103 protein-coding genes and 1 pseudogene (2 of these 104 cut by a window edge) are annotated in these 115343 nt (G+C 42.2%); 77 read left to right on the forward strand and 27 right to left on the reverse strand.

Annotated elements, in window-relative coordinates:
- From acnD to PTT44_RS02390, 7 genes are all read left to right on the forward strand, one after another.
- Positions 1 to 1453 carry the 3' portion of a Fe/S-dependent 2-methylisocitrate dehydratase AcnD gene (gene acnD / locus PTT44_RS02360; RefSeq protein WP_168158255.1) on the forward strand. The gene continues 1154 nt to the left of window position 1, outside the view, so 1453 of the gene's 2607 nt are visible here — the last part of the coding sequence; its start codon lies beyond the left edge, outside the window; its stop codon occupies positions 1451 to 1453.
- A 76-nt stretch (positions 1454 to 1529) separates the two neighbouring features.
- Positions 1530 to 2015: a hypothetical protein gene (locus PTT44_RS02365; protein ID WP_004983087.1), complete on the forward strand. Its 486-nt coding sequence runs from the start codon at positions 1530 to 1532 to the stop codon at positions 2013 to 2015.
- Positions 2016 to 2256: 241 nt separating this feature from the next.
- Positions 2257 to 3303: a restriction endonuclease gene (locus PTT44_RS02370; RefSeq protein WP_168158254.1), complete on the forward strand. Its 1047-nt coding sequence runs from the start codon at positions 2257 to 2259 to the stop codon at positions 3301 to 3303.
- A 177-nt stretch (positions 3304 to 3480) separates the two neighbouring features.
- Complete coding sequence (locus PTT44_RS02375; RefSeq protein ID WP_168158253.1) at positions 3481 to 3636, forward strand: zinc ribbon-containing protein; 156 nt, start codon at positions 3481 to 3483, stop codon at positions 3634 to 3636.
- 340 nt (positions 3637 to 3976) lie between these two features.
- The gene (locus PTT44_RS02380) at positions 3977 to 4120 is read left to right on the forward strand and encodes a zinc ribbon-containing protein (RefSeq protein ID WP_004695201.1); all 144 of its coding nucleotides are present in this window, start codon (positions 3977 to 3979) and stop codon (positions 4118 to 4120) included.
- Between the two features lie 119 nt (positions 4121 to 4239).
- The gene (locus PTT44_RS02385; RefSeq protein ID WP_168158252.1) at positions 4240 to 4815 is read left to right on the forward strand and encodes a DUF4126 domain-containing protein; all 576 of its coding nucleotides are present in this window, start codon (positions 4240 to 4242) and stop codon (positions 4813 to 4815) included.
- 230 nt (positions 4816 to 5045) lie between these two features.
- The gene (locus PTT44_RS02390; RefSeq protein ID WP_005400272.1) at positions 5046 to 5252 is read left to right on the forward strand and encodes a hypothetical protein; all 207 of its coding nucleotides are present in this window, start codon (positions 5046 to 5048) and stop codon (positions 5250 to 5252) included.
- Between the two features lie 81 nt (positions 5253 to 5333).
- Here PTT44_RS02390 and PTT44_RS02395 read toward each other — a convergent pair whose 3' ends face one another.
- A complete protein-coding gene (locus PTT44_RS02395) occupies positions 5334 to 5687 on the reverse strand; it encodes a hypothetical protein (RefSeq protein ID WP_168158251.1) in 354 nt (117 codons plus the stop codon).
- 214 nt (positions 5688 to 5901) lie between these two features.
- Here PTT44_RS02395 and PTT44_RS02400 point away from each other — a divergent pair, with 214 nt between their 5' ends.
- From PTT44_RS02400 to PTT44_RS02465, 14 genes are all read left to right on the forward strand, one after another.
- Positions 5902 to 6600 carry a hypothetical protein gene (locus PTT44_RS02400; protein WP_435781927.1) on the forward strand — a complete coding sequence of 233 codons (699 nt, stop codon included), beginning with the start codon at positions 5902 to 5904 and terminating at the stop codon, positions 6598 to 6600.
- A gap of 106 nt (positions 6601 to 6706) precedes the next feature.
- The gene (locus tag PTT44_RS02405; RefSeq protein ID WP_168158250.1) at positions 6707 to 6979 is read left to right on the forward strand and encodes a hypothetical protein; all 273 of its coding nucleotides are present in this window, start codon (positions 6707 to 6709) and stop codon (positions 6977 to 6979) included.
- Between the two features lie 589 nt (positions 6980 to 7568).
- Positions 7569 to 7964, forward strand: coding sequence for a VOC family protein (locus PTT44_RS02410; protein ID WP_168158249.1), 396 nt, complete (start codon positions 7569 to 7571; stop codon positions 7962 to 7964).
- Between the two features lie 637 nt (positions 7965 to 8601).
- Complete coding sequence (locus PTT44_RS02415; RefSeq protein WP_004983068.1) at positions 8602 to 9267, forward strand: RluA family pseudouridine synthase; 666 nt, start codon at positions 8602 to 8604, stop codon at positions 9265 to 9267.
- A gap of 277 nt (positions 9268 to 9544) precedes the next feature.
- Positions 9545 to 10501 (forward strand): DUF5660 family protein, encoded by a 957-nt coding sequence (locus tag PTT44_RS02420; protein ID WP_168158248.1) that lies wholly within the window; start codon positions 9545 to 9547, stop codon positions 10499 to 10501.
- 150 nt (positions 10502 to 10651) lie between these two features.
- Entirely contained in the window at positions 10652 to 11038 is a 387-nt protein-coding gene (locus tag PTT44_RS02425) for a ribonuclease E inhibitor RraB (protein ID WP_004695219.1), read from the forward strand.
- Positions 11039 to 11207: 169 nt separating this feature from the next.
- Entirely contained in the window at positions 11208 to 11654 is a 447-nt protein-coding gene (locus PTT44_RS02430) for an SRPBCC family protein (protein ID WP_168158247.1), read from the forward strand.
- 58 nt (positions 11655 to 11712) lie between these two features.
- Entirely contained in the window at positions 11713 to 12063 is a 351-nt protein-coding gene (locus PTT44_RS02435) for a DUF488 domain-containing protein (protein WP_168158246.1), read from the forward strand.
- A 180-nt stretch (positions 12064 to 12243) separates the two neighbouring features.
- On the forward strand, positions 12244 to 12582 hold the full coding sequence (locus PTT44_RS02440; protein ID WP_004695225.1) for a zinc ribbon domain-containing protein YjdM: 339 nt from the start codon (positions 12244 to 12246) through the stop codon (positions 12580 to 12582).
- A gap of 141 nt (positions 12583 to 12723) precedes the next feature.
- Positions 12724 to 13089, forward strand: a complete 366-nt coding sequence (locus PTT44_RS02445; RefSeq protein ID WP_168158245.1) for a 5-carboxymethyl-2-hydroxymuconate Delta-isomerase — start codon at positions 12724 to 12726, stop codon at positions 13087 to 13089.
- Positions 13090 to 13322: 233 nt separating this feature from the next.
- Positions 13323 to 13658, forward strand: a complete 336-nt coding sequence (locus tag PTT44_RS02450) for a YegP family protein (RefSeq protein ID WP_004695228.1) — start codon at positions 13323 to 13325, stop codon at positions 13656 to 13658.
- Between the two features lie 110 nt (positions 13659 to 13768).
- Positions 13769 to 14215, forward strand: coding sequence for a YybH family protein (locus tag PTT44_RS02455; RefSeq protein WP_168158244.1), 447 nt, complete (start codon positions 13769 to 13771; stop codon positions 14213 to 14215).
- A gap of 98 nt (positions 14216 to 14313) precedes the next feature.
- Entirely contained in the window at positions 14314 to 14718 is a 405-nt protein-coding gene (locus tag PTT44_RS02460) for an NUDIX hydrolase (protein ID WP_168158243.1), read from the forward strand.
- A 39-nt stretch (positions 14719 to 14757) separates the two neighbouring features.
- Complete coding sequence (locus PTT44_RS02465; RefSeq protein WP_168158242.1) at positions 14758 to 15813, forward strand: DUF1176 domain-containing protein; 1056 nt, start codon at positions 14758 to 14760, stop codon at positions 15811 to 15813.
- On the opposite strand, the gene PTT44_RS02470 is transcribed toward PTT44_RS02465, so the two are convergent.
- Both PTT44_RS02470 and PTT44_RS02475 read right to left on the reverse strand, forming a co-directional pair.
- Entirely contained in the window at positions 15810 to 16745 is a 936-nt protein-coding gene (locus tag PTT44_RS02470) for a tRNA dihydrouridine synthase (RefSeq protein WP_213063783.1), read from the reverse strand. The two genes, PTT44_RS02465 and PTT44_RS02470, sit on opposite strands and share 4 nt — an antisense overlap.
- Positions 16746 to 16808: 63 nt before the next feature.
- Positions 16809 to 18395 carry an ATP-binding cassette domain-containing protein gene (locus PTT44_RS02475; RefSeq protein ID WP_168158241.1) on the reverse strand — a complete coding sequence of 529 codons (1587 nt, stop codon included), beginning with the start codon at positions 18393 to 18395 and terminating at the stop codon, positions 16809 to 16811.
- A 378-nt stretch (positions 18396 to 18773) separates the two neighbouring features.
- On the opposite strand from PTT44_RS02475, the gene PTT44_RS02480 reads away from it, so the two are divergent.
- Positions 18774 to 19229, forward strand: coding sequence for a hypothetical protein (locus PTT44_RS02480; RefSeq protein WP_273795528.1), 456 nt, complete (start codon positions 18774 to 18776; stop codon positions 19227 to 19229).
- A 149-nt stretch (positions 19230 to 19378) separates the two neighbouring features.
- On the opposite strand, the gene PTT44_RS02485 is transcribed toward PTT44_RS02480, so the two are convergent.
- Positions 19379 to 20188, reverse strand: a complete 810-nt coding sequence (locus PTT44_RS02485) for a cytochrome C assembly family protein (RefSeq protein ID WP_010327405.1) — start codon at positions 20186 to 20188, stop codon at positions 19379 to 19381.
- A gap of 138 nt (positions 20189 to 20326) precedes the next feature.
- Here PTT44_RS02485 and ffh point away from each other — a divergent pair, with 138 nt between their 5' ends.
- On the forward strand, positions 20327 to 21733 hold the full coding sequence (gene ffh, locus PTT44_RS02490; RefSeq protein WP_010327404.1) for a signal recognition particle protein: 1407 nt from the start codon (positions 20327 to 20329) through the stop codon (positions 21731 to 21733).
- Positions 21734 to 21913: 180 nt separating this feature from the next.
- Positions 21914 to 22513, forward strand: a complete 600-nt coding sequence (locus tag PTT44_RS02495; protein WP_168158239.1) for an RBBP9/YdeN family alpha/beta hydrolase — start codon at positions 21914 to 21916, stop codon at positions 22511 to 22513.
- Here the strand turns inward: PTT44_RS02495 and PTT44_RS02500 are convergent.
- On the reverse strand, positions 22504 to 23235 hold the full coding sequence (locus PTT44_RS02500) for a type III pantothenate kinase (protein ID WP_168158238.1): 732 nt from the start codon (positions 23233 to 23235) through the stop codon (positions 22504 to 22506). The two genes, PTT44_RS02495 and PTT44_RS02500, sit on opposite strands and share 10 nt — an antisense overlap.
- Positions 23236 to 23251: 16 nt before the next feature.
- Positions 23252 to 24007: a biotin--[acetyl-CoA-carboxylase] ligase gene (locus tag PTT44_RS02505; protein WP_168158309.1), complete on the reverse strand. Its 756-nt coding sequence runs from the start codon at positions 24005 to 24007 to the stop codon at positions 23252 to 23254.
- 28 nt (positions 24008 to 24035) lie between these two features.
- Here PTT44_RS02505 and PTT44_RS02510 point away from each other — a divergent pair, with 28 nt between their 5' ends.
- The 5 genes from PTT44_RS02510 (at position 24036) to ligA (ending at position 32294) form a co-directional block, all read left to right on the forward strand.
- Entirely contained in the window at positions 24036 to 24839 is an 804-nt protein-coding gene (locus tag PTT44_RS02510) for a sulfite exporter TauE/SafE family protein (RefSeq protein ID WP_168158237.1), read from the forward strand.
- 159 nt (positions 24840 to 24998) lie between these two features.
- Positions 24999 to 25694, forward strand: a complete 696-nt coding sequence (locus PTT44_RS02515) for a GntR family transcriptional regulator (RefSeq protein WP_004983028.1) — start codon at positions 24999 to 25001, stop codon at positions 25692 to 25694.
- 10 nt (positions 25695 to 25704) lie between these two features.
- Entirely contained in the window at positions 25705 to 29157 is a 3453-nt protein-coding gene (smc, locus tag PTT44_RS02520; RefSeq protein WP_168158236.1) for a chromosome segregation protein SMC, read from the forward strand.
- A gap of 4 nt (positions 29158 to 29161) precedes the next feature.
- Positions 29162 to 30160 carry a cell division protein ZipA C-terminal FtsZ-binding domain-containing protein gene (locus PTT44_RS02525; RefSeq protein WP_168158235.1) on the forward strand — a complete coding sequence of 333 codons (999 nt, stop codon included), beginning with the start codon at positions 29162 to 29164 and terminating at the stop codon, positions 30158 to 30160.
- A gap of 94 nt (positions 30161 to 30254) precedes the next feature.
- On the forward strand, positions 30255 to 32294 hold the full coding sequence (ligA, locus tag PTT44_RS02530) for an NAD-dependent DNA ligase LigA (RefSeq protein WP_168158234.1): 2040 nt from the start codon (positions 30255 to 30257) through the stop codon (positions 32292 to 32294).
- 355 nt (positions 32295 to 32649) lie between these two features.
- Here ligA and PTT44_RS02535 read toward each other — a convergent pair whose 3' ends face one another.
- Positions 32650 to 33717: an SDR family oxidoreductase gene (locus PTT44_RS02535; RefSeq protein WP_273795529.1), complete on the reverse strand. Its 1068-nt coding sequence runs from the start codon at positions 33715 to 33717 to the stop codon at positions 32650 to 32652.
- A gap of 274 nt (positions 33718 to 33991) precedes the next feature.
- Here PTT44_RS02535 and PTT44_RS02540 point away from each other — a divergent pair, with 274 nt between their 5' ends.
- From PTT44_RS02540 to ftn, 5 genes are all read left to right on the forward strand, one after another.
- Positions 33992 to 36133 carry a TonB-dependent receptor gene (locus PTT44_RS02540; RefSeq protein ID WP_168158232.1) on the forward strand — a complete coding sequence of 714 codons (2142 nt, stop codon included), beginning with the start codon at positions 33992 to 33994 and terminating at the stop codon, positions 36131 to 36133.
- Between the two features lie 73 nt (positions 36134 to 36206).
- Positions 36207 to 36497: a hypothetical protein gene (locus tag PTT44_RS02545; protein ID WP_168158231.1), complete on the forward strand. Its 291-nt coding sequence runs from the start codon at positions 36207 to 36209 to the stop codon at positions 36495 to 36497.
- Positions 36463 to 36756 carry a hypothetical protein gene (locus tag PTT44_RS02550; RefSeq protein ID WP_168158230.1) on the forward strand — a complete coding sequence of 98 codons (294 nt, stop codon included), beginning with the start codon at positions 36463 to 36465 and terminating at the stop codon, positions 36754 to 36756. Before PTT44_RS02545 ends, PTT44_RS02550 begins: the two co-directional genes overlap by 35 nt.
- Before the next feature lie 3 nt (positions 36757 to 36759).
- Complete coding sequence (locus PTT44_RS02555; RefSeq protein WP_168158229.1) at positions 36760 to 38391, forward strand: PepSY-associated TM helix domain-containing protein; 1632 nt, start codon at positions 36760 to 36762, stop codon at positions 38389 to 38391.
- Positions 38392 to 38660: 269 nt separating this feature from the next.
- Positions 38661 to 39125, forward strand: a complete 465-nt coding sequence (gene ftn / locus PTT44_RS02560; RefSeq protein ID WP_004695301.1) for a heteropolymeric bacterioferritin subunit Ftn — start codon at positions 38661 to 38663, stop codon at positions 39123 to 39125.
- A gap of 101 nt (positions 39126 to 39226) precedes the next feature.
- Here the strand turns inward: ftn and PTT44_RS02565 are convergent, their stop codons facing one another.
- Positions 39227 to 39787: a peroxiredoxin gene (locus PTT44_RS02565; protein WP_435781928.1), complete on the reverse strand. Its 561-nt coding sequence runs from the start codon at positions 39785 to 39787 to the stop codon at positions 39227 to 39229.
- A gap of 163 nt (positions 39788 to 39950) precedes the next feature.
- Here PTT44_RS02565 and PTT44_RS02570 point away from each other — a divergent pair, with 163 nt between their 5' ends.
- From PTT44_RS02570 to bioD, 5 genes are all read left to right on the forward strand, one after another.
- A complete protein-coding gene (locus tag PTT44_RS02570; RefSeq protein WP_168158227.1) occupies positions 39951 to 40697 on the forward strand; it encodes a hydrolase in 747 nt (248 codons plus the stop codon).
- 105 nt (positions 40698 to 40802) lie between these two features.
- Positions 40803 to 42122, forward strand: coding sequence for an adenosylmethionine--8-amino-7-oxononanoate transaminase (gene bioA / locus PTT44_RS02575; RefSeq protein ID WP_168158226.1), 1320 nt, complete (start codon positions 40803 to 40805; stop codon positions 42120 to 42122).
- Positions 42119 to 43276, forward strand: a complete 1158-nt coding sequence (locus tag PTT44_RS02580; protein WP_168158225.1) for an 8-amino-7-oxononanoate synthase — start codon at positions 42119 to 42121, stop codon at positions 43274 to 43276. Before bioA ends, PTT44_RS02580 begins: the two co-directional genes overlap by 4 nt.
- Positions 43277 to 43283: 7 nt before the next feature.
- On the forward strand, positions 43284 to 44063 hold the full coding sequence (bioC, locus tag PTT44_RS02585) for a malonyl-ACP O-methyltransferase BioC (RefSeq protein ID WP_168158224.1): 780 nt from the start codon (positions 43284 to 43286) through the stop codon (positions 44061 to 44063).
- Positions 44060 to 44704 carry a dethiobiotin synthase gene (gene bioD, locus PTT44_RS02590; protein ID WP_168158223.1) on the forward strand — a complete coding sequence of 215 codons (645 nt, stop codon included), beginning with the start codon at positions 44060 to 44062 and terminating at the stop codon, positions 44702 to 44704. Before bioC ends, bioD begins: the two co-directional genes overlap by 4 nt.
- 64 nt (positions 44705 to 44768) lie before the next feature.
- Here the strand turns inward: bioD and PTT44_RS02595 are convergent, their stop codons facing one another.
- From PTT44_RS02595 to PTT44_RS02615, 5 genes are all read right to left on the reverse strand, one after another.
- A complete protein-coding gene (locus PTT44_RS02595) occupies positions 44769 to 45185 on the reverse strand; it encodes an ExbD/TolR family protein (RefSeq protein WP_004695313.1) in 417 nt (138 codons plus the stop codon).
- An 18-nt stretch (positions 45186 to 45203) separates the two neighbouring features.
- Positions 45204 to 45629, reverse strand: coding sequence for an ExbD/TolR family protein (locus PTT44_RS02600; RefSeq protein ID WP_078389253.1), 426 nt, complete (start codon positions 45627 to 45629; stop codon positions 45204 to 45206).
- 18 nt (positions 45630 to 45647) lie between these two features.
- Entirely contained in the window at positions 45648 to 46529 is an 882-nt protein-coding gene (locus tag PTT44_RS02605) for a MotA/TolQ/ExbB proton channel family protein (protein WP_168158222.1), read from the reverse strand.
- 34 nt (positions 46530 to 46563) lie between these two features.
- A complete protein-coding gene (locus PTT44_RS02610) occupies positions 46564 to 47262 on the reverse strand; it encodes an energy transducer TonB (RefSeq protein ID WP_168158221.1) in 699 nt (232 codons plus the stop codon).
- 141 nt (positions 47263 to 47403) lie between these two features.
- Positions 47404 to 50085: a TonB-dependent receptor gene (locus tag PTT44_RS02615; protein ID WP_168158220.1), complete on the reverse strand. Its 2682-nt coding sequence runs from the start codon at positions 50083 to 50085 to the stop codon at positions 47404 to 47406.
- Positions 50086 to 50845: 760 nt separating this feature from the next.
- On the opposite strand from PTT44_RS02615, the gene PTT44_RS02620 reads away from it, so the two are divergent.
- From PTT44_RS02620 to PTT44_RS02645, 6 genes are read left to right on the forward strand one after another with little or no spacing between them, the layout of a single operon-like run.
- On the forward strand, positions 50846 to 52630 hold the full coding sequence (locus PTT44_RS02620) for an ABC transporter substrate-binding protein (protein ID WP_168158219.1): 1785 nt from the start codon (positions 50846 to 50848) through the stop codon (positions 52628 to 52630).
- 17 nt (positions 52631 to 52647) lie between these two features.
- Positions 52648 to 54456 (forward strand): ABC transporter substrate-binding protein, encoded by a 1809-nt coding sequence (locus tag PTT44_RS02625; protein ID WP_168158218.1) that lies wholly within the window; start codon positions 52648 to 52650, stop codon positions 54454 to 54456.
- A gap of 24 nt (positions 54457 to 54480) precedes the next feature.
- Positions 54481 to 56496, forward strand: a complete 2016-nt coding sequence (locus PTT44_RS02630) for a M3 family metallopeptidase (protein ID WP_168158217.1) — start codon at positions 54481 to 54483, stop codon at positions 56494 to 56496.
- Positions 56497 to 56507: 11 nt separating this feature from the next.
- Complete coding sequence (locus tag PTT44_RS02635; protein WP_168158216.1) at positions 56508 to 57446, forward strand: ABC transporter permease; 939 nt, start codon at positions 56508 to 56510, stop codon at positions 57444 to 57446.
- Between the two features lie 7 nt (positions 57447 to 57453).
- Positions 57454 to 58599, forward strand: coding sequence for an ABC transporter permease (locus tag PTT44_RS02640; protein ID WP_168158215.1), 1146 nt, complete (start codon positions 57454 to 57456; stop codon positions 58597 to 58599).
- A 10-nt stretch (positions 58600 to 58609) separates the two neighbouring features.
- Entirely contained in the window at positions 58610 to 60340 is a 1731-nt protein-coding gene (locus tag PTT44_RS02645; protein WP_168158214.1) for an ABC transporter ATP-binding protein, read from the forward strand.
- A 165-nt stretch (positions 60341 to 60505) separates the two neighbouring features.
- Here PTT44_RS02645 and rluB read toward each other — a convergent pair whose 3' ends face one another.
- From rluB to PTT44_RS02680, 7 genes are all read right to left on the reverse strand, one after another.
- A complete protein-coding gene (gene rluB / locus PTT44_RS02650; RefSeq protein ID WP_010327371.1) occupies positions 60506 to 61612 on the reverse strand; it encodes a 23S rRNA pseudouridine(2605) synthase RluB in 1107 nt (368 codons plus the stop codon).
- A gap of 41 nt (positions 61613 to 61653) precedes the next feature.
- Positions 61654 to 62241, reverse strand: a complete 588-nt coding sequence (gene scpB / locus PTT44_RS02655; protein WP_010327370.1) for an SMC-Scp complex subunit ScpB — start codon at positions 62239 to 62241, stop codon at positions 61654 to 61656.
- Positions 62241 to 63035 carry a segregation and condensation protein A gene (locus PTT44_RS02660; RefSeq protein WP_216076692.1) on the reverse strand — a complete coding sequence of 265 codons (795 nt, stop codon included), beginning with the start codon at positions 63033 to 63035 and terminating at the stop codon, positions 62241 to 62243. The genes scpB and PTT44_RS02660 overlap by 1 nt, the downstream gene beginning before the upstream one ends.
- Before the next feature lie 507 nt (positions 63036 to 63542).
- Positions 63543 to 65948: a sulfatase-like hydrolase/transferase gene (locus PTT44_RS02665; protein ID WP_168158213.1), complete on the reverse strand. Its 2406-nt coding sequence runs from the start codon at positions 65946 to 65948 to the stop codon at positions 63543 to 63545.
- Between the two features lie 642 nt (positions 65949 to 66590).
- Positions 66591 to 66857 (reverse strand): hypothetical protein, encoded by a 267-nt coding sequence (locus tag PTT44_RS02670; RefSeq protein WP_005400318.1) that lies wholly within the window; start codon positions 66855 to 66857, stop codon positions 66591 to 66593.
- A 54-nt stretch (positions 66858 to 66911) separates the two neighbouring features.
- Complete coding sequence (locus PTT44_RS02675) at positions 66912 to 67529, reverse strand: L-threonylcarbamoyladenylate synthase (protein ID WP_168158212.1); 618 nt, start codon at positions 67527 to 67529, stop codon at positions 66912 to 66914.
- Between the two features lie 85 nt (positions 67530 to 67614).
- Entirely contained in the window at positions 67615 to 68277 is a 663-nt protein-coding gene (locus PTT44_RS02680; RefSeq protein ID WP_168158211.1) for an elongation factor P hydroxylase, read from the reverse strand.
- A 97-nt stretch (positions 68278 to 68374) separates the two neighbouring features.
- On the opposite strand from PTT44_RS02680, the gene PTT44_RS02685 reads away from it, so the two are divergent.
- The 6 genes from PTT44_RS02685 to lysM all read left to right on the forward strand — a co-directional run bounded on the left by PTT44_RS02685 (position 68375) and on the right by lysM (position 72128).
- Positions 68375 to 68932 carry a YceD family protein gene (locus tag PTT44_RS02685; protein ID WP_004982945.1) on the forward strand — a complete coding sequence of 186 codons (558 nt, stop codon included), beginning with the start codon at positions 68375 to 68377 and terminating at the stop codon, positions 68930 to 68932.
- A 76-nt stretch (positions 68933 to 69008) separates the two neighbouring features.
- Positions 69009 to 69191 carry a 50S ribosomal protein L32 gene (gene rpmF, locus PTT44_RS02690; RefSeq protein WP_004279227.1) on the forward strand — a complete coding sequence of 61 codons (183 nt, stop codon included), beginning with the start codon at positions 69009 to 69011 and terminating at the stop codon, positions 69189 to 69191.
- 176 nt (positions 69192 to 69367) lie between these two features.
- On the forward strand, positions 69368 to 70354 hold the full coding sequence (gene fabD / locus PTT44_RS02695) for an ACP S-malonyltransferase (RefSeq protein WP_062034056.1): 987 nt from the start codon (positions 69368 to 69370) through the stop codon (positions 70352 to 70354).
- Complete coding sequence (gene fabG, locus PTT44_RS02700; protein ID WP_004695350.1) at positions 70351 to 71085, forward strand: 3-oxoacyl-ACP reductase FabG; 735 nt, start codon at positions 70351 to 70353, stop codon at positions 71083 to 71085. The genes fabD and fabG overlap by 4 nt, the downstream gene beginning before the upstream one ends.
- An 86-nt stretch (positions 71086 to 71171) precedes the next feature.
- On the forward strand, positions 71172 to 71408 hold the full coding sequence (gene acpP, locus PTT44_RS02705) for an acyl carrier protein (RefSeq protein ID WP_004695351.1): 237 nt from the start codon (positions 71172 to 71174) through the stop codon (positions 71406 to 71408).
- A gap of 246 nt (positions 71409 to 71654) precedes the next feature.
- Entirely contained in the window at positions 71655 to 72128 is a 474-nt protein-coding gene (gene lysM, locus PTT44_RS02710) for a peptidoglycan-binding protein LysM (protein ID WP_004982938.1), read from the forward strand.
- Between the two features lie 68 nt (positions 72129 to 72196).
- On the opposite strand, the gene PTT44_RS02715 is transcribed toward lysM, so the two are convergent.
- The 3 genes from PTT44_RS02715 to atzF are packed head-to-tail and all read right to left on the reverse strand — an operon-like array spanning position 72197 to position 78357.
- Positions 72197 to 72901: a GntR family transcriptional regulator gene (locus PTT44_RS02715; protein WP_168158210.1), complete on the reverse strand. Its 705-nt coding sequence runs from the start codon at positions 72899 to 72901 to the stop codon at positions 72197 to 72199.
- Between the two features lie 3 nt (positions 72902 to 72904).
- The gene (gene uca / locus PTT44_RS02720; protein WP_168158209.1) at positions 72905 to 76507 is read right to left on the reverse strand and encodes an urea carboxylase; all 3603 of its coding nucleotides are present in this window, start codon (positions 76505 to 76507) and stop codon (positions 72905 to 72907) included.
- 20 nt (positions 76508 to 76527) lie between these two features.
- On the reverse strand, positions 76528 to 78357 hold the full coding sequence (atzF, locus tag PTT44_RS02725) for an allophanate hydrolase (protein ID WP_168158208.1): 1830 nt from the start codon (positions 78355 to 78357) through the stop codon (positions 76528 to 76530).
- A 1091-nt stretch (positions 78358 to 79448) separates the two neighbouring features.
- On the opposite strand from atzF, the gene PTT44_RS02730 reads away from it, so the two are divergent.
- From PTT44_RS02730 to PTT44_RS02765, 8 genes and pseudogenes are all read left to right on the forward strand, one after another.
- Positions 79449 to 82322 (forward strand): type VI secretion system Vgr family protein, encoded by a 2874-nt coding sequence (locus PTT44_RS02730; protein ID WP_168158207.1) that lies wholly within the window; start codon positions 79449 to 79451, stop codon positions 82320 to 82322.
- Positions 82322 to 83350 carry a hypothetical protein gene (locus PTT44_RS02735; protein ID WP_168158206.1) on the forward strand — a complete coding sequence of 343 codons (1029 nt, stop codon included), beginning with the start codon at positions 82322 to 82324 and terminating at the stop codon, positions 83348 to 83350. The genes PTT44_RS02730 and PTT44_RS02735 overlap by 1 nt, the downstream gene beginning before the upstream one ends.
- Positions 83307 to 84650 carry a type VI immunity family protein gene (locus PTT44_RS02740; protein ID WP_252726095.1) on the forward strand — a complete coding sequence of 448 codons (1344 nt, stop codon included), beginning with the start codon at positions 83307 to 83309 and terminating at the stop codon, positions 84648 to 84650. Before PTT44_RS02735 ends, PTT44_RS02740 begins: the two co-directional genes overlap by 44 nt.
- Before the next feature lie 249 nt (positions 84651 to 84899).
- The gene (locus PTT44_RS02745; protein ID WP_168158205.1) at positions 84900 to 86039 is read left to right on the forward strand and encodes a hypothetical protein; all 1140 of its coding nucleotides are present in this window, start codon (positions 84900 to 84902) and stop codon (positions 86037 to 86039) included.
- Between the two features lie 100 nt (positions 86040 to 86139).
- Positions 86140 to 86340 (forward strand): annotated as a pseudogene (locus PTT44_RS02750) (hypothetical protein); the annotation flags it as partial.
- Positions 86341 to 86381: 41 nt separating this feature from the next.
- A complete protein-coding gene (locus tag PTT44_RS02755) occupies positions 86382 to 87659 on the forward strand; it encodes a type VI immunity family protein (RefSeq protein WP_168158306.1) in 1278 nt (425 codons plus the stop codon).
- Positions 87660 to 87737: 78 nt separating this feature from the next.
- Complete coding sequence (locus tag PTT44_RS02760; RefSeq protein ID WP_168158204.1) at positions 87738 to 88805, forward strand: PoNe immunity protein domain-containing protein; 1068 nt, start codon at positions 87738 to 87740, stop codon at positions 88803 to 88805.
- 80 nt (positions 88806 to 88885) lie between these two features.
- Entirely contained in the window at positions 88886 to 89809 is a 924-nt protein-coding gene (locus PTT44_RS02765) for a PoNe immunity protein domain-containing protein (protein ID WP_168158203.1), read from the forward strand.
- Between the two features lie 75 nt (positions 89810 to 89884).
- Here the strand turns inward: PTT44_RS02765 and PTT44_RS02770 are convergent, their stop codons facing one another.
- The 3 genes from PTT44_RS02770 to PTT44_RS02780 form a co-directional block, all read right to left on the reverse strand.
- A complete protein-coding gene (locus tag PTT44_RS02770) occupies positions 89885 to 91168 on the reverse strand; it encodes a ribonucleotide-diphosphate reductase subunit beta (RefSeq protein ID WP_078426481.1) in 1284 nt (427 codons plus the stop codon).
- Positions 91169 to 91305: 137 nt separating this feature from the next.
- Positions 91306 to 91443, reverse strand: a complete 138-nt coding sequence (locus PTT44_RS02775) for a hypothetical protein (RefSeq protein WP_004695369.1) — start codon at positions 91441 to 91443, stop codon at positions 91306 to 91308.
- A gap of 124 nt (positions 91444 to 91567) precedes the next feature.
- Positions 91568 to 94399 carry a ribonucleoside-diphosphate reductase subunit alpha gene (locus PTT44_RS02780; protein ID WP_004695373.1) on the reverse strand — a complete coding sequence of 944 codons (2832 nt, stop codon included), beginning with the start codon at positions 94397 to 94399 and terminating at the stop codon, positions 91568 to 91570.
- A gap of 595 nt (positions 94400 to 94994) precedes the next feature.
- On the opposite strand from PTT44_RS02780, the gene bfmR reads away from it, so the two are divergent.
- Positions 94995 to 95711 (forward strand): response regulator transcription factor BfmR, encoded by a 717-nt coding sequence (bfmR, locus tag PTT44_RS02785; protein WP_004695375.1) that lies wholly within the window; start codon positions 94995 to 94997, stop codon positions 95709 to 95711.
- A 36-nt stretch (positions 95712 to 95747) separates the two neighbouring features.
- A complete protein-coding gene (gene bfmS / locus PTT44_RS02790) occupies positions 95748 to 97412 on the forward strand; it encodes a sensor histidine kinase BfmS (RefSeq protein WP_159128480.1) in 1665 nt (554 codons plus the stop codon).
- A 49-nt stretch (positions 97413 to 97461) separates the two neighbouring features.
- Here the strand turns inward: bfmS and PTT44_RS02795 are convergent, their stop codons facing one another.
- Positions 97462 to 97818 (reverse strand): hypothetical protein, encoded by a 357-nt coding sequence (locus PTT44_RS02795; RefSeq protein ID WP_004695379.1) that lies wholly within the window; start codon positions 97816 to 97818, stop codon positions 97462 to 97464.
- A gap of 490 nt (positions 97819 to 98308) precedes the next feature.
- Here PTT44_RS02795 and PTT44_RS02800 point away from each other — a divergent pair, with 490 nt between their 5' ends.
- From PTT44_RS02800 to PTT44_RS02875, 16 genes are all read left to right on the forward strand, one after another.
- Positions 98309 to 98857, forward strand: a complete 549-nt coding sequence (locus PTT44_RS02800; protein ID WP_004695380.1) for an NADH-quinone oxidoreductase subunit A — start codon at positions 98309 to 98311, stop codon at positions 98855 to 98857.
- Between the two features lie 6 nt (positions 98858 to 98863).
- Positions 98864 to 99541: a NuoB/complex I 20 kDa subunit family protein gene (locus PTT44_RS02805; protein ID WP_004695382.1), complete on the forward strand. Its 678-nt coding sequence runs from the start codon at positions 98864 to 98866 to the stop codon at positions 99539 to 99541.
- Positions 99542 to 99629: 88 nt separating this feature from the next.
- Positions 99630 to 101417, forward strand: a complete 1788-nt coding sequence (gene nuoC / locus PTT44_RS02810) for an NADH-quinone oxidoreductase subunit C/D (protein WP_010327357.1) — start codon at positions 99630 to 99632, stop codon at positions 101415 to 101417.
- 14 nt (positions 101418 to 101431) lie between these two features.
- On the forward strand, positions 101432 to 101941 hold the full coding sequence (nuoE, locus tag PTT44_RS02815; protein ID WP_004982912.1) for an NADH-quinone oxidoreductase subunit NuoE: 510 nt from the start codon (positions 101432 to 101434) through the stop codon (positions 101939 to 101941).
- On the forward strand, positions 101938 to 103269 hold the full coding sequence (nuoF, locus tag PTT44_RS02820) for an NADH-quinone oxidoreductase subunit NuoF (RefSeq protein ID WP_178928348.1): 1332 nt from the start codon (positions 101938 to 101940) through the stop codon (positions 103267 to 103269). Before nuoE ends, nuoF begins: the two co-directional genes overlap by 4 nt.
- An 11-nt stretch (positions 103270 to 103280) precedes the next feature.
- Positions 103281 to 105962 carry an NADH-quinone oxidoreductase subunit NuoG gene (gene nuoG / locus PTT44_RS02825; RefSeq protein WP_078426488.1) on the forward strand — a complete coding sequence of 894 codons (2682 nt, stop codon included), beginning with the start codon at positions 103281 to 103283 and terminating at the stop codon, positions 105960 to 105962.
- Between the two features lie 3 nt (positions 105963 to 105965).
- Positions 105966 to 106973, forward strand: a complete 1008-nt coding sequence (gene nuoH / locus PTT44_RS02830) for an NADH-quinone oxidoreductase subunit NuoH (RefSeq protein WP_004695391.1) — start codon at positions 105966 to 105968, stop codon at positions 106971 to 106973.
- Between the two features lie 16 nt (positions 106974 to 106989).
- Positions 106990 to 107532 (forward strand): NADH-quinone oxidoreductase subunit NuoI, encoded by a 543-nt coding sequence (gene nuoI / locus PTT44_RS02835; protein WP_004651038.1) that lies wholly within the window; start codon positions 106990 to 106992, stop codon positions 107530 to 107532.
- On the forward strand, positions 107532 to 108050 hold the full coding sequence (gene nuoJ / locus PTT44_RS02840; protein ID WP_171056751.1) for an NADH-quinone oxidoreductase subunit J: 519 nt from the start codon (positions 107532 to 107534) through the stop codon (positions 108048 to 108050). The genes nuoI and nuoJ overlap by 1 nt, the downstream gene beginning before the upstream one ends.
- Positions 108050 to 108358 carry an NADH-quinone oxidoreductase subunit NuoK gene (gene nuoK, locus PTT44_RS02845; RefSeq protein ID WP_004695395.1) on the forward strand — a complete coding sequence of 103 codons (309 nt, stop codon included), beginning with the start codon at positions 108050 to 108052 and terminating at the stop codon, positions 108356 to 108358. The genes nuoJ and nuoK overlap by 1 nt, the downstream gene beginning before the upstream one ends.
- Positions 108355 to 110244, forward strand: coding sequence for an NADH-quinone oxidoreductase subunit L (nuoL, locus tag PTT44_RS02850; protein ID WP_094148762.1), 1890 nt, complete (start codon positions 108355 to 108357; stop codon positions 110242 to 110244). Before nuoK ends, nuoL begins: the two co-directional genes overlap by 4 nt.
- 7 nt (positions 110245 to 110251) lie before the next feature.
- A complete protein-coding gene (nuoM, locus tag PTT44_RS02855; protein WP_171065421.1) occupies positions 110252 to 111859 on the forward strand; it encodes an NADH-quinone oxidoreductase subunit M in 1608 nt (535 codons plus the stop codon).
- Between the two features lie 3 nt (positions 111860 to 111862).
- Positions 111863 to 113359, forward strand: coding sequence for an NADH-quinone oxidoreductase subunit NuoN (nuoN, locus tag PTT44_RS02860; protein ID WP_273795530.1), 1497 nt, complete (start codon positions 111863 to 111865; stop codon positions 113357 to 113359).
- 122 nt (positions 113360 to 113481) lie between these two features.
- On the forward strand, positions 113482 to 114117 hold the full coding sequence (gene upp, locus PTT44_RS02865) for a uracil phosphoribosyltransferase (protein ID WP_058870138.1): 636 nt from the start codon (positions 113482 to 113484) through the stop codon (positions 114115 to 114117).
- A gap of 81 nt (positions 114118 to 114198) precedes the next feature.
- Positions 114199 to 114492, forward strand: a complete 294-nt coding sequence (locus tag PTT44_RS02870; RefSeq protein WP_005400349.1) for a cold shock domain-containing protein — start codon at positions 114199 to 114201, stop codon at positions 114490 to 114492.
- A 121-nt stretch (positions 114493 to 114613) separates the two neighbouring features.
- A protein-coding gene (locus tag PTT44_RS02875; protein WP_168158200.1) for a cold shock domain-containing protein crosses the window boundary here: on the forward strand, positions 114614 to 115343 show its 5' portion. The gene runs 2 nt beyond the window's last position; only the first 730 of its 732 coding nucleotides appear in the window; it begins with the start codon at positions 114614 to 114616; the stop codon is cut by the window's right edge — 1 of its three bases falls inside, at position 115343.

The following is a 115343-nucleotide window of genomic DNA, read 5'->3' on the forward strand; positions in this document are numbered from 1 at the left end:
GGTTGAGCATCGTACCGATGGTTTAATGCCAGATGGTGCAGTGATTATTGCTGCCATTACTTCATGTACCAATACATCAAACCCACGTAACACAGTTGCAGCAGGTTTATTGGCACGTAAAGCCAATGAATTGGGCTTAACACGTAAACCATGGGTGAAATCCTCTTTTGCACCGGGTTCTAAAGCTGCTGCTTTATATCTTGAAGAAGCAGGTGTATTGGACGATTTAGAAAAACTCGGTTTTGGTATCGTGGCGTATGCATGTACCACCTGTAATGGTATGTCTGGTGCTTTAGACCCTAAACTACAACAAGAAATTATTGACCGTGACTTGTATGCAACTGCAGTATTGTCAGGGAATCGTAACTTCGATGGTCGTATCCATCCATACGCAAAACAAGCATTCTTGGCATCTCCTCCGCTGGTTGTAGCCTATGCGATTGCAGGAACGATCCGCTTTGATATTGAAAAAGATGCATTAGGTAATGATAAAGACGGTAATCCAATTTACTTAAAAGACATTTGGCCGTCAGATGAAGAAATTGATGCGCTGGTCAAAGAAGCGGTGAAACCTGAACAGTTCCGTAAAGTCTACATTCCAATGTTTGATTTGGGTGTGGCGGAAAAATCGGAAAGCCCACTGTATGACTGGCGTCCACAAAGTACCTATATCCGTCGTCCACCGTATTGGGAAGGGGCTTTGGCTGCACCACGTACATTGGCAAATATGCGTCCGCTTGCCATCTTGCCTGACAACATCACTACCGATCATTTATCACCATCGAATGCCATTATGATGGATTCGGCAGCGGGTGAATATCTGCATAAAATGGGTGTGCCTGAGGAAGACTTTAACTCCTATGCAACGCACCGTGGTGACCACTTAACCGCACAGCGTGCAACGTTTGCGAACCCGAAATTGTTTAATGAAATGGTGGTTCGTGCGGACGGTACGATCAAGCAAGGTTCGAAAGCACGTGTTGAGCCTGAAGGTGAAGTAATGCGTATGTGGGAAGCGATTGAAACTTATATGAATCGTAAGCAACCTCTCATCATCATCGCAGGTAAAGACTATGGTCAGGGTTCTAGCCGTGACTGGGCTGCCAAAGGTGTTCGTCTTGCAGGTGTTGAAGCGATTGTAGCGGAAGGTTTCGAGCGTATTCACCGTACCAACTTGGTGGGTATGGGCGTGTTACCGCTTGAGTTTAAAGCAGGCACTGACCGTAAAACTTTAGGTTTAGATGGCACTGAACTTTATAGTGTGATTGGTAATATCGCGCCGCGTTCGACGTTAACTTTAGTCATTGAGCGTGCGACGGATGAAGGTAAGAGTGAAATTGTTGAAGTGCCTGTCACTTGTCGCCTAGATACTGAAGAAGAAGTGTCTGTATATGAAGCGGGTGGTGTATTGCAACGCTTTGCGCAGGATTTCTTGGAAGGGAATGTGGCTTGATGATTTAAGCTAAAAGTTATTGATATTGTTGTAAAAATACCCTACTTTTAAGTGGGGTTTTTTAATAGAGATACGAATGGAACAGCATACTATAATTTTGAACTGGGAAGGTCCTTTTACTCTGGAAGAGGTTCTAGAAAATAAGCAAAAATCTAATGGGTTATACATTATTACAGGGAAAGGTAAATACGAAAGAGATTTAGATATTCAGTATTGCGGAATAACAGAAGGTAGTTTTTATAATAGGTTGAAAAATCATCATAAAGCTTCTTTAGTGACTAGGGAGCAAGAAATTTGGTTAGCAAAAGCAGAATATCCAGCTGAAGCAACTAGGACGTTCTTAGAAAAGGCTGAATCTATAATTGTTTATTTCTGGCAGCCTAATCTGAATGATAGAAAAAAAGTCTATCCACCTACACCTATAACGCTAGTCAATAAGTGGTACAAAACAGACGGATCACCTCGATTACGTCAACATCCGATAATGAAGAATTTAGCTGATGTGCTATGTTGGGATGGCGAAATGTGGAGAACAGGTAATTTAAGCGTTTATGATAATTAAGAATGTGCCTTTTCTATAGCTGTGATGAATACAAACAAAATTATTGATGGTAATAATGAAACCACTAAGGTACCTGCACATTGTTGTTTAAATATCTAAGCAGATACTTCTAGGTATGATGTGGTGTGTATATTATAACTCTTTTTCCTTGATTTCTAGGAAGAGGATATTGGGTAAAATTAATTATATTGGTCTATTAATTTAGTAATGCTAATATTTTAAAGTTAAACTAGGTAAAAATGTGGATTGGAAAAAATTTCAAGGAATTACAGCACAATTATTTCGTCAGGTTGGTTGTTTAGCCGAGGAAGAAATCAGTATTAAAGGTGCCCGAGCAATTCATGCAGTTGATGTGTATGTGACATTTAAAAATTTTGGTTTCGAAGAAAAATGGATAATTGAATGCAAGAATTGGAAAACTAATATTCCTAAAGAAAAAGTATTGGCTCTAAGATCTATTGTGGAGGATATAGGTGCGCATAGAGGTTTTATAGTAAGTAATAAGGGTTTTCAGTCTGGGGCAGTAAGTTATAGTCAAAATACAAATATAGACTTGATAACATTTAATGATTTAAAAATGATAATAGCTTTGAATATTGTCCCGCTTAAAGAATTAAATATTAATAAGTGTGATAATTATAATCAAGTAAGAAGGATTAATATTTCAAATGAAATTATAAAAAAATTGAAAAATCCAAATAATGGGGATTATGCTGAAATTTATAGGGATTACTTGTTATCAAACATGTGTCAAAAAACTCAAAAAAGCGCCTGTATTGGACTTTCTAAAATTGATTCTACCGAGTCTGTTCTTATCTTAACTGAACGATTGACCAACTTTTGGGGAGTTGGTGCTATACAAAGTACGATAAAAGCACTCTCAAAACTTGTTGAAAGTGGAGGCATCCTTGGGCTAATTGCAACTCTATTTTGGGATTATAGGTTTTATTATGAAAAATTGAGTGCTGTTTCAGTTAGTTTGAAAATTCAGGGTAATATTAATGATTCCAAAGTGATTGATAAAATAATTGAAATGAAGTTGGAAGAAGGTTTGAATTTTCCTTTGAAGTTATCTTTGAAAATTGAAAATGATATAGATTTGTTATTAGGGATTAATAACTCTGATATAAAACATAGTTTGATAGTAGCGAATTTTTATAATCAATCACTTTGGGCTAATTGTATAGGGATTAAAGGTAGTATAGAGGAGTCGCTAGAGTATTTTGAAAGTAAGGTTCCAAATTTGCTAAATGTGATAAAAAAAGTGAATCTTTTGAACTTGCATTAATTCTGATTGATAAAAATATTTGTATATATTTTTTGATTTTTTGAGATTAGTTCTAAGTATTACTCTGTAATACTTAAAATATTTATTTGGATTTTTTAAAAAAATATCATATTTTTTTGAAATGAATTGTAGTAAAAATTATTTGAGCAATAAACTAGAGGGCTGTTTCTAAAACCTATGGAGAACAAAAATGTTACTGCTGGAGAAAAATCTGGAACTGGCTTCTATTTTTGTGTTCAATGCGGATACCGCACCTACTTAGAAATTGGTACAGATCATTTACCCCCGTGTACCAAATGCCAAGGCAATCAATTGAACAATAAGATTGCCTAAGCGGCACACTGCAAACAGTTATCCACTGTTTTGAATCAAGCCCTGTCATTAGATAGGGCTTTTTATTTGCTGGAAGAAAGGTTTTGGAAGCGGTTAGCACTGATACCATGACTCAAATGTATCTCAGCTTAAACGAATGCACTTATGATTCAACGCTCTAAAGACAACAATATAAGCTACTGACAGCACTTTCATGACTAAATTTTATTTAGCTTAGCTATTTTTGAAATACATCATTTCTAACATTTATGACGCCATCATTTGTCAAAATGATCAATAGACATCCATCATAAAATGCATATACTAATAAGACCATTTTCTAAACATATGGAGAACAAAAATGGTTACTGCTGGCGAAAAACCTGGAACAGGCTTCTATTTTTGTGTTCAATGCGGACACCGCGTCTACTTAGAAATTGGTACAGATCGTTTACCCCCGTGTACCAAATGCCAAGGCAATCAATTTAACAATAAGAATGCCTAAGCCAAAGATTTAACAGTTACCCACTGTTTTAAAGAAAAGCCCTATCACCCGATAGGGCTTTTTGCTAAGTTATAAAAAAGATAAAAAACATCCCAACTTAGGCCACACAGGAAAAGCACATGGAAACCATATTAGGACTTTGTATCGGTATTGGCTTAAGTGCTGCCTGTGGCTTTCGCGTCTTTGTCCCACTCTTGGTCATGAGCCTTGCATCTATTATGGGTTGGTTCGAACCCATGCAAGGTTTTGAATGGTTAAGCATGCCATCGGTATGTATCGCCTTAGCTATTGCAACTGTCTGTGAAATAGCAGCCTATTACATACCATGGGTCGACAACGCTTTAGACACCATTGCAACGCCAGTCGCGATGGTCGCAGGAACACTCACCACTATGGCAGTCAGCAGCGGGGAAATGTCGCAGTTTGCCAGTTGGGCCGCCGCAATCATTATCGGTGGGGGAACAGCAGGTGCTGTGCAAATGAGTACCGTTGCCGTTCGAGGAGTTTCAACTGCAACGACGGGCGGGGTTGCCAACCCACTGGTGTCTACAGTGGAGTGGATAGGTGCCGTTTTACTGTCCGTGCTGTCACTACTGGTTCCTGTCTTGGTGGTAATTGTGGGCATTATTTTGGCGATCTGGGCCGTACGTTGGTTTAAACGTAAAAAACAAGAAAGTATCAATACACCTTTATAGTTTCAGCAGTTTTCTTATGGCATTGTTGGGTCTCTAAATTTTAAAATAGAGTGGCTAATTTTTTGGTTAGTGGGCATCAATCCTTTTAACTTGATATGGCTTAGAGATCAGTTTCACTTTTAAAATAATGATTGATTTTCATACGCTATCCGTTTAATTTTATAAATACATACTTTTTGTATGGGTTTGTTTGTGGTTGAACTTTATAAAAATTATTCGGGGAACTGTAAATGATAAAATTTATTGTAAATGAACAGCCTAGTGAAAAAGGCATTCATCATATTCATAATGCATCCTTAGGCTGTACAGATTTACCCAGCTCGGAGGATCAAATTCTGATTGGTTATTTTGCCAATTACGAGCTGGCTTATAAACGGGCAAGAATGAACTGGCCCAGAGAAAAAGTCGAAGGCTGTGACAAGTGTTGTTTCAAATAGCCAAAAGCAAAAAAGCTCTGCAATTTATGCAGAGCTTTTCATTGTTGGATATGGAGGTTCTATTTTTTAAGCATTACAACATTAATGAATTTCAATTCGGGTCGTGACCTTAATTTTTCGACACTCTCGGTCAGCTTCGACTAAAGCGCGAATTTTAAAGTCAGAAAATCGCACTACTCGGTTTTGCATAGCAAACTGTTCAGGTGTTCTAATTTCCAAACACTGAAAAGGCCGCAGATTTTTTAGGATGTGCTTCTGCTTTTCCGTCATGTTCTGTGTCGATAAATATACATAGCCTTTGGTGGTTTTTAACACCACTTCATGTGGCTGTGCTTCGGTTGAGCTGGTGACTTTAACGATATGTGTTTTTAACACTTTGCATGCACTCAGGGAAAGCGCAAGGCACAGCATTAGCAGGGCAGTTTTAGTTTTCATGATGAAACGTATTTGAATGGTCTTCCGTCACTTTAGCCGAAAGCTTTCAACGGCAGCAATCAAAATATGACACTGACACAGTCATCTGTTTTTAATTGTAGAGCATTCTACAAATAGGCTTCTGATAAATGCTAAGCTGCAGCACAGATGCCAAAAATGAAGCATTTATTAGCGCGCTCTTTTACCTACTTTATTTAAAAAAATTAAGCAAACTATGAAAAAACAGTTCATTCAAACTTCTCTAATGTTCGCTGCAATGTTGGGTATATCCGCCAATTTGTATGCTGAAAACTTAAGTGCTGAGTACATTCAGCGGCAAAAAGCCACCAACCAATACCAAGCTTACCTTCCCGCAAAATATACGGTGTATGAGGTTGTGCAAGGGGACTTAAACAAAGATGGTTTAAAAGATGTGGTTTTAATCGTCAAAGGTACAGATCCGAAACAGTGGGTCACCGATGAATACCGCGGAAAACTAGACCGCAACCGCCGTGGTGTGATTGTGCTGTTGAATGTAAAAGGGCAGTACAAAAAAGTCGTTCAGAACTTGTCACTGTTTTCTTCAGAAAATGAAGATGGCGGTGTGTACTTTGCGCCTGAGTTGGTGCCCTCTATCGAAAAAGGCTTGTTAAAACTACATTATGCACATGGTCGTTATGGATATTGGGCCTATCAGTTCCGTTTAGAAGGACGTGATATGCGTCTGATTGGCTATGACAGCTCCGATAATTTTGGCCCTTATGTGAACAGTGAAACCAGTGTCAATTTTCTCACCGCTAAGAAGCTAGTCAGAGAAAATCTCAACAAAGACTCGGATAGCGACCCTAAATTTAAAGAAATATGGAGCAAAGTGAGTGTTGCTCCGATGTATTTGAGCAAAATTCAGGACATCGATGCTCTGAGTTTTGAATAGTGTTGGCTTAGTTTTTGCTAACTTATATTTCAAAATGCACTTTTATGAGTGACGTGAGTCTGAGGCATCAGTCACATGACTGCTTGATCATGTATAGGGGAAAGCGATGGAAAGTAAAGAACTGGCTTTGAGTGTTGAAGAGAAACCTAAGCTGAGTACGGCTGCCCATTTGATGGCAGGCTGGCCTTTGTTTTTAGTGATGATTGGTGGTGCAATCGGTGGAGCCTTAGCTGTGGTTGCGTATGTGATTAACCGAAAAATTTATTTGTCTCAGCTCAGTAATCTGCAGAAAGTTTTAGCTAATTTACTTTGTGGTATGTCCGCGATCAGTTTGTGGTGGTTTATTGCAACGTGGCTGCAAGGTTATATGGGGACTTAAGTGTTCTGAAATGATGGTGTAAAAAAATGATAGAAGTTCATTTTTATGCGATGAAAGAGATGATTAAAGTGTCATTATGAATGTTTTTATCAAATCTAATTTTATTTGTGGAAATATTTTTCATCATTGCTTGAAATTAGCCGATCTTCGGAAATTCATCCCGTACCAATTTGCTTAATATAGCGTTTAAGGGCACAGGAATCGAAAAGAGTAGTTTGCGACTCGTTATCTATAAGATCAGCGTCGTACTAACCCACAAGGTCTCGATTCGGCTTAGGACGCTATAGATTATCCATTTATAGGCAAAAGTTTAGAACTTACCCAGTTTTAATCGTTGAAGTTATCTCCTGACCCCTAGAAACTACATGATAAAACAACACGATAAAAGATACATCCATTCAAATATTTTCTTCTATTTTAAACTTTTATATTGCCCCGAATTTATCCAAATATTTGCTCTAACTGTGACCAAACAAATTGGCGCTTTGGTTTACGAAAACGGCTTTAAAAAAATTGCGATTTGATAACATTGGAACGCTTAGAGTTCTGCTATAACCATTAAAAGTCTGATAAAAAATATGGAACAACAATGAAAATATATGTCACCAGCATCATGGTCGATAGCCAAGAAAAAGCCTGTCAGTTTTATACAGAAAAACTCGGTTTTAAAATCAAACATGATGTACCTGTGGGGGATTATCGTTGGCTGACTTTGGTTTCCCCCGAAAGTCCTGAAGGTGTTGAACTGCTACTGGAGCCTGATGCACATCCTGCGGCACAGCCGTTTAAAGCTGCAATTAAAGCAGACCTGATTCCCTATACTTCTTTTCAAGTGGATGACCTTGATGCGGAATATGAGCGACTCAAAAACTTAGGGGTGCGCTTTACCAGTGAACCGATGCGGGCCGGAAAAGTCAAAGTTGCAGTCTTTGATGATACCTGCGGGAATCTCATTCAACTGATGCAGGTCTGTGCAGGAAGTTGAATTTCTCATCTGTGATGCAGCAAAGAAATAAAATCCTGAGAAAAGCGCTTTTATGTGAGAAAAAAATCATAAATACGCTGCATTTGGGAAAATATTTTTTAGATAACCTGAAAGCCAAGATTTTTTTCCAAAAATAGCTAAAAAGACTTTATCTTCGGGAAACAATCCCGCCCTTGGATTGTTAAATTATATCTCAAGGGTGTGACGGGATCGAAAAGAGTAGCATGCTACCAGTGGCGCAAAACGCGTGAGTAGTACTTACCCAAAAGGTCTTGATTCGGCTTAGGACGCTATAAATCAAAAGTTTATAGGCTATAAGATCATCACTTACAAAGTTATGATAGTTGAAGTAAACAACATGTTTTCCCAGACACCCTAAAAAATTTGAACTCGAATAAAATATAAATCAAAAAAATAAATTTTAATATTTCCTGCAGAAATTGAAAATCCTGCTGTTGTAGTTTCAATTACATCATTTTATTTTAAGCTTTCAATCCAATCAGCCCAGCTAAAAAGCTGGCTTTATATAGGGTGAAGAATGCCTAGGATTAAGGCTGTTTTCCATATTTGGTGAATGATTGACAGCTGAAACACAGCTTGCTATTTTTCGCGCTCGCTTTTGTAGGCTGTTATTCCCATGGCTCTAAATGACAACTTTATATATTCACCGCCCCAAGAAGACTTGGTGATCGTTTATGAAGACGATGATTTGGTGGTGATTGAAAAGCCTGCGGGCTTGTTGTCGGTGCCAGGACGTTTACCAGAACACCAAGATAGTGCCTATTTACGGGTTTTAGCCCAGTACCCGCATGCCAAAATTACCCATCGTTTAGATATGGCGACCTCGGGGATTTTAATGTTTGCCAAGCACCGCGATGCCGAAGTCGCCGTCAGCAAAATGTTTCAAGCCCGCACGGTGGATAAACACTATATTGCTTTAGTTCAAGGCCAGTTGGATGCCGAAGGCAGTGTTGAAGTACCCCTGATTACTGACTGGGAAAATCGACCACGGCAGATCGTACACTTTGAGTTGGGCAAACCTGCAAAAACACTTTATCAGGCACTTAGCTATGATACTGAGACCGATATTACGCGAGTTTTACTGACCCCGATTACGGGGCGCTCACATCAGCTTCGTGTGCATATGCAATATATTGGACATCCAATTACAGGGGATAAGTTATATCACCCTGAGCCGACACGAAGTCCATTAAAACGTATGGCTTTACATGCCAGTTTTCTAGCCTTTCAGCAGCCTTTAAGTGGACAATCGGTCGCGATTCATGGAAGTGTGCCATTTTAACTGTGTCACACTTTATTTATATTCTGAGAAATACTTAAAATTTGGGATATCGGGCAGTTTAAAAAACCGTTAGCGTAAGTTGTGTAAGTGCAGTTTTATCTAGTGTGCTTATCTTTGTTGAAATTAACATTTGAGTTTGGCTTTTTAGCCATGATCACGACTGATTGAAATTGAATGAAAATAGGTTTGTCTGTTCCAAGGCTTACTGTTCGAGTTTCATGTGTTCTTACAGCGGAGTCTTTAAAAGAAAAATGACGTTCCCTTAGGGAGATAGGCCATGCTTTATGTATTCGCTGTCATTCTTGTGCTGCTGTGTGCGGTTATATGCTGGCAAAAAATACACAGCCTTGCCCAAAAAAAGAAGATTGAATCCTTAGAAATCAATTTAGAGCGCAGTCGAAACAGTTTAGAAGTTTATGAACAGCAGCAAAGCGAATTACAACACCGGCTGACCAGTTTAAGAATTGAGCTTGGAACACTCAGACAACGTAACGAAACATTGAGTCCTTACCAAGAAATTATTGATGTTGAGCACTATGTTATTGAACGGCACAACCAAGTGGAATTGTTTGCTGAAACGGTCAAATTTGATGCTGAACAGATGCTTAAACAATGTCGGCAGCGCATCGAAAAAGTACATCACTTCTTAACAGAGTATGAGCGTAAGGCCAAAGAAATGAGCATGCTGCGCGCCAGAGAAAAACTGGGTGCTTTTTTTCATATGGCTGAAGAACGACAACATCTGGCTGAAATATCAAAGGCCTTACATCATAAGATTGAAACCTACAGCCAGAGTTATCAACTGCCTTCGGAGCAGTTATTAGATGAACTCATCGAAGGCTATGGGAAAACAGATGCGGCCTGTCATTTACAAAAAATCCGGCAACAAGTGATTTGTGCGGTTGAGCAAAACGACGTTGTGAACTGCGCCTTTATGGATGAGAATCGGCGATTATCGATGATGGTTTTGGTTTCACAGTTGTTTAATACGAAAGCAGACTTATATTTACAACGTGTGAGCAAAGACAATCTTGGCCTTTTGATTCAAGCTTTGCAGGATGATTTTATCCTGATCAATCACTATGGTGTAGCTTTCGGTCATACTCAGATACAAGAGAGTTATCTGGCTTTACGCTTAGAAGAACTTAAATTTGCAGCCTTATTAGAAAACTTAAAAAGCAGTGATTTACAGTTTCAAGCGGACATTTTAGTTGAAGATCGGGTTTTACAATAACGCGGTAAAGTCTGCGTGAAGTAAAGTCTAAACAACCTTCGAAAAATCAGATGTAACTGCTATAAAAATGAGCAAAATATGCTATGTTGAAGTCACTATTTTGTCACTTGCCAACGATATATTGGCTAAAAAGATAACAAGGACATACCCATGACACGTGATTATGAATTATATCCAGATGATGATAACGGAAATGTACTTTGGCAAATGGCTGAGGATGGCGACGACCTATCTGAACCGCATGAAATAGAATATTCGATTGCCTTTCAAGAGCAGTCACAAGCAGAAAAGTGTGCGTTGTATTTATTACAAGAAGAGCAAAAAATCACTTTGTTTGTCGATGAAGAAAGCGACGTATCTGAGTGGATTATTACCATCTATGTGTATATGGAACCTGAGTATTCAGACATTGTCGACTTAGAACAATGGTTTACTAAAATTGCAGAACAGTTTGGTGGCGAATATGATGGCTGGGGTTGTATGGCCTATGTCTATGACGACGAAGATGATGAGGACTATGAGCAAGGTCAAGCCTAAGAAATGGTCAATGTTAAAGCATGTTGAAAAACATGCTTTTTTTGTTGGTGGGTAGAAAAGCCAGCGGGCCGAGTTAGGCAATTTAAAAAAAGATGCACAAAAAAAATACAGTATGTGGGTTTGAGCGTTTTAAACTAAATCTGAATATTTGAAAAGAACGAGAAAAATCATGTCAAATAGCGTCCAATTACACCGCGTATTTAGTGCACCCATCGAGCGTGTCTATCGTGCTTTTACCACTGCAGATGCATTAGTGAAATGGATGGCACCACACGGCTTTACCGCACATGTAGATCAGTTTGATTTGCGAGAAGGTGGTCAATATCGCATGTTCTTTACCAACTTCAGTACAGGCATGCAGCATTCATTTCATGGCACTTATCATGAAATCGTTGAAAACAGTTTATTACGCTATACCGATGAGTTCGATGTACCTGAACTAGCAGGAAAAATTGAAGTACGTGTTGAGTTTAAAGAAGTATCTGTCGGTACAGAGGTTCATATTACGCAGTCTGGTTTACCCGATGTGATTCCTGTCGATGGCTGTTATCTGGGCTGGCAAGAGTCATTGCAACTCTTGGCTTTTTTAGTGAATCCAGACATTCCCGATGAATAGTGCATTGTCATCGTTGAACAATAGAATAAGTTGCACAAAAGAATAAAAGGAGTTTTGCATGCCAATACGCATGAAGCGGATTTATGCACCTGTCGAGGCAGAGGATGGCAAACGGATTTTGGTCGATCGGTTGTGGCCACGAGGGGTATCAAAACTTGAGGCCAAAATAGATGAATGGCCAAAAATTCTCACGCCATCCAATGAACTACGGAAATGGTATCACCAAGACATGGTGGCACACTGGGATGAGTTTAAAGTCCGTTATATGAAAGAACTGGAAGCACATTCCGCCGAGTTGAATGATTTGCGCCAACTGGCAGTGCGTGAGCAGATCACGTTACTCACCGCAGCCAAAGAAGAACAGCATAACCATGTGGTGATTTTGAAGCAGTGCTTGGAACAAAAATAAGTGTTGAGTTGATGCTATTACAGGGAAAACTTATATTTCCCTAAGCATTATTTTATCCATCCTGTGTCAAGGCTAAAGCCTTAAAATAAATATGTGATTTGCATCGCTTTCGTCTGAAAAATGCTATATTGGCGCTTTAAGCAATGTGAATTGCTTATTTTTTTTATTTTTGAGGTTTTTATGTCTTTACCCAACTGCCCAAAATGCCAGTCCGAATATACCTATGAAGATGGTGACTTGCTGATCTGCCCTGAATGTTCAAATGAATGGAAAGAGGGAGAAGCAACTGAAGAAGTGGTGGCAATTAAAGATGCCAACGGCAACTTACTTGCTGATGGTGACACGGTAACGGTGATTAAAGATTTAAAAATTAAAGGTTCGTCATCGGTGGTGAAAGTCGGAACCAAAGTGAAAAATATTCGTTTATTGCCAGATGCCGCAGATGGTCATGACATTGACTGTAAGATTGACGGGGTCGGTGCGATGAAACTGAAATCTGAGTATGTGAAAAAAGCCTAATCCGCTGAGTTTGCAGTTCGAGATTAAAACGGAGTCAATTGGACTCCGTTTTTTGTTTTTTCAGCCATTTTGAAAAGACATTAAGCGTTGAAACACCCGCACAGCATGCTATAAAGATAAAAACTTGTTGAAGAATACGCTATGCCACATATCCACCTTGAATATTCAGACAATATCGACACCCTTGAAGTTAAGCCGATGTTATTGGCGTTAAACCAAGCTTTGCTGGATGGCCAGTTTGTACAATCGGGCAATGACATCAAAAGTCGTGCCATTCGACAGTCCGATTTTATGATTGGGGTAGAAGGCGATGCGCAGGCTTATTTGCATGCCAAAGTGTCTTTATTAAGCGGACGAGATGAAGCTACTAAGTGTGCCATTTCGAGCCAATTACTTAAAACCTTGCAGCAAAACTTTACCGCTCCTCAGGATTTAACGGTACAAATTTGTGTAGAAATTATTGAAATGCCAAAAAGCAGTTACAGCAAATTGGTATTAAAAGCATAAAATTAGGAAGAGTGCCAAACCGTTTATTGGGCCGATATCGCGTGTCATTTAAACGGTTTGTGGCTGTCATGCGTTATTCATATAGCGCTGTTATCTTAAAAAAATAAAATTTGGGCTGGTAGTAAATGCACTTTTTTTTATAAAAGAAGTCATTTATATTTTATGAAATTGGATGTTTTTTTATTCAGTTTTGGTAGATCTACAATCACTTTAAAATAACAATAGGTGAGCTTATGTCAGGATGGTACGAAGTAAGTCAGGCAAATGATGGCCAATATCGCTTTGTTTTAAAAGCGGGAAATGGCGAGGTCATTTTGACCAGTGAACTGTATAAAGCAAAGGCGTCAGCACATAATGGAATTGAGTCGGTGCAAAAAAATAGCCCCGATGATACGCGTTATGAACGCTTAGAAGCCAAAAATGGCAAACCTTATTTTAACTTAAAGGCTGCCAATCATCAGATTATTGGTACCAGTCAGTTTTATGCCAGTGAGCAATCCAGAGATAAGGGCATTGAATCGGTGAAAAACAATGGTTCAAGTACCACGATTAAGGATTTGACGACTTAAGATCAGATTACATATTTTGCTTGTTTTAAGAATTGAAGAAAACCGCGTGTTTGCTATGGATGGCGCACGCGTTTTTTTATGCGGTTTGATTTGTAGTGCGGGAGTGCGATGTGGATTTTCGATTAGTTGGAGATGAGCATGCGGGGCATGAAATTATCTTCAAACTCAAACAATGGGATGATGCCATTTGTAAAATGGATGTACAAAATATCATTCGTCTTTGTCAGAGTGATGTCAGCTTGTTTGATATTGGGTTTGAGCTGCAAGGTGTGAAAGCCTATCAAGAATTGTGGAGACGATATGCCCCATTTTTTCAGGGGGAAATCAAAGTGTTTAGGCATAACATCAATATTTTTAGTCGTGACGGTTTAGCTTTTTTACATTGTTATTCTAAATTGGATCATGCCAGTGGCGTTGCAACCCCAGAGATTCCTTGGTGCAGAACCACGCTATGTTTTCAAAAAACGGCAGGTGAGTGGTTGGTTGCCCATCAGCATATTTCGGTGCCTGTGGACTTTGAAACTAAAATGTCAAAGCCGATTTATTTTCCAGATTGAGTTCGACTAAAGCTTTGGCTTGGGCACAGATCGAGCCATCTCAGTTTTAGTGAGTTATGTTTTAATGACAACATGAACAACTTAAGAATAAGGTATATATGGCATTTCAAGACTTTTACCGACTGAGTTCTCATGCAGTGCTGACCAATGACGCAGGACAGGTTTTGCTACTGAAAGCCAATTATGCCGATCAGGCTTGGGGGCTACCCGGTGGAGCCTTGGATATGGGAGAAACCATTCATCAGGCTTTATTGCGTGAGTGCCAAGAAGAGCTGGGTTGTCAGGTTCAGATCGATTATTTATCGGGTGTGTACTTTCATTCGGCAGTGACCTCACATGCATTTATTTTTAGATGTCATTTGGCTGCATCTGCTGAGATCAGCCTCAGTGATGAACATACGGCTTATGCTTGGTTTGATTTAGATCAGCTGTCGAAGGTACAACGGATTCGCGTTGAAGATTGTTTAAATTACACAGGTATCGTGCAAAGCCGAAGTTTTTGAGTGCAAAATTAAAATTCCTCTGAAGTGGAGTGAGTGCATATGTTGAATAATAAGATCATAAAACGAAAGAGTCCCATTATTGGTATGTTGCTGATGAGTGCCTTGAGCCAGTGGACTCATGCTGAAACGGGTAACTATTTTATGCATAAAGACTGGGAGCTTGCCTGTGATAATACGGGCATGTGCCGCGCGGTGGGGTATCAAAGTGATGCTCAGTTTGGTCATCCAGTTTCATTACTGATTTCTCGTCCCGCAGGTGCAGGCAGTGCGGTACTCAGCCAAATTCAAGTGGCTGAGGAGTTTACGCAGGATACTGAAGCCAATTTAAACGTAGGAGGAACATCTCTGGGGAGCCTGACCTTCGATGCCAAGAAAAGTACTGCGAAACTGTCCAGTGCTCAAAGTGCACAGTTGCTAAAGGCTTTGGTGGGTGCGGAAGATATTCGTCTCACGACCCAAGCACAGCAATGGCAAATTTCAACTGCTGGGGCAAATGCGGTTTTGCTCAAAATGGATGATATACAAAAGCGTGTAAATACACCGAACGCGGTATATCAAAAAGGTAATCAGTCTGAGCAAAATGTTCTACAGCCCAAAGCCATCCCTAAAATTGGTATTACGGGATATCGACCTGCGGTTGCCAGCCATTTTGCCGTGGACAGTAAAAATGCCCATCAACTCTTTAAAAAGTTAAAAGCAACAACAGATGAACAAGACTGTCCAAATCTCTATGAGGCACGGTTTTTTGAGGATGATCGGGTTTCAGTCTATCCGCTGAATGTGGAACAAGTGGTAGTACAAGTGCCATGCTGGCGTGGGGCGTACAATGAAGGTCTAGGTTATTGGGTTATGGACAAAGCATTGCAAAAGATTCAGCAGCAAGTCACTACATCAGGCTCAAGTTTTAGTGAGGCGCAAATTTTCTCAGAACAAAAAGGGCGGGGTATCGCTGACTGTGGTATTCGTTCCGAGTGGGCTTGGAATGGAAAGGCTTTTGTCCTCAGTTATCAGGCACAATCGCAGCAATGTAAAGGCTTTGCAGGTGGTGCGTGGAACTTACCCACTTATGTCGCGATCGTTGCGCGAACGGATTAAGTCGCGCTTGCATTTAGTTTAAGAATAATGTCATCCAGCGGCTTGATACGTTTGACTTCATCCCAGAGGGCTTTGGCTTCAGGATAGTGTTTAGACATCATGCCAAGCCATTGCTTATAACGTCCGACCATATTCATTTCTTTTTTATAGCCGCCGTTTAAAAAACGGATTTGTAAGGTTAGTAGCTCATTCCATGTCAGCAGAGGCGTATCGATATTTTGACGAATACATTGGGTCAAATCGGGTGTGGTCACGGCACCACGTCCAATCATCAAATCTTCACAGCCAGACTCTAAGCGACACTGTTTCGCATCTGCATTGTTCCAAATTTCTCCATTGGCAATCACATTGATTTTCAATGCTTCACGAATCGGGCGGAGCTGATCCCAAAAAGCGGGTGGGGTATAGCCATCGGCTTTGGTACGTGCATGTACCGTAACCCATGCTGCACCTGCGTCTTCAATGGCATGAGCATTGTCCAACATAAAGTGTCGGTCCATATAGCCTAAGCGCATTTTCGCAGAAACAGGAATGTGTGCAGGAACCGCATCACGTACTGCTTTGACCAGTTCATGCACCACTTCTGGCTCATCTAAAAGCACCGAGCCACCACGGTGACGGTTCACGGTTTTGGCTGGACAGCCAAAGTTCATATCAATGGCAGGCGCACCGAGTTTCACTGCACGGATGGCATTGGCAGCCAACATTTCAGGGTCATTGCCCAAAAACTGCACATGCACGGGTGTTCCTGCAGCCGTTTTTCCGCCATTGAGTAATTCAGGGCAATACTGGTGGTAAATATGATCGGGTAACACCGAATTGGTCACACGGATAAACTCGGTCACACACCAGTCGAAGCTACCTACAGACGTGAGCACATCACGCATGATTGGGTCGGTTAAGCCTTCCATTGGTGCAAGAATGAGTTTCACAGCGGTGTCACCAGTTAAATTTGAGAAACGGTGTTATACGCAAATCCTATCACGCTGTCTAGTCTAAGGTGTTTGGGTTAAATCGAAATAGTTTTCAATCTGTGTCTCCTCGATAAAGGCATCATCATGCGAAACTAAAATAACCGCCCCTGTAAAATCGCGTATAGCCTGTGCCAACAGTTGTCTTGAGTTGATGTCGAGATGATTTTCGGGTTCGTCCAGTAACAGTAAGTCCACAGGCTGTGCTGCGAGACTGATACACAGTAAAGCGACTTTGAGTTGTTCACCGCCACTGAGTAGTGAGATGGGAAGCAGAGCCTTATCTCGTCGAATTCGAAGTTGCCCCAATTGATTCCGACACTCCTCATCGGACAAAGACGGATTCAATAATTGTAAATTGTGTACCGCATTCAGTTCTGGATTCAGTAGGCTAAAGTTTTGATCTAAATATAACGATGCTCCACGCTTAAAAATGTCTCCCGATTGAACATGACTATGATTTTGAATGGCACGAAGTAGGGTCGACTTACCTGAACCATTTTGGCCGCGCAGTTGGATTTTTTCTCCGCTATGTAAGGCAAAAGAAATAGGGGAGATAGAAAGTCCTGCTAAAACCACTTCTTTTAAACGAAGAATTTCACCAGTTTGTTTAGGTTGAAAATGGAAATCAAACTTTTGTGACTTAATCTGTTCTAGTTGCTGCTGTTTGTTTTTGAGCTCATCTTGCGCTTGTTCCTTTTGGCGAAGTTGTTGCTGCGCGACTCCCGATAAGGTTTGACTCGCACGTTCTTTTTTAAAGTCGAGCAGGATTTTGGCTTGAGAACCAGAGTTTCGTATTTTCTGCCCAGACTTTTGCCTTTTCTGAGCTTTCATGCGCTGCTCATGCTGTTGGATTTGTAATTGTTTGAGTTCGCGTTTCTCTTGCGAGATATTGTGTTGTAGCGCCTGCTGGTGTTGCTCTGTGTGTGACTGATACTCGGCATAGTTGCAACGGAAGTGTTGCAAGCCAAAATCATTTAAAACATAGGTATTGGAGATTTGATTTAACAATGTGCGGTCGTGGCTAATGACTAAACAGCCAGCAGGATGCTGAAGGGTTTTTTGACTTAACCACGCACGACTTGCATGGTCTAAGTGATTACTGGGTTCATCAAGAAGTAAATAATGCCCAGTTTGTAAAAAAAGGCGACACAGTGCCAGTTTGGTTTTCTGACCTTCACTGAGTTGAGAAACCGAGCTAGATAGATCTGTAGGTAAGTTGGCACTTTTCAGTAACTTCAACCATTCAGTGGGTTGATGCCATGCATGTTCGACGCGATCATAGTCTTCAAAGCTCGCAGTCGATTGTTCAATACGCTGAAAACTGGCATAGAGGTCTGAAACGCCAAGCGCCTCCGCAAGTGTACAGTTGCTTAAACGCTCAAGCTGGCTTAAGTAGGAAAATGGCATATGCCAAATCACTTCGCCACTCGCATAATTGGGCATGTGCGTCTGAGTGAGTAGCGACATTAATATTGATTTGCCTTGACCATTGCGTCCGATCAGAGCTGAACATTGGGCAGCAGGCAATTCAAAGTTTAAATGCTGAAAAAGTGGTTCATGAGCAAATTGAACGCTGAGATTTTTTACAGTACAGGCCTGTTGGGTCATTGAAGACTCCTTTATACAGGACATACAAAATAAATTTTTATAGAGATATAGAGCAGTAAATAAGTTTATTTTGCACGTCAGAAAACAAATAAATTAGATTTGACGGAAAATAAGACTTACTTCATTGGCGTTACTCTAAAATAGAAGAAGGGGGGATATTTAGCCAGTATAGCAGGTGGATAAAAAATCATCCATTTTATTATCTTTCTTCTGTATTTAAGGTTTATCGATCAGTGCTATTGGTTAGGGAATATTTCATACACTAGTCGAAGCTTCCTGTAGATGTGAATACAACCCGCAGGATTGAGATAGTTTTTATTTTATTCATGATAGACCAAATGTCAGAACCACAGATATTCTTTTTTGGAACTTAAGATAATGAAATTTCTTTTAATTATATTCAGTTGTTTTATTGCAAGCTCATGTTATTCAAAAAAAATAGAAGTAGACATATTTAAAAAAGATGAAATTAATATTAAAAATTTTGGCTTTAGCTACTGTCTAACAAAAACTAAAGACAAACTATTGCTTTCTGAATCTTCTCTAGCAATGGGAGGATATTTTCAAGAAGGCGCTTATGAAGAACCAGCATATAAAAATATAAAAATATTTGTTGATAGGTATATCAATAAAAATAATGATGTCTATCAAAATACAGGAAATACAGGAAATACAGGAAATACAGGAAATACAGGAAATACAGGAAATACAGGAAATACAGGAAATACAGGAAATACAGGAAATACAGCAATACTGATGAATTGCCTTAGTATGTATAACTCCACTGAATATAATAAGCTCATCGCGGAGCAAAATGACTATTGGATCAAGTAAGTGATTATTAAATAAAATTAATGAAGTAAGTTATTTAAAAAAGAAAAGCCCAGCTTGGTCAAGCTGGCCTTTTCTACTTAATTATCACGCTCTAGGTCTACTTATCGAGCAATGTTCTGCGTTTTTAATTAGTAAAACTAAAAAAGACTTTATCGACCTAAAATCATTTCCAATACAAACTTAGATCCGATAAAACCGACAGCCAACAAGAAGAATCCAATTAAGGTAAAACGAATCGCTTTTTGACCGCGCCAACCAAAACGGTAATGTCCGATGAGCAAAGCCCCATACACAAACCAAGAAATAATACTAAAAGCGGTTTTATGTGCCAGATGTTGGGCAAAAAAGTTATCGATAGTAAAGAAACCAAACACCAACGCCACGGTCAGTAAAAGAAAACCCGTTTTAATCAAGTCAAATAGTAAAGATTCCATCGCTTGAAAAGAGGGCAGTAAGTTGACCCAAAAGCGTTTCTTCTGTTTGTTCTTTAACTCTCGATCTTGGAACCATAAAATCACAGCTTGTATGGTCGCCATGAGTAGTACCGCATAGGCGGACAGCGACAAAATAATATGAATATCTAAACCCAATGAGCGCTGTTCAATAAATTGAGTGGATTGACTAAAGGCAAATCCTAAAATGAGTCCTGTAGCAGCCACAGGAATGCCAATCAGGTTCAAAGCTAGAATTGGACGATAAGTGCTATAGAGTAGACTAAGTAATAGCATGAGCCCCGATGTAAATGACATTAAGACAAAAACGTCATAATTCACCCCCATTGGTGTGAGCATGTCATGGTACAAAACAGTTGCATGTAGTAATAAGCCTAAGCCTAAAATAATGCCAATAAACCAATGGTTTGGATCACGTTTAGCCATTAATTTGAGGAACAAATACCAAAAAGAGGTGGTATAAGCGACTAATGCTAAGATGGTGTAAACCAAGGGCAGGCTAATCATGTCAAACCTTTTTCAGGATGATGAATATTCATTTATATAAATTCGGTGCGAACTACAGTATCCTATAGCATTCTATGCATAAATTTTCTATTTTAAGAAAGATTTTTTTGCAACTAGCAATTTTAAGCGGATTTTGCAATGTTTGATACCTTAACGGAACGACTCACGCAGAGTTTAAGAAATGTTACTGGCTCTGGGCAGCTAACCGAAGACAATATTAAAGATACCCTACGTGAAGTACGTATGGCACTTCTTGAAGCCGATGTTGCACTTCCTGTAACTCGTGAATTTATCGCGAAAGTTAAGGAAGAGGCGTTGGGTCAAGAAGTCATGACTCAATTATCGCCGGGCCAAGCATTTGTTAAAATCGTGCATGACGAATTAACAAAAATGATGGGCGAGGCAAATGAAAGCCTTGATCTTGCAGCAAAACCTCCTGTTGTAGTCCTACTCGCGGGCTTGCAAGGTGCAGGTAAAACAACAACGGCTGCAAAACTTGCTCGCTTCTTACAAGAACGTCAAAAGAAAAAAGTAGCAATGGTATCTGCCGACGTTTACCGTCCAGCAGCAATTAAACAGCTACAAACCGTTGCAGGTGAAGTTGGCGCGATTTTCTTTGAATCGAGTGCTGACGAAAAACCAATTACCATTGCAACGCGTGCAATTGAACAAGCCAAAATTCAGTTTGCGGATGTCTTGATTGTCGATACAGCAGGTCGTCTACACGTAGACGATGAAATGATGGATGAGATCAAAGAACTTCACGCGGCGATTAAGCCAACTGAAACTTTGTTCGTGGTCGATGCAATGACCGGTCAGGATGCTGCAAATACAGCCAAAGCCTTCAATGATGCACTGCCATTAACAGGTGTGATTCTGACCAAAACTGATGGTGATGCGCGCGGTGGTGCGGCGCTTTCAGTACGTGCAATCACAGGTAAGCCAATCAAATTCTTAGGTATGGGTGAAAAGCTCGATGCCTTAGAGCCATTCCATCCTGAACGTGTTGCACAGCGTATCTTGGGTATGGGTGACGTACTTTCTTTGGTCGAAGAGCTTGAGCGTAAAGTCGACAAAGAAAAAGCCGAAAAAATGGCGAAAAAACTGCAAAAAGGCGGCAGCTTCAACTTTGAAGATATGCTAATGCAGTTTGAGCAAATGAATAAAATGGGCGGCATGATGGGCTTCTTGGATAAGTTGCCTGGCATGAGCAATGCAGGGATTCAAGATGCGTTGGCGCAAGCGAACCCTGAAAAGCAAGTGAAAAAGATGGAAGCGATTATCCAATCGATGACCATCAAAGAGCGTCGTAACCCAGACCTGATGAACCCAAGCCGTAAAAAGCGTATTGCAGCAGGCTGTGGTATGGATGTCGTTGAAGTCAATAAGTTGATTAAACAACATGCGCAAATGGCGAAAATGATGAAGAAATTTGCCAATCCATCGGGTATGGCAAAAATGATGAAATCATTAAGCGGTATGCAAAAACAGTTTGGTGGTGGCGGCGGAATGGGACCATTATTTGGTGGGAACGATAAGAAGTAATCTGCTTCTTACCATTTCAGAAAAAGGCGCGTTGAGCGCCTTTTTTTATGTTGTTTTGTGAGTCATGGAAAATATTATGTGTATTTTCAATACCCTCAATCAATAACAAAAACGCACTGTTTATGGCTTGAAAGTTGCGTAAAATTTATTCTTTTAAAACATTATAATAAGAAGTTGAAAATGAATGGATCAAAACAACATATCTATATTGTGCATGGCTATCAAGCATCGCCCAATGACCATTGGTTTCCGTGGCTAAGTCAAAAACTCAGCCAGATGGATCTGCATGCTGAAGTAAAACGTTTAGTGCTCCCGCATAGTGATGCACCACATTTCGAAGAATGGCAACAGGCTTTAGCCCTGCAAATGACCACTTTGGATGAAAATACCATCATCATTGCGCATAGTTTGGGGTGTCTAGCGACTTTACATTATCTGAGTAGTAAATTGCGTGAACGTCGAATCAAAGCGATCTTCTGTATTGCGGGCTTTAAAGCGGCTTTAACAACCTTACCTGAGTTAAGTGGCTTTATTGCGCAAGCGAAGTTGGACAGCGGTATACTCCACTCTCACATCGCTTCACGTGTGGTGATGTTTTCCAATAATGACCCTTATGTTCCACCTCCTTTGGCACTTACCTTTGGGCACTTCTTGAGTGCAGAAGTACTGGAGGTGAAACGTGCAGGGCATTTTATGCGTGAAAATGGCTATGCTGAATTTGAGCTACTGCTGAATACTTTAAAACCCCTTTTACAACAGCAGGCGGTGGCTCAGAGTTGATGCTGAATATAATATTGCAGCCCTTTAAGTAATAAATCATTTTCAATGCATGGTGCATACTCTGCCAAATAGCGCGCAAATACAGGTGCATCACCGCCAGTTAAAATCAGTTGGCGTGGAGACTGTTGCAAGACTTTTTCAATGGTACTGACCAAGCCGAGTAAAATCCCATGATGCACTGCGTCGATGGTATTACGACCGGGACCTAGTTCATCAAAAGCCGCATCTGGAATTTTAATGCCTTTGGTGTTTTGGATCAGCGAGTCTCTTTGTAAGTAGAGGTTGGGTAAAATATAGCCGCCCAAATGCTGTAAACCATCCGCCAAGTCGATGGTCAGCGCCGTGCCACAGCTAATCACACAATAGTTCTGCTCTGGATTACGTGCGACAGCTAACACTTGCAACCAACGGTCAATTCCGAGTTGTTCTGGATGTTCATAACCACACTGTAGGCCTGCATAGTTGGCCTGTACTTGAGCAAAGGTGATCGGTACATTTAAACTTTTTAATAATTTACGGATTCGGTCATTATTTTTTTTATCCTGAACCGAAGAAACGCCAATCTGTTGAATATTTAAGTTTTTAAAATGCTGAATTAGACCTAAAAGCAAATCTGCAGGAGACTGCAAATGTAACTCAGCCCCCTGTTCCAAAGTTTGATCTTCCTGCGTAATCCAATACTTCAGACGAGTATTACCAATATCTAACCATAAATTTTTCATGATGATGCTCAATCATTTAAACAGGAATCATTGGGCGTAAACGGCCTTGATAAAAGTTTTCAACACCATTGGTGGTCTGAATTTGTACCGCACCATCATCTTGAATGCCTAAGAAGATGCCTTGAGACAGACCTTTCATATGTTCAAATTCGACCTGCTGCTGCATAAATGCTGCGTAATGATTGAAACGAGAAGCCAAATTCGCACTGTTATGGGTGAACCATAGGCCTGCCTGTTGAATCGCCAGATACAGTTCTGCCATTAAGCGAATTCGCTCTGCTTGGGCTAAACCCAGCTGTTCAAGTGAGCTGGTGGCTTGATCAAGCTGGGTATCTTCGACTTGGTTGATATTGATGCCCACCCCAATAATCGCTTGGTGGCTCGACAGTGGTTCAACTAAAATTCCGCCCCATTTACCTTGAGCACTGTAAAGGTCATTTGGCCATTTCACTTGCAGAGCAAGGCCTTGCAAACTCGGCATTTGCAAGATATTTAACGCAATTTCTAAAGCCAAGCGCCCATCTATAGGTGTTTTGGTCTGTAGCAATGTGCTTAAATAGATGTTTCCTTCAGGAGAAACCCATTGTCGTTGACGCTGTCCACGACCTTGAGTTTGTCGTGTACTGCAGACCAAAACGCTCTGAATCCCTTTTTGCGCAATTTCACGCACATCATCATTGGTGGATGTGGTAACTGGCTTAAGCAATAAAACTTCAGGAAGTTGCTGTGCTTCAGCGAGAAGCTGTTGTAATTGGCGTGTCTCTAAATCCATATGAATCTGAGAAAAGTGAAAAATGATCATGGAGTTAATCATATATTTACTGATTGGTGCAATCGCTGGTTTTGCTGCGGGGCTATTTGGGGTCGGTGGTGGACTGATTATCATCCCGATTTTATATGTGGTGTTTACTCATCTGAACTATGACCCGAGTGTCATTATGCATATGGCGGTTGGCACATCACTGGCGACCATCATTGTCACGTCAATGAGTTCAGTGAGTGCGCATCATAAACGTGGAGCCGTGTTGTGGCCTGTGTTTCGCAATTTGGCACCGGGTTTAGTCATGGGCGCTTTTTTAGGTGCGGGCATTGCAGACTATATGTCAGGACATGGTTTACAACTGCTGATCGGTTTTTTTGCGGTATGGGTGGCGTACAAAATGTTTAGTGGCGCACATGTTGAGGTCGATCCATCGCGTCAGTTGCCCTCTACAGGCAAACAGTTATTTGTCGGTGCAGGCATTGGTGTGGCTTCTGCGATCTTTGGCATTGGTGGGGGTAGTTTGACAGTGCCGTACTTAAACCGTCATGGTGTGGTTATGCAAAAAGCGGTGGCGACGTCAGCTGCTTGTGGCCTACCAATTGCAGTGGCTGGAGCTTTAGGTTTTATGTGGTTCGGGCATCGGGCTGAAGTGAATGTACCGAATACCATTGGTTATATTCATGTCTATGCATTTTTCGGGATTGCGGTCATGAGTTTTATCACCGCAAAGGTTGGTGCGAAAGTGGCGCATCTTTTATCGTCTGCGATGTTGAAAAAGTGTTTTGCTGGTTTGTTGGTGGTGGTCGGTTTATATTTTATTTATCAAGGTTTTAGTTCTTAATTTCTTTGACAATGTTGTGTGCGTTGCTGTTGATTGGCATTATAGACGGTAAAATTGTTAGACAATGACATAGTGTTTAGCGTTTAAGATCGGGTAAAACCTAAAAATAGGTCACTAAAGACCATGGATTGCATCTTATAAAAACAAGTTAGGAACAGTATGCAAGCACATGATACAGAGAGTTTGTCCGAACAAATTGCCAAGCACATCAGTGAACAAATCATTCGCGGTGAATTGGTCGAAGGTGAGCGCATACAAGAATTACGTATTGCCGCTGAACTGGATGTGAGTCGCGGCTCGGTGCGTGAGGCCTTGTTACTGCTTGAACGCACACATCTGATTGAAATCTACCCGCGTCGTGGTGCCATCGTTTCTGAAATGTCGGCTCAGCAAGTACGTGCCTTGTTTGACACCAGCAGTCTGCTGTTGGGGCAAATTGTGCAACGCATTGCGGAAACATGGCGCAGCTATGAAGCGGAACGTTTACAGCTGTTATTGGATGAGTTGGGGAATCAGCTGAAACAGGGCAGTATCGAAAAATTTTATGATTTGATTTTTGAAGGATTGGCGCGCCAGCATGAAATGGTGGGCAATGCCTATTTGATGAAGTTTTACCAAGAACTGTTACCCTCGATACGTCGGAGCTATTTTTTAACCTTAAATACTTCGCGTAGAGAGTTACAAGAATCTTATGATTTATTTAAACTGGTGACTGATGCGGTTTTAATCAGAAAATCACAACAAGCTACTTTATTTATGGAAGATTTTTGTCGACACTTACGTAACTTGGTGTTGGAATCTCTGACCCGAATGAAACAAATTGAACTTGCGTGGGCGAGACGCTCACGACGTTAGTCAGGACATTATGCGTTTAAGCAGTTTAAAACTTTCCGGCTTCAAATCTTTTGCCGACAGTACCACATTACACTTTAAAGATAACCGTACCGCAGTCGTTGGGCCGAACGGTTGTGGCAAATCCAATGTGATCGATGCTATTCGCTGGGTCATGGGCGAATCCAGTGCGCGTCAATTGCGTGGTGGCAGTATGCAGGATGTCATTTTTACAGGCACGGCAAAGCGCAAACCTGTCAGTGTCGCCAGTGTAGAACTGCGTTTTGACAACACTTATGGCAAGTTAGGCGGTAGCTATAATGCCTATACCGAACTGGCGGTTAAACGTCAGGTCAACCGAGATGGCAAGTCTGAATACTTTTTAAATGGTACCAAGTGCCGTCGTCGGGACATTACAGATATATTCTTGGGCACAGGTTTAGGGCCACGTTCTTATTCGATTATTGAACAGGGTATGATCAACCGTTTGGTCGATGCAAAACCTGAAGAAATGCGGGTTTTTATTGAGGAAGCCGCAGGGGTTTCGCGTTATCAAGCACGTCGCCGTGAAACTTTATTGCATTTGGATCACACCACGCAAAATTTATCGCGTTTAGAAGATATTGCCTCTGAATTAAGATCACAGTTAAAAACTTTAAAACGTCAGGCTGAAACCGCGATTCAGTACAAAACACTGGAAAGCCAAATTCGCACCATTAAAGTCGAAGTCTTGTCTTTTCAATGTGAACAAAGCAGCCGTTTACAGCAAGAATATACGCTGCACATGAATGATTTGGGTGAGCAGTTCAAGCTGGTGCGTTCAGAGTTAACCACTTTAGAGCATGATTTGACGTCAACCAGTGAGCTATTTCAACGCCTGATTCAGCAGTCCACGCCACTACAGAGTGAGTGGCAGCAGGCAGAGAAAAAGCTGGCTGAGTTGAAAATGGCTTTGGAACAAAAGCAGAGCTTATTCCAGCAAAACACGACCACTTTGGCACAGCTTGAACAGCAGAAGGCGCAAACTAAAGAACGTATGCAACTGATCGAGCTGCAACTGGAAAGTTTGCACGAACAAAATGAGCTTCATACCGAACAGTTACAACAGCAAGAAAGTCAAAACCAACAGCAAAGCCAAGGTTTAACGGATTTAAAAGCACAGCAGCAACAGTTGCTTCAACAGTTTGAACAAGTCAAAAGTTTGGTTGAAAAACAGCAGCAACAAAAAACGCAAATGTTGGCGCAAAGTGAACAGTTGGCCAAAAATATTTTACGCTTTGAACAGCAAAAGCAGATTTTAGAGCAGCAAGCGGCGCAAATTCAAAACCAAAGCCAGTTGGATGCGATAGACCAGCTGTTACATGCAAAGCAAGACGCTGAGGCACAGCAGTTACAACGTGAGCAAAGTATCATTGAGGTACAGTTGCAGCTGGATGATTTGCGTATCCAACACCAAGCTGCTCAAACTGAGCTGAATGAACATAAAGCAGATATACAGGTTTTGAGTGCCGAACAGAAGCATCTCAAACAGCTTCTGGTCAAAGTCAGTGCCTTAAAAAATAGTGATCATCCACAGTTGATGCATGTGCTGAAGCTTAAAGATGCGGCTAAAACCCATGCCGCGCTGGTCGAAAAATTCTTAGCCAAATGGCTTTCAGCGCACTGTTTGGACAACAGCGATGCATTCACCGATGCCGTTGCACGTCAGTTAACGCCTCAGCCGCATGTTGAACTGATCGAAATTGCAGGTTGCGATAGCCTAGCCAGTTGGATTGAATCGCCACAATCCTCTTTGTGGCAGCAGGTGGGGGTGACCACCAACTTAAAACAAGCCTTGGCTCTGCAAAAGCAATTGAAAGATGGTCAGTCTCTTCTAAGTTTAGACGGTTACCATGTTGGCATGGACTGGGTGATTGGTTTGGATTATGACGAAGCAAGCCAAGCTGGACAGGGTGCGCTAAGCCATCGGATTCGTTTAGATGAAATTGAACAGACCCTTGCTGAAAAAACGGGACTTCTGACTCAGCTTGAAACGAAAACCACAGAGCTTCGTACTCAAGTCCAAGCGGTGGATGAGCAGTTAAAAGCGGATCAACAACTGTTGAAAAAAGAAGTTCAAGCGACGCAGCAGATTGATTTGAATATTGCCAAAGTGCAAAGTACCAACCAAGCCTTTGAAGTGCAAAAGCAACAATTGGCCAATCAACTGGCGCAGCTAGACAGTCAGCTTGAAGAAGATGCCATGCAAAAAGATGATCTGGAGATTGATTTGCATGCATTGAATATTAAGCTCGAGCAAAACTTGCCAAACTACAAAACCATGCAGTTCCAAGTGGAGTCTTTGACTGAGCAACTGGATGATAGCCAGCAGCAGGCGCAGCAGGTTTGGCAAGCACTTGAAATGGTGCGTCGTCAGGCGGTGCAAACCACACAGCAGATTGAACTGTTAGAAAAAGACAGTACTTTCTTAAAAGCGCAGTATCAGCAAATTTTGTCGCAAATGGAGCAGGCCAAAAAGTTTATTGACCCTGTACAACTTGAGCTGCCTGCCTTAGAAAGCCAATTCAGCGAACAAGCACAGATCACTGAAAAGCTGCAAAAAACATGGTCTGAATGGCAAGTTGAGCTGAATGCGGTGCAAGAACGTCAGCAAAGTTTGACCGAACACCGTCATCAACAGCAACAACAAGATGAAAAGCTGAGAACCCAGTTAGAAGAGAAACGTTTGGCGTGGCAAGCCGCAAAGTCAGACTTACAACATTATTCTGAACAGCTGAAAGAAATGAATGTTGAACCTGTTGTGGGTTTGAGCATTGAGATCAGCAGCCATCAACAGATTTTGGAAAAAGTGCAGCAGCAGTTTGAGAAATTGGGTGCAGTCAATTTGGCGGCTTCAGAAGAATATGAAGAAGTATCAAAACGTTTTGAAGAGTTGAGTCATCAAATTCAAGATTTGGAAAATACCGTTGAGCAGTTACGTGCTGCAATGAAAAGTATTGACCAAGAAACCCGTAAACTGTTCATGAGCACTTTTGATCGGGTCAATACCGAACTACAAGATCTGTTCCCGAAAGTTTTCAATGGTGGAGAAGCGAGTCTGACTTTGGAAGATGACTGGCAGTCAGGGGTTAAACTCATGGCCCGTCCGCCAGGCAAACGCAATAGCTCATTGGCGCTACTTTCAGGGGGAGAAAAAGCCCTGACCGCATTGGCCTTGGTGTTTGCGATCTTCCGCCTCAATCCATCGCCATTTTGTGTTTTGGATGAAGTTGATGCGCCTTTGGATGATGCGAACGTGGGAAGATTTTGTAATCTTGTAAAAGAGCTTTCTGAACAGGTGCAATTCATTTACATTACCCATAATAAACTCGCAATGACGATGGCGACCGACTTGTTAGGTGTTACGATGCCTGAACCGGGAACATCAAAATTAGTGACTGTAAATTTAGAACAGGCAAAAGAATACGGTTTAGTCGCGGAGGCCTAATAAGATGGAATACACAACAATTATTGGTATCGTCATAGCAGTGATTATTATGCTGTTTGGGGTTCGAATGATTTTTCGAAAGCCGGCAGATGCAGCGCCTTCACTTGAGTCCGCATTGCATATCGATGCTGACAGTCAAAAACCGATTATCCCGCGTCACGTTCGTGACCAACTGCAAACAACGGCATCAGTTGAAGAGGCTGAACGTAAAGAGCCGACTTTAAACGAAAGCTCTGTAGAAGAGACACTGCCTGAAAAAGCCGAACCGAAAGCTTTGGATGCAGATAGTGTGCTCGAAAGCAGCAACACGGAACCAAGTTTGGATGTATCAGCTGAGGTAGAAAATAAAGCAGTAGACTTAGTCACTCCTGAAAATGCTGTAGCAGATGCAACGGAATTAACGACTGAAAGTGCAAGCTCCTCGCTTGTTGATGACCAAGCAAAAGCGGATAAAGCTGAATTTAGTTTAAATGCCAACGTCGAAAAAGCTGAAATTTCAGAGTTTGACGATGAAAGCAGCATTTTAGATGCACATTTGTATGAGCAAAAAATTGTCGATGATGAAAGCGCCTTAGCCACAGCAGAATCGTTTATTGCCCTGAATGTTTATCCTGAACGTCGTGCATTATCTGGTGAGAAAACTTTAAAAGTTTTAATGAAGTATGGTTTACGTTTTGGTGAAATGTCTTGTTTCCATCGTTATAACGAAGATGGAACCAAGTTACTGTTCTCTGTGTTGCAAATTACTGATACAGGCATGGATGGTTTTGACTTGGAAAATCTGTCGACCGATCCAATTAAAGGCTTGGCATTTTTCTTGGCCTTACCACACCGCGATGTCCAAAATGCCTTCGACACCATGGACAGTATTTCACGTTTGATTGCCCGTGAAATCGATGGAACAGTTTATGATCAAAACAACCAAGAGTTTACGCCACAACTGCGTGAGCATTGGCGCCACTTGGCGATTGATTACCGTGCTGGACAAGCAATCGACGCTTAATCTGATTGAAAGCAGCGGTAACGATTTCTATAATAGACAGTAGAAATACAATTTTTAGGGCGGAACAAAGACCGCCCTTTTTTATGGTGAAATTATGACTCAAACTTCGACTGTCGTTGCGCAAATGCGTCAACTGATCCAAATTTTGGCACAGCATAATCATGCTTATTATGTGATGGATCAGCCGACCATTTTAGACAGTGAATATGATCAGCTTTTTTATCAGTTGAAAGCTTTAGAAGAACAATACCCTGAGTATATTCAGCCAGATAGCCCGATCAATAAAGTCGGTGGTAAACCTTTGGCGAAGTTTACGAGCGTGACCCATGTGGTACCGATGCTGTCTTTAGGCAATGTGTTTAATCAAGAAGAACTCTTTGCTTTTGCACGCCGTGCAGAAGAACGGTTGCCGAATCAAACGATTCAATATGATGTCGAACTGAAGTTTGATGGTCTTGCCATTTCACTGTGGTATGAACAAGGTGTGCTGGTGCGTGGGGTGACGCGTGGTGATGGTGAGACAGGGGAAGACATTACCCAAAACGTCAAAACCATTCGGAACTTGCCGAAGGTATTGAGTACAGATCAGGGAGAAGTGCCTACGCTACTGGAAGTTCGTGGCGAAGTTTTGATGCCTAAAGCAGGCTTTGAAAAGCTCAATGCCGAAAACGAAGCCAAAGGTGAGAAGACTTTTGCCAACCCACGTAATGCCGCAGCGGGAAGTTTACGTCAGTTAGACCCGAATATTGCGGCTTCGCGTCCACTCGCATTTTATGCTTATGGTATTGCGCAGTGTGAACCGAACCATGGTCAAAGTACTATGTCGGAAAGTCTAGAGTGGTTGCAACAGTTTGGCTTTGCAGTTGGTGAGCGTCATTTTGTCTGCGATAGTATTCAAGAAGTTCAAGCGGTTTATGAGCAAATCAATGCGGAACGACCACAATTGAGTGTGGAAATTGACGGCATGGTGATTAAGGTCAACAGTCTCAAACAACAGCAACAGCTCGGTTTTTTAAGTCGTGAACCGCGTTGGGCAACGGCTTATAAATTCCCTGCGGTGGCTGCGCTCACCACGGTTGAAAATATTGACTGGCAAGTGGGGCGTACAGGTACACTCACACCTGTGGCGCGTTTGAATCCTGTTGCTGTGGGCGGCGTGACCGTTTCAAATGTGACTTTGCATAATATTGGGGAAATTCACCGCCTAGATGTGCGAATTGGCGATACTGTCAGTGTTTACCGTAGTGGTGATGTGATTCCCAAAGTGGAAAAAGTATGGCCTGAGTTCCGTCCTGTCGATGCGACTGAAGTTGAACTCCCGAGCCAATGCCCCGTGTGTGAATCGCCTGTGGTGATGCCCGAAGGTGAAGCTTTAGCACGTTGCTCAGGTGGTTTGTATTGTGCCGCACAGCGTATTGAAGCAATTCGTCACTTCGTATCACGTAAAGCGCTTGATATTGAAGGTTTGGGGGATCGTTGGGTCGAATCACTGTTACATCTTGATCTGCTTAAAGATGTGGCTGATATTTATCACCTACACGAGCACCGAGAAAAGCTATTAACCATTGAAAAAATGGGTGAGAAGTCCGTTCAGAACTTGATTGATTCGATTGAAAATAGTAAGAAAACCACTTTGGCTGCATTTATTTATGCATTGGGGATTCGTGGAGTGGGTGAAACCACAGCACGTATGTTGGCCAATACTTTCCAAACTTTAGATGCGCTACGTGTCGCAGACATTGAAGCTTTAAAGAAAACTCCAGATGTGGGGGATATCACGGCGGAGTGGATTGTCGACTTTTTCCAAGCGCCGCATAACCTTGAAGTTTTAGACCGATTATTGGCGGCAGGTATTCACTGGGATGCACCTGTGGCACCAAGTCGCCAGCCTCTAAATGGAGAAAGTTGGGTCGTGACGGGTACACTCAGTACGATGGGGCGTGATGAAGCAACGCAGCTCCTACAAGCACTGGGCGCACGTGTGAGTGGTAGCGTGTCGAGTAAGACCAAGTGTGTTGTTGCAGGTGAAAAAGCAGGTTCAAAGCTGGATAAAGCAGAGAAGCTTGGGATTGCTGTGATTAATGAAGCTGAGTTTATTCAACTGATGAAAGATTATGGTCAGTTAGAGGTTTAGATTTTTGATTTGGATCAAAAAAATACTGTTCAGATAATTGCGTTCAGTTAAAGCACGACTAAAACGACTTTTAATGATGAGGGGTTCACAGCGGAGTCTTACGTATTCGCATCAAATGCTTGAAGTTCGTATGTTACTTTGGATTAGCCCAAAGTAACCAAAGGCATTAGTCATCAGCAAAACTCGTTCATTGCCATCAATGAATAAAATTGTCGCAGAAACAATTTTTTCTAATGTAGTGTTGTCTCGAACAGTTGCTGATGACATTTCGTGTATCCCATACCTTCATAAATTTAGAAAAAGCATAATGCTCGTCAGTTATGAAATTGACTAGTACTATGCTTTTTATTTATTTTTAAGGAATATATTGCTTAATGACACCGTCATCGAGCAATTGTTGAAAGTGCTCAACCAAGCTTTCTTTGACATCTCGATACTTTAAGCCTAATTCTTTTTGGCTCTTGTTCGCATCAAAATATATCGGATAACCCATATTCAACTCAACAAACTCGCGGCTAAAACCAATGAATGGACCAATCACCTTAAAGGCTGCTTTAGGAAGTTCATTTCGTGGAAATGGGAACTTCCAACCAAAATGTGCTTTCAGTAATTGACCGATTTCAAGCAGACTTAAAGTTCCACCACTCACGATGTAACGACCTGTTGCTTCTGGGGTGAATGCTGCTTGTAAGTGCGCTTCAGCAACATCTTGAACATCGACCACACCATTCCACATAGGTGGGACACCAGCTAAAGTCAAACCATTGGTAAACTGTTGTAAGACCTCAATTGAGCCTGACTGTGTATTTGGGGTCAATGAACGACCAAAGACCAACGCAGGGTTAATGCAGACCAACTGCCAACGATCTTGTGCCTCAGTCATTTCCCAAGCTTTACGCTCAGCCATCACTTTAGAATATGGATAAGGCTGATGGGTCTCGGAACTGCTGGTGTTCCAGTGACTTTCATTAAAAGTATTGTGGTCTGTTTTTAAAATATCAATGGCATCGCCATAGGTCGAAGCAATACTCGAAGTGACAATGACGCGTTTAACGGACTCGGTTTCATTCACGGTGTTTAAGACATTTTCTGTACCCAAAACAGCAGGTTCAATGATGTCTTTCACCGCATCTTTATAGTTGGTAACGACGAAAGGAGAGGCCATATGAAAGACAATTTCACAACCTTGCATCGCTTCTTTAAAGGAATTGGGTTCGAGCAAATTGGCTTTAAAGAGTTTCAGTGTTCCGGCACTGCTGTCTGCAATTTTAGATAAATGCGCGAAGCTTTGGGTTTTGTTCAAGTCACGTACAGTGGCATGAACGGTATACCCTTGGGTTAATAATTTTTGAATCACCCAACTGGCAATATAACCCGATGCACCTGTAACCAGTACCGGTGCTTGTGTTGCTAAGTTTGTCATAGATTACCCATTGTTGTTTTAAGTATTGGCTTAGTGTAAACGTGAATGCCATGAAAGTCTTTGCCTATGGGGTGAACAGGTGTCTGACTTATGCGTCATTTTATAATACTGCACCAAACTGTATTGAAAATGAGCGAGTAAAACGTATTTTTTAGCAGTAATCTTAAATTTGTATTTTATATCAAATAGATAAGTCAAATGATAAAATACAATAAATAATGATAATTATTTTACATATAATAATGATTCTCATTAAAAATAAGTGTTGTTTAAAATGAAATCCTTCTCTAAGAAAATTCTTGCAAGCTCTGTTGGGCTTTTGATGATGGGTGGAGGCTGTTTACAGCTTGCTTTTGCAGAGGAGGTTTCAGTTTTACCTGCCTTAAAATCAGAAGCGCAATCACAACAAGGCTATGCCGATGGTAAATTGGCGAAGGCAGCTGACTTGGGTGCTTTAGGGAATAAGTCAACGATTGATACGCCATTTACGGTTTCTACTTATACAGAGCAACTGATTCGTGATCAACAAGCATCTACAGTGGGGGAAGTTTTAGAAAATGATGCCAGTATTCGTGCGACGACCAATCAAGGTCATTTAAACGAAAACTTCCAAATTCGTGGTTTTAGTGTCGGCTATGACGATATGGCTTATAACGGGTTATACGCTGTAGCTCCTATGGGACGTATACCAACAGATTTACTAGAATCGGTAACAGTATTGAAAGGACCGAATGCTTTGGTTGCAGGTATGGCACCAGCAGGAAGCGTTGGCGGAGTAGTGATTGCGAATTCTAAACGTGCCGACCAAGATCTAACACGTATTTCGACGTCATTAGAAGATGAGAGTTATTATAAAACCAATGTGGATGTTTCTCGTCGTTTTGGTGACCAAAAACAATTTGGCATTCGTGTAAACGGCACATATGGAGACGGTGAGCATCTTATTGAAGGTATGGATGACCGTTTAGCACTGGGTTCGATTGCAGCGGACTATACGACCGATAAATTAAAACTAAACTTTGATGCTTATGCCATTCGTGAAAACCGTGATAATGGTTCACCTGCAATGGTTTCTATGCAAAAAACAGGCGTAGTTGCTGCACCAAAGGGGGATAATAATTACTTTGATCAAATTCATGGGGAAACCTATAGCCGTTATGCGGGCTTAAATGGTGAATATAAATTCACCCCTGATACCAAAGTTTTTGCAGGTGTGGGTTATGTTGAAAAAGGTTATTCGGGCCATATTTTTGGTACGCGTATGGTCTTGCAGAACAGTGCAGGTGATGCAACTTCGCAGTACTATCGAGTCGCATCTAAAGAAAATAACCTAAGTGGTAATACGGGTATTGAAACTAAATTCAATACAGGCGCCATTAAACATACCCTTGGGTTACGTGCAGATTATGTGCATCGCGAATACGATCAACACTCTCGTGCGACCAGTTCATCATTTACAACGAATCTTTATAATCCTAACTCGAACGGGACAATGCCAACGACCTATCCAACAGTTGTACCTTATGAAGATGATAAATTCATGAGTTATACCTTGACGGATCAAATTTCAATGTTGGATGACAAATTTCAGTTGATTTTGGGTGCTCGTTATCAAGATATGCAGTTGGAAAGTCTCACTACAGATGTGAAATACGATGAAAATAAGCTTTCACCAAGTTTAGGCATCGTAATCAAACCGTTTGGAGAAAATTTATCTTTTTATGCAAGTTATGTTGAAGGTTTATCAAAAGCAGACTCAGTAACTTCTACCGCGGATGTAAATGAAGGAAAACTGTTTAAGCCTTATGAAACGAAGCAATATGAAGTGGGAACGAAGTATCAAGCTGGTTCTTGGTTAAATAGCTTGGCAGTATATCAAATTGAAAAACCGACACTGATTACAACAGCTTTGGCGACAGCGGTTAATGGTAATACACAGATCACTGAAGATGGTGGGGAAAGCCGATCACGTGGTATTGAATGGTCCTTCTCAGGGAATTTGACTGAGGACTTAAGTCTACTGGGAAGCATGGCTTATATTGATGCTGAATATACAAAAGGTTCTACAAGCACCACTGATATTTCAGGCAATACGATTTATGGTGTACCAGACTTTACTGCCTCATTAGGTTTGGATTATGCCGTACCTGTGGTAGATGGTTTAAATGTTAATGCTCGGGCTAACTATGTTAGTGAACAATATTTAGATAGTTTGAATACCTATAAACTTCCTGACTATACTATTCTTGATGTTGGTGCGCGCTATAAAACAAAACTGGGTGGTGTAAACACGACTTTCCTAGCCAATGTCGATAACGTGACTAATAAAAAATATTGGGAAGGTGTGTTCAACTCTTACTATGCAACGGTTGGTGGTGCACGTACCTATAAACTCGGCGTCACTTTCGATTTCTAATTTTTATGATCAGCCCATTGCGATGCAGTGGGCTTTTTTATGTCTGAATGCTGACTCATTTAAGTTGAACGCAATGATGAAATTTCTAGGTTTACTCCTGTGCTGTGGTGGTTGTGTGCTGCTGTATTTGACCCATCCTAACCAAACGGTTCTTAAACAGACTGTGGCGAAAAAGTATCGTTGGGTCGGGTGGATTGGTTTTATTTTGGCATTGGTCCTTTTACAGGCGGTATTACCAAAACTGGTGGCGGTGTTGATGTGGTTACTGATGCCATTGGTATTGTGGTCAGTACTGCCGTTTATTCCTTTATTACATGGGGCTTTGACGCATGACGTTGCTACGCGATCAAAAGATACAACCTGACTGGTGGACGAAAAGCTTTGCGGGCGCAGTCCTTGGACTTAGCCTAGCTTTCGCTTTAGCTGCATTAATTACAGTGTGGGGACTTCAGTCTGAGTATCGTAGTCTTGCTCCACAGTTAGGGATGTGGTCGATTCCTTGGATTTGGCTACCGTTATTTTTTGTGGCCTATTTTATTCCACGCGGATGGCAGTCCATTGTGATTTATCTGTTTTTCAATGTTGTAGCTTACACACTCGTATTTTGGCTCAGAGGGGAATAGGGCATGAAGGTACGTACAGATATTCTCCGACTGGCCAAAGAGTTACATACATGGGTAGGAATTTGCGCAGGCATTCTCTTGTTCATTTGCTTTTTTGCAGGTGGGCTGAGTATGTTTCAGCATGATTTGAGTAAGTGGGCAACGCCACCGCAACAAAGTTTAAATACGGTTGAATTCCATCAGTACAACGATTTGGTGTCACAGGTACAGCAGCAGTATCCTGAAGCGCAAAAAAGTTTCCAGATCAATTTAAACTCCAAAGAGTTCCATTATGCCCCGATTCAGTGGCAACCTGTGCAAAGTCAAGCACATGATGATCATGCCTTTGATACAGATCAAAGTGCGATGTTAGCGACATTGAAACCAGATGGCACTTTACAGGTTGAACAAGAAAACTTATCCAAACTGGGTTGGTTGATTGAACAACTACACGAAACGGCAGGCATTCCGGGAATGCTTGGGCATCATACACTCGGTGTTTATGTGATGGGTGTGGTTTCGGTCTTATATTTTTTGGCGCTAATGACAGGTTTAATCATCCTCTTGCCGACGTTGGTCAAAGACTATTTTGCGATACGGCAAGGTAAGAACAAAAAATGCTTTTGGCTTGATGCGCACAATGTGATTGGCATTACCAGTTTACCGTTTCATATTTTGATTAGTGTGACGGTGATTGTTTTTGCATTTCATGATCTCTTTTATGATGGCTTGGGGCAGTTGGTGTCCAAAGGCAAACCATTGTTTGAACGTCCCGCTGCGGTGCAGATTGCAGATCCGGTTCCTCAACTGGATGTTGAAAAAATACTCTTACAAGTACAGCAACAAGCACAGGGCTATGAGGTCTCGTCTGTAAGCTTTAACAATCTAGACCAACCTACCAAGGCATCGGCACGCGTCAGTTTATATAGTCCAGATCAGATGTTACGTGGAGATAACTTCGACGTGATGTTTTTCAATCCTTACCAGCCCGCACCCTATAGTACAGACAATTTAAATACCCAAAGTTCTGGTCTAGATCAATTGATTCGATCGATGTTCAGTTTGCACTTTGGTAACTATGGCGGAGATTTTACCCGGTGGTTGTATTTGGCCTTGGGGCTGGGCGGAGCATTTTTATTTTACTCAGGCAATATTCTATGGATTGAATCGCGTGTAAAGCGACAAAAAAATCCAAATTTAGCACCACCTGCACAGCGTAAGGATGTGCAATTCATCGCAAACTTAACCATAGGCGCATGTTTGGGAGCGGTCTTTGGCATTGTTATGAGTATGTTGATCGGGCGCTGGGCCTATGTACTCAGTCCTGAACTACACAGCATCAACGCATGGTTTATGTATATCTATTATGCGATTTTTATTTTCAGCTTAATGCTGAGCTTCGTACTGGGCGGAGCACGGGCATTACCAACGTTATTGCTGTCGATTGTGATTGTTTTACTGCTCATGCCTTTGACTTCTGCTATCGCATTGCTCTTACCTGAGATTGGATTATGGTCATCTTCTTCCTCTTTATGGTGGGTTGACGTCTTTGCTATTATTTTTGCTGGGTTATTTTTCCGTTTTTATCGCCAAGCTCAGGCCCGAGTCCAGTCCGCAGAAGTGGGTTCTCTTTGGTCCGTTGCTCAGAAAAAATGAAAGATTGTGCACCGTTCCAAGGTTGAAATAAGAAGCATTTTTAATGGTTACAAAATGAAGCACAGGGCGGTTCAAGCCTAAAAAGCCTTTGCAAAAAGGATAAAGTTTTGCAAAGGCTTCTTTTATAACTATTATTTTGATGATTCATACTGCAAATGCGTATGTTTCTCATTTTAATTTTATAAAAATCATAAACTTACATAATTTATCTTTTGCAAAGTGAATTAAATGTGTCCATAATAGTTGCATTAGAGAATGGAGATTTTGAAATGCGTGGCAATCCTGAAGTCGTAGACTACTTAAATATGTTGATCGGTGGAGAATTGGCTGCACGCGATCAATATCTCATTCATTCACGTATGTATGAAGATTGGGGTTTGAGCAAAATCTTTGAACGTATTGATCATGAAATGCAAGAAGAAGCACAACATGCGGATGCGATTATTCGCCGTGTTTTGTTTTTGGAAGGCACACCGAATATGCAACGTGATGACGTTGAAATTGGTGAAGATGTCGTTTCATGCTTAAAAGCCGATTTAAAGCTTGAATATCATGTACGTGAAAAATTAGCGCAAGGCGTAAAATTGTGTGAAGAAAAGGGTGATTACATTACCCGTGACATGTTACGTCAGCAAATGTCAGATACCGAAGAAGACCATACTTATTGGTTAGAAAAACAATTACGTTTAATTGAATTGATTGGTCTGCAAAACTACATTCAGTCTCAAATGTAAGAGATGCCAGCTACCAGTTTTATGTAAAGGTGGCATGTGTATTTACATACTGAGTAATCAAAAAGCCTTCGAATCAATGTCCGAAGGCTTTTTTGTATGGGTTATTTTTTAGAGAATTTTTGAATATCTGCCAATACTTGTCCCGCATGGGTTTGGGTATTCACACTGCTGTAGTGATAGACCACTGTACCTTGTGGGTCAATCAGAAAGGTTTCACGTTTCGCAATTTTCGCGATGCCTAAGTTCCGTACGATGCCGAGTTGATTTGCCAGTTGATGATTGTGATCAGCCAAAATAGGGAAATTCAGTCCCAACTTTTTAGAAAATTTTTGATGTGACTGTACATCGTCCAAACTCACGCCTAAGACCACCGCATTATTTTTGCTAAATTGTGGGTAGAGTGCTTTAAACTGATTGGCTTCTTGGGTGCAGCCCGGCGAGTCATCTTTCGGATAAAAATATAACACTACCCATTTGCCTTGATATTGTTTGAGCTCATGCCATTTGGAATTTTGATCTTGTAACTTAAAACTCGGTGCGGGCTTGCCCACCCATTGTTTTTGGTCTGATGAAGCGCTTGAAAAAGCTGGTGCTGCATAAGTGGCATTACTGATGGCACAGAAACTACCTAGCGAAAGTAAGCTAATCGTTGCCACTTGCATTATTTTCATGGTGTAGGCTGTCCAGAAATGTATTTCATTGATCTTAGCAAATTTTAAGGCACTAAAGTGCTGAGATTCTGGTGTCTAAATCTGAATTATTTGTTTAAATTTGCTGTTCATTCAAAGGGCTTGCTTTGCAACGGAGTCTGAGGTTTTATACTGTTTGAAATTTACAGTTTTAGAGTCTGCATTGAATCAACGTATTTTACTCATCACGGGCTGGGGTGGTGGGACCAAGTTACTACAACCTTTGGCTCATGCTTTGCAGCATAAAGGCCATTCGGTTGAGCTGATCAATATTTTTAATGGATTGGATACACAGGTGTTGCAGCAACATGCTGAACAAGCCAAAGATTTTGATGTCATTATAGGTTGGTCTTTGGGGGGGCAACTGGCAACTTTATTGGTCGCGGCTGTTGAACAGCAGTATCAACAGCAAAAAGTATTAATTACTCTGGCTTCAAATCCGTGCTTTGTGGCGCATGAAAACTGGCCAACCGCGATGAGTCCAGCGACATTTCAAAACTTTAAACAATCCTTTGAAGCAGATGCGATTGCAACCTTAAAGAAATTTGGATTTATGGTGTGTCAAGGGACAGCAACCAACAAGCAAGATTTTTTACAGTTGCAAAGTTTGATTCAGCCTCAGTCTTTAGATCTGTTAAAACAGGGACTCAATTGCTTAGAGCATTTAAATACGGTTGAGATCTTACACAATTATACGGGGCATCAACTCCACCTGCTGGCTAAACAAGATTTTTTAGTTAGCTACAAAGTCTTGGATAATTTAAAAGCTTTAGGTGCAAATTTTTTAGATGCGATGCTTTTAAGTGGTTCACATGGGCTTCCAGTTTTTCATGCCGATGAAGTAACTGACAAAATCTGCCAATATTTACAAAAAATGGATTAAACAATTCGCTGAGTGGCGAATATCGCAATTTCTTTTTGATGCGTGCAGGTTTAAGATCAGTCAAACTGAAATTTTGCTGTAACTGTAGTCGATATGGAGTTAAGGATGACTGAGATCAATGCCAAATTGGATGGTGAGTTGGATGACTTAGCATTTGATCGGGAACATATTTGGCATCCTTATACCTCGATGACCAATCCGCTCCCCACCTTTAAAGTTAAAAAAGCCTTTGGTTCAACCATTGAGTTAGATGATGGTCGTCAGCTGATTGATGGGATGTCTTCGTGGTGGTGCACCATACATGGTTATAACCATCCTGAACTGAATCAGGCCGTGACAGATCAGCTGCAAAACATGTCGCATATTATGTTTGGTGGTTTTAGCCATGATCCCGCCATTCAACTGGGCAAATTACTGTTGCAAATCACCCCGCCAAGTTTAGATAAAATTTTCTATGCAGACTCAGGTTCTGTTGCGGTTGAAGTAGCGTTAAAGATGGCAGTTCAGTATTGGACTTCGCTTGGGAAACAAGACAAAACCAATTTTGTCACCCCGCGTTCGGGCTACCATGGTGATACATGGAATGCGATGTCGGTCTGTGACCCTGTCACTGGGATGCATCAAATTTTTGGCTCAAGTTTACCCAATCGTATTTTTGTTCCTGCACCGCAAGTTGCCTTTGATGCAGCATGGGATCAGAAGGACATTCGTGAGCTTGAAAACACCTTAGCTGCACAGCATGAAAGTATCGCCGCGCTGATTATTGAGCCGATTGTTCAGGGTGCAGGAGGGATGCGTTTTTATCATCCTGAGTACTTACGACAGGCCAAATTGCTCTGTGAAAAATATGGTGTTTTACTGATTTTTGATGAAATTGCGACGGGTTTTGGGCGTACGGGGAAACTCTTTGCTTGGGAGCATGCACAGGTCGAACCTGACATTATGTGTATGGGTAAAGGTTTAACAGGCGGCTATATGACCTTGTCTGCAACCTTAACCACAAAGCATATTGCTGAAACCATCAGTCGAGGCGAAGCGGGTGTGTTTATGCACGGCCCAACGTTTATGGCCAATCCCTTGGCGTGTGCGGTGGCGGCGAAAAGTACAGAACTCCTCATTTCACAAGATTGGCAAAGCAATATTCAACGCATTGAAACACAACTTCGTACCGCTTTGACACCGTTGCAGTCACTTGAATATGTCTATGAAGTTCGTGTATTGGGTGCCATTGGTGTGGTTGAGCTGACGTTTAATGTGGATATGAAGACCTTACAACAAGAGTTTGTCCGCCGTGGTATTTGGGTGCGACCATTTGGAAAACTGGTTTATGTGATGCCCCCTTATGTGATTACCTCACATGAGCTGAAGACCTTACTTGAGCAATTGGTTGAAGTGGTGGTGCAGATGCAGGAGCCTGTTGTATGAAGCATGTAGAGCATTTTGCAGCGCAGTTGGATATCCTTAAACAACAAGGCAATTTGCGCCGGTTTACGTCCAATGTGCAGCAAGGGCGGATGATTCGAATTAATGATCATGAGATGTTGAATTTGGCATCGAATGATTATCTAGGATTGGCTGCAAATATCGAATTACGAGAACAGTTTTTCGATGAAACACCGAATGCGCAGCGCTGGATGAGTTCAGCTTCTTCACGTTTATTGACGGGTAATTTTCCTGAATATGAACAGTTTGAGAGCAGTCTGAGTCAAGCTTTTCATGGTCGAGCGGCTTTGGTATTTAACAGCGGCTATCACATGAATATTGGTATTTTACCTGCGTTAGCGGACAGTAAAACTCTAATTCTGGCTGATAAATTAATCCATGCCAGCATGATTGATGGTATTCGTTTATCGACAGCGAAGTTGGTACGTTATCGCCATAATGACTTGGCGCATTTAACCCAACTTTTACACAAGTATCATGCCGATGATGCTTTTGAGCGGATTATTGTGGTGACCGAGTCCATTTTTAGTATGGATGGTGATGAAACCGATTTGGCTGAACTGGTCCGTATCAAAAAACAGTTTGAAAAAGTCATGCTCTATGTCGACGAAGCACATGGTATTGGCGTACGTGGTGAGCAAGGCTTGGGCTGTGCTGAGCAATACCAAGTGATTGATGAGATCGACTTTTTAGTTGGTGCTTTGGGTAAGGCCATGGCTTCAATCGGCGGCTATCTGATTTGTCACCCTGTGATTCGAGACTATCTGATCAATACGATGCGCCCATTGATTTTTAGTACGGCACAACCGCCGATCTGCATGGCGTGGAGCAACTTTATCTTGCAACAAATCTTGCAGTTAAATAATGCACGTCAGCATTTACACAGTATCAGTCAGCATCTACAGCAAGCAGTTCAGGCCAAAGGTTTTGATTGTCCATCAACGTCTCAAATTGTCCCTGTAATCATCGGGGATTCAAGCAAAACGGTGGAGAAGGCGAAAACTTTGCAACAAGCAGGTTTTTATATTATGCCTGTACGACCACCGACTGTGCCGCAGCATAGTTCTAGACTACGCATTTCCTTAACTGCTCAAGTTCGCCATACTGATTTAGATCAGTTGATTCAGTTGTTGTGAGTGAGTCGTGAAGAATTTAGAGATTAATAAAGCACAAGTCGCATTGCGCTTTGCTCAGGCAGGGCAAAGCTATAGTGAGCATGCGGTTGTGCAAAAGCAAATTGCACGCCAGCTTTTTAATTTAATCCAATGTTATGCCACTAAAACGCAATTTGATCGGGTGTTTGAAATTGGTTGTGGTTCAGGCAATTTAAGCCATCTTTTGCTGAAGGATTTCCAAATTCAGCACTATCTATTGAATGACTTATATGCAGAGGTGCAGCAGCACTTTCAGGGTTATTCAAATATAGACTGGTTATTGGGTGACATTGAACAGCTTGTTTTTCCAGCTCATTTGGAACTGATTGTATCGACCTCTGCGTTGCAGTGGATGACGGATCTTGATGCTGTTTTTCAGAAAGCGAATGACAGTCTGCTTCCACAAGGGCTGTTTTGTTTTTCCACTTTTGGGGAGCGGAATTTACAAGAGATTAAGACCTTAACGGGGCAAGGCTTAGATTATGTCAACCTCGATCAACTACGGGAAAAATTGCAAAATCAAGGCTTTGAAGTTCTGCATTTGTCTGAACAGATTGAGTACTTAGACTTTGCGACACCGAAACAGGTACTGCAACATTTAAAAGCCACAGGTGTCACGGCAACTGCATCGAGCTTTCGTTGGACCAAGCACTCGCTTGAACGCTTTTATCAAGATTATCGACAATTTTCACAACTCGATACATCAGGACAGATTCATTATCGCCTGAGTTATCACCCTATTTATTGTATTGCACGGAGAATGCCATGACTGGATCAGTTTACTTTATCAGTGGAATCGATACAGGCATTGGGAAAACCTATACCACGGGCTACTTAGCCAAGCTTTGGAATGAACAAGGCCAAAAAACCATTACCCAAAAGCTAGTGCAAACGGGCAATGTTGATGTTTCTGAAGACATTGAACAGCACCGTAAAATTATGGGTATGGGTTGGTTCCCTGAAGATGACAGTAAGCTGACCATGCCTGAAATTTTTAGTTATCCTGCATCGCCACATTTGGCGACTAAAATTGATGGTCGTGAGATTGATTTTGCAAAAATCGAGCGTGCTACTCAGCAGCTGGCTGAAAAATATGAGGTGGTGTTGTTAGAAGGTGCAGGTGGTTTGATGGTGCCTTTAACCACAGATTTGCTTAGCATTGACTATATTGCAGCCAAGCAACTGCCTGTCATTTTGGTAAGTTCAGGGCGTTTGGGCAGTATTAACCATACTATTTTAAGTTTAGAAGCACTGAAAAGTCGTGGTTTAGAGCTTTACGCTTTAGCCTATAACTTAAATGATGAGTCACAAGATGAACTCATTTCTAAAGATACTGCGACCTATTTAAAAGCTTATTTGGCGACACATTTTCCGCAAGCCTTGTGGATCGATATTCCCGTGTTGAAGTAATTTGTAGAGTCATAAAAAAACCGCTAACAGCAAAAGTTGTCAGCGGTTTTTTTGACGGTTTTATTTATTGATTACTCACGACGCCAATTTTTTTTACATCAAGGCGTTGGGCTGCGGCCATGACCATCGCAATGTATTTATATTCCGTTGCGCGGTCAGCTTTGAGTTTAATTTGGTCTTGATCTGCTTTTTGAGCAACGGTTTGAAACAAGGCTTCGAGCGCTTGTTTGGACTCCACAGCTTGTTCATTCCAAAACATTTTACCTTGAGCATCTAAGCGTAGTTCCACGATTTCAGGTGGTTTTTCCTGAACTGGTGGTGGTGTGCCATTCGGGAGGTTGATATTAATGGCGTTGTTTGGCAATGGAATCGTGATAATGAACATAATCAGTAATACCAACATGACATCAATCAAAGGCGTCATGTTGACATCAAGCATCACATCTTCATCATCTTGGTTGGAACCAACATTCATACCCATAGCTGAATCCTTCTTTGATTAAGGTGAAGAGGGCGGTGTGGTGACAAAGGCAATTTTGCCAATCCCCGCTTGCTGCGTGGTAGTAATGACTTGGTCAATCGCATCGTATGGCGTAAGTTGGTCACCACGAATGTGGACATCGGGCTGAGGTCTCTTTTGTGCCTCTGTTTGTAGTCGTGCCAGTAAAGTGGCTTTGTCGGCAATGTAACTCTCATTCCAGAAAATATCGCCATTTTTATTGACTGCGAGTTGAATATTTTCAGGTTTGGTTTCATAAGGCACATTCTTTTCTTCAGGCAAATTGACTGGCACGGTATGAACCGCAACAGGCACTGTAATGAGGAAAATAATCAGTAAAACCAACATAATATCAACCAATGGTGTGGTATTAATGGTTCCGATTACATCATCATCGCTGTCATTTGAATTTACCGTCATTCCCATGGCTGATTCCTCATGTTCTTATTTCATGTCACGGTTAACAGGATTGTTGGTGCTGATTTCACCACTTAACAACACAGCATGCAGGTCTGAACCAAAGGTACGGACTTCTTCCATTACGGCTTTATTCCGGCGGGTTAACCAGTTGTAACCAAGCACTGCTGGAACAGCCACGGCTAAACCAATTGCAGTCATAATTAAGGCTTCACCGACAGGGCCTGCGACTTTATCAATAGAAGCTTGACCCGATACCCCAATCGCGGTTAACGCATGGTAAATTCCCCAAACGGTACCGAATAAACCCACGAAAGGTGCGGTTGAACCTACAGTTGCTAGAAAAGCCAGCCCACCACTTAAATGGCTGTGAATTTTGTCGATAGCACGTTGAATCGAGATAGTGACCCAAGTATTAAAGTCGATACGCTCTAATAATGTTCCACCATGGTTTTTTGTGGATTTAATGCCTTTTTCAGCAATAAAGCGATACACACTGGCATCATCTAAACCCTCAGTTGCAGTATCGAGAGAGGTTGCTTCCCAAAAGTTTTTATCGGCATGTTGGCCTTGTTTGCGGATTTTGCCTTGCTGTAAGCATTTGGTGATGATGATGTACCATGTCCCAATCGACATAATCACCAAAATAAACAGTGTCACTTTAGACACCAGATCACCTTCTTTCCACATTGCTTCTAAGCCATAAGGGTTATGTACTTTTTCTGAAGCAGAAGGTGCTTTCTCAGCTAAGGGTGGGGGAACAGGTGTTGCTGCTTTCTCAGTCGCAGTGACTGGTGTAGTCATTGCTGTAGTGGGCGCAGCTGTTTCCTCTGCAAAAATAGCTTGTAGAGGAAGTAATGTGCTCATTCCAAGTAGGCTTGCTGCGGTAAAGTTTTTTAATTTTTGCATTGTGTAACTCCTAATGTCGGCTGATCTTTTTCAATTATTCGAGAACAAATTCGTATGGGATGTCGAACCAAGCGCTTTGAGCTACGCCATCTTTCATTGCAGGTTTAAATGTGCACAAGCTATACGCTTTCGTTGCTGCTCGGTCTAAAGTACGGTCACCTGTTGAGCGTTTCACTTTGACTTCTTGCGCCTTACCATTGGTATCGACAAAGACCGAAATCAGTACGGTGCCTGAAATACCACTCATCTCTGCTTCGCGTGGATAGCTTGGAGCTTTGCATCCAGCTTCACCTTCCGATACTCCACGTGTAACACCTGTGGGTTTGGGTGCAGGTGATGGAGCAGCGGCAGTCGGTGTTGGGGTTGGAGATGGGCTTGGAGAAGGCGATGATGCAACTGGCGTCGGCGTGCTTATCGTCGGTTTAGTGACGGGTGTAGCAACTGTTTTTTGCACTGGGATTGCTTTTTCTACAGGTTTGGGGTCAGGTTGCTGCGCTACTTTTTCCACCATTTTGGGTGGCTCTAGTGGAACTTCTTTAGGTGGTTCAGGCTCAGGTGGCTTGATATCTTGCAGAATGATCAATTCCACAGGTTCGGTTGAGGGTTTGACAATATCTTTTGCCAAGCCCGCCATTAGCACCAAGCCAACAAGAACATGTAAGAAAATCACAATGCCAATACCTGTGAGTTTTTTGGCGGAGTTTTTTTCTAAATCTTCAAATGTAGTGCCCATAATTACTCCTAAAATTTAAGCCAAATCTACTTTTTAAAAGCATTGGATTGCACTTGGGAAAATCCATATATATCTGGTTAAAGTTGAGCATGTATAAACATCACCACAGATTGAATATTTCAATCTGTGGCTCAGATCCGCTTAGAACGTATATGTACCTCTTACATAGAAAGTACGTCCTGTTGGGTCGCTGTAACGTGGGTCATAGCCGTATTGGAAGTTATCGAGAACATTTGATGCAGCAGGTTCTTCATCAAATAGGTTTTTGATGCCACCCGTTAGGGTTAAGTTTTTGAAACCTTTATAGGTGCCTGCAATGTTGTAGAGGGTATAGTCGGGGACTTTGTGATTATCAAAGCCTTCTTCACCTGTTGCATTTTGGTCGTGATAGCCTCGGAAAAATTGCTGTTCAAAGACCAATTTCCAGTCTTCATAGCTCCAATTGATGTTTGCGGTATGTTTCCAGCGCAGTACAGCAGGGTCATCATAAACGCCCACTAAGCCCTCCCAGTCTCCATCTTTTTCTTCTTGGTAGTCATTTTTGATGACATATGTTCCATTAATTCCAAAGCCAAACCGACCGGTTGATGTCATAGGAGTGAGGTAGTCCAAGCTAATGTCTATCCCTTCGGTTTTGATGCCACCTGTATTCATTAACGTGGTATTGATGTATTGGATACGGCCGTCTGCATCTCGCACAAAGCGATCTGCATATTTGGTTGGATCTTCGAAAATGGAAGTTTCACCCGTTAAGCCAATAAGATTTTCGATTTCGATATTGTAGTAATCGACCGCTAAGACTAGGTTCTTAAGGGGCTCAAAAACAAAGCCTGCTGTAAATGTGGTTGATTCTTCGGGCTGAAGCTCAGAGTTACCGCCTTGCATACGCTTAAATTGGGTATTACATTCTGTTTGATATTGCGGTGAAGTTGCTACGCCACCTGGACAGAGCACAGGGTCATCGTATTTTGCCCCCGTGTAAGTTTGGCTTTGCGGCGCATTAATTTCATATAAGCTTGGAGCACGGAAACCTGTACTGTAAGTACTTCGGAACATTAATTGTTTTAAAGGTTCCCAGCGTAAACCTACTTTCGGGTTGAAGGTGTCGCCAAAATCACTGTAGTCATCAAAACGTGCTGCAAGTTGCGCTTCTAAAGTGGAGGTAATCGGAATTTGTAGCTCTGAGAAAACGGCTGTAATGTCGCGGTCACCCTTGCTGATAGGTTTGTCAGGGTCAATGCCACTACCTGGGACAAGTCGAACAAGGTCTGAGTTTACCTTTGCTTCCCAGTCTTGCGTGGTAAAGCTACCGCCGAAGGCAAAACCCACGTCACCCGCAGGAAGGGTAAAAATTGGACGGCTGATCGTAAAGTCAAAGGTGGTGGAGTCTAAGGTCGCATCATTGGTCGTACCGCTGACTTCTAATGAATTCCAAACACTTGAATCCGCTGAAGGACCAAAGGGGTTAATGGTGCCGTTATCTAGCCCTTCTTGCAGTTGACTACGATTTAAATAGCCACTAACGAAACTGTCCTTTGCTTTACCTTTTGCATAGGTCACGCCGCTGTCGATGTTCCAGCCATATGCTTCACCTTCAATCCCTGCAAAAATACGATGTGATTCATTGGTTGTCTTAGAAACACGGTTACCTGCTTGTGAGCGTAGGTAGAGTTGTAAAGGGTCCCCACTTAAACCTGGAACAGCAGGAGTGATACCTTCCCCTGGATAATATTGGCTTCCTTTGGGAAGTGTCACAGATCGGCTATAGACATCGGGTGCGATTGAGGTAGTGACTTCATTTTTTGCATATACATATTCAGCAATCGCGTTGAATTGGTCACTGAGTTTGAAAGTTGCACGACCTAGTGCCGATAAGTCTTCTGTTTCTGGTTGAATACCAATCAAGGCTTGAGTGTTTAAAAAACACAGGCCATCGTCCGCAACGACATTAGGAGTGTTATTACAGTTGGCATTACCGTAAGGATTGGCTAATACACCACTGGTTGGGTCATAGAAGTTAGCAGGAAAACCATTCGCAGAGCCAGCATCGATCCCTAATTCAGGTAAAAGCCCACCACGACGGCTAACTTTACGGTCTTTGGCCATAATTTCTTTAGACTTTTGGTAGCTGATTGCGCCATATACGTTAAAACCTTGTTCGTCTAAGTCGCCATAGCCACCAAAGATAGAGACATCGTATTCTTCCCCCCCTTTTTCTTCGGGTTTGAGTACACCGCTGCTGATACCGAAACCTTCATATTGTTTTTTTGTGATGAAGTTGATCACCCCAGCAATGGCATCTGCGCCATATACCGCGGATGCACCATCTCGGAGGACTTCAATGCGTTCAACCATTGCTAGAGGAATTGTATTGAGGTTGGTTTCAGAGGTACTAAAAGGGCTATAAGCCAAACGGCGACCATTTAATAATACTAAGGTTTTGTCTGGACCTAGGCCACGTAAGTTGGCTGTTGAACCAGAGGTATTACTTGCCCCCACGTTTTGCGCGGTTGTGTAACCCGCTTGGTTGGCACTGATTTTGGTTAAGGCTTCTTCGGCAGTTGTGACGCCTTGTTGCGCAAGCTCTTCAACTTTAATGACGGTAATGGGTGAAGAACTTTGAGCTGCAACTCCTTTGATAGAGGAGCCAGTGACAGTCACTTTAGCAACTTTTTTAGTTGGTTCTGCTGAGACTGAGCTTTCGGTTTCTTCTGCATGAGCTAAAGACAAACACATCATACTTAAAGTCAGGGTACTTAGTTTAAGTATTGATTTGCTGATGGTTGGGGTCCCCATAGATCGAACAAGTTTGTTTTTTTGCATCGTAAATTCAACCCTTCTTTTTCTATATTTAGCGGTATTGCTGTGCTGAGGGAGTGCAAGGCAAATGCCAACTTTCAGGGATAGACAAAAGACTGTGAATTAAGTTATTGGAAAATATTGTTTTATTTTATTATTTATGTGGATTTATGTAACTTGTTTTCATTTTTCTAGAATTTAAAAAATTAAAATGGCAAAAAATTACTTATAAATCGATTAAAAAATAATCATAAAATGATTATTCATATAATAAGTGATCAAAAATGAGTCGTGATTTTTTGAATTTTTAATACAAAATATTATTTGTAATTATACTGAAATATTAATATTTATCTTTAATAAATAAATGCTTGAGATATTTTATTTGGTTTTTTGTAGTTCTTGTGATGTTCGAATTTGAATCATTGGTGTATTAAATCTGTGCAATAGTTTATTTAAACTGAATGTTTAAAAATAGCTACTAATTGGCAAAATGTTTCGATGTGAGTTGAGACTCTCATTTATAACTAATTAATATCCATATATTTTTCTTACAAAATGTTAAATTAGAATGATAAAAAAATAGGCGTGGCATGATATTCGCTTTGTTACTGAGGTGAATATTTGCCCATGACCGTTTTTTAAATTTTGATAATTAAAATTTAATTTATAAAACATGGGTTTATGTTTTAAGTTTTTGTCAGTGTTGTCTGAAAAATAAAACACTGACATTGAACATGGATGGCATGAGATCACCTTGCTTAAAAAAAAGATGTGTATAGGTATGAACTTGAATTCAAAAAAACTGAAGCTTGCTGCTTTATCCCTTGCGATGGGTTTTGGCTTTTCTGCCTATGCAAAGTCGCCTGCAGATCCAAACAAAGTATTAAATATCGCTTATGAAGCGCCTGATGATGGTTTTGATACGGTTAAAACCTATAATTTTTATAGTGGTAGTATTGCCCAAGCCATTTTTGAACCACTTTTAAAATACGATTATTTGGCGCGTCCCGCTCAATTGGTTCCAAATACAGCAGTGGCGATGCCAAAAATAGAACAAGAGGGCAAAGTCTATATCTTTAAAATTCAGCCCAATATTTATTTTAGCGATGACGCGGCCTTCAAAGGCAAGCCGCGAGAGTTGGTGGCGCAGGATTATATTTATTCCATGATGCGGATTATGGATCCGAAAAACCGCTCACCGACCTATTCATTTATTGAAGGCAAAATTGTCGGTGGTGATGCTGCTGTTGCTCAAGCCAAGAAAACAGGCCAGTTTAATTATGATGCCGCGATTCCGGGTTTAAAAGCCCTCGATAAATACACACTACAAATCACATTAACTCGTCCTGACTATAATTTCCCGTATATCTTGGCTTACGCTACATTTAGTGGAACAGCGCGGGAAGTGGTGGAGTTTTATGGGGATCGAATCGCGCAGCATCCAGTGGGGACAGGGCCTTATCAACTGAGTAAATATGTACCGCGGAGTCGTATTGAACTGGTGGCCAACCCGAAATATCGTGGTTTTACTTGGAATTTTAAATCTACAGGTTCGAGTTGGGACAACCGTCTGGTCAAGGAGATGCAAGGCAAAAAAATGCCGCAAATCGGCAAAGTCAGCGTCAGTATTATTGAAGAAGAACAGTCTCGCTGGCTCGCGTTCAAATCAGGCCAACTCAATTTTGACAAACTGACTTCCAATGCGGTACCACAGGCTTTAAATGGCAAACAACTCAAACCTGAACTGGTCAAGCAGGGTATTCAACATTTTCCCAATAAAGACGCTGAAATCACCTATACCATGTTTAATATGCAAGACCCTACAGTGGGTGGTTTTGGGCTTGAAAAAGTTGCATTAAGACGTGCGATTAGTCTGGCTTATAACCAAGCAGAAGCCATTAAACAACTGTATAAAGGGCAGGCGGTGAAGTCGGAGATGTTGGTGCCTGAGGGGGTACAAGGCTTTAATCCGAATTATCGGAGTAGCGTGGCCTATAACCCTCTCTTGGCGAATAAATTACTGGATCGTTTCGGTTATAAGAAGGGAGTAGATGGTTACCGTCGGCTACCGAATGGTCAGCCTCTAACGCTTAAGTTTATGACTGAAAACAGTTCCAGTTCCGTGATTCAGTCTGAACTGTGGAAGAAAAATTTAGATGCGATTGGTCTGCGTGCCGACTTTGTGGTGAGTAACTTTGCTGACAATTTAAAAGCAGCGATGCAATGTAAATATATGATTTGGGGCGGGGCTTGGATTGCCGATTATCCTGAAGGGGAAAACTTTGCCCAACTGCTGTATGGGCCCAATTCGGCTCAGGGTAATCTCAGTTGTTACCAGTCCAAAGCCTATGATGCACTTTATACACAAGCGATGGCCTTACCACCGCCTCAGCGTTTGCCATTTTATGAAAAACTCAGTCGTCAAATTGAGGCCGATAATCCATGGATTATTCATAACAGTCGTATTCGAAATTGGTTGTTACATCCACATGTTCAGGGTTTTAAGGCACATCCGATGATGAACACCAACTGGCAATATCTTGATATTCAGCCCATAAAAAAATAATTGAGATGTAGAACACAATGAGAGATCTAAATCAGAAATTGAAACGATGGGGTTTGGGGATTTGGGTAGGCAGCATTCTGCTGAGTAGTTCAGTTTCCAGTTTTGCGCAAAGTCCTGCCGACCCGAAAAAAGTTTTACGTTATGTTTTTCCTGTGGCTGAAACAGGCTTTGACCCTGCGGGCGTGCATGACTTGTACTCCGCCCATGTTAACGGTTCGATTTTTGAAACGTTGTTTACCTATGATTATTTGGCCTCACCTGCGAAATTGGTACCACGAACAGCTGTGGCTTTACCCGAGGTGAGCGCGGATGGATTGACCTATACCATTCGTTTGCAAAAGGGGATTTATTTTGCTGCAGACCCAGTGTTTAAAGGTAAAAAGCGTGAGCTGACCTCGGCTGATTATGTGTATACCTTTAAGCGTTTACTGGATCCGAGTTTGCATTCACCCAACAGTTGGTTACTTGATGGGCGAATCTTAGGGATGGAGGCTTTGCTGAAACAGGCGCAGAAAACAGGGAAATTTAATTACGACCAATCTGTCACGGGTTTGCAAACACCAGACCGTTATACCTTGGTTATTCGCCTGACCAGCCCTGATCAGAACTTTCCAATGCTGCTTGCGCATCAGCCTACAGGCGCGGTTGCACGGGAAGTCATCGAAAAATATCGTGACAAAGCGGGTTTTGTCATGGGGCATCCAATAGGAACGGGGCCATATATGCTCAGTAGTTGGACGCCGGGTTCGCGGATCATTTTAAAGGCTAACCCTGATTTCCGAAGTTTTGTTTGGAACTTTAAGGCCAGTACGCCTGAGGACCAAAAGATCGTCAAAGCCATGCAAGGCAAAAAGATGCCGCAAATTGGCGAGATTGATATTCAGGTGATGGAAGAAGGACAATCACGCTGGTTGTCCTTTATTAAAGATGAAGTGGATTTGTTTGCCTTAGATGGTGAGCTGACGGTTCAAGCCTTGCAAGATGGAAAGTTAAAACCGGAATTGGTTAAAAAAGGCGTACAGCTGTCACGGATCACCGATCCTTCGATTGACTATCATTATTGGAATATGCAAAACCCAGTGGTCGGCGGTTTAAGTAAAGATAAAATTGCCCTGCGCCGTGCCATGGCGATGGCATTTTCAGCCGATAACTACATCAATATTTTACAAAAAGGCGATTCGCAAAAACTGCAAGCACCGATTCCAAGTGGTGTGGTGGGCTACGATCCCAATTATCGAAGCAGTATTCCTTACTCAGTCAAAGCGGCAAATTTATTGTTAGATCGTTATCACTATAAAGTAGCTGCTGATGGTTGGCGAACTCAGCCGAATGGGAAACCTTTGGTGATTGAGATGACGCTTTCGGGCAATAATTTACGCAGTCAACAACAGGCCGAGTTTTGGAAAAAAACCTTAGACAGCGTCAAAATTAAAATGACCACCAAGTCGATGCCTTTTGCTGAAGCTTTGAAATTAGAAAAACAATGTAAAACCATGTTTAAGACATCGGCATGGATTGCAGACTACCCAGATGCAGATAACTTTATGCAGCTGTTTTATGGCAAAAACATCAATATCACCAACAATGGCTGCGTCAAAATTCCTGAATATGACCGCCTATATGAACAAGCCCAAAAGATGATACCGAGCCCAGAGCGCGATGCAATCTACGCCAAAATGTCACGCCTGCTGGAAGTGTATATGCCTGTACAGGTGATTGGGGCGCGTTACCGCAATATCTTGGCACAACCGCGTGTGATTGGTTTTAAAAAGCATCCCATACTGCCCGCAGAGTGGATGTATATCGATATTGATTTGAAGAAATAGAAATTAAACAAAACTGGAGTCATGATGAAAAAGCAACATTTTAAATTCACTGCATTGTGCATGTTGGGCCTAGGGATGAATCAGATAGTTTTGGCGGAAACAGTACCGCGCCAAACATTACCGAGCTTTCAAGCCAAAGACATCCCTGCAATGTGTAATGCCAAAATTGCGGATGTGAAAAAGCAACTTAAAACGTTTGAAAATAAGCCCCTTAAAAACGAAACGGCAGCAGCGCCTATATTGGCTGAATGGGATCGTATTTTTGCATCATTTGAAGATTTTTATGGCCCGATTGGTCTGTATAGCAATGTTGACCCTGATGAAGCACTGCGTAAAGCGGCTGAAGACTGTGAAATTAAAATTAGCCAATTCCAAACCGATGTGTATCAGAATCCAAAGCTATATCAACAAATTAAGAAAATAAAAATTGCTGATCCAATTGAAGCCAAGTTCCGTGAAGATATTTTGGAAGGTTTTGAAAAAACCGGGATACAGCTTTCAGCAGATAAACAAGCACGTTTAAAAGCGATTTTTGATGAACTGGCAAAAATTGAACAAGAGTATGCGCGTAATGTCCGTGATAATCCTGAAAAACTTGAATTTAGCCCTGATGAGCTAAAAGGCTTGCCACAAAGTTATATCGACGGTTTAAAGAAAAATGACAAAGGCAATTATTTACTCGGTTTTGAGTATCCCGATTATCGGCCGTTTATGGAGTTGGCAGATAACGATGATGCACGTAAGCGTTATCAAATTGCATTTACCCGGCGTGGTGGCGAGAAAAATCTGGCGCTGCTGAAGCAAGCCATGGACTTACGTTATGAGTTAGCACAACTGTTTGGTAAGTCCAGTTATGCGGAGTGGGTACTGCAAAGCCGGATGGCGAAAACGCCTGAAACCGTGAATAAATTCTTGGCGGATGTACATGCTACGGTGGCGCCCCTAGAGAAAAGGGAAGTTCAAACTTTACGTGAGTTTAAAGCGCAAAGTTTAAATATCCCTGTTGAGCAAGCTAGTATTGAGCGTTGGAGCGAAGCATATTGGAGTGAAAAATTACGCAAAGCCAAGTATCAGGTCGATCAAGAGCAACTACGTCAATACTTCCCAACGCAAGCTTCTCAAGACTGGCTTTTTGCGATTTCTGAAAACTTGTATGGCATCAAGTTTAAGCCTGCCAAAGTTGATGTTTGGCAAGATGAAGTGGAATATTACGATGTGACCGATGCCAAAACTGGGCAACTGCTTGGCGGTTTATATATGGATAAATTTCCACGTAAAGGCAAATATGGACATGCTGCGGTATGGGGCGTTTATGGCGGCAGTAGCCTAACCGGGCGCAAACCGATTTCAGCACTGGTCACTAACTTTAACCGCAATGGTTTAAATAGCGATGAGTTAGAAACTTTTGTACATGAGTTTGGTCATGCGCTACATGGCATTTTATCCAACACACGTTTTTCATCTCAGTCAGGAACTTCAGTTGAACGGGACTTTGTTGAAGCACCGTCACAAATGTATGAGGAATGGGCACGACGTAAAGAGACTTTGTCAAAGGTGGCAGACTACTGCAAACCTGAGTGCCCACGCGTGGATGATGCGCTGATTGCCAAACTCAATGCCGTACATAGCTATGGGCGTGGTTTACATTATGCACGTCAGACGTTGTATGCACAGTATGATATGGCGTTACATGGCAGTGATGCACGAGAGGTTCAGCCCTTAAAGGTTTGGGAAAAAATGGAAGGCGCAACGGCTTTGGGTTATGTTCCGACCACCGAGTTTCCGGGGCAGTTTGGTCATATCATGGGCGGTTATCAAGTAGGGTATTACGGCTATATGTGGTCAGAAGTAATGGCGTTGGACATGCTCTCAGCCTTTGGTGATAACTTAAATAATCCTGAAGTGGGACAACACTATCGTCAAACGATTTTGTCCCAAGGTGGTCAAAAACCTGCCAAAGCATTGGTCAAAGACTTTTTGGGTCGTGAACCTGATAACAAAGCCTTTTTCGATGAAATTACCGGTCAACGGGTGAAATAAGGGGCATTTTTATGCTGGCATATATTATTCGTCGAATTTGGCAAATGATCCCGACCATGCTTGGGGTGGTGTTGCTGATTTTCTTCTTGTTTAACTGGGTCGGTGGTGACCCTGCCTATATTTTGGCAGGGAAAATGTCGAATCCTGAACAGATTGAAAATATCCGACAGCAGCTTGGGGTCGATCAGCCCTATTATGTGCAATTGTGGATTTTCATTAAGCAGATTTTGACATTTGATTATGGGCTGAGTTGGAGTACAGGGGAGTCAGTATCGCAAATCATCGCGACACGACTCGGACCTTCACTGACTTTGCTCATTCCACTGACGATCTTACAAACCATTATTTCTATTATTTTGGCTTTGGCGGTGGCAGCGGTGCGTGGCAGTTTAACGGATCGTATGGTGATGATGTTGTGTACGATTGGCATGTCGATCAGTATATTGGTGTATATCATTGTTTTTCAGTATGTCTTTGCCTATCAGTTGAGCTGGTTTCCGGTACAAGGCTGGAGCGATAGCTTTAGCGAGAACCTGTTTAAATATGCTTTATTGCCTATTCTGATCATGTTGGTGGTCAGTATTGCCCCGACTTTAAGGTTGTATCGTAGTTTTGTTTTGGATGAAGTCAATCAAGACTATGTTCGTACTGCACGTGCCAAAGGGATTGGTGAACGGCGCATTTTAGGTGTGCATGTACTACGCAATGCCTCAATCCCAATTATTACAGACGTGATGGCAAGTTTACCTGCTTTGCTGATTGGTGCATTTTTGATTGAGCGTTTCTTTGGTATTCCGGGCATTGGTCGTGAAGTGATTATTGCGGTAGAGCGTAGTGATTTTCCTGTGATTAAAGCCATTACTGTGTACGTTGCTCTCGCAACGATGTTTTTCAACTTGATTGCCGATTTGATTTATAAATGGGTCGATCCACGTGTACAGTTGAAGTAGGTGAATTATGCTCAGTGTTCTCACTAAAAGAAAACCAGATACTGCTGAACCTACAACAGCATCTACAGGGTTATGGCAACTCGCCATGCGCCGTTTAAAGCGCGATCGAATCGCCATGTTTTCCCTCCTAATCGTACTGTTTTATTTGGTGCTGTTAATTTTGTCATCCACAGGATTGATTGCAAAAGACTGGAATAAAGAAGTCGCTGTGAGTTATGCACCGCCTATGTTTATCGCTGCAGCAGCGATACCTGCTACGCAAAGTGAAACACGAAAAGTCGAAGCGGCTGTGCCTGAAAACCCTGTTGATCCATTAAAAGATGTCATTCGTGAGCTCAACGCAGAAATTGCTGCTGAACAGGGTGTGTGGGGGGCTATTGATTACTATGGGGTTGTTGATCCTTTAGCTGAAGATATGAAAGCGATTGACCAAGCGCTGGATGGTCATTTACTAGATCAACAAGCGGAACTCAAGCAAAGCCTGATTTTAGGTGCCGACAAATGGGGACAAAGTGTTTTACTGAAAACCATTAAAGGTGCAGAAACATCAATTATTGTTGGCTTAGTTGCAGCTTTTTTTGCTGTCGTGATTGGCACGGTTTTAGGTGCCATTTCGGGCTACTTTGGTGGCTGGGTCGATGATGTCTTGAACTGGTTTTATAACATTTTTACTTCGATTCCTTATCTGCTCTTGGTGCTAGCGATTGCCGCAGTACTGCAACAAAAAGGCGTTTTATCCATTGTTTTGATTTTGGGTTTAACGGGGTGGACGGGAGTATATCGTTTAATTCGTGCCGAATATATGAAGCATACTTCGCGGGAATATGTGCTGGCGGCAAAAGCGATTGGAGTGAGTCATAGCCGACGTATCTTTGTGCATATATTTCCCAATGTCAGTCATATTGCACTGGTTCAAATGTCAATTTTAGTGGTGGCCTTTATTAAGTCAGAAGTGATTTTGAGCTTCCTTGGTTTTGGTGTCCCTGTTGGTGTGGTGTCATGGGGCAGTATGCTGAATGAGGCTCAAAGTGAGTTGATTTTAGGCAAGTGGTGGCAGTTAGCGGCCGCTTCGGTAGCAATGGCGGTTCTGGTCACTGCATTTTCAATGTTTACCGATGCACTGCGTGATGCATTAGACCCGAAACTGAAATAGGAGCATGAGAATGTCTGAACTTAATCATATGACAGCGCCAGCCTTACTTCAGGTGGAAAACTTGCGTGTCAGCTTTAGAAATGAAGAAAAGCAGTACATTGAAACGGTCAAAGGCATCAGTTTTAGTATTCCAGTGAATACCACTGTGGCCTTGGTTGGGGAGTCAGGCAGTGGTAAATCGGTCACATCGCTAGCGACCATGGGGCTATTACCTCCTGAAAGTAGTCAAATTGCTTTGGACAGTAAAATTCTGTTTGAGGGGAAAAACCTACTCGACTTACCGCGCCGTGAAATGCGGAAAAAGTGCGGAAAAGATATTGCCATGATTTTTCAGGAACCGATGTCATCCTTGAATCCTGTGTTTACGGTAGGTTCACAAATTGCAGAAATTTTGCAGTTACATTTGGGTATGAGTCGTAAGCAGGCGCGTGCACGTGCTTTGGAACTCTTGATAGAAGTTGGGATTCCATCTCCTGAAACCAAGATTGATGCTTATCCGGGGCAATTGTCGGGTGGGCAGCAGCAGCGCGTCATGATTGCTATGGCAATTGCGTGTAAACCCAAACTATTGATTGCCGATGAACCGACGACAGCGCTGGATGTCACTATTCAAAAGCAAATTTTAGATTTGCTGGAGTCGTTGCGGAAGAAGCATCAAATGTCGATGCTGTTTATTACCCATGATTTGGCTTTGGTCGGGGAAATTGCCGATCAGGTAATCGTAATGCGGCATGGTCAAATTCGTGAACAAGGTAGGGTTAAAGATGTGCTTGAACGCCCTCAAGATGTCTATACCAAAGCGTTGTTACACTGCCGTCCACAACTGTCCAAACGTCCCATGCGTTTGCCCATGATCAGTGATTTCATGCAGCAAAAGGGTGATGACTATATTGAAACGCATACCATCGATGTTGAGTCACTTCAACAAAGATCTCGGGGCTTAACTGGCCAAGAAGAGATCATTTTAGATGTGCGAGACCTTAAAAAGTCATTTTATAGTCGTAAAGGATTATTCGGCAAAGAGGAGTTTCAAGCGGTCAAAGGCGTGAGTTTCCAACTGGCAAAAGGCAAGACTTTGGGCTTGGTGGGTGAGTCTGGTTCGGGGAAAACGACCATCGGATTATTGCTGATGCGCTTACAGGAGGCAACAGGGGGGAAAGCGCTGTTTGAAGGTCAAGATATTTTGACCATGTCAGAGAAAGAGTTTGCTCGGTATCAACGCAAGATTCAAATCATTTTCCAAAATCCCTATGCGTCACTCAATCCTCGTTTTACTGTCGGGCAGATTTTGATGGAACCGATGCAGGTGCATCATATCGGCGCGAATGATGCTGAACGTAAACAGATGGCTTTGGACTTGTTGGAACGCGTGAGCTTACCTGCACAGGCTTTTTATCATTATCCACATGAGTTTTCAGGCGGACAGCGTCAACGTATTGCGATTGCGCGCTGCCTAACTTTAAAACCTGAAATTTTGATTTGTGATGAGTCTGTTTCGGCCTTGGATGTTTCGGTACAAGCCCAAGTACTGAATTTGCTGCAAGATTTACAGGATGAATTTGGACTGAGTTATATCTTTATTTCACATGATTTATCAGTGGTGAAATATATTTCAGATCAAATCATGGTGATGAATCATGGTGATTTGGTGGAAATAGCCAATTCGGATGATTTGTACCAGTCTCCACAGCACGAATATACTAAACGCTTACTTAGCGCCATTCCGCAAAGTGTGGCATGAATAGGCTGTTGTTGGCGGAGGAATAAAAATGCTCAATAAGTTGGGCGTTTTTTATGAGGAGCTTGCAGTTTTTTTCTGATCTAGAACAGAAAGAGGGCTTATTGTGCAGCGTAAACACATATAAAAAGAGCCACTCGAAGGTGGCTCAAATTTTGACTTTAAAAATTAAAACTTCTTAAAGCCTTTATTTCCAAAAGGTTTACGTGGCGCATTTTCATCACGCGTGTCGCGTTGACCATAAGTGCCTTTGTTGCCAAAGTTCTCTGGACGGCTGTCACGTTGTGCATAGCCTGAGTTTTGGCGTGGTTCACGTTGACCATAACCTGTTTGTGCATTGTCCTGACGACGCTGGCTATGTCCATTTGGATTTTCACGGCGTTCACGATTGAAGGCTGGCTTCGCTTGTTGTTGGCCTTCATCTTCATTGTCACGGCGCTGTTGACGTAAGAAACCACCACGACGTGCAGCCATAGGTTTTTCTTGCATACGTTCAGTACGACGTTTTGCCATGCCGTACAAACCAGTGCCTTGACGTGGTTTTAACTCAACCGCTTTGGTTAAGTTATCGATGTCGTTTTTGTCCAATTCCATCCAACGACCCGTACGTAGTTCGCGCGGTAAAATAACCGTGCCATAACGTGTACGGAGTAGACGGCTGACTTTTAAACCTTGCGATTCAAAAATACGACGTACTTCGCGATTACGACCTTCTTTTACCACCACTTGATACCAACGGTTAATTCCTTCACCGCCAATTTCAGAGAATGACTCAAATTTCGCTGGGCCATCATCTAACACCACACCTTTGAGCATGTTGTTCTTAATTTGAGGCGTCACTTCACCCATAACACGTACAGCATACTCACGTTCAACTTCGTTTGATGGGTGCATCAAGCGGTTCGCGAGTTCGCCATCATTTGTGAACAATAGTAGACCTGTTGAGTTAATATCCAGACGTCCAACCATCACCCAACGATCATTCGCGATTGCAGGTAATTGATCAAATACTGTTGGACGTGACTCAGGGTCGTTACGTGAACAAATTTCGCCTTCTGGTTTATAGTAAATCAGAACACGACGACGAATTTCATCTTCAATTTGGAACGATACTTTACGACCATCGATGCGAAGCTCATCACCTGGTTCAATACGTTCGCCTACTTGGGCAACTTGGCCGTTGACACTCACACGACCAGCGGCAATGACTTCTTCCATATAACGGCGAGAACCCAAACCAACTCGTGCGAGTACCTTTTGCAACTTTTCACTCATGACAGCATAACCTTAGAAATTATCATCAACAGTTCACCTATTTACGACTTCGGTGCATTCGCATCGAGCGCCATAAAAGCTTCCTTGGCATCCTGCAGGGGAGGCAACTGACCTAAAGAATTTAGGCCAAATGCATTTAAAAATTGGGGCGTCGTAACTAACAACGCAGGTCTTCCTGGGAGTTCACGAAAACCAGATTCTTTAATCCAGTTCCAATCAAATAACGTGCGTAACAGTTGACTGTTATTTGAGACTCCTCGAATTTGTTCTATATCTGCTCGAGTGACGGGTTGATGATAGGCAACCACGGCCAACATTTCGAGTAGCGATGGCGAGAGACGAGTTGGTCGCTCTGGCCACGTTTGTGCAACGATTTGACGGTATTTTGCTCGAACCTGAAAACGAAAACCTTGAGCAGTTTCAATCAGTTCAATCGAACGACCATGTTGTAGCATGGCAAGTTGTTGTAAAAACTGGCGTAAATCTTGTTTGCTGTATTGATTTTGGAACGATTCTTTCAATCGTGCAAGTGAAACAGGCGCATCACTGGCAAAAATAATCGCTTCTAACTGCATCAGTACTTCATGCAAGTTATCTTCGTTCGTTACAGGAGCGGTTTGTTCTAACATTATTTTTTGACTCCTTGTATCGAAAGCGGTGCTTCAACACCTGAACTCACAATTTGAATACGTTGCTGACGGGTTAACTCTAAAATGGCCATAAACGTCACGACCATGCCCATCCGACCTTGGATGGGACGCAGCAAAGATTCAAAAACTAAAACTTCACCTGAAGCGACTTTGCTTTCAATAAAAGCCATGCGCTCTTCAAGTAAAACAGGTTCTTGTGCAATTTGATGGGTGATCGGCTCAGGTCGGTTAAATACACAAAACAGGGCATCACGTAGCTGTTGCACATTATGACCGTCATTATTATCTAGAGTTTGGCCTAAGCTGACATTAGTTGAGAAGGTGTCTCGCTCTAATATAGGCATTTGCCCCAAGCGTTCAGCCGCTTGTTTAATACGGAGATAAGTTTCTAAACGGTCAATCAGCTCTTGTTTTGGATCTTTTTCAACTTGGATTGCATTGGGTGCTTTTGGCAACAGCAAACGTGACTTTAAATCAGCCAATAGCGCGGCCATCACCATATAGTCTGCTGTCAGCTCAATGTTCAGCGACTTCATGGCATCCATATAAGACAGGTATTGCGCTGCAATCGGGGCAATATCTAACTGTAATAAGTCAAAGCCATTTTTTTGAATCAGGTAAATCAGAAAGTCGAGTGGTCCTTCAAAATGCTCTAAAAGAATTTCAAATGCAGCGGGAGGAATATATAAATCCTCGGGGATGGAGTCATGCCACTCATCCATAACACGGATTTGTGGAAGATCTTCCATGGCATTATGGACGGATTGATTCATTACAGTTATTGGCCACGCGAATTTTCAAAGGCATGATTATGTTTTTTCGAATCAGTACTTAGGAGAAAAAGTAGAGGTGATTTAAAAAATACATAATTTTAATAGGGCTTAGTGTAAAACAAATTGCGGTGTGAATACATGATTTCACCGACCAAATAACAAAAAAAGCTGTAAATAAATAGAGAGTATTTATTTGTGTGATGCTTTTTATTTGCTGATGTCGTGGCTAAATCTGCAGAAATGGGTTGGGTTTAAGAGAACATGACGGACTTAGGGCCTAGTCCTGTGGTTTGAAAAATAATCGATTTATTGTAAGTAGCTAGATGAGGCTGCATAGTGCGGCATTATGAATCTCAAAAGCAGCCTATAAAATAGGCATTGGATGAATGCCTTAAAGAATAGCGCTGAAATACGAAGAATGTATTTCAGCGCAGCCCTAAACGTTAGACTTTGAAGCCTTAAGCTTTTGGGTGTTGATCAATCTCAGATCATCGCGTTTGAAATTATTTAGTCTTTTAAATCGATTGTGACGGTATCGATTTGACCTGTGAATGCATACGGCGCTTTTTCATTGTAGCGAGGTGAAACGGTTGAGCCTAAGTCCATACCGATATCGAAGGTTTCAGTTGCGGAGAAGCGATAAGGAACCACTTTTTCAACCTGACCTTGGGCAACCGTATCGCCATTGACGCTGATGGTCACGGGTCCGCCAATACCATGTCGTCCTTCACGCGGAGTCTGTTGATAGTCTACGACGATGCTGTGTTTACCCGGTGCTAATGCTTTGGTGGAAGCAATCCGATAATACGATTGGGCAAAGAAGTTGTATTCGTACACAGGTATGCCATTTTCCAAATACAAAGAGAAGCCACCACCTGAACCACCTTCAGCAACAATTACACCATTGGCACCGCTTTTAGGAATGACAATGTCAGCCTTAATACTATGCGAGCGCTGATACATGGGTGGTGCACTGCCTTCAGGCAGACGCGTGGTTCCTGCTGAATAGGTGAATTGCTTTCGGCCACGAACTGAAGAAGGCCGTTCTGGATTAAAAGCACGTTCCACAAAACGGTCATCTAACGGATAAACGCCATATTTGCCTGCTTCTTGGTCGAACAGTTTCTGCATTTCTGCTAAGCGTTGAGGCTCTTTGGCTGCTAGGTCATGCGCTTGGGAAAAGTCCTGTTTGATATTGTATAGTTCCCACGGACTATCTTTAAAGCCTAAAGAGCCACTGAGCTTCCAAGGTACGCCATGGAAGGATGAGGCAACCCAACCGTCTTGATAGATGGCTCTATGTCCACCCGTTTCAAAGTATTGGGTATGACGCTGATCTTTGGCTTTTGCATCATTGAAACTGTATGCCATGCTAATGCCAGACATTGGCGTTTGCTTTACACCATCTACTGAGTTGGGCTGCGGAATATTGGCTGCTTCTAAAATGGTTGGGGTGATGTCGGAAACATGATGGAATTGGTTATGGATCGCATGCGTGGCTCTAATTTTTGCAGGCCAAGAAACGATCATGCCATTGCGTGTTCCCCCGAAGTGAGAAGGAACGCGTTTCATCCATTGGAACGGGGAAGAGCCAGCCCATGCCCAACCGACAGGATATTGGTTTTCGTGCTTTGGTCCGCCAATTTCATCAATATGTTTTAATTGATTTTCAATGGTATCTGGAAAACCATTTTGAGTCATTAGATTATTTATAGTACCCGTTAACGTCCCTTCAGCACTGGCACCATTATCCCCAGCAATAAAAATAATGAGGGTATTATCTGCATCGGGAAGTTTCTTAATGGCTTTAATCAAACGTCCCATTTCATGATCTGTTTGCGCGAGGAAGCCTGCAAAGACTTCTTGATGTTTTGCAAACAAACGCTTTTCATCGGCTGATAAGGAAGCCCAAGCTTGAATACTGTCTGGACGTGGTGTTAAGTCAGTATTTTTAGGCACAATGCCCAATTTCTTCTGACGGGCCAAGGTTTCTTCACGGACTTTGTCCCAACCTTGGTTGAACTGGCCTTGAAACTTATCAATCCATTCTTGATTGACATGGAGTGGTGCATGGACGGCACCGGGTGCCATATAGACAAAATACGGTTTATCTGGAGATACTGAGCCTTGACGATTGATCCACCCAATTGCATCATTGACCAAGTCAACATTCAGGTTATAGCCTTGCTCTGGTCGTTTAGTTGGTTCAACGGGTGTTACTCCGCGGATCAGCTGCGGTTCCCATTGGCTCGATTCACCACCAAAGAAGCCATAAAAATATTCGAAACCGAGACCTGTTGGCCAGCGTTCAAAAGGCCCAACTGGAGATGTTTCCCAGTCAGGGGTGTTGTGCCATTTACCAAATGCCGCAGTGGCATAGCCATTGTCTTTAAGGATTCTAGCGACACTGGCACTTTCCTTGGGCCATATTGTGTTATATCCCGGATAACCCGTTGAAAGTTCGGTGATGGTTCCCGCTCCAACTTGATGTGGGTTTTGTCCAGTTAAAAGAGCTGCACGTGTTGGAGAACTAATCCCTGTAGTATGGAAACGATTGAAAATCACACCATCATCTGCAAGTTCATCCATTTCAGGTGTCGGTACAGGCCCACCAAAGGTGCCAGCTTGCCCAAAGCCTAAGTCGTCTAACAAAATTACCACCACGTTAGGGGCACCTTTGGGTGCTTTTACAGGTTGAGGAAAATCTTGTTTAGAGCCCTCAAAGGTTTCTTTAATCACCCCTTTAAATTCTGGTGTAGGCTGGGGCAAAACCAAGCCTGTCTGGTTTGAGGCTTGAGGTGTGCTACTTTGGGCTTCGGGAGCTGCTAAAGCGGCATGCGATGCTGTAATGGCTGCGACCAAGGTGAGGACACGTGTCAGTGGTTTGGAGCTTAATGATCTATTTTTGTTCATATACAATCCCTTATTAAAAGTTTCCTTGCTGTGGTGTTGAAAAAATGTGCAAAAATGCTGAGTAGGGAAAAGACCTACGGAATAAAAAGGTTTAGATGTTTGGGGATTTCGATTGAGTTGTAGCTTCAGACATGAGGGTCTCATCTCATACAGACTGTTACAGGCTTGATTTAAACGAAGCAGAGATCGCGTTTGGAGGAAACCTGAATAGTTGGAAGCTGAATGCGATGGATTGGCTAGAATGCATTGGAGTGGTTGAAACCGCAAATAGGCCTAATATTGTTGTATTCCCTTGGTTCGACATTTTTTGTCCTTATTGATTTGATTATGCTGTAGCTGTTTTTCATACCCATGACGATCCATCGTCAATGCACGGTGAAGTACGTTTAATGTTCTGGCTGTACAGTATCAAACTGCTTCAGAGGATGAACCACTCAAAAGAATGGACTTGGCTGTTTTTTCCGCACTTTAAAATGAAGATGGTTATTTGCGATAACAGTGGTTGTGAACACTGAAGCTGCATAGATTAGGTACTTTATTGTTATGGATGCGTGGATTTATTTGAACGCGTAGGGAAGAAAAATGCGTCTAAAGTCTGCAGAAATGGATCAGCTGACGCGACGGAAAATATTCATTCAAGATTTATTCAGGTGCTTGTAGGGCAAATTCAATGATGCGTTGACAGTTGTCCTGTAAGCAGAGGTTTTTGGGTTCAAGGTATTTGAAATATTGCTGGATGGTCGCGATCGGCAGGAAATAGCTGTACAGATTCTCTTCCCGCATAATGCAGTTGATTGAACTCGGACTTTGCACCAAAGTCTCGGACTCAAGCGTCCAAGGACGCTGCACATATAAATTATGTTGCTCGGGAAATTGATTCAGATTGAGTAAAACCGTAAACAGGGTCATGTTGATCTCTTGAGAATGTGAGATTCAGTTTCCCTAGCGAATAAATGCAGCGCATTACTCAAATGCGCTGACATCGCCAAGCCCACGGCGAATCACTTCAGGATGATCACCTGATAAGTCGACAATACTAGTGGTGCTTAATGTGCCCAGCCCGCTGTCGATAAACACATCAATTCGTTTTGACAGTTGCATTTCGATGTCATAGGGATCATCTAGTGGCTCTTCCTGATTCGGCAGGATTAAGGTACTGGTTAGTAGCGGCTCACCTAACTCTTTGAGTAATATTTGGCACACAGGGTTACTTGGAATACGTAGACCAATGGTTTTTTTCTTCGGATGCATCAAGCGTTTAGGCACTTCACTGGTTGCAGGCAAAATGAACGTGGTCACGGCTGGTGTATTGTTTTTCAGTAAACGATACATGGCATTATCGACTTTGGCATAAGTGGCAATATCGGACAGATCTGCACAAATGATGGCATATTGATGTTTGGCCCCAAGGCCGCGAATTTGAGCAATCCGCTCCATGGCATTTTTATTCCCAATCTGGCAGCCAATGGCATAAGCGGCATCGGTCGGGTATACCACCACATCGCCTGCACGAATCCGTTCTACTGCTTGGCTGATTGAGCGTGCTTGAGGGTTATCAGGATGGACTCTTAAATGAAGCATCGTTTTTATCTCCTGATGGTTTTTTCAACATTATCGCGCTTTATCTCGGTGATGTTCAATGACCAAAATGTGAATCGTGCTAAATTTAGTCGAGCATTTCTCTTTGAAATTCATTGCTCTGTAATGTTTTGCCAGCACGAGTACATAGGCAAATACAGTCAATGAAGTGTTTCGCATCGCGCGGTAATTGGGCTTGGCCTGAAAAATAAGCCTGAACTTGAGCGAAAACATGGTCTTTAAAGCGGTTGCCGTCACCCCCTTCACCAGTCAGATTGTCTAAGGAAACACGGAACTTCCGACCAAAAGCTGTGGCAAATAACCATTCAATGGCTTGCGGTTTAATTTCAACCTGTTCAAATAAAGCTTGTTGCTCAGCCGTACGACCATCGGGTGCATACCAGTAGCCTAAGTCGGGGAGTAGACGGCGTTTATCTCCTGCAATGCTCCAATGGCTGATTTCATGTAAGGCACTATTAAAAAAACCATGGGCAAATTGGATACGCGCAGGGGTGTTGTCTATCGCGGGAAAATATTCAGGTTCAAAGTCACCTTTAACCAAGTTGACATTCAGGTGGGAAAACCAACGATTAAAGTGTAAGATGAGCCAATCAACTTGTTCTGCTTCTGTACACAAATTCTCCCACGTCGAGAGTTGCACTTGGCGGTTTGAAATGTCAGAATCGACAGTTGAAATTGTGCTCACAAGTGATGAAATACTCACTTCTGTTTGCGGCTGCAACAGATGCATGACTTAAGTTACCCAAATGGTCTGTCTAAATAAGTACAAAATTGTATCTTAATCTTTGACAGAGTACTGATGAATTTGTAGAATTGCCGCCTTAATTATGTCAGCAAATACCTTTCCGGCACAGATTGAGCCGTTTAAATGGGCCGAACAAGGCTTTACATGGTCAGGAACACTGCCATTGTCTCGCTTTGCTCGTATAGCCCGTGAAGCTGTTGGATCAATTGATGATCAATTGATTAACATAGACTGTAAGCTATCAATGGATGCGTATCATCGTATTGTATGGCTAGATGGTCACGTTGAAACGAACGTTCCAATGGAATGCCAGCGCTGTTTAGGCACGGTAAACATTGAACTCGTTTCAGATTTTCATCTAGCTCTAGTGGATGATGAGTCACTGATAGAGCGCTTGGATGAGGATGCTGATTTCATCGTCTTAGGTGAAAGTGAAGCAACGACGAAAGGTAGCTATGATGCGCCTGCGACGGCTGATTTACTGTCTCTGATAGAAGATGAATTGTTATTGTTGATGCCTTTGTCTGCTAAGCATGACGCTTGTGAACATAAGCACCAACCTGCCGTTGAAGAACTTGTTGAAGAAAAGCGGGATAATCCGTTTGATGTTTTGGCAAGTTTGAAGGGTAAACTTAACTAATTTTTGTGTTATACTCTTCCGTATAAGACAACTGAATTTGTTCTGATCCATATTTTTCGATTTGTAAGGAGCCATCATGGCCGTTCAGCAAAACCGTAAAAGTCGCTCTCGCCGTGACATGCGCCGTTCACATGACGCTTTAACCGAGAATGCATTAACTGTAGACCAAGCTACTGGCGAGACTCACCGTCGTCACCATGTATCTAAAGATGGTATCTACCGTGGTCGTCAATTATTCGCTAAAGCATCTGCTGAATAATTGTCGAAGCATTAAGCTTAAAGCTTAGTCGAAAAAAGGGGAGCGTAAAGCTCCCTTTTTTTGTTGTCGAATTTTTATCGCTGCTGTTTTTGTTGTATTTGGCAATTACATCGACCTAAATTAAGTGTTAAATTTTCGCTCCATAAACGAGAGCAAAGACAAGAAAGGACTTTTTTATGTCTGCGAAACAACTTGATCAAGTCGCTCAGGCAACAAAAACAGCTTTTGTATTTCCCGGACAGGGTTCACAAAAGGTTGGCATGTTGGCTGAATTGGCAGAACAATTTGCCAGTGTTGAAGCAACATTTGCAGAAGCCTCTAAAGCGGTTGGATTCGATTTGTGGCACATTGCACAATCTGGTGAAGGTTTAGACCAAACTGAATTTACCCAACCGGTATTGTTAACTGCCAGCATTGCTTTGTGGCGTGTATGGTTAGAACTTGGTGGTGTTGCACCGAAGTATTTGGCGGGGCACTCACTTGGTGAATACAGTGCGTTGGTTGCAGCAGGAAGCCTAAGCTTAGGTGATGCAGTCAAGCTGGTAAATTTGCGTGGCAAGTTGATGCAAAGTGCTGTACCTCAAGGTAAGGGCGCAATGGCGGCCATCTTAGGTTTAGATGATGCGCAAGTTGTTGCTTTATGCCAACAAGTGTCGAGTCAAGCTGAAGGTTCAGTTGAAGCGGCTAACTACAATGCTCAAGGTCAAGTGGTGATTGCTGGTGAAAAAGCAGCAGTTGAAGCAGTCATGGCTTTAGCCAAAGAAAACAGCGGCAAAGCGATTGCACTCCCAGTTTCTGTTCCATCGCATTGTTCATTGATGAAGCCTGCTGCAGAACAGTTCGCAGAAGCTTTGGAACAAACTGCCATTGAGCTGCCTAGCATACCTGTAATACAAAATGTGGGCGCGGAAATTGCTACAGATGTAGCACAAGTCCGCCAAGCACTTACCGCTCAATTATATGAGTCTGTACAGTGGACCAAAACAATGCAGTTTATTCAGGATCAAGGGATCCAATATGTTGCAGAGTGTGGTCCAGGCAATGTTTTGGCAAACTTGGCAAAACGTCTACCTAATATTGAAAAAGCATTTCCACTCGATAGTAAATCGCGCTTGGAAGATGCACTAAATGCCATTTTAGTGGCTGAAGGAAAAATTGCATGACACAGGAACGCAAAATTGCACTCGTGACAGGTGCAAGTCGAGGGATTGGTGCTGCCATCGCTCAGCAACTTATTCAAGACGGTTATTTTGTTGTGGGTACTGCGACATCTGAGTCAGGTGCAGAAAAACTGGCTGCAAGCTTCGGTGAACACGGTGCAGGTAAAGTGCTCGATGTTCGTGATGGTGCTGCCATTGATGCGCTTGTAACTGACATTGAACAAAACTATGGCCCTGTGTTGGTTTTGGTGAACAATGCTGGGATTACCAAAGATAATTTGTTACTTCGTATGTCAGAAGATGACTGGGATGACATTTTAAATATCCACTTAAAAGCAGTTTACCGTTTATCTAAACGTGTGCTAAAAGGCATGACCAAAGCACGTTTTGGACGAATTATTAATATTAGTTCTGTGGTTGCGCATTTTGCCAACCCAGGTCAGGCCAACTATTCAGCAGCGAAAGCTGGTATTGAAGCATTTAGCCGTAGCCTTGCAAAAGAAATGGGCAGCCGTCAAATCACTGTAAACTCAGTGGCGCCTGGTTTTATTGCAACAGAAATGACTGAGCAATTAAGCGAAGATATCCGTAAAAAAATGAGCGATCAAGTGGCTTTGAACCGTTTAGGTGATCCACAAGATATTGCAAATGCGGTGAGCTTCTTGGCATCAGACAAAGCAAATTACATTACTGGTACGGTAATGCATGTAAATGGTGGTCTATACATGAGCTAATTGGCTGATGGATAAACTTTCAAAATTTTAAAGATTCAATTAAACTAACGGCATTAAAAACGCCACAAGCAATGAGGAGAATTCCTGTGAGCGATATCGAACAACGCATCAAGCAAGCAGTTGCAGAACAACTTGGTCTTAAGGCTGAAGAAATCAAAAACGAAGCATCTTTCATGGATGACTTAGGTGCTGACTCTTTAGACCTTGTTGAGCTTGTTATGTCTTTCGAAAACGACTTTGACATCACAATCCCAGATGAAGATTCTAACGAAATCACAACTGTACAATCTGCGATTGACTACGTTTCTAAGAAACTAGGTTAATACATATTGTTTCAGCTTTGCTGAATGGAAAGGCCACCCACTTGGGTGGCTTTTTTATGCCTTTCAAAAAACACAAAGCGCCTAACTCACCTTTAAAATCTTTTATTTACTCGGGTAACTTACAAAGCTTTACCTTAAGAGGACTTTTCGCTACCAAATCTGCCGTCTGTTTTGGGTATAAAAAAGGGTGTCTCATTTTTGAGCATTCACTATAACAACACTGATATAACAAGATGGAGCATACACATGGGTCTTTTTGATTTTGTTAAAGGCATTGGTAAGAAAAACACCGCAGCAGCCGAGCCTCAAGCCGCACCAAGCACACCAGCAGAGCCATCTGCTCAAGAAATTGCCAACAAGTTATTGGGTCATATCAAAGCACTGGGCTTACCTGTGACGGGACTTTCAGTCAGCTATAACTCCACCACGGATTTGGCGACCGTGAAAGGGCAAGTTCAGACTCAAGCCGATAAAGAAAAGATTGTTTTAGCCGTCGGTAATATTGACCATGTGGCACAAGTCGATGATCAACTCACTGTGGCTAGCCCTGAACCTGAGAGTAAGTTCTACACGGTTAAATCGGGGGATAACTTATCGAAAATTTCCAAAGCATTTTATGGTGATGCCAACCAGTACAATAAAATTTTTGAGGCCAACCGTCCCCTATTGAAAGATGCAGATGATATTTTCCCAGGCCAAGTCCTACGTATTCCTGCTTAAGTCCAAAGGTTGAAGAAAAGGCGCATGAAGCGCCTTTTTTATTTGAGAGTGGAATGTTGATCGAGTGCTTAGCGACTTGCTTTCACAACAGCATGTTGACTGAGCATACCTAAGGTAATTTTTTTTACTTCATCTCGACTTTGTTGAATGTGAGCGCTGATCTTTTCAACGGCAAGCTCCGTCTGTTGTTGTGCTATATAGTTCAAAATGGCTTGATGCTCCGTATAGGTAGCTTCAATCCGATCTGTTTTTGAAAAATCGAGGCGACGAATAATGCGAATTTTTTCACTGATCTCTTGGTGAATTTTGATCATTTCTTGATTGCCAATGGCACGAACCAATGCACAGTGAAAATCTTCATCAATTTTCGCCATGGCTTTTAAACTCGACAGATACTGCTCCGGTGCAACCATCCAAATTTTGTGTAGGTGTTTCATTTCCTTAGATGGCTGAGATGCACTGCTGCATAACTTTCGAATTGAGTACTGCTCAATCATGATGCGTAACTCATACAGCTCATCGTAGTATTGCAAGTTCAACGGACGGACAGTCCAGCCACTACGAAATGCCACCTCTACATAGCCTTCTTGTTGCAATCGATATAGCGCCTGCCGTGCAGGCGTGCGGCTGACCTGATAGCTCAAGGCGATTTCGGATTCGGTAAAACGTTCACCTGGCATCAATTTGAAATCAAAAATATCGTTTTTTATTTGCTGGTAAACCAGTTCAGACAAATTGTCTGAACTTGAACCTGCACGTGTCGTATTGGGCATGCGTTATTCCATATAAACCAAAGGCTCACCGCTATGAACGGTTTGTCCAGCCCGACAAATAATGGCTTTGACAGTACCATCATCCGCAGCGTACACCGGTAATTCCATTTTCATGGCTTCAATGATAGCAATGGTTTCACCTTTTTTCACAATCTGACCTTGTTCCACTAATATTTTCCAAATATTACCGGTCATCGAAGCATGTAGTGCTGCATAGGCGCTGTAGTCAGTCTCATCAGGTATTTCTGCAATCAGATGTTCTTGATGATCAACACTTTCTTTCCATAAGCCGACTTCAGCACTGAAAGCGTGTTGTTGTTGTGCTCTAAACTCGGCAATGCTGTCTTTTTCATCTTCAAGCAGTTGTAAATACGCTGCATAGTCAAATTCAGTGTCTTCAATGCGAATTTGTGCTTGACCATTTTCAAAATCGGCACGCCATTGCTCTAACTCTGACTCAGATACGGGGAAGTATTTGATTTGATCAAAGAAGTTTAGGAACCATTCTTTGTCGCCAAACTGTTTGTTCTTTTTAAACTTATTCCAAATGGGGAGGGTGCGTCCGACCAGTTGGTAGCCTCCCGGAGAGTCCATGCCGTAGATACACATATACATGCCGCCAATGCCTACGGTACCTTCAGCGGTAAAGGTACGTGCAGGATTGTATTTTGAACTTAATAGGCGATGGCGTGGGTCAATCGGTACTGCACAGGGCGCGGTGAGGTAGACATCACCAAGGCCTAAAATGAGGTAATTGGCATTGAAAATAATTTCTTTGACTTGCTCTCGGCTGTTTAAACCATTTATGCGTTGAATAAAATCGACATTGTTCGGTAGCCAAGGCGCTTTGGCACAGACACTTTCTTGATAGCGTTCTACAGCACCTAAAGTTGCACTGTCTTCAAATGCCATTGGGAGATGAATGATCCGTGACGGAATCTTGATTTGGCTTAAATCTCCCATTTGCTGTTCAAGCTTGAGTAGAAATTCGATTAATTGATGCTGTGGAAGCGTGAGTCCATCGTATTTGATTTGCAGCGAGCGTACGCCGGGGGACAGTTCCAATATGCCTTTAATATTAGCCGCGCGGATCAGTTGCATCAGTTGGTGAACGCGTAAGCGTAGCGCCAAGTCTAAAACATTGTCACCGTACTCCAGTAAGATATAGCTGTCACCCGCTTGGCGGTATACCGTGCGTGGAGACATATCAGTTGCCTCCAAGCTGGCAAGAATTGCGGATGGTGGAATGTCACTGCTTGGCAGCTCAGAATTAAGTGCTGCGTGGGCAAAGTTTTCGATCCGTTCAATTTGTTGTTGTTCTAAGGTATTGGCTTGTTCAACAGTTAAAGGATAAAAGCTGATTTTATCATCGGCTTTAAGCTGACCCACTTTCCAAAGTTCAGCTTTGGCAATAGTCACAGGGCAAACGAAACCTCCTAGACTTGGCCCATCTTTGGCTAAAATGACAGGGAAGTCACCTGTGAAGTTAATCGCACCAATGGCATATTCACAGTCATGGACATTGGATGGGTGGAGCCCTGCTTCACCGCCATTTTCACGTGCCCAGCTTGGTGTTGGCCCTGATAGTCGGATGCCTAGACGATTGGAGTTAAAGTGTACGCTCCATTCGGAGGCAAAAAACTCTTCAATATATTCGGGTTTAAAGAAGTCAGGTGCACCATGTGGGCCATATAGCACCCCAATTTTCCATTCTTTGCCATAGCTTGGAATCAGTGTAGGAGATAGAGCTTGTGGTTCATGCGGGGCTAAAGGTGTATCGCTATTTGGATGGGCTGTGTTGACGAGTTTGATCATGTCACCTGCACGAAGTACACGTCCTGCATGCCCGCCAAAGTTACCTAAAGCAAAAGTCGAACGACTGCCCAAATATAGGGGGACATCGAGCCCATGACGCACTGCTAAATAGCTACGACAACCAGACTCGACCTGTCCTAAGCTGAGTACTTGACCTGCGCAAATGTGAATCGGTTGCCAAAAGGTTACGGGCTTATCATCCAGTTGCGCAGGGCATGGCGCACCTGTCAGTGCAATCACACTGTCTTGGTGGAACTTGAGGCTTGGGCCTTGCAGGGTGAACTCGAAGCCTGCTGCGCTAGCATCATTCCCTACAATTTGATTGGCCAATTGAAAAGCATAGTCATCCATAGGACCCGAGGGTGGTACACCGATATCCCAATAGCCCACACGTCCCGGAAAGTCCTGAATCGAGCTTTGTGTGCCAGCTTGGAGTACTTCAATCACATTCGGTACGTAGTCAAAGTCGTCTAGCAAGCGTGTCCAGATTTGCATTTGTTCAAAGCGTTCATCAGAGATCACGCTATGTGCATAGTCTAAATTGGTGCTGATGCCATTTAAACGAGTTTGAGAGAGTACATTTTTTAGTTGCTCAATGGCTTGTGCACGGGTGTCCGCATGTACGATGATTTTGGCAATCATCGGGTCGAAATATTGTGAAATTTCTGTTCCTGTTGAGACCCAAGTATCGACGCGGCAGTCTTCTGGAAATGCAACTTCGGTCAGTACACCCGGGCTAGGCTGGAAGTTCTTAACTGGATCTTCTGCATAAATACGCACTTCAATTGCCGCACCTTGCGGTTGGATGTTGCTAAGTGCAGTCCAATCCAGTGTATCGCCCGCAGCGACTTTAAGCATGCATTCAATCAGGTCTAAACCCGTCACCATCTCAGTGACAGGATGTTCCACTTGTAGTCGGGTATTGACCTCAAGGAAGTAAAATTCATCACGTGCAGCATCATAAATAAATTCGACCGTACCTGCGCTGCGATAATTGACCGATTTGCCTAGTTCAACTGCTGCTTGGTGTAGTTTTTGACGTGTGGCTTCGGGCAGATGAGCCGCTGGGGTTTCTTCCACCACTTTTTGGTTACGACGTTGCAATGAACAGTCGCGTTCGCCCAATGCAACCACTTGACCTTGGCCATCACCAAAAATCTGAACTTCGACATGACGCGCACGGTCAATAAAACGTTCTAAAAATACACCCGAATCTTTAAAAAATTGTGCGCCTAAACGTTTGACGCTTTCATAAGCTTCAACTAATGCTTGTTCATCATCACAGCGCGTGAGGCCAATCCCTCCGCCACCTGCGGTACTTTTTAGCATGATGGGATAACCAATCTCTGTAGCCGCAGAAATTGCTTCATCTAAGCTGCCAAGTAAGCCTGTACCCGGTGTCATAGGAACCTGTGCAGCAGCCGCAAGTTCACGTGCACGGTGTTTTAAACCAAACTCTAAAATTTGTGTCGCGGTTGGCCCCATAAAGGCAATATTATTTTTCTCACAAGCCTCTGCAAATTCAGCACTTTCTGATAAAAAGCCATAGCCTGGGAAAATAGCTTCAGCCCCTGTTTTTTGTGCGGCTTGAATCAGTTTTTCAATGCTTAAATAAGTGTCAGATGGTTTTAAGCCGTCTAAAGCAATGGCAATGTCCGCGTCTTTGACATGTTGTGCGTAACGGTCACTGTCTGAATATACCGCTACACTAGTCACCCCCAGTTTTTTTAAAGTGCGAATTGCACGTACGGCAATTTCGCCACGGTTTGCAATCAATACAGTTTTAAACATTTTAAAATTCCTAAATTTGACTAAGCTTGTTCTACTTTTGAATTGTTACGGTGCTGGATATAGGCGCGCCAACCACCAAAGTGACTGATGTTTTCGGCATCGTTTAAGCCATAAGGTTCGCAAATGAAACCTTTCACCCATCGACCGTCTGCCAGTTCGACATTACCCATGCCCAGTGGTGTCGGAATCTCTGCGACAAATTCTCCAAAGCGAGCGGTGGGTACATCCCACAGTTCAACAATGATCTGCTGACCGTGTTCATCGACTCGGGCTAGACCGGGTTTAGGTGGGATCGTGCCATTCAATGCAAATAGGGCATAGTGCTCAGCGGTATGTGTGGTTTCCACTAGCACAGCATTACGTGTAAGCAATTGGAAGTTCAGCGGCATTCCTGTCAGGTGCGCCCCAACCACAGCAACACGGATATGATGTGGAGAAACTGTGTGCTGTAGCTTTGGAGTAGATGCATAGCGGTCTAAAGCCCCCAGCTTTAAGTTCAAATGCGTCTGCCAAATTTTTCCAAATTCAATCAGGGCTTGGTCATACCATGCAGGTGCAATTAGGCTGATGCCGAAAGGTAAACCGTCGGTGCGGAAACCTGCGGGCAGGGCGAGGGCACTTAAATCGGCGAGGTTGGTAAAATTGGTATAAGTCCCAAACTCAGAGTTCAGACTAATCGGTGACTTTTCCATTTCCGCAAGGGTATGAATGGTTGGAGAGGTGGGAACAATCAATGCATCAAATTGGGCCAAAGTGTCTTGAATTTTTCGGCTTAATTCTTGCTTTAAGTACTCCGCGTTATAGGCATCAACTGCACTAAAATCATGACCTTTTTGAATGATTGCACGTACTGTCGGATCGAAAACCTCAGGCTGCTGCACCAACAACTCGGCAACCGCTGCGGTACGTTCTGCCACCCATGAGCCTTGATAGAGTTGGGCTGCTAATTGTTCAAAAGCCGAAAAATCAATTGCAGTAATTTCAGCACCGAGAACTTTTAACTGTTCTACAGCCAGTTGGAAGGCATATTTAGCTTGGTCATCTCCAAAGAATTCCAGTTTTTGGGGAATAGCAAAATGTGGCTTAGTCGAGAGTTTCACAGGTGCAGTCTTTGGATGCTGGCGTGAATAGCTATCTAGCGCATCGTAGTGTTCTACCATTTGGGCAATGGTGTCGGCGTCTGTTACCGTTAAAGCAAAAATCGAAATACAGTCCAAACTTTTACAGGCTGGGAGTAGACCACGATTTGAAAAACGACCTTTGGTGGGTTTTAGTCCAATAATATTGTTAAATGCAGCAGGAACACGGCCAGAGCCTGCAGTATCTGTTCCGAGTGCAAAGGGCACCAAGCCACGAGCAACAACACTGGCTGAACCAGAGCTAGAGCCACCACTGACATAGTCAGCATTAAACGTGTTACTGACTGCACCAAAGGGAGAGCGTGTCCCTACGAGACCAGTTGCGAATTGGTCTAAATTGGTTTTTCCTACAACAATGGCCCCTGCATTTTTAAGCAGGCGAATGGTTTCAGCATCTTGTGTAGCAACAGTTGTCAGGGCTTTGCATGCGGCCGTGGTGACAAAACCAGCAACGTCGATGTTATCTTTAACTGCAAATGGAATACCGTATAAAGGCAATTCTTTGCTGAGCTCTGTGGCTTGCTCTACTTTTTGCTTTAAGGCTTCAATTTGTTGGGAAAGTATTTCTGTCGTAGCAATTGAAATCCAAGCATGATCAGGTTGTGGTAATTGCGCTACATAGTCGATTAAATCTTCAAGATGAATATCTTGGTTGAGATAAGCGGTTTGCCATTCTTGAAGTGTCCAGCCAATGCATTTGTTCTGACTCATTTTTTGCATTCCAACTTGTATACATGATGGAATACAAAAATGCAGAATCTATGCCAATCTAATCAATTTGATTTATCTTTGATTATAATTTTTATAAATCAATTGGTTGAGAGTAAAGCTTTGGATTAATTGAGTGATTCTAAGTGTTTTTAGAGTTGCACCAAAACAAGCGCATAGGGGAATTAATGGTGCTTTTTATGATCAAGCCTTGGGTGGTTTGACGTTAAACTATTTAAAAAGAGGGTTTAAATCATATTCGTTGTTTATGTAAGTTGAGGGAATTAAAGTCAAAAGGATAGAGGATGAAATATATTCTAAAATAGGATGATTCAAAGAAACTATACACACTCAGTTTTTAATTTTTATGTATAACTTAATGTATTTGAGCTATACCAAATCTGAAAAGTTGCAAGCTTCATTTAATTCGTGACCAATATAACCGTTGAAATTTGCAGAGATAATCAATAAATCATACGTATAACTTATAATATAAACTATTATTTTATAATTTTTAATTCAGATTTTCTCATCCTTCCTGTGTAGTTAATTCTATGCCATATATTGATATACATAAGCTGGCTGGATCTTAATTCAAATACTAAGATTTGAATATCTAGGTCTTTTTTTCGAATAATAATTGATGTACTTAACTTACATTTATCCTGCATAAGGTGATGATCTAAACTCGCTGTCAGTAGCAGATCAATTGCTACTATGTGTAAGCTATTGGCAGTAGGCTATGTATCTATGGGGGAGTGGCCTATATTTCTTGATAAGCAGCAGCTTCAAGAATTGCGGGTTATGTAGAAGATTGTAATTGTTAGCGGGCTAAATGAAGTTCGAGTAAATTGCAAACCAGTTTGAAGAAAATAAAATTTTAATACTTCTCTGGGGGATAAAGGAATGAATGGGGTTAAGCTGAATATGACTGGGATAATATCAAAACTATAAAAATAGAAACTTACAGATGGATCGGTCATTTATTGAAAAAAGGCTCTGAAACTTAAAAAATTTATTAAAGTTACAAAAAATTAAAGATTTTTTTTGAGACTTTTGTACAATCAGCCACAACTTAAAATTTAATAATAACGATGCCCAATAATATTTATGCTGCAATAGAGCAACTTGGACTTACTGCACAAAAACGTGCCATTCATATTCAGTTCAGCAATACTTCGCTTAACGAACAAGTATTCCTTCAGCGCATAGATGGAACGCATGAACTGAATGCAGGTATAGAGTTACAGCTTCTTTGCTTATCTACCTCCGCTCATATTCCGTTAAAGCAATTTATTGGTAGTCAGGTGGCTGTCGATATTGTCACTGAAAAATCAGAACTCAATCGTATTTCAGGCATCATCACCAAGGCTGATGTAGGGGCAAGCGATGGCGCTTTAACCATATACCGTTTAACCGTGGAAGACCCGACAGCCTTATGGAAGCATCGACGTAATTCTAGAGTTTTCATGGCGAAGTCTGTTGTTGAGGTGGTTCAAACCATTTTTGCCGAGTGGCAGCAACGTAGTCCCTTATTTGCTTCGAGTCTGACTTTGGATAAAAGTGGGTTAAGCAAAGAATATGATGTGCGCCCATTCATTATGCAAGCGAATGAGTTGGACAGTGAATTTATTCAAAGGCTGCTCTCTTCAGAGGGGATTAACTGGCTTATTGATGAGTCTCAGCTCAAAGTGTCCAGTTCAAGTGAACCTATTCAGCCACAAAAACTTAGACTGATTGATGACAATGCCCAATATCAAAGTTTAGAGCGTCAGAATATTCGCTTCCATCGTAGCAGTGCTGTAGAAAGCAGTGATTCGATTACAAATTTGGTCGGGCAGCGTTCTATACAACCAACATCTGTCCATATTCAACATTGGCAAGCAAATACTTTAGAAGTAGAAGAAGGTGCGGGTTCAGTTCAAAGCAAACATAGCCATAGTGATAATCAAGACAACGCCAGCCTAGGTTTAGAGCAAGCATGGCATTTTTCACCTGCATGGATACAAGACCTTAAAGGTGAAGATGGAACGACCAAATCAGGCAATAGTCAGATTGAAAAGTTTAATCAAAATCTTGGTCGTTATTACGACTTACAAGCCAAACAATTTATGGCTACCTCGACCGTACGAGATGCACAAGTGGGTTACTGGTTTGAGCTCAACGAGCACCCTGAAATTGATCAGCATAGTGGTTCGGACAAAGAATTCTTAATCACATCCAAAAAATTCTATAATCAGAATAATTTACCTAAAGATTTGACCGATCAAATCACAGCTTTGTTGAAACAAACCAATTGGCAACAGGCTGAAATTACAACAAATAATAAAGAAGAACGCCAAGCCAATCACCTCGTCTTACAACGACGTAATATCACAATTGTTCCAGAGTACAATCCTCTGCGACAACGGCCTATTGCATCACCACAACGTGCGAAAGTGGTTGGACCAAGTGGTGAAGAAATTCACGTGGATGAATGGGGGCGTATTAAAGTCCGTTTCCTGTTCACGCGTAATGAAGACAATACTCACGATGGCGGTGCAGGTTCAAATGATAATGACACAGATTCTGCTTGGGTTGATGTGCTCACACCTTGGGCAGGTGAAGGTTATGGTGCACGCTTCTTACCGCGTATTGGTGAAATCGTAGTTATCGACTTCTTTGATGGCAATATCGACAGACCCTTTGTCGTGGGGCGCATCCATGAAGCACAACGTCATCCAAGCAAATTTGACAATACAGGCAAACTGCCTGATACGAAAAAACTGGCAGGGATTCGATCAAAAGAGTACCAAGGAGAGGGCTTCGGGCAACTACGTTTTGATGACACGACGGGTCAGATCAGTACCCAACTACAAAGCAGTCATGGTGCAACACAACTGAACTTAGGGAATTTGAGTCATCCTAAAGAAACGGACACCAGTGAAGGTCGAGGTGAAGGTTTTGAACTGCGTACTGACCAGTGGGGAGCCGTCCGTGCAGGGCAAGGCTTACTTGTTTCCACGTATAAACAAGATCAAGCCAAAGGTGAGCATCTAGATGCTTCTGAAACGAAATCACAATTTGAATCTAGTCTAAGTAATTCAAAAGCTTTAAGTGAAGTTGCTAAAAATCAACAAACCGATCCATTAGAAATACTGGATAATCTAAAAGAGTTTATTGAACAAATTGAACAAGAAAGTGAGGCGAAGGCAAAAGCATTTAAACAAGCTTTAATGATATTGACCTCCCCCCATTCGATTGCTCTGACTACAAATGAAGATGTTCACCTTTCAGCAGATGGTCAAATTGGTCACAGTGCAGGGGGGAGTATTAATTTAAGTACCCAAAAGAATTTACTTGCACATGCACAAAGTAAAATCAGTTTGTTTGCAGCACAGGACGGTGCGAAATTCTATGCAGGTAAAGGCAAAGTTGAAATACAGGCTCAAGCAGATGGGGCTGATTTGATAGCACGTAAAGGTGTACAGATCATTTCAACTGAAGATGCCATTTACATTACCAGCCCTAAAGAAATTAAATTAATCGCTGATGGTTCTGAACTTAAGATTAATAGTTCCGGAGTCTTTGCAACAACTAGTGGAAAGTTTGAGGTTAAGGCGGCGCAACATAAGTTTGTGAGCGGGGCAAGTGTTTTAATCCCTAAAATAACTTTACCGAATCTACCACCTTTAGACAAAAACATCGGCAAATTTTTCTTATATAGAGGTGATGGTAGTCCTTTCATTGAACATGAATATAAAATTCTAGATAAAGTTGGAAATGTGTTAAAGCAAGGCATTACCAATGAGTTTGGTGAAACGGATTATGTTCAGACTGAGCAATCAGAAAAGATTACTTATGATGTGAAAATGTTAAAAGAAGCAGAAAGAATTACAAACAGTTGGCAGAGCCAGCTTGAGGGAAAATATGCCAATTTTTTGAGCCAACTTGATCAGCAATTTACTAATCTTGATGGAGATGAGTAATGTTGCCATTAATCGGTTTAGGTGTAGTACTTGCACGGGCATTTACGGCTGCGTTAACGGTATATGAGCTATATAGCTATGGCTCTAACTTATACGAAGGGCAGGCCAATTATCGACAAGAGCTAGATAAGGCCAAAGCAGAAATAAAGAAAATCATTCATGATCTGGAAAAAGAATTTAATGGTCATCTTTTATATGCTTCTGAAATTGCATATTTAGAGAAATTAAGAAAAGATGATCCTAGAAATGATGAAACACGTCAACCACGACAACGAGGTCATCAAGGCTTTAAAAAACAGATTTCTGAACGAATACCTTTTAGAAAGGTAATCTCGGAAGTTTGTGATAAAGCGAATATTAATAGCTTTCCACAACTTAAAAAGAAAAAGGGAGTGAAGGTCAGTGATTTGCCAAAAGCTAGACAAAAAATATTGGAAAGCTGGGCGGGCCTGATTTTATCTGAGATTGTGAATGAGGATATAGGTAGTGAGTTTCTGATTGCGCGCCTTAAGCAATTAGCTGCTTCTATCATGTTTGAATTTGTGGATGAGATTTTGGGGTGGAAAGCTCCGATTAAAACAGAAGTCTGTTTTGGGGCGAAATTTGAAGATCCTCAGTTACTGTTTCCTGGCAATCCGAGACTTAAACGGATAGGACGTTTTGATCTGAACCCTTTTTATCCAACGCCTTATCATAACCAAAGGGGAAGTATTGCTGCCGATCTAGTAATTGCAGAATCTCGCTTGGAACCGATCTCAAAAACCAATCTTTTTGCGATCGTAGAAATTAAGTTTCAGGGGGATTCAATTAAAAAAGAACAATTTTCTAAATATGATGATTTATTGAAAGAATGCAAGGTAGCTAAAGAGGGTAAGTATGGGAAGAAAAACAATCATTCGGGTAAAGGTATAAAAGAAGGTGGGTATCTTTCTTTGTTTCGTTATCCTGAAGATATAGCCTTAGAAGGAGGCAAGGGTAAACCGAATGAGCAAACAGGAACCAAGAAAGCTGGAAATAGAGGAAAATGATATGAGTACTGTAACTCCATACTTAACAGAAGAAGAGCAAGTAGAGTGGATCGAAGAGATTAAAGCTACAGATAAGCTCTGGGTGACTGGAGATGAAGGGGAAGATGCTTATGGAATAGGTCCCTATGTTTCTTTTTATGTTTATCATTCAGTAGAAGAAGCCCCTCAACTGATTACTAAATTTATTGAACTCTTTAATGAGTTTAATCAAATGAAGAACGAAGAATGGACGCATTTTATACATCCAATCAAAGATGTATTTATTAAAGCAGAAAAGGCTGAAGCATTGCTGGCGGATTTAGATGCAATTTGCCAAAGACAGTATCAGAAGACGGATTCTGTTTATTTTACTGCAACTGTCTCAGACGATACTGAAATTAGTTCAGCCGTGTGGTCATATTCAATGACTATTGCTGAAAGACCATATATGCGATACAGCCATTTAAAAATGAACTTTAGATATGCCTGGTACATTGCAAGTCAGGCGAATAAAGAAAAGTGGCATCGGTTTGTTGAACGTTGTATTGATAAATTAAAGCCTAGACATGCTTATAGTGGCTTTGAGATTGCTCAAGCTGCATCTATGCACTTGGGTAGTTATGAGATTAACAGTCTGGAAAAAATTGTCGCTCAGGCTTTTTATGGCGTAGACATTGATCATCCAGATTTTAATGGTACTCATGATCATGCACGGATAGATGGCTATATTGATTATCAACGGTTAGGCTCTGGCATTCGAACACCTGTCTGGAGCTTTTTACTGGATCCGTATTGGATTACAAAATTAGAGAAAACTGTTGAAGAGATTAGAACTTACTTTAGCCGCTTTAGTGACATTAAGATTAAGGAAATCGAGTATCCCGAAAATCAAACAGGACTATGGATTCGACTTGGAGAACTCTCCATGTATCCTGTTGAAGATGGTGTTCCTGTTTTGCCTGTTTATGCCAATGCTTTAATTAAGCCAATACGTTGTGATGAGCTGAAATTGGTCGGTTATGCGCAATGGGATGATGATCCAAACGAGCATCTGAGTTATGAAGAGGGTATTGCGTGGATGTGTCGTTTTGATGAAGATAGCAGTTGGCCTGAAGGTAAACGAGTCAGTAAGGTTAGTAACTTATCATTGGAAGAAGAAAAACTTAAAGTGAAAGGTGGAGAGCCATGCCCACAAACTGGCTATTGGCAAACACCAGCACGACCTGATTTACGACAGTATTTTGAACAAGGTGATATTCTTCCAACCTTTTCAGAACTAGATTGGGGAGAGGTCTATTGGTATTGGGGTGGTAGAGAGTAGTTTATTGATAGTTTAGGCAGTATCGACAGAACGTTACCACTGAGTAGTTACCAATTTTATAGACACCTTGAAGTTAGATAATGCAGTGCAGTAAGTCTAGCTACTCAACTGTGTGTTTATCATCAGGCAAAAGGATTAGTTCCTACTTATCGAGTACGAGTAGATGTGTGTAAGGGGTAACACTACTAGGACACTACCTCCCAATGTTTTGGATCATCTATTAAGTGAATGACTTCGAGATTAAGATAAATGAATAATTCATCAATAACATTTGTTACTGGTTGTGCTATAAGCCAATCAAATTTTTATCTGACTTCTAATCTTGATGGCTTAGATACTTGGGATCTCTTTTCAAAAACATTCATATATAAACATCAATCTAATGAATGGGTAGGTGTAGATTTAGATGGTTGGAAAGTTATTTCCGTAGCCTTTTTTGAAAATTCAGGGGTATCTTCTTTGCTTGCACTTGAGCAAGATGGTGACATAGGCATCTTTCAAGAAAATAATAATCGACTACAAAAAATTCGCGAGATTGATGATTCTAAAATCCAAGGCCAATTCAATAGAATTAGAGTTATAGATAATTTGTTGTATGTTTGTGGCGATGGATCTCAAATTTACGTGAATCATAATGAGGATTGGAGAGCATTAGGAATAGATTTTTCTGAAGAAGTATTAAATATTCCAAAAACAGATGAATTAAATATGGATTTGGAGTTGAGTTTTGATATTAACCTTTATGATATAAATGGATTTAATTCAAATAATATTTATATTTGTGGTGTAAAGAAAAATGAAGGTTTCATATCTTATTATAATGGGTCATCTTGGAATGTTATTGAAAGAATAACTCCTTCCACTTTATATGAAATTACAATATGTCCAGATAAAAAGAACATTATAATTTCAGGAGAGCATGGAACTTTAATAAAGGGTAATTTCAAAGATGGTTTTAAAAATCTAAAAAATATAAGTATCAACTCTGCTTTCTATTCTACCACTTACTATAAAGATAAGTTATATATTGCATCAGAAGATGGCCTATATATATATGAAGAAGGAATTTATCAATTAGTTGATGCCATTGAGGATATTAAAGGAATTACGTCTATAGAGGAAAAAGAAGGTATTCTATGGGTTCTTTCTTATAAAAAATTGATTCGATTCAATGGAGAAGTATGGGAGAGAATTACACATCCACTTAACGATCCTATTGATCATCAATTCACAAATAATGTTCAGGGTCGGGAGCATTGCCCGCGATCAGGCTATTGGTACACTACAGCAAAAAAAAATTCAAGAAGATTTTTTAATCAAGGTGACATTTTCCCTGATTTTGAAAGTGATTGGGAGGATGTGTACTGGCAGTTTGACGGTGAAGATTAATTGGAATCATTTTAGAAAAGCCATCCTCATTTGAATGGTTTTTTATAACGGCTAAATTATCTAAAAAATATGGCGGAGTAAATTGCTCGATGAGATCACCATAGATAGATTATTTGTGGCTGGATGGATTTATGAGGCACAACGCAGTCCACCCAAATTTGATCAAGTCGGTAAGTTGCCTGATACCAAAAAACTCGCAGGGATCAAGTCCATAGAATACCAAGGCGAAGGTTTTAAATGGTCATCATTCCGTTATCTAGAAGATGTGAGTCCCAAGGATCAATCACAACAGCAGAAGTCAAAGAAATCGAAAGGAAGTGGTACAAGACGATGAGTGATGCAATACATGATGATGAATTATTTTTAAGCGAAGAAGAAGTCGTTGACTATATAGCAGAGTTTAAAAAAGATAGTTATCACACTTATGGGTACGAACAAGAAGAGTTTGGCATTTGTCCCTACATCACATTTTATATTTACCATCAGGATAATGAAGTAGAGGAAATTGCCAATAAAATTATCAATATTTATGAAAATTTTGAAAATAAAATAATTGATAAGCCATTTAAGCGACGCTATCGGGATACAGGTGTCTGGAAAAATTCCAATAAATGGAAGCCTTCTCATAAAGAGTTAATCAATGAAATGCACCAAAGTTTTAAGAGGTATCCTGTATATTTTATAGCAGCAACTACAGGGAATTCTCCTAATCAAAGTGCCCGTTGGGTTTTCTGTGCTCAATTTTCAGATAACAATAATAGTAGGTATACGACATTAAAGCTGTCATTTGGTGAAAAATGGTATAGAGAGCATAAGTCAAAATGGTATCAGTTTGTTCAACATTGTTTAATTAAACTTAATCCGATACAAGCTTATAGTGGCTATGAAATTGGAAATTCGACAAACTTTAATATTGTTTCGCCTGAGTTTGAAACAGCAGAACGTATTTTTAGTGATTACTTTTATGGGCTGGATATAGATCATCCTAATATGAATCATTCTCACGATGATCTTGAAGGCTTTATCTACAGACCTTCGTTAGCCGCAGGTTTGCGAACTCCAACTTGGTGTTTTTTATTATCTCCCTATTGGTTAGATAAATTAGGTTTAAGCGAGGAGCAAATCCGCTTAAAACTAGATGATCCACGGATAGAGATCAGCAAATTGCTAGATGCAACAGATCCTGAAAAATTCAGTCTTTGGATTCAACTTGGGGAACTGTCACTTTATCCTGTTGAAGAGGGTATTCCAGATTTATTGGTGAGGGCAAATGACCTGATAAAACCAATACGTTGTAATGACTTGAAGCTAACTACGTTAGATGCATGGGATGATGACCCTAATCCAAGATTTGATATAGAAAGTTCTCCCCAATGGATTGCCCGTTTTGATGAAGATAGCAGTTGGCCTGAAGGCAAACGAGTCAATAAGGTTAGTAACCTATCATTGGAAGAAGAAAAACTTAAAGTGAAAGGTGGAGAGCCATGCCCACAAACAGGCTATTGGCAAACTCCAGCACGACCGGATTTACGACAGTATTTTGAAGAAGGTGATATTCTTCCAATCTTTTCAGAACTAGATTGGGGAGAGGTCTATTGGTATTGGGGTGGTGAAAAATAAGTTAATCATTTGAGAAAAGCCATCCTCTTTTGGATGGTTTTTTTACTTTTACCGAATGACATGCTGGAGCGTTAATAAATGTCCATACAAGTAAATGAGCAGATAATAGATTGGCAAAAGTGGTTAAGTTTAGAAATAAAAGACCCTGCTTTATTTAGAGATAATTTGCTTGAACAAAAAATGTATAGCAAAAGATTTGATACATTTGTGAATGGGATATATTCCGTAACGGATGGTTTTAGTAATTATAAAAATGAAAAAAAATATGGTGGCTATATTGCGGCAGGTCATCAGCGTTTAAACGATGTCTTAAATTTAATGTCTTTACAGTATTCGGCAGGCGGAAGTCTTGAGTTTTTAAAAGAAATATATCCATATCTACTTCACTGGACAGAAGAGTACGCAGAAGCAAGCCATTTATACAATTTAAGTCCTGATGCTGATGGACGATTTGTTTGGCATATCAGTTTGGGAACAGAAGACTATTGGTATATTACTTTGCGTCTGATTTGTTTTGGGCTATTGACTGGTTATGCGGATCAGATGGATCGGATTATGCTAATCATTGACTATGTAGAAGCAACGCCTGAAGGACAGGAAAAAGATGGATTAATTGAACGTTTAGTTGCTCCTTTTGTTGCAGATCGTGGAACTCCACCAGATGAAGCAAGACGACATTTGCCTTATCGTAAGCTGATTAACGTGTTTAATGCTTCACCTGAACAGCGTCCAGCTTTAATGCTGCAATACCTAGAAGATTGGTATGAGGCGAGCCGCCGAGAGCCTTATTATGATCAGCATCCTCAAACTGATTTAAGATCAGGAAGAGGTTACTATGGCTATTGGTCATGGGAAGCAGCAGCGGTAACGTGGTTGCTGGATATAGATGATACGTCATATTGTGAACATCAGTTCTATCCAAAAGATTTGGTTGATTTTGCTCGAACACAGTCAAAAGTAGTTTTAGATGATCAACAATTAGAACGAATGAAAGTTAAGGGTGGAGAAGCTTGTATTAAAACAGGTTATTGGAGAACACCAGCACAACCAGATTTACGACAATACTTTAAACAAGGTGAGATTGTTCCTGCACTTATCGAGCTAGATTGGGGAGAAGTATATTGGTATTGGGATGGTGAGAAATAATTTAATCATTTTAGAAAAAGCCATCCTCATTTGGATGGTTTTTTACTTTTACCAAATGATATGTTGCCGGAGTAAGAAAGTTGAATAACCAAATAAATGATTTAAATATTGATTGGGAACAGTGGTTTAATCAACAAATACTAAATTATGGAAAATATAGAGATAGTTTCTTACAAGAAGATATGTATCAAAGGCGGTTTGATGCTTTTCTTAATGGTGTTTATTCAGTAACTGATGGTTTTCAAAAATATAAGGCAAATGCTAAATCCAGTAAAATGATGGCTGCTGGGCATCAAAGATTAAAAGATGTCTTAAATTTAATGTCATTACAGTACTCTGCAGGTGGAGATATTGCGTTTATTCAGGAACTTTACCCATATCTTTTAAACTGGACAGAAGAATATGCCGAAATTCATAGGCACTATCATCAAAGTCCAGAGGCAGATGGTCGGTATGTTTGGCATATCAGTTTAGGAACAGAAGACTATTGGTATATTGCTTTACGTCTGATTTGTTTTGGACTGTTGACTGGCTATGCGGATCAGATGGATCGTATTATGCCAATCATTGACTATGTAGAAGCAACACCTGAAGGACAGGAAAAAGATGGATTAATTGAACGTTTAGTTGCTCCTTTTGTTGCAGATCGTGGAACCCCACCAGATGAAGCAAGACGACATTTGCCTTATCGTAAGCTCATTAAAGTGTTTAATGCTTCACCTGAACAGCGTCCAGTTTTAATGCTGCAATACCTAGAAGACTGGTATGAGGCGAGCCGCCGAGAACCTTATTATGATCAACATCCTCAACCAGACATAAGATCTGGAGTTAGCTATTATGGGTATTGGTCATGGGAAGCAGCAGCGGTAACGTGGTTGCTGGATATAGATGATACGTCATATCGTGAACATCAGTTCTATCCAAAAGATTTGGTTGATTATGCTCGAATTCAATATACGTCTTTAGATCAACAAGGTAATACTATGATCAAAGAATTACGATAATTTGTTTCTAATAAAAAAAGGCTGCAAATAGCAGCCTTTTTCTATGACAACATATGTGTCGCGTGACGTTTTACCTTACCAGCTCAACGCACCGCCAGTTTGATAGTCTGTTACACGTGTTTCGAAGAAGTTCTTCTCTTTACGCAAGTCCATCATTTCAGACATCCACTGGAATGGGTTGTTCACACCAGCAAACTGCTCAGGCAAGCCCAACTGAGCTAAACGGCGGTTACAAATGAATTTCAAGTATTCTTCCATCATCGCAGCATTCATACCCAATACACCACGTGGCATAGTGTCACGCGCATATTCGATTTCAAGCATCGTACCTTCAAGAATCATTTGAACGATTTCTTCTTGGAATTCAGCAGTCCACAAGCTTGGGTTTTCGATCTTGATTTGGTTAATCATGTCGATACCAAAGTTCAAGTGCATCGACTCATCACGTAAAATGTATTGGAATTGCTCAGCAACACCATTCATCTTATTACGGCGGCCCATCGACAAGATTTGGCTGAAACCACAGTAGAAGAAGATCCCTTCAAGAACACAGTAGAACGCGATCAAGTTTCGAAGCAAAATTTGGTCGTTTTCAGGTGTACCAGTTTGGAAAGTAGGATCACTTAAAGACTGCGTATATTTCAAGCCCCAAGCTGCTTTACGCGCAACTGATGGAACTTCGCGGTACATGTTGAAGACTTCGCCTTCATCCATACCTAAAGATTCGATACAGTATTGGTAAGCGTGAGTATGAATAGCTTCTTCAAATGCTTGGCGCAAAATGTACTGACGGCATTCAGGGTTGGTAATGTGACGGTAAATCGCCAACACCAAGTTGTTTGCAACCAATGAGTCTGCTGTAGAGAAGAAACCAAGTGAGCGCATAACAATGGTACGTTCGTCTTCAGTTAAGCCATTTTCAGACTTCCAAAGCGCGATGTCATGGTTCATGTTTACTTCTTGTGGCATCCAGTGGTTTGCACAACCATCTAGATATTTTTGCCAAGCCCATTCGTATTTGAACGGTACAAGTTGGTTTAAGTCCGCACGACAGTTAATCATCGCTTTGTCGTCAACTTGTACACGTTGCGCACCCATTTCTAGTTCTTCTAGACCTGGAGCAACATCTAAACTTTCTAAGGCGTTAGATGCTCTTGCCAACGGATCGGCTGAATTTGTTGATCGGCTTCGAGGGGTTGAAGCGGGTTGTGCAGTTGCCACATTCTTCTGTGGTTGCTCTGCAGCAGATACCATCTGCGGATTAGCCGCTTTTTGCGGTTCGACGGGCGCAGACTTGTGTTCAGGTGCAGCCGGTTTTTGCGAATCATCTTCGAAATCGTCCCAACTTAGGATAGACATATCAATTCTCTCTACGTTGCTTTATATCTTTTATCGACATCCAGCAATGCTGAGATGTCTTACTATACGCTTAATTTGTGAAAGCAAAATTAAGTTTTGCCAATCGTTGTTCTAAAACTGAGCATAGAACGTGATTCTCACGACTTATTTTGCTTTCGCTTTTTGCTTTGGTTTGCTTTTACCCAAAAGTAGGCAATCGGCATATAAAACAAAACCACAAAGGAAATCACCAAGGTCGCAAGACCTAACATATAGTTATGTGTCATATGGAGCATGGTGATTTCCTAGGTTGTCTTTAATTTTTTAATCTCCCTAAATCCCTCTTTTAAAAGAAGGACTTTCACACCTCAATAAGTTTGGTGTAATTCCCCTCCTTTTAGGAGGGGTTAGGGGAGGTTATTACTGACAAGCCTCACAGTCTGGATTGTCAATTGAACACGCCATTGGCACTGGAGCTGCTTGACCGAAGCCTTCATCTTCAGCAACCACTTCTGGTTTAACTTCCTGAGCAACTGCTGCAACAGGCGCTGCCGTTACCGTTGCAGGTTTTACTGCATTCAATGCACCCGTGTTAATGGTTGATTTCTCAGCAGAAGTTGCACCTAAAGCTCGGAGGTAATACGTCGTTTTCAGACCACGTAACCAAGCCATTTTATAGGTCAAGTCCAGTTTCTTACCGTTTGCACCAGAGATGTAAAGGTTTAAAGACTGCGCTTGATCGATCCATTTTTGACGACGTGATGCAGCATCCACAATCCAGCGTGGCTCAACTTCAAATGCCGTCGCGAAGATTGCTTTAAGCTCTTCAGGAATACGAGAAATCTTTTGAACTGAACCTTCGAAGTGTTTCAGATCATTCACCATCACAGAGTCCCACAGACCACGGTCTTTCAACGCACGTACTAGGTACGGGTTGATCACTGTGAATTCACCTGATAGGTTCGATTTTACATATAAGTTTTGGAATGTTGGCTCAATCGATTGAGACACACCACAAATGTTCGAAATGGTTGCAGTCGGTGCAATGGCCATAACGTTTGAGTTACGCATACCGTCTTTTTGAACTTTGGCACGTAAAGTGTCCCAGTCCAAACGTTGAGTGCGGTCAACTTCAAACATACGTTCAGGACGTGTTTTAGCAACAAGGTCTAGCGAGTCAATTGGCAGGATACCTTGATCCCACAGTGAACCTTTGAATGTCTCATAAGTACCACGTTCAACAGCCAAATCACTTGATGTTGAAATTGCGTAGTAGCTGATCACTTCCATCGATTCATCAGCAAAGTCTACTGCTGCATCAGAACCATAAGCGAGTTGCATTTCATACAGCGCATCTTGGAAGCCCATGATACCCATACCCACTGGGCGGTGTTTCAAGTTCGAGTTTTTCGCTTGAGGTACAGCGTAGTAGTTAATGTCGATCACGTTATCGAGCATACGAACCGCTGTTTTTACTGTACGTGCAAGCTTTTCACGGTCTAACACACCACCTTGAACGTGTTGTACAAGGTTGATCGAACCTAAGTTACATACCGCAATTTCATCTTTGCTTGTATTTAATGTGATTTCTGTACACAAGTTAGAAGAGTGAACTACACCAACGTGTTGTTGTGGTGAACGTAAGTTACATACGTCTTTGAATGTGATCCACGGGTGACCTGTTTCAAACAACATCGACAGCATTTTGCGCCACAAATCTTTTGCACGGATTTTCTTGTGCAACATGTTTGTTTCTTTCGCAATCGCTTCATAGTGTGCATAACGCTCAGCGAATTCTGCACCCATTAAGTCGTGTAGATCTGGTGTTTCAGACGGCGTGAACAGTGTCCATTCAGCATCTTCAAAAACACGTTGCATAAATAAGTCAGGAACCCAATTCGCGGTGTTCATGTCATGCGTACGGCGACGGTCATCACCAGTGTTTTTACGTAGCTCTAGGAACTCTTCGATGTCTAAGTGCCAAGTTTCAAGGTATGCACACACAGCACCTTTACGCTTACCACCTTGGTTAACCGCAACAGCAGTATCGTTCGCCACTTTAAGGAATGGAACTACACCTTGTGACTTACCGTTTGTACCTTTGATATATGAGTTCAAGGCACGAACTGGCGTCCAGTCATTACCTAAACCGCCTGCCCATTTAGACAGCATTGCGTTATCACGCATCGCGCCATAAATGTCATACAGGTCATCATCAATCGTCGTTAAATAGCAGCTCGACAACTGTGGACGTAGCGTACCTGAGTTAAACAGGGTAGGCGTAGATGCCATGTAATCGAAGCTCGACAAGAGGTTGTAGAACTCGATTGCACGTTCTTCACGGTTTGCTTCGTTGAGTGAAAGACCCATCGAAACACGCATAAAGAATAATTGTGGCAATTCGAAACGCACGCCATCTGAGTGGATGAAGTAACGGTCAAATAATGTTTGTAAACCTAAGTACGTAAATTGGTTTGAGCGTTCTGGTTGAATCGCTGCGGCCAATTTCGCAAGGTCAAAGTTAAGAAGCTCTGGTGAAAGTAGGTCTAGCTCAATACCTTTCTTCAGGAAAGTTTCTAAAGCATCGCCTTCAGCTGTGTCTTCAGACAAGCCAAGGAAAGTTAAACCTGTTGCGACCAATTCATCACGAAGTAGGCGAGCCGTCACGTAGGTATAGTTTGGTTCTTGTTCGATACGGGTACGTGTTGCCATCATCATCGTGGTTGCGATGTCAGACGCTTTTACACCGTTGTAAAGGTTTTTAATGGTTTCATCGATGATCGCTTGAACATTGATGCCTTCTAAACCTTCAGCCGCTTTGGTTACAGTCGCTTCAAGCTTACGCATGTCAAGCGGTTGAAGCTGACCATTGGCGTCAGTGATTTGTAAGGTTGGGTGATGGTTTTCACCTGCTTGTTTACGAGCATCAGCACGTTGATCGCGGTAGATGACATACGCACGAGCAACTTTCTGTTCACCTGTACGCATTAGCGCAAGTTCAACTTGGTCTTGGATTTCTTCGATGTGAATTGTACCGCCAGAAGGTAGGCGGCGACTGAACGTATTTAATACCATCTCGGTAAGTTGAGAAATACGATCGTGGATGCGGCTTGAGTCAGCACTTTGTTGGCCTTCAACAGCCAAAAATGCCTTACCAATGGCAACAGAGATTTTTTCTGCGTCAAAGCTGGCAACATCTCCAGTGCGTTTAATCACCTGAATTTGACCAGGGGTTGAATTCGATACGCTCATGCTAGCATAGCTCCATTTTGTCATCTATTTTTATGTCTATGGACCGTTTGAACTGGGCAATTTTTATGCCACAGTGTTTGAGGTTTAAACACAAGACCTAGTGGTTTAAAAATTAATTGAACACAAGATACGGGAAAATTCAGGGTAGATCAATATTGACATTTTATTAAATATTTTGATCGATCTGGTCTCGAAAAGATCTCAAAAAGATCCCTTTTTTATGATTCTTGTATTAAGCCTTATTAGACAAGGCGATAGCATAACAAAGCTCGGTTTAAGTGCTTATAGATAACATTGTGGATAAGTTCAAAACAGACGAATGAGTGAGTTATAAACTGTTCAAACGGTGATTTGGTATGAAAAATCGCCATTTTGTAAAGAAACGTTTCTTTTGCTTTGGTTGGATATACAGCAAGCGCGAGAAAGCGCCCATTTGGAGGCTAAAAAAATGTATAACAAAATGCTACTTTGATGTATCAGTTTGGTGAACAAGATCTTGTTTACAATGTAAACGTGTGTATATTGCAAAATATATCAGAGCGTATCCCTTGGATTTTAAAGGATACGTTAAGTCGTCAAAATAAAGGGGCACTCCATGAGCCAAGAAGAAAAGTTACCAAAAATTTTAATCGTAGAAGACGATGAGCGCCTAGCTCGCTTAACTCAAGAGTACCTGATCCGTAATGGTCTTGAGGTTGGGGTAGAACCCGATGGTAACCGTGCCATTCGCCGTATTATTGCAGAACAACCCGATATGGTGGTGTTGGATGTGATGCTTCCAGGTGCAGATGGTTTAACCATTTGCCGTGAAGTTCGTCCACATTATCATCAACCGATTTTGATGTTGACTGCACGTACCGAAGATATGGATCAAGTGCTTGGTCTAGAAATGGGTGCAGATGACTATGTGGCAAAACCAGTTCAGCCACGTGTTTTACTTGCACGTATTCGTGCTTTATTACGTCGTACTGACAAAGCGCCGGAAGATGAAGTTGCACAGCGTATCGAATTTGATGATCTGGTGATTGATAACGGTGGTCGTTCAGTGACTTTAAATGGTGAGTTAGTTGACTTTACCAGCGCTGAATATGACTTATTGTGGTTGTTGGCTTCAAATGCAGGTCGCATTCTTTCTCGCGAAGACATTTTCGAACGCTTACGTGGTATCGAATATGACGGTCAAGACCGTTCAATTGATGTACGTATTTCACGTATCCGTCCAAAAATTGGTGATGACCCTGAAAATCCAAAACGTATTAAAACGGTACGTAGTAAAGGCTACTTATTTGTAAAAGAAACCAATGGTCTTTAAGCCGTTTATTTGATTCGTTAAAACGGGACATTTTTAGTGTTCAAACACAGTATATTCTTGCGTATCTATGCTGGGCTGGTAGTGCTGGTCGCTATTGTTGCCCTCATGGGATATTTGCTTGTACAAATTATTAACTATCAGCGAGTGCAAGAATATCGCGAGTCTTTGACGGACGGGATTTCCTTTATTATTAGTGAAGGTGTATCCCGTCAGACCAATGCACAGCAAAAAGCAGACTGGATTTCAGATGCTTCAGATTTGCTTGAACTGCCGATTAATATGATCCCTGCTGATAAGGTGGATTTGAGTCGTGCAGAGTTAAAGCGGATCAGTGAGCGCAAAGCGGCTGTGCGTTATGATGCGCAAACGCAAGTGGCGTACCTGATCATTGGTCTAAAAGATGATCCGAATCATTTACTGTATATTAAAGTAGATAAAATTGGTGAGCTGCAAATGAAAGCACTCCCGATTTTTATCCTAGATTATCTGGTGTATTACCCAGGCCAAGAAGAAGAGTACTTGGAAAAAGTACAGAAACATTTCTCTTATCCTGTACAAATTGAAGAAGTACAAAATCTGGCTTTAGAGTCGGAGCAGATTGGTCGTTTGCGTTTAGATCATAGCGTGATCTTATATCGTGATAGTGCTTCTGTGCGTGGCACCACCATTTCTATTGTGTCTCCACCTTTACCAAGTTCACCGAGCAAGGTTTTGGTATTGGGGCCTGTGCCTATTTTCAACTGGATGCCGTTTCAGCTCGCAGCAGGGATTACCTTGTTGAGCTTATTTGTGCTGAGTTTGGGGGTGTATGGTTTGCTTGTACCGATGCAGCGTAAACTGCGTGAGGTCAATTACGGTTTAAACCGTATGAAAGCAGGTGATATGACCCTACGTTTGCCTGTCGATGGCACGGATGAAATGGCCAGTCTAGCCAATAGCTATAACAGCATGTCAGACCATATTCAGCGACTCATCGAGGCGCAGCGTGAGCTGATGCGTGCGGTATCACATGAGCTTCGTACGCCTGTTGCTCGGATTCGTTTTGGTATGGAAATGCTGGCTGAAGAAGATGATTATGAATACCGTCTTCAGCAAGTCGATATGATTGATAAAGACATTGAGGCTTTAAATACCTTAATTGATGAAATCATGACCTATGCCAAATTGGAGCAGGGCACACCATCACTCGATATTGAAAACATTGTATTGTTTGAAGTCTTAGATCAGGTGGTGGTTGAGACGGAAGCCTTAAAAACCCAGAAAGAAATTCATTTAAATGCTCCTCCTTTAACCTTAAAAGTTGAAGCTGAACGTCGTTATTTACACCGCGTGGTGCAGAACTTGGTTGGTAATGCGGTTCGTTATGGCGACCATCAGGTGCTGGTCAGTGGTGGTATTAATGACAGCGGTATGGCTTATGTTTGTGTTGAAGATGATGGGCCAGGTATTCCAGAAGACGAGCGAGAGCGCGTTTTTGAAGCCTTTGCACGTTTGGATGATAGCCGGACGCGAGCATCGGGTGGCTATGGTTTAGGTTTGTCGATCGTGAGCCGAATTGCCTATTGGTTTGGTGGTAGCGTTAAAGTGGATCAGAGTCCAAGTCTCGGTGGTGCACGTTTTACCATGACATGGCCGGCACATCGCTTTAGTAAGTCTAAAAAGAAGTATAGTGTTAAAGATAATACAGACTCAAAAAGCTAAGCATTAAAAAAGCACCGAATTTCGGTGCTTTTTTATTTTCTATGCTGACTTATTCTTGGATGCTGGCATCGGGAGAAATAATCTGCTTACCTTGTTTTAGGCTTTCAAGTGCATCTGCATTAAAGTCAATCAATAATGAGTTGTTTTGGGTGTCTATGCCATAACGGCTAATGAGCTTTTGATCACCATTAATCGTTTCAATTTTATATTCATCCACAATATTCATAATGCCATCAAGGTTGGTGGTGGCTGACGCTTTGTCTTGGCGAAAAAGTTCATAAATGTCGCGTAAATCAAAGATGGCATTATTGGCATCGGGGTGTTTACGAACATAAGTTTCAACATGGCGAATAAGCAACTGGGCAAATAAAAAATAGTTAGGTTTATGGGTGAATTCCAGACTCATGTGGTGCTCCTTATTCTTTGTTGTTGGTTGTCTATATCAATAGCACAAGAAAAAGCCAAGTGCATTAATTGATTGGAGTGATTTGCAAAAAAATACAAAAAATATGAGTGACTTAATCTACTTTTGTACTTTTAAAATAAGCAAAATGCTGCGGTTGCTGAGCTGAGTTTTTAAACCGCTGATTGTGTGATTGTTATTGGAATGAGGCTGAAAAATGCTTTATAGGCTTTGTTTGAATGTCAAAATTTGGAAAAATAATAGAATAGTAGTGTTTTATTAGATAAAGCGATTGGTTTCGAAATAAAAGGGCTTTCATCGAAAAAATCTCAAAAAACGAAGAAAAATCATCCTAAAGACGAAGGTCTATAAGCTAGCAACTTACGTCAGCAATCGGGTACAATTGGCGGGATTAATTTTGTGTTTGGTGTATTTGAAGGCCAATACATGCATTCTTTGTTAATAAATTAGGCCTGCCAGGAGTTATCCCCGCATGAGTGCCATTACTCCATACGAATGGGCAATTATTGCCTTCGTGATCGGCGTTACATTTCTTTGCGTCTTTATGCTCACTGTCCCATTACTCCTTGGGGGTAAGTCATGGGGTCGTGCAAAGCAAGAGCAATTTGAATCAGGTGTGGTTGGTGCTGGTGGCGCACGTATCCGCCTGTCAGCAAAGTTCTATTTGGTTGCAATCTTCTTCGTCGTATTCGACTTAGAGGCGCTTTACCTTTACGCATGGGCTACATCGGTTCGTGAAGTGGGTTGGGTGGGTTTCACCACTGCAGCAGTATTTATTTTGGTTTTACTCGTTGGTTTGGTTTATGAGTTGTCTACTGGTGCGCTTAACTGGTCACCTTCCGATAAACGTAAAGCAGCAGGGATTAAACCTAAAGTTGGTTCTCCAAATATGAATCTTGCAGAAATCACTCGCTTTAATTCAATTGAAGAGTTGGTTATGGACCCTACAGGTCAAATCCCAGCTCAATCATCTGGTCGTGTGAAAGATAAGTCACCGGCTAAATCGTCTGATAAGGAGTAACTCGGGATGAAATATACATTAACCCGTGCGAATCCGGATGCTGATCAATATCCACTTCAAGAGCGTCAAATCGTAACGGATCCGCTTGAAGAAGAAGTGAATAAAAATGTGTTCATGACTCGTTTAGAGGACGTGGCACATACAGCAGTGAACTGGGGTCGTAAGAACTCAGTTTGGCCGTTTAACTTTGGTACATCTTGCTGCTACGTAGAGTATGCAACGACTTTAACAGGCGTGCATGACTTGTCGCGTTTCGGTGCCGAAGTAATCCGTGCTTCACCTCGTCAGGCTGACTTGATGATTGTTGCAGGTACATGTTTCGTCAAAATGGCTCCAGTTATTCAACGTTTATATGAACAAATGTTGGAACCGAAGTGGGTTATTTCAATGGGTGCATGTGCAAACTCTGGCGGTATGTACGATATTTATTCAGTTGTACAAGGTGTGGATAAAATCATCCCAGTCGATGTTTATATTCCAGGTTGCCCACCCCGTCCAGAAGCATTAATCCAAGCATTAATGTTGTTACAAGACCAAATTCAATTAGAGCGCCGTCCACTTTCTGCCGTGATTGGTGATGATCTTAAGCCAGTGTATAAGCCAAAGATGATGCCAGAACGTGACCGTAAGAATGCTGAACGTATTGCAGTGAAAAACTTACGCTCTATGGATGAAATTAAATAATTTAAACGACAGTTGTTTTGATGCACCCGGTCTGGGTGTAGTTGTCGTTTAGGTTGAATGAATTTGTATTAAATAGGAAGCCAAGCCAATGGCTGAAACTGAAAACGCTATGCCAGAGTCAGCGCAAGTTGATTCACGCCCAGCATTTGCAATTGTAGAAGAGCTCAAAACCAAATTTGGCGAGAACTTCTATGTGCAAACGACTTTTGAAGACTTTCCAACGGTCTGGGTTGAGCGCGCGCGCGTACAAGAAGTTTTAATGTTCTTGCGTACAGTGTCACGTCCATACGTGATGTTGTTTGACTTGTCTGCGGTAGATGAACGTTTACGTACACACCGCGACGGTTTGCCTGCGTCTGACTTTACTGTGTTCTATCACTTATTATCGCTTGAGCGTAATAGTGATATTCGTATCAAAGTTGCATTGAGTGAAAATGATGTAAATCTTCCAACTGCAACCAACATTTGGCCAAATGCCAACTGGTACGAACGTGAAGCTTACGATATGTTCGGGATCAATTTCGAAGGGCATCCAATGCTCCGTCGTATTTTGTTGCCAACCTATTGGGAAGGTCACCCACTTCGTAAAGAATACTCTGCACGTGCCACTGAATATACACCGTATATGCAGAACCAAGCGAAGCAGGATTACGAACAGGAACACCTTCGTTTCGTACCTGAAGATTGGGGTATGAAGCGTGGTAATGATGACGAAGACTTCATGTTCTTGAACTTAGGTCCGAACCACCCATCTGCGCACGGTGCTTTCCGTGTAATCTTGCAGTTGGATGGTGAAGAAGTGAAAGACTGTGTGCCTGATATCGGCTATCACCACCGTGGTGTGGAAAAGATGGCTGAACGTCAAACTTGGCATTCATTCATTCCTTATACCGACCGTGTCGACTACTTAGGTGGTTGTGCGCAAAACATGCCTTATGTGATGGGTGTGGAGCAAATGGCGGGTATTACTGTACCTGACCGCGCGCAATGTATCCGTGTCATGATGTCTGAATTGTTCCGTATCAATAACCACTTATTGTATATCGGTACTGCGATTCAAGATGCTGGCGGTATGACGCCAGTCTTCTACATGTTTGCGGATCGTCAAAAAATCTATGACGCGATTGAAGCGATCACGGGTTATCGTATGCACCCAGCATGGTTCCGTATTGGTGGTACAGCGCATGACTTGCCAAACAACTGGCAGCATCTGATTCGTGAAATCCTAGATTGGATGCCGAAGCGTATGAACGAATACTACACAGCAGCGCTTAAAAACTCTGTATTTGTAGGTCGTACGCGTAACGTAGCTCAATATGACGCGAAATCTGCGTTAGCTTGGGGTGTAACTGGTACAGGTCTACGTGCAACAGGTATTGACTTCGACGTTCGTAAATATCGTCCATACAGTGGCTATGAAAACTACGACTTCGATGTGCCACTTGAGTACGAAGGCGATGCGTATGCGCGTGTTCTTGTTCACTTCCGTGAAATTGAAGAATCACTCAAAATCGTGAAGCAATGTTTAGACAACATGCCTTCTGGTGCATACAAAGCAGATCACCCATTGGCTGTTCCACCACCAAAAGACAAGACTTTACAAGACATTGAAACCTTGATTACGCACTTCTTAAGCGTATCTTGGGGTCCTGTAATGCCTGCAGGTGAAGCATCTGTAATGGCGGAAGTGGTCAAAGGTGCGTCGAATTACTACTTGACTTCAGACAAGTCAACGATGAGTTATCGTACCCGTATTCGTACACCGACTTTCACGCATTTACAGCAAATGCCTTCTGTGATTAACGGCAGTCTGGTATCTGACTTGATCATTTATTTAGCGACAATTGACGTCGTTATGGCTGACGTGGATCGCTAAGGGGTAAACGCATTATGATGATTTTGACTGATAAAAAGCCACGCGTGAATGTTGAAGGGATTTTGACTGCGGACGAAATCCACGAAATTGAACATCACATTGGTCACTACCCGTACCCACGCGCAGCATCTTTGGATGCTTTGAAGTGTGTACAACGCCGTAATGGCTGGGTAGATGACGCGCAGCTAAACGCCATTGCTCAGTTATTGACAATCAGTGTTGCTGATTTGGAAGGTGTTGCAACTTTCTATAACCGTATTTACCGTCAACCCGTGGGGCGTAACGTCATTTTACTTTGTGACTCGATTGCGTGTTTCTTGATGGGTGCGGAAACTCTAGCAGAAGCTTTTCAGCGCGAGTTAGGCATTCAGTTTGGTCAAACGACTGCTGATGGTCGTTTTACTTTGCTGCCGATTTGCTGCTTAGGTAACTGTGACAAAGGCCCAACCTTAATGGTGAATGAAGACACTCACGGTTTGGTTGAAGTTTCTTCAGTGAAACAGTTATTGGAGAAGTATGTATGAATACCGAACCAAAACCAATTTATGGCGAAGGTAACCCAGAAACGCATCCATTAACTTGGCGTTTGAGTAAACAAGAGCACGTTCGTAATGCAGATGATTACGAAGCGCTTGAAGGTTACGCGGGTCTGAAAAAAGCAATCACCATGCCGCCGAAAGATGTGCTTGAAGTGATTAAAGCTGCGACCGTAAAAGGCCGTGGTGGTGCGGGCTTCCCAGCAGGGATCAAATGGTCTTTGATGGCGCCAAATGACAACTCAGGGCCACGTTACCTGATTTGTAATGCCGATGAGATGGAACCAGGGACCTTTAAAGACCGTTTGTTGATGGAAAAACTTCCTCACCAATTGATCGAAGGGATGTTGATTGCAGCGTATACGCTAGAAGCAACTCATGGTTATATCTTCATTCGTGGTGAGTACATTGAAGCAGCTGCTTACTTAAATGAAGCGCTTGAGCAAGTTCGTGCCAAAGGCTACTTGGGTGAAAACATCCTTGGAACTGGCTGGAGCTTCGAGTTGCATGTGCACACGGGTGCGGGTCGTTATATCTGTGGTGAAGAAACTGCATTAATCAACTCGCTTGAAGGTCGCCGTGCAAACCCACGTACGAAACCGCCATTCCCACAAGTTGCAGGTGCTTGGGGTCGTCCTACCATTGTCAACAACGTAGAGACCTACAACAACTTACCAGCAATCATGTTGCGTGGCCCTGAATGGTATATCGGCTTATCTGCGGGTAAGTCAAAAGATCCAGGCACAAAAATTTATGGTGCATCTGGCAAGGTGAAATTCCCTGGTCTTTGGGAGCTTCCATTTGGTACAACTGCACGCGAAGTCATTGAAGACTATGCGGGCGGTATGCGTGATGGCTTGAAGCTTAAAGCATGGTTGCCGGGTGGTGCGTCTACAGACTTCTTGGCTGCTGAACACATTGATCTACCGATGGATGCTGAGAGCATCATGAAAGCAGGTTCACGTTTAGGTACGTGTTTGCTGATGGTGGTGGATGAAACGCAATGTATGGTTTCAGCGACACGTAACTTAGAAGAATTCTTTGCACGTGAGTCATGTGGTTTCTGTACGCCTTGTCGTGATGGTTTACCGTGGGCGGTGAAAGCACTGAAAGCATTGGAAGATGGCACAGGTAAGAAAGAAGATATCGATCACTTACAAGAACTTACTCGTAAGCTTTGGATTGGTAAGACTTTCTGTGCGCATGCTCCAGGTGCAATGGAACCGTTGATGGGTGCACTCAAATATTTCCGTGGCGAGTTTGAAGCAAAAGTAGTGAATGCTGCTGCGCAAACTAGCAACGTAGAACAAGCTTAAGGAATTCGACTATGGCTACAATTCATGTCGATGGCAAATCGTACGAAGTCAATGGCTCAGAGAACTTGCTGCAAGCATGTTTGTCTTTGGGTATTGATATCCCGTACTTTTGTTGGCATCCATCCTTAGGTTCTGTCGGTTCTTGCCGTCAATGTGCCGTGACTCAATACGCGAATCCTGAAGATACGCGTGGCCGTTTAGTCATGTCATGTATGACGCCTGCATCTGACAATACCTACATCTCGATTGAAGACAAAGAAGCGAAAGACTTCCGTGCGTCAATTGTTGAGTTCTTGATGACGAACCACCCACACGACTGCCCAGTCTGTGAAGAGGGTGGTCACTGTCATTTACAAGATATGACCGTGATGACTCAACACGACCGTCGTCGTTACCGTTTCACTAAACGTACACACTACAACCAAGAGCTGGGCTCATTCATTTCACACGAAATGAACCGTTGTATCGCATGTTACCGTTGTGTTCGTTACTACAACGACTATGCGGGTGGTACTGACTTTGGTGTGTATGCAAGCGCGTCACGTGTTTACTTTGGTCGTCCTGAGTCAGGCACTTTAGAGTCTGAATTCTCGGGTAACTTAACTGAAGTATGTCCTACAGGTGTATTCACTGACAAAACTCACTCAGAACGTTATAACCGTAAGTGGGACATGCAGTATGCGCCAAGCGTATGTCAAGGCTGTTCTTCGGGTTGTAACATTTCTCCGGGTGAGCGTTATGGCGAACTTCGTCGTGTCGAAAACCGTTTTAACGGCGAAGTAAACCAATACTTCTTGTGTGATAAAGGTCGTTTTGGTACAGGTTATGTGAACCGTGCAGATCGTCCACGTCAACCGCAGTTCCGTGATGGTGCTGAAGCAACTACAGTTTCTGTAGATCAGGCATTAGATACGGTAATTGCAAATATCCAAGGCAAAAAAGTTTTGGGTATTGGTTCTCCACGTGCATCACTTGAGTCGAACTTCGCGCTTCGCGAATTAGTTGGTCAAGAGAACTATTCAACAGGTATGTCTCAAAAAGAGCAAAACTTGGTTGAATTGGCTGCATCGATTATGCAAACCGAAGGTGTATATAACCCAGGTATGCGTGAAATCGAAAGCTATGATGCTGTGCTTATTTTGGGTGAAGACTTAACACAAACTGCGCCACGTATGGCTTTGTCTGTTCGTCAAGCGGCGAAAAACAAAGCCAAAGAAATGGCTGCGGAACGTCGTACTCAAGACTGGTTAGCAGAGCCGCTACAACGTATTGCTCAAGATGCGAAATCACCGATTTTCATCCTCGCTGCAACACAAACACGCTTAGCTGATGTTGCTGCAGGTGAGGTGGTTGCTTCTCCAAACGACATCGCTCGTTTAGGTTTTGCCGTTGCTTCGGCTGTAAAAGGTGATGCAATTCTTGGTCTAGCGGATGATGCGAAAGCATTTGCTCAGAACATTGCAGATACATTGAAAGCGGCGAAGAAACCACTGATCATTTCAGGTACAAGTTTACAAGACGCATCAATCATGGAAGCTGCTGCACAAGTTGCGCAAAACCTTGGTGGAAATGCTGGCTTAAGCTTGACGGTTCCTGAAGTGAACTCTATGGGCTTAGCAATCTTCGGTGGCCAAAGCTTAGAACAAGCGTTTGCGCAAGACTATGACACGGTTGTGATCGTTGAAAATGATCTATTCCGTCGTTTGCCAGCGGTACAAGTTGAAGCAGCACTTTCTGGTAAAGACGTGATTGTTTTAGATCACTCTGAAACTGAAACTGTGAAGAAAGCGGATATCGTACTTTCTGCTGCGTCATTTGCTGAAGGTGATGGTACGGTTGTCTCTCAAGAAGGCCGTGCACAACGGTTCTACCAAGTGTATGACCCGAGCTACTACAAACCTGAATTGGCGATCAAAGAATCTTGGCGCTGGTTACATGCCATTGAAACCGGCGTGAAGGGCAAAGCGATTTCTTGGACCTTGCTTGATGACGTGATTGAGTCAGTTGCGAAAAACGTACCTGCACTTGCTGCGATTCAAGATGTGGCTCCAGATGCGGGCTTCCGTGTCCATGGTTTGAAAGTTGCACGCGAACCGCGTCGTTACTCTGGTCGTACCTCTATGCGTGCACCATTGAACGTGCATGAACCGAAACAACCGACAGATATCGACTCTGCATTAACATTCTCTATGGAAGGTTATGTTGGGAACCAGACTCCGTCTCCACTTGTACCATTTGCATGGTCAGCAGGTTGGAACTCACCGCAAGCTTGGAATAAATTCCAAGATAACGTGGGTGGTCACTTAAAAGGTGGTGATTCGGGTGTGCGTTTATTCGATCGTTTAGCGAAGCGTCCAGCACGTACTTTCGTTGCTCCAGCGGTTGTCGTTGCAAACCCTGAAAGCTTCCGTTTAGTGCCAATGCATCACATTTTTGCTTCTGGTGAATTTACTGTGAAAACACCTGCTATGGAATCGCGTATTCCGGAAGCGGTCTTTGCAGTAGGTGAGCAAGATGCAACTCGTTTGAATGTTCAAGATGGTCAAAAAATCACTGTGAAAGCAGGTGAGACTTCGATCGTACTTCCAGTTCAAGTGATTGATTATTTACCTACAGGTTATATTGGTTATCCAGTCGGTCTTGCACCTACGGTTTCACTTGCTGAGCCTGTATCAGTCGCGGTAGGAGCGTAATTCATGCAACAAGAATTAATCCGTCAAACGCCGCTTTGGGCTGAGAACTGGCCAATTGCCTACTCAGTCATTCAAGCGATTGTGATTTTACTCGTTGTAGTACTCATCGCTGCGTTGATGTCTTTTATTGAGCGTCGTTTACTGGGCTTATGGCAAGACCGTTATGGTCCGAACCGTGTAGGTCCTGGGGGGATGTTCCAGATCGTTGCCGACATGTTGAAAATCATGTTCAAAGAAGACTGGACACCAAAGTTTGCTGACAAATTGACTTTCCGTTTAGCTCCTGCTGTTGCCATGGCAACAGCGGTGATGTCGTTCATGGTTATTCCTGTATCACCATACTTAGGTGTTGCAGACATGAGCATCGGTCTATTGTTCTTTATGGCAATGGCAGGTATTGCAGTCTATGCCGTATTGTTTGGTGGTTGGTCATCAAACAACAAATATGCATTGCTTGGTGGTCTACGTTCTGCAGCTCAAACCATTTCGTATGAAGTGTTCTTGGGTATTTCATTGATGGGTGTGGTTGCAATTGCAGGCTCATTCAACATGCGTGAAATTGTAGAAGCACAAAAAGATGTATGGTTTGTCATCCCACAGTTCTTAGGTTTCTTAATCTTCGTGGTTGCAGGTGTTGCGGTAACTCACCGTCACCCATTTGACCAACCAGAAGCAGAGCAAGAATTGGCGGAAGGTTACCACGTCGAGTACGGCGGTATGAAATGGGGGATGTTCTTCGTTGCGGAATACGTCAACGTAGTTCTGATCTCTGCATTGATCGTAACGCTATTCTTCGGTGGTTGGTTAGCGCCATTTAACATCGATATTCCGTTCATTCCACCAGTATTCTGGTTCATTATCAAAACAGCATTCTTTGTGATGATGTTTGTCTTGGCTCGTGGTTCACTTATGCGTCCGCGTTATGACCAAGTGATGAACTTTGGTTGGAAGATTTGCTTACCATTAGCGTTAGTTAACTTATTAGTTACTGGCGCAGTGATTCTGTGGTAAGGGCAGGGAGAATAAAATGTATAAAATTCTAGCTGGGTTCGGGTCAATCGTACGTTCACTGTGGATGGTTTTCTCACACGTGACACGTAAACGTGACACCATTCTTTACCCAGAAGTGCCAGCCGAACAAATTGTTCCACCACGTTTCCGTGGTCGTATCGTGTTAACACGTGACCCAGATGGTGAAGAACGTTGTGTTGCGTGTAACTTATGTGCAGTTGCATGTCCTGTTGGCTGTATTTCACTACAAAAAGCAGAAAAAGAAGATGGTCGTTGGTATCCGGAGTTTTTCCGTATCAACTTCTCACGTTGTATTTTCTGCGGTATGTGTGAAGAAGCATGTCCGACGACTGCAATTCAAATGACTCCAGATTTCGAGTTGGGTGAATACGTTCGTCAAGACTTGGTGTATGAGAAAGAAAACTTACTCATTTCAGGTCCTGGTAAATACCCAGACTACAACTTCTACCGTGTAACAGGTATGGCTGTAACTGGAAAAGACAAAGGTCAAGCGCAGCGTGAAAGCGCACCAGTTGATGTACGGAGCTTATTACCATGATGTGGCCATTTTATTTGATGGCACTTGTGGCCATCGTTTCTACGATTCGTGTTGTGACCAACGCAAATCCTGTACACGCTTTATTAAGCTTGATCGTGTCACTTCTTGCAGTTGCAGGCATGTTTATGATCGTGGGTGCGCCATTTGCAGGCGCGCTTGAGATCATCGTCTATGCAGGCGCGATCATGGTGTTATTCGTATTCGTAGTGATGATGTTAAACCTTGGTCAACACACCGTTGAACAAGAACGTAAATGGTTAACATCGTCTGCTTGGGCATATCCAGCACTCATGAGCTTCTTAATGGGCTTGGTGTTGGTGTGGATGCTCGGCTCTGACTACACAGCGGCTGGCCCTGTTATGGGTACTGAAGTTGTGGGTCCAAAAGTCGTTGGCCAAGCACTCTTTACTCACTATTTATTATTGGTTGAAGTTGCTGCCATGTTATTGCTTGCTGCGTTGGTTGCAGCATTCCATCTTGGCAAACGTGAACCAGGTGCAGAAGAGGACAAACAATAATGGGCAACATCCCTTTAGAACATGGTTTGATTGTTGCAACCATTCTTTTTGCACTGGGTTTTTACGGTGTGATGGTGCGACGCAATCTATTATTTATGTTAATGAGCCTTGAAATCATGATGAACGCAGCTGCGCTTGCGTTTGTTTTGGCTGGTAGTGCATGGGTACAACCAGACGGACAAATCATGTTTATTCTGATCTTAACGCTTGCTGCGGCAGAGGCTTGTATTGGTCTTGCGATCGTCCTTCAGTTCTACCATCGCTTCCATCACTTGGATGTGGATGCTGCTAGTGAGATGCGCGGATGAGTTTTTTATATTTAACAGTATTATTCCCGCTCATTGGTTTTGTCCTTTTAGCGGCAGGTCGCAACAAGCTTCCTGAAAATGTCGCTGCCATTATTGGTGTAGGGGCGGTTGGCCTTTCTGCATTGGTTGCTTTGATCGCTGGTCTAGACTTTGTGAATAATGGCAAAGTGACTTATGTTCAACATCTTTGGACATGGTTCAATGTAGGCAATCTAAGCCCAGGCATTAGCTTACATCTTGACGGTTTATCACTGCTCATGATGGGTATGGTGACAGGTGTGGGTTTCCTGATTCACATCTTTGCATCATGGTATATGCGTGGTGAAGAAGACTTCGCGCGTTTCTTCTCTTATTTCAACCTGTTCGTTGCTAGCATGTTGCTGCTCGTATTGGGCGATAACTTAGCGTTATTGTTCTTAGGTTGGGAAGGCGTAGGTCTATGCTCTTACTTGCTGATTGGTTACTACTACCAAAACCCTGCAAATGGTTTTGCAGCAATTAAAGCATTTACCGTAACACGTGTCGGTGACGTTTTCTTACTGATCGCTTTGTTCTTAATTTACCAACAGTTCGGTACTTTAAACATTGCAGAAGTGGTTGCAGCTGCACCAACAGTGATGACACAAAGTTCATCTTTAACCATCTGGACAGCACTGATGTTGTTCTTGGGTGCGGCAGGTAAATCTGCACAGATCCCATTACAAACTTGGTTGGCCGATGCAATGGCAGGTCCTACACCTGTATCTGCATTGATCCACGCTGCAACGATGGTAACCGCAGGTGTTTACCTGTGCTGCCGTATGTACACCGTGTTTGAAATGGCACCGGAAGTGATGATGTTTATCTCAATCACAGGTGCGGTAACGTTGTTAGTGGCTGGTTTTGCTGCATTGGTTCAAACCGACATCAAACGTATTTTGGCTTACTCAACGATGAGTCAGCTAGGTTATATGTTTATGGCTGTGGGTGCTGAAGCTTATCAAGCAGGCTTGTTTCACATGCTGACTCACGCATTCTTCAAGGCATTATTGTTCTTGTCTTCGGGTGCAGTGATTTTGGCTTACCACCACGAACAAAACATCTTCAAGATGGGCGGTTTGTTCTACAAGAACAAATTCCTATTTGCTTGTTTCGCTATTGGTGGCGGTGCATTGGCCGCGATTCCATTCATTACCGTCGGCTTCTTCTCTAAAGATGCGATCTTGGGTGCAGTTTGGGTGCAAGGCGAATCAATCGCAGTGTATAACTCATTGTACTGGGTGGGTGTAGCAGGTGCTTTCTTAACATCGATTTACACATTCCGTCTTATTTGGGTTGTGTTCTTTGGTAAAGAAAATACACCGTATCATGCGATTAAAGGCATTACCTTCTGGGGTCCTTTGGCGATTCTTGCTGTACTTTCAACTTTCGTCGGTGCGGCACTTAAAGCACCTGTGGAAAGCATTTTAAATGCAGCAAAAATTCCAGCATTTGTAATTCCAGAAGCGTTAGAACATGGTATGCACAGCGCAGAATATACAGCTGTGGGTATTGCATTGGTTGGTTTAGTGATTGGTGTGGTCTTGTTTGCGTTTGCTTATAGCGCAGTGAAAGGCTTTGCTAAAACGTCATTGGGTGCAGGTCTTGCAAACATTTGCCGGAATGCACTGGGCTTCGATGCGCTTTATGACATCGTTTTTGTGAAACCATATTTGCTTATTGCGAAGATTTTAGGTCGTGATCCAATTGATCGTTTGTGGTTAGTCTTGCCTGCACTTGTAAAAGGTGGTCATAGCTTCACAAGTTCACGTCAAACGGGTTCATTGCGTGATTACGCATCAAGCATGGCATTAGGTATCTTTGTATTGCTAATGGTCTTGATCGTAACTCAGATCGTGGGGAAATAAGATGGAAATCACAAACAACTGGATTCTACCCGCGCTGATCTTAGTTCCGTTCATTGCTGGTTTTATTTGTTGGTTAGTCGACAAACTCGACGACAAACTGCCGCGTTATATCGCGTTAGTGGGTATGCTCATTACTTTGGGCTTAACTGTTGCGCTATGGCAGACAGGTACATTTAACTACGAACTTGGCGCGAAAGTGCCATCGTGGTCTGCTGAATTCATGTTGCCATGGATTCAGACTTTAGGCATTAACATCCACTTAGCGGTGGATGGTCTATCTCTATTAATGGTGGGCTTAACTGCACTTTTAGGTGTGTTGGCTGTCGGCTGTTCTTGGGGTGAAATTCAAAAGAATGTTGGTTTCTTCCACTTAAACCTTTTATGGTCTTTGGGTGGTGTGATCGGAGTATTCTTAGCGATTGACATGTTCTTGTTCTTCTTCTTCTGGGAGATGATGCTTGTACCTATCTACTTCTTGATCGCACTTTGGGGTCATAAAGGGGCAGAAGGTAAGTCACGTGTTTATGCTGCAACCAAATTCTTCCTCTACACGCAAGTAGCGGGTCTTATCATGCTCATCGGTATCCTAGGCCTTGTGGTTTACGGTTACATGATGACGGGTATGATCGGTTTTGATTACAACTATTTACTAGCTGTAGCCAATACTTTAGACAAAGAATTACCTGCTGTTGCTTTTGCATTCATGCTGTGTTTATTCGTCGGTTTTGCGGTAAAACTTCCAGTTTTCCCATTACATGGCTGGTTACCAGATGCGCATGCGCAAGCACCTACAGCAGGTTCGGTTGACCTTGCAGGTATCTTAATTAAGACCGCTGCATATGGTTTACTACGTTTTGTGATTCCATTCTTCCCAGCGGCTTCTGCACAGTTTGCAGACATCGCGATCATTTTCGGTTTAATCGGTATCTTCTACGGTGCTTGGTGTGCTTTCCAGCAAACCGATATGAAACGTTTACTTGCGTACACGTCAATTTCACATATGGGCTTTGTTTTACTTGCGATTTACGCAGGTAACATCTTAACCTTCCAAGGTTTGATGATCATGATGTTGGCACATGGCCTATCATCTGCTGCATTGTTCATTATGTGTGGTCAAGTGTACGAGCGTGTGCATACTCGTGATATGCGTTTGATGGGCGGTATGCGTGGTCAGTTCCCATATCTTGCATTCTTCCTCATGTTCTTCGTGGCGGCGCTTGTAGGTATTCCGGGTCTAGGTAACTTCATTGGTGAGTTCCTGATCTTGATGGGTTCTTATGCAAAATTCCCAGTGTTTACTATTCTTGCAGCAGTAAGCTTAGTATTTGCAGGTCTTTATGGCTTGATTCTGATCCACAAAGCGTTGTTTGGTACGCCAAACGAAGAACAACAGCAGCACTACAACAACCCATTGAAAGACTTAAATGCGCGTGAAGTAGTGATCTTGTTAATCTGTGCTTTCGGTCTGTTATGGCTTGGTTTGTACCCACAAAGCTTCCTTGATATTTCAAACTCAAGTATGGCGTGGTTAGCGAACAGCTACATTCCTGTACAAGAAGTAGTTGACGTTGCGAGTCAAGCAACTGTTCAACTCGAAAATGTGGAGATGCAATAAGTCATGAACTTCACAATGTCATTTTCTGAGCTTATGCCTTTAGCTCCTGTGATGATCGTTGCTTTAACAACGATCGTCGTGATGATCCTTACTGCAATTAAGCGTAACCATAACTTAATTGCAACAGCATCAGTGGTGGGCTTAAACCTTGCAGCAGCATATGTACTATTCACAATGTTCAGTGGTGCTTTTAAACCTGCGAACGTGATGGGTATGTTCATGGTGGATGCGTTCACCTTGCTGTACCAAGTGATTATTCTAATTGCTGCTTTGGCATGCTGTACTCTGTCGCATGCCTATATTGAAAGCTATAAAGATAACCGTGAAGAACTGTATATCTTGATGTTGTCATCAGTGACTGGTGCAATGTTAATGGTGGCAAGCTCTCACTATGCATCGTTCTTCATTAGCCTTGAGTTGATGTCGATTCCTGTATATGGCTTATTGGCATATACACACCAACGTTCTAAGTCTTTAGAAGCGGGGGTGAAGTACTTGGTGCTTTCAGCAACAGCTTCGGCAATGTTGTTGATGGGTATGGCTTACATTTACGCGTACACAGGTTCAATGTCGTTCTATGACAATGTTCAAGCGTTAATGCAAAACATCCAACAGCCAATGGTACTTTTAGGTTTAGGACTGATTGTTTTTGCTGTGGCATTCAAACTGTCTTTAGCGCCATTCCACAAATGGACGCCAGACGTTTATGCAGGTGCACCAACTCCGATCGCAACATTCCTTGCTACAGCTGCAAAAGTAGCGACGATTGGTCTGTTTGTACGTTACATCCTTACTTCAGGTGCGATTCTTGTTGACTCAATCGTGACGATCTTAACCGTGATTGCGGTGTTATCGATCTTGGTGGGTAACTTCCTTGCAGTGAAACAAGTGAACTTGAAACGTATCTTGGCATACTCTTCAATTGCGCACTTTGGTTACTTGTTGATTGGTTTAATCAGCATGACGTATGCAAGCCTTGGTAACGTATCGGTCTATGTGATCACTTATGTGTTAACCACGATTGGTGCGTTCGGTGCGGTTGCATTGATGTCTAGTCCATACAATAACGTAGACGAAGCAGAAAGTTTAGCGGACTACCGTGGTCTATTCTGGCGTCGTCCAGTGTTGACTGCCGTATTAACGGTGATGATGCTATCGCTTGCGGGTATTCCATTGACAGCGGGCTTCATTGGTAAGTTCCTTGTGGTCATGGCTGCGGTAACGACTCAACATTGGTTCCTTGCTGCGATGATCATCGTTGGTTCTGGCATTGGTCTGTACTACTACCTCCGTGTAATGGTTGTTATGTACATGACACCACCAGATGCACCTCGTGTAGACGCTGTAGATCATTGGGGTCAAAAAGTGGGTGGTATTATGGTGCTTTTAGCTGCGGCAGCAGTGCTTGTGATTGGTATCTATCCAGATCCAATTATTAAGTTAGCACTTCAGTCAGAGATTCTATCTCCAATCCACTTTATGCTTTCTCAACAGCACTAATTTTTAAAAACGTTTCGTTTTAACAAAAAAGCCTCCATCAATTGGGGGCTTTTTTGTTTTTATCGCACGATAAAAAGCTTTATAATGTAAGGAATTTTATTTTACCTTTTAGGTGCTCTCCCGTGGCTATCCATGAAATTCGTCATCCACTGATTCGTCATAAGCTTGGTCTTCTTCGTCGTGCCGATATCAGCACTAAAAACTTCCGTGAGCTGGCTCAAGAAGTGACCATGCTGTTGACCTATGAAGCGACCAAAGATTTGCCTGTTTGCGACCATGAAATTGATGGTTGGAATGGTAAAGTAACGGTAGATCGCATTGTGGGTAAAAAAATCACGGTTGTGCCAATTTTACGTGCGGGTATTGGTATGTTGGATGGTTTTTTAAACCTGATTCCAAGTGCTAAAGTGTCTGTACTGGGTTTAGAGCGTGATGAAGAAACGCTTGAAGCACGTACTTATTACAAAAAATTAGTTCCAGATGTACAAAACCGTTTAGCGATGATCATCGACCCAATGCTTGCAACGGGTTCTTCATTGGTTGCTGCGATTGATGTATTGAAAGCAAGTGGCTGTAAAGACATCCGTGTGATGGTGTTGGTTGCGGCGCCTGAAGGCATTAAACGTGTTTTGGATGCGCATCCAGATGTCACTATTTTCACGGCTTCAATTGACCAAGGCTTAAATGCTAATGGTTATATCGTGCCGGGTCTAGGCGATGCGGGCGACAAAATCTTTGGTTCAGTTCAAAAAGATTAAGATTGAGCCCCAGCAAAAAGAGGCTTTTATAGCCTCTTTTTTATATACTACAACAAAGCGTGTACATATTAGGATCTGTTTATGAAGGCCGAGCAATATCAAGGAAAAGTTAAGCAATATAACGCTGACAAAGGTTTTGGCTTTATTTCCTCACCTGAAGGCGACGTATTTTTTCATATCTCGGATTTCCCTGCAGACTCAGGTGAGCCGAAACGCAATGAACGCGTGAAGTTTAATGTGGTTGAAAATGGCGATCGCTATAAAGCGATTAAAATTGAGCGGGTTGAAGACAACTCTGCCAAAGCCAAGAAGTCGAAAGTCTCAAGTCATAATAAATCGATCACCACAGATTTATTGTCTAATTTTCGACGTTAAGTCAGCGCTGATTCAGAGTTCAATCGTGCAAATGTTAATCTTTGCATTTTGAAGCAAAGAGGCTTTTTAGCCTCTTTTTTATTGATTACAATACGAAAAATACAGTTGAATAGAGCAGATTATGTTTCTGAAAGGAAAAATCAAAAGCTTTAGTACCCCACGTGGTTTTGGTTTCATTGAAGTGGAAGAGGATATTGATGATGTATTTTTTCATATCAAAGATTTGCCACAGAACAACATTGAACCCAAGATTGGTGAAGTGCTTCAGTTTATGATTGTAGAAGACCAAGGCAAGTTTAAGGCTGGCAATATCCAGCGGCTCGGTCTGACCTCAGAAAGCAAAGCCACGACATCATCAAATAAGAAAAAAGCACGTACCCAGGCCTCACCACGTTACCATGAGGCAGGGCATAAAAGTACCATCATCACCGTGATTGGGATCATCATCGTCGCGGTACTGGGCTTTTTGACCTATGGGAAATATCAAAGTTATAGTGCAGAAAAACAGCGTAAAGCTGAACAGTTGATGCTCGAGCAGCAACAGATTGTAGAAGAACAGCGTAAAGCTTTAGGAAAGTTGCCCGATCAAATCTTATCTGAGCAAGGGAAGCGTAATTTAGAGGCAGGTCTGCATCAGACCAATCAACCACGTTCTGAACGTGTAACGGAAAGTATTGATAAACAAAATGGTCGTTTACCTGTCAGCACTGGACAGTTTAAATGCGATGGACGAACCCATTGCTCTCAAATGCGTTCTTATGAAGAAGCGGTTTATTTCTTAAGGAATTGTCCAAATACCCAAATGGATGGGAACAATGATGGTGAGCCTTGTGAGCGCCAATTTGGGAAAT

The sequence above is a fragment of the Acinetobacter sp. Gutcm_16 genome (genome assembly GCF_028649355.1).
Classification (GTDB): Bacteria; Pseudomonadota; Gammaproteobacteria; order Pseudomonadales; family Moraxellaceae; genus Acinetobacter; species Acinetobacter johnsonii.

Bases quoted from the DNA above. Each gene is read 5' to 3' on its own strand.
- PTT44_RS02450 (WP_004695228.1), top strand. From the start codon at position 13,323: ATGTCAGGATGGTACGAAGTAAGTCAGGCAAATGATGGCCAATATCGC.
- PTT44_RS02440 (WP_004695225.1), top strand. From the start codon at position 12,244: ATGTCTTTACCCAACTGCCCAAAATGCCAGTCCGAATATACCTATGAA.
- PTT44_RS02685 (WP_004982945.1), top strand. From the start codon at position 68,375: ATGTCAGCAAATACCTTTCCGGCACAGATTGAGCCGTTTAAATGGGCC.
- nuoE (WP_004982912.1), top strand. From the start codon at position 101,432: ATGATGATTTTGACTGATAAAAAGCCACGCGTGAATGTTGAAGGGATT.
- bioA (WP_168158226.1), top strand. From the start codon at position 40,803: ATGACTGAGATCAATGCCAAATTGGATGGTGAGTTGGATGACTTAGCA.
- PTT44_RS02795 (WP_004695379.1), bottom strand. From the start codon at position 97,818: ATGAGTCTGGAATTCACCCATAAACCTAACTATTTTTTATTTGCCCAG.
- nuoH (WP_004695391.1), top strand. From the start codon at position 105,966: ATGCAACAAGAATTAATCCGTCAAACGCCGCTTTGGGCTGAGAACTGG.
- PTT44_RS02380 (WP_004695201.1), top strand. From the start codon at position 3,977: ATGGTTACTGCTGGCGAAAAACCTGGAACAGGCTTCTATTTTTGTGTT.
- PTT44_RS02465 (WP_168158242.1), top strand. From the start codon at position 14,758: ATGTTGAATAATAAGATCATAAAACGAAAGAGTCCCATTATTGGTATG.
- PTT44_RS02620 (WP_168158219.1), top strand. From the start codon at position 50,846: ATGAACTTGAATTCAAAAAAACTGAAGCTTGCTGCTTTATCCCTTGCG.
- fabD (WP_062034056.1), top strand. From the start codon at position 69,368: ATGTCTGCGAAACAACTTGATCAAGTCGCTCAGGCAACAAAAACAGCT.
- PTT44_RS02425 (WP_004695219.1), top strand. From the start codon at position 10,652: ATGACACGTGATTATGAATTATATCCAGATGATGATAACGGAAATGTA.
- bfmR (WP_004695375.1), top strand. From the start codon at position 94,995: ATGAGCCAAGAAGAAAAGTTACCAAAAATTTTAATCGTAGAAGACGAT.
- PTT44_RS02600 (WP_078389253.1), bottom strand. From the start codon at position 45,629: ATGGGAATGACGGTAAATTCAAATGACAGCGATGATGATGTAATCGGA.
- nuoG (WP_078426488.1), top strand. From the start codon at position 103,281: ATGGCTACAATTCATGTCGATGGCAAATCGTACGAAGTCAATGGCTCA.
- PTT44_RS02435 (WP_168158246.1), top strand. From the start codon at position 11,713: ATGCCAATACGCATGAAGCGGATTTATGCACCTGTCGAGGCAGAGGAT.
- PTT44_RS02535 (WP_273795529.1), bottom strand. From the start codon at position 33,717: ATGACAAACTTAGCAACACAAGCACCGGTACTGGTTACAGGTGCATCG.
- PTT44_RS02365 (WP_004983087.1), top strand. From the start codon at position 1,530: ATGGAACAGCATACTATAATTTTGAACTGGGAAGGTCCTTTTACTCTG.
- PTT44_RS02680 (WP_168158211.1), bottom strand. From the start codon at position 68,277: ATGCATCTGTTGCAGCCGCAAACAGAAGTGAGTATTTCATCACTTGTG.
- PTT44_RS02715 (WP_168158210.1), bottom strand. From the start codon at position 72,901: ATGCCCAATACGACACGTGCAGGTTCAAGTTCAGACAATTTGTCTGAA.
- PTT44_RS02555 (WP_168158229.1), top strand. From the start codon at position 36,760: ATGAAGGTACGTACAGATATTCTCCGACTGGCCAAAGAGTTACATACA.
- PTT44_RS02415 (WP_004983068.1), top strand. From the start codon at position 8,602: ATGGCTCTAAATGACAACTTTATATATTCACCGCCCCAAGAAGACTTG.
- PTT44_RS02630 (WP_168158217.1), top strand. From the start codon at position 54,481: ATGAAAAAGCAACATTTTAAATTCACTGCATTGTGCATGTTGGGCCTA.
- PTT44_RS02595 (WP_004695313.1), bottom strand. From the start codon at position 45,185: ATGGGTATGAATGTTGGTTCCAACCAAGATGATGAAGATGTGATGCTT.
- ligA (WP_168158234.1), top strand. From the start codon at position 30,255: ATGACTCAAACTTCGACTGTCGTTGCGCAAATGCGTCAACTGATCCAA.
- PTT44_RS02615 (WP_168158220.1), bottom strand. From the start codon at position 50,085: ATGCAAAAAAACAAACTTGTTCGATCTATGGGGACCCCAACCATCAGC.
- PTT44_RS02760 (WP_168158204.1), top strand. From the start codon at position 87,738: ATGTCCATACAAGTAAATGAGCAGATAATAGATTGGCAAAAGTGGTTA.
- lysM (WP_004982938.1), top strand. From the start codon at position 71,655: ATGGGTCTTTTTGATTTTGTTAAAGGCATTGGTAAGAAAAACACCGCA.
- PTT44_RS02605 (WP_168158222.1), bottom strand. From the start codon at position 46,529: ATGCAAAAATTAAAAAACTTTACCGCAGCAAGCCTACTTGGAATGAGC.
- PTT44_RS02430 (WP_168158247.1), top strand. From the start codon at position 11,208: ATGTCAAATAGCGTCCAATTACACCGCGTATTTAGTGCACCCATCGAG.
- PTT44_RS02480 (WP_273795528.1), top strand. From the start codon at position 18,774: ATGAAATTTCTTTTAATTATATTCAGTTGTTTTATTGCAAGCTCATGT.
- PTT44_RS02660 (WP_216076692.1), bottom strand. From the start codon at position 63,035: ATGAATCAATCCGTCCATAATGCCATGGAAGATCTTCCACAAATCCGT.
- PTT44_RS02665 (WP_168158213.1), bottom strand. From the start codon at position 65,948: ATGAACAAAAATAGATCATTAAGCTCCAAACCACTGACACGTGTCCTC.
- PTT44_RS02675 (WP_168158212.1), bottom strand. From the start codon at position 67,529: ATGCTTCATTTAAGAGTCCATCCTGATAACCCTCAAGCACGCTCAATC.
- PTT44_RS02410 (WP_168158249.1), top strand. From the start codon at position 7,569: ATGAAAATATATGTCACCAGCATCATGGTCGATAGCCAAGAAAAAGCC.
- PTT44_RS02395 (WP_168158251.1), bottom strand. From the start codon at position 5,687: ATGAAAACTAAAACTGCCCTGCTAATGCTGTGCCTTGCGCTTTCCCTG.
- PTT44_RS02870 (WP_005400349.1), top strand. From the start codon at position 114,199: ATGAAGGCCGAGCAATATCAAGGAAAAGTTAAGCAATATAACGCTGAC.
- ffh (WP_010327404.1), top strand. From the start codon at position 20,327: ATGTTTGATACCTTAACGGAACGACTCACGCAGAGTTTAAGAAATGTT.
- PTT44_RS02745 (WP_168158205.1), top strand. From the start codon at position 84,900: ATGAATAATTCATCAATAACATTTGTTACTGGTTGTGCTATAAGCCAA.
- PTT44_RS02385 (WP_168158252.1), top strand. From the start codon at position 4,240: ATGGAAACCATATTAGGACTTTGTATCGGTATTGGCTTAAGTGCTGCC.
- nuoC (WP_010327357.1), top strand. From the start codon at position 99,630: ATGGCTGAAACTGAAAACGCTATGCCAGAGTCAGCGCAAGTTGATTCA.
- PTT44_RS02775 (WP_004695369.1), bottom strand. From the start codon at position 91,443: ATGCTCCATATGACACATAACTATATGTTAGGTCTTGCGACCTTGGTG.
- PTT44_RS02610 (WP_168158221.1), bottom strand. From the start codon at position 47,262: ATGGGCACTACATTTGAAGATTTAGAAAAAAACTCCGCCAAAAAACTC.
- PTT44_RS02635 (WP_168158216.1), top strand. From the start codon at position 56,508: ATGCTGGCATATATTATTCGTCGAATTTGGCAAATGATCCCGACCATG.
- PTT44_RS02510 (WP_168158237.1), top strand. From the start codon at position 24,036: ATGGAGTTAATCATATATTTACTGATTGGTGCAATCGCTGGTTTTGCT.
- PTT44_RS02545 (WP_168158231.1), top strand. From the start codon at position 36,207: ATGATGAAATTTCTAGGTTTACTCCTGTGCTGTGGTGGTTGTGTGCTG.
- uca (WP_168158209.1), bottom strand. From the start codon at position 76,507: ATGTTTAAAACTGTATTGATTGCAAACCGTGGCGAAATTGCCGTACGT.
- PTT44_RS02460 (WP_168158243.1), top strand. From the start codon at position 14,314: ATGGCATTTCAAGACTTTTACCGACTGAGTTCTCATGCAGTGCTGACC.
- PTT44_RS02730 (WP_168158207.1), top strand. From the start codon at position 79,449: ATGCCCAATAATATTTATGCTGCAATAGAGCAACTTGGACTTACTGCA.
- ftn (WP_004695301.1), top strand. From the start codon at position 38,661: ATGCGTGGCAATCCTGAAGTCGTAGACTACTTAAATATGTTGATCGGT.
- PTT44_RS02390 (WP_005400272.1), top strand. From the start codon at position 5,046: ATGATAAAATTTATTGTAAATGAACAGCCTAGTGAAAAAGGCATTCAT.
- PTT44_RS02640 (WP_168158215.1), top strand. From the start codon at position 57,454: ATGCTCAGTGTTCTCACTAAAAGAAAACCAGATACTGCTGAACCTACA.
- PTT44_RS02645 (WP_168158214.1), top strand. From the start codon at position 58,610: ATGTCTGAACTTAATCATATGACAGCGCCAGCCTTACTTCAGGTGGAA.
- nuoF (WP_178928348.1), top strand. From the start codon at position 101,938: ATGAATACCGAACCAAAACCAATTTATGGCGAAGGTAACCCAGAAACG.
- nuoL (WP_094148762.1), top strand. From the start codon at position 108,355: ATGAGTTTTTTATATTTAACAGTATTATTCCCGCTCATTGGTTTTGTC.
- PTT44_RS02525 (WP_168158235.1), top strand. From the start codon at position 29,162: ATGGAATACACAACAATTATTGGTATCGTCATAGCAGTGATTATTATG.
- rluB (WP_010327371.1), bottom strand. From the start codon at position 61,612: ATGAGTGAAAAGTTGCAAAAGGTACTCGCACGAGTTGGTTTGGGTTCT.
- PTT44_RS02400 (WP_435781927.1), top strand. From the start codon at position 5,902: ATGAAAAAACAGTTCATTCAAACTTCTCTAATGTTCGCTGCAATGTTG.
- PTT44_RS02540 (WP_168158232.1), top strand. From the start codon at position 33,992: ATGAAATCCTTCTCTAAGAAAATTCTTGCAAGCTCTGTTGGGCTTTTG.
- PTT44_RS02670 (WP_005400318.1), bottom strand. From the start codon at position 66,857: ATGACCCTGTTTACGGTTTTACTCAATCTGAATCAATTTCCCGAGCAA.
- PTT44_RS02485 (WP_010327405.1), bottom strand. From the start codon at position 20,188: ATGATTAGCCTGCCCTTGGTTTACACCATCTTAGCATTAGTCGCTTAT.
- scpB (WP_010327370.1), bottom strand. From the start codon at position 62,241: ATGTTAGAACAAACCGCTCCTGTAACGAACGAAGATAACTTGCATGAA.
- PTT44_RS02780 (WP_004695373.1), bottom strand. From the start codon at position 94,399: ATGAGCGTATCGAATTCAACCCCTGGTCAAATTCAGGTGATTAAACGC.
- PTT44_RS02500 (WP_168158238.1), bottom strand. From the start codon at position 23,235: ATGAAAAATTTATGGTTAGATATTGGTAATACTCGTCTGAAGTATTGG.
- PTT44_RS02580 (WP_168158225.1), top strand. From the start codon at position 42,119: ATGAAGCATGTAGAGCATTTTGCAGCGCAGTTGGATATCCTTAAACAA.
- PTT44_RS02565 (WP_435781928.1), bottom strand. From the start codon at position 39,787: ATGCAAGTGGCAACGATTAGCTTACTTTCGCTAGGTAGTTTCTGTGCC.
- PTT44_RS02505 (WP_168158309.1), bottom strand. From the start codon at position 24,007: ATGGATTTAGAGACACGCCAATTACAACAGCTTCTCGCTGAAGCACAG.
- PTT44_RS02515 (WP_004983028.1), top strand. From the start codon at position 24,999: ATGCAAGCACATGATACAGAGAGTTTGTCCGAACAAATTGCCAAGCAC.
- atzF (WP_168158208.1), bottom strand. From the start codon at position 78,357: ATGAGTCAGAACAAATGCATTGGCTGGACACTTCAAGAATGGCAAACC.
- fabG (WP_004695350.1), top strand. From the start codon at position 70,351: ATGACACAGGAACGCAAAATTGCACTCGTGACAGGTGCAAGTCGAGGG.
- PTT44_RS02420 (WP_168158248.1), top strand. From the start codon at position 9,545: ATGCTTTATGTATTCGCTGTCATTCTTGTGCTGCTGTGTGCGGTTATA.
- PTT44_RS02800 (WP_004695380.1), top strand. From the start codon at position 98,309: ATGAGTGCCATTACTCCATACGAATGGGCAATTATTGCCTTCGTGATC.
- nuoK (WP_004695395.1), top strand. From the start codon at position 108,050: ATGGGCAACATCCCTTTAGAACATGGTTTGATTGTTGCAACCATTCTT.
- nuoI (WP_004651038.1), top strand. From the start codon at position 106,990: ATGTATAAAATTCTAGCTGGGTTCGGGTCAATCGTACGTTCACTGTGG.
- PTT44_RS02375 (WP_168158253.1), top strand. From the start codon at position 3,481: ATGGAGAACAAAAATGTTACTGCTGGAGAAAAATCTGGAACTGGCTTC.
- PTT44_RS02495 (WP_168158239.1), top strand. From the start codon at position 21,914: ATGAATGGATCAAAACAACATATCTATATTGTGCATGGCTATCAAGCA.
- PTT44_RS02405 (WP_168158250.1), top strand. From the start codon at position 6,707: ATGGAAAGTAAAGAACTGGCTTTGAGTGTTGAAGAGAAACCTAAGCTG.
- nuoJ (WP_171056751.1), top strand. From the start codon at position 107,532: ATGTGGCCATTTTATTTGATGGCACTTGTGGCCATCGTTTCTACGATT.
- rpmF (WP_004279227.1), top strand. From the start codon at position 69,009: ATGGCCGTTCAGCAAAACCGTAAAAGTCGCTCTCGCCGTGACATGCGC.
- bioD (WP_168158223.1), top strand. From the start codon at position 44,060: ATGACTGGATCAGTTTACTTTATCAGTGGAATCGATACAGGCATTGGG.
- PTT44_RS02740 (WP_252726095.1), top strand. From the start codon at position 83,307: ATGAGCAAACAGGAACCAAGAAAGCTGGAAATAGAGGAAAATGATATG.
- PTT44_RS02625 (WP_168158218.1), top strand. From the start codon at position 52,648: ATGAGAGATCTAAATCAGAAATTGAAACGATGGGGTTTGGGGATTTGG.
- PTT44_RS02475 (WP_168158241.1), bottom strand. From the start codon at position 18,395: ATGACCCAACAGGCCTGTACTGTAAAAAATCTCAGCGTTCAATTTGCT.
- PTT44_RS02735 (WP_168158206.1), top strand. From the start codon at position 82,322: ATGTTGCCATTAATCGGTTTAGGTGTAGTACTTGCACGGGCATTTACG.
- PTT44_RS02770 (WP_078426481.1), bottom strand. From the start codon at position 91,168: ATGTCTATCCTAAGTTGGGACGATTTCGAAGATGATTCGCAAAAACCG.
- PTT44_RS02805 (WP_004695382.1), top strand. From the start codon at position 98,864: ATGAAATATACATTAACCCGTGCGAATCCGGATGCTGATCAATATCCA.
- PTT44_RS02445 (WP_168158245.1), top strand. From the start codon at position 12,724: ATGCCACATATCCACCTTGAATATTCAGACAATATCGACACCCTTGAA.
- smc (WP_168158236.1), top strand. From the start codon at position 25,705: ATGCGTTTAAGCAGTTTAAAACTTTCCGGCTTCAAATCTTTTGCCGAC.
- PTT44_RS02550 (WP_168158230.1), top strand. From the start codon at position 36,463: ATGACGTTGCTACGCGATCAAAAGATACAACCTGACTGGTGGACGAAA.
- nuoN (WP_273795530.1), top strand. From the start codon at position 111,863: ATGAACTTCACAATGTCATTTTCTGAGCTTATGCCTTTAGCTCCTGTG.